The organism is Rhizobium anhuiense (assembly GCF_003985145.1).
GTDB classification, from domain to species: Bacteria; Pseudomonadota; Alphaproteobacteria; order Rhizobiales; family Rhizobiaceae; genus Rhizobium; species Rhizobium anhuiense.
Map to the genome: position 1 here is coordinate 1 of NZ_ML133521.1, position 112,788 is coordinate 112,788.

Below are 112,788 nucleotides of genomic sequence, written 5' to 3' on the forward strand. Positions count from 1 at the left end.
AAGCGCGACACCATCAGCAGCACCTTCATGCGCTTCTCGCTGTCGTGAAACTCGTAATCCATCTCGAAGGGCGCGGCGACGGCTGTAAAACCGGCGTCGATATCGGCCCCCGAAAGCCCTTCTTCCGAAATGAAGCTGACGCGCATGAAGAACTTGCCGGTATCGAGATCGTCGAACTGCGAGCTGTCGATGATGTTGCAGCCCTTCTCCGCCAGATAGCTCGAAATCGCCGCAACGATGCCGCGCGTCGATTTGCAGGATACGGTGAGTACGAAGTTCTTCATGCGGTCTTTTCCTTCGCCGTTTCAAGCGCAGAGAACCTGGGCGCGCCGGCGCTTTTCCGTCCGGCGTGCCTATTGCAGGTCTGCCCGCTCCTCAGATGTCGAGCGTGTTGTCGCGTTCCCACTGGGTGAAATGCGAGCAGTAGGCATTCCATTCCCGATGCTTGAGCTTGAGGTAGGCGGCGGAAAACTCAGCCCCGATGGCCGCCTTCAAGCCCTCGTCGGCATCATAGGCCCGCAGCGCGTCGAGCAGGTTGAGCGGCAGGCGCGGTGCGTCCTTCACCAGATGCCCCTCGGCATACATGTCGATATCGTAATGCCGGCCGGGATCGGCCTGGCTGCGGATGCCGTCGAGGCCGGCGGCGATGATGATCGCCTGCAAGAGATACGGGTTGACCGCCCCGTCCGGCAGGCGCAGCTCGAAACGTCCGGGTCCCGGCACACGCACCATGTGGGTGCGGTTGTTGCCCGTCCAGGTCACGGTGTTCGGCGACCAGGTGGCGCCCGATGTGGTGCGCGGCGCGTTGATGCGCTTGTAAGAATTGACCGTCGGATTGGTGATCGCGGCGAGCGCCGAGGCGTGCTTCATGATGCCGCCGAGGAAGGTTTTACCCTGAGCGGAGAGCCCGAAGGCCATTTCCTTGTCCGCGAAGGCGTTGACCTTGCCATCGATGTCCCAGACCGAGATGTGGGCATGGCACCCGTTTCCGGTCAGGCCCTTGAAGGGCTTCGGCATGAAGGTGGCGCGAAGGCCGTGCTTTTCGGCGACCGACTTGACCATGAACTTGAAGAAGGAGTGCTTGTCCGCCGTCTGAAGCGCGTCGTCATATTCCCAGTTCATCTCGAACTGGCCGTTCGCGTCCTCGTGATCGTTCTGATAGGGCTTCCAGCCGAGCTCGAGCATGTAGTCGCAAATCTCGGCGATGACATCATAGCGACGCATCACCGCCTGCTGATCATAGCAGGGCTTCTCGGCGGTATCGAACTGGTCTGAAATCACCGAGCCATCGGCAGAGATGAGAAAGAACTCGGGCTCCACGCCGGTTTTTACCCGCAGCCCTTCTTTCGCAGCTTCGGCGACCAGTTTTTTCAGCAGCACGCGCGGGGCCTGTTCGACAGGCTGATCGTCCATGACGCAGTCGGCGGCAACCCATGCGACGTCCTTTTTCCAGGGCAGCTGGATGACGGAGGAAGCATCGGGAACCGCGAACAGGTCGGGATGGGCAGGCGTCAGATCGAGCCATGTTGCGAAGCCCGCAAAGCCGGCGCCATCTTTCTGCATGTCGGCGATGGCTTCGGCGGGAACCAGCTTGGCGCGTTGGCCGCCGAACAGGTCGGTATAGCTGATCATGAAATATTTGATGCCTTTTTCGGAGGCGTATTGCGAGAGGTCCAGTGTCACGTTTGTCCCCTTGTATTGACCTTATGTAATGATCTTAGACACTTGATGGTGAAGCCGGCCGCATCCTCCCAAACGCGCCCGGCCGGCGTTTTTAGAAACCGGTCTTGCCGGGGATCCAGTTGGTGCCGGCGAGCGGCACCTGCGCCATGGCCGATGCCTCGATCGTCAGTGCGACGAGGTCTTCCGGCTCAAGGTTGTGCAGATGGTTCTTGCCGCAGGCACGCGCGATCGTCTGGGCCTCGAGCGTCATGACCTTGAGGTAGTTGGCGAGGCGGCGGCCGGCCGCAACCGGGTCGAGGCGTTTGGCAAGCTCCGGGTCCTGGGTGGTGATGCCGGCCGGATCCTTGCCTTCATGCCAATCGTCATAGGCGCCGGCCGTCGTGCCGAGCTTTTGGTATTCCTCTTCCCAATGCGGATCGTTGTCGCCGATCGCGACGAGCGCCGCCGTGCCGATCGCGACCGCGTCGGCGCCCAGCGCCAGCGCCTTGGCAACGTCGGCGCCGGAGCGGATGCCGCCCGAAACGATGAGCTGCACCTTGCGGTGCATGCCGAGATCCTGCAGCGCCTGGACAGCCGGACGAATGCAGGCGAGCGTCGGCATGCCGACATTCTCGATGAAGACGTCCTGGGTCGCCGCCGTGCCGCCCTGCATGCCGTCGAGCACGACGACATCGGCGCCCGCCTTCACCGCAAGAGCGGTGTCATAGTACGGACGCGCGCCGCCGACCTTGACGTAGATCGGCTTTTCCCAGTCGGTGATCTCACGCAGCTCCATGATCTTGATTTCCAGATCGTCGGGGCCGGTCCAGTCCGGATGGCGGCAGGCCGAGCGCTGGTCGATGCCCTTGGGCAGGTTGCGCATATTGGCGACGCGGTCGGAGATCTTCTGGCCGAGCAGCATGCCGCCGCCGCCGGGCTTGGCGCCCTGGCCGACCACGACTTCGATCGCGTCGGCGCGGCGCAGGTCCTTCGGATTCATGCCGTAGCGCGACGGCAGATATTGGTAGACCAGCGTTTGCGAATGGCCGCGCTCTTCATCGGTCATGCCGCCGTCGCCTGTCGTGGTTGAGGTCCCGGCGATCGTCGCGCCGCGGCCGAGCGCTTCCTTGGCATTGCCGGACAGCGCGCCGAAGCTCATGCCAGCAATGGTGATCGGCGTCTTCAGCGTGATCGGCTTCTTGGCGAAACGTGAGCCGAGCACCACAGTCGTGTCGCATTTCTCGCGGTAACCTTCGAGCGGATAACGCGAGATGGAGGCGCCGAGAAACAGCAGGTCGTCGAAATGCGGAACCTTGCGTTTGGTGCCGGCGCCGCGGATGTCATAGATACCGGTCGCGGCCGCGCGGCGGATTTCGGCAAGCGTATAGTCGTCGAATGTCGCGGACTTGCGCGGCGGGGTATAGGGGTTGTGATAGCTCATGGGGGTCCCTCGCCTTAATACGCGTCGGCGTTGTCGATGTTGAAATTGTAAAGCTTGCGGGCGGAGCCGTAGCGCTTGAACTCTTCGGGCCTGACGTCCGTGACCCCGGCGCGATCGAGCAGTTCGGCAAGCTTGTCCAGATGCTCCGGCCGCATCTCTTTCTCGATGCAGTCGGAGCCGAGGCTTTTGACCTCGCCGCGGACGAACAGCTTGGCTTCGTAGAGCGAATCCCCCAACGCATCGCCGGCGTCGCCCAGCACGACCAGATGGCCGGATTGACCCATGAAGGCCGACATGTGGCCGATGCTGCCATGAACGACGATGTCGATGCCCTTCATCGAAATGCCGCAACGCGACGCCGCGTTGCCCTTGATGACGAGCAGGCCGCCGCGGCCGGTGGCGCCGGCATATTGGCTGGCGTCGCCCTCTATGACGACGGTGCCGGACATCATGTTTTCGGCAACGCCCGGACCGGCCGAACCATGAACCGTCACCCTGCCGCCGTCATTCATGCCGGCGCAGTAATAGCCAACCGATCCTCTGACAGCGACCGTGACGGGGCTGTCGATACCAACGGCGACGGCATGGCTGCCGCGCGGGTTGATGACTTCGAATTCAGTGTCGTTGGCACCCTGGGAAAGGGCGTGCAGCGCGCTGTTCAGTTCGCGAAGAGGCGTGTTGGAAAGATCGAATGTGGGCATTTATTCCTCGTTGGTCCGAGACGGTTTGCGCCGGCTCCTGCTTTTCAGGCGTCCTTCAGGCGGCCTTGTCGTGATCCCAGAAGTAAACGGTTGCCGGCTCCGGCTCCCAGACACGGGCATTCTCGATGCCGGGAAGGTTGACCAGCGCGCGATATTCCGAGCCGAAGGCGACATACTGATCCGTCTCGGCCATGACGGCGGGCTTGCAGGCGATCGGGTCGCGCACCACGCCGAAGCCGGACTTGGTGCCGACGACGAAGGTGAAGAAGCCGTCGAGATCGTCGAGCGCGCCCGTCAGCGCCTGACCGAGATCCTTGCCCTTGGCCATTTCGGCCGTCAGATAAGCGGCGGCGACTTCGGAATCGTTCTGCGTCTCGAAGGTCATGCCTTCGCGCACCAGTTCGCGACGCAGGTTGTTGTGGTTGGACAGCGAACCGTTGTGCACGAGGCACTGGTCGGCGCCGGTCGAAAACGGATGCGCGCCGAGCGTGGTGACCGCGGATTCCGTCGCCATGCGGGTATGGCCGATGCCGTGGGTTCCGCTCATCGCGCGGACGCCGAAGCGCGCCACGACGTCTTTCGGAAGGCCGATCTCCTTGTAGATTTCGACGCTTTCGCCCGATCCCATCAGACGGACCGCCGGGCGGATCTCTTCAAGCGCCTTGCGCACATTGCCAAGCTTGGACGCGTCCAGCTCGATGACCGCATGCGTGCTCTTGATCGAGACGTCGGCTTTGATGCCGGCCTTCTCAAGGTCGCCGGCGAGGCCGTCGAAATCCGCGCCGGGATTGGCCGACTGGATGGTGATTTTTGCCCTGCCTTCGGCGGAGCCGCCATAGATGGCGATGCCGGCCGAGTCCGGACCGCGATCGGTCATGGTTATCAGCATATCCGAGAGCAGATTTCCCAGCTGAGGCTCAAGGCTCTTGTCCTTGAGGAACAGTCCAACGATGCCGCACATAGGTGTGCCTCCTTTCATGTTGAGAAAGGACTAGCAGGTCTACATCAGGACATCAACTGGGAGGAATAAACTTTTCTTCTAAGGCAAGTCAGCTCTTGGAGTTCTGCTGGGGATAACTGATGATCGAGAGGTACTTGCTCGGCAACTTCATCAACTGCTCCGGCCCATGGGGCGCGTCGGCGTCGAAGAACAGGCTGTCGCCCGGCTGCATCTGGAAAAGCTGGTCGCCGTGGCGATAGATCACCTCGCCTTCGAGCATGTAGAGAAACTCCATGCCCTCGTGCTGGAAGGTCGGGAAAATATCGGAATCGGCCGTCAGCGTGATCAGATAGGGCTCGACGATGACGCCGCTGGTATTGTTGTCGATATGGCCGAGCAGATTATATTGATGGCCGGCGCGCGTGCCGCGCCGTTCGAGCTCGATGCCCTGCCCCGCCTTGACGAAGACGGCATTGCGCGGTTCCTCGAAGCGGCGAAAAAAGGCGGTCAGCGGCACGCCGAGCGCCCGCGACAGCGATTGCAGCGTCGTCAGCGACGGCGAGATGTTGCCGTTCTCGATCTTCGACAGCATGCCGAGCGAAATGCCGGTCGCGGCCGCCAGATCGGTGACCGTGATGCCGAGTTTCTTGCGGTAGGCGCGCACCTCGTGGCCGATCGCCATTTCGAGGTTGTTCTCCTTCGGCTCCCGGACGGCGTGCGGATCCTGGGAAAAGGGCGCGCGTCCACTATGCGCCTGTTCCGGTTGCTCTGCCGCTTCACGCTTGGATTTCATGGATTTTCCACCGCCGCCTTCTCTTTGATCTGAAGGCAACCCTATCGCCATAGTGAAAATTCCTCAACCGTGAAGAAAACCTATTCCCGCCGCGCCGCGCGCGGAGCGATGCCGTAGACGGCGCGGAACATCCGGGAAAAATGGCTCAGACTGGAAAAACCGGTGGCGACCGCGATTTCCGAGACCGAAAGCGGGCTCTGTTTCAGCAGGCGATGGGCATGCTGCAGCCTGATCCTGCGATACTGATCGAGGAAGGTGGTGCCGAGATGGGTGGCAAAGAGCCGGTCGAGATGGCGTGCGGTGACGCCGGCGATGCGCGCCATGGCGGCACGTTCGAGCGGCATCTCGATCGTCTCCTCCATCCGTTCGAGAACACTGAGCAGGCCGGGATGATGGACCCCGTAACGTTCGGCCAGCGAGGCGCGCTGCGGGGCTGCCGGCTCGTTGACCTCGGTATGAAGGTACCAGTCGCTGACCCGGCGGGCGAAATCCGGTCCCATGCGCTCGGCGATTAGCACATGCATCATGTCGAGGGGCGCGATGCCGCCGCCGCAGGTGATCCGGTTGCCGTCGATCATGAAGCGCGCCTGGCGCGGCGTGAGGTCCGGGAAGGCTTCGAGAAGGGCGGCTGCATGCTCCCAGTGGATGGTGAAGTCGCGGCCGCCCAGCAATCCGGCGGCGGCCATCAGATAGGGGCCACCCGAGATGCCGCCGATCCGCACACCTTCGCGCGACAGCTGCCGCAAGCAGGCAAGCACACCGGGATATCGCCAGTCGCGCGGTGACCCGCCGGCGCAGACAAAGGCTGTTCCAAGTCCCGAGCCTCTGACCGGCAAAAGTTCGGCGGGAACGCTGGTGCCCGAGGAGGAAAGCGCCGCTGCACCATCCGGCGAGAAGATCCGCAGCCGATAGATCTCGCGCCCGGCCAGAAGATTTGCCGCCCTGAGCGGCTCTGTGGCCGAGGCATAGGACATCAGCGCAAATCCCGGGATGAGGATGAAGCCGATTGTCTGGACATTTTTGCTATCAAATGAAGACATGTCTCTTTCTTAGCGATTTATGTCCTTATCGTGCAAGTACATGCGTCTCTTTCTGGCATCATGCTCCTGTTCTTTCCGGGTGACCCATGCGCTATTCCGCTCTTTCGATTTTTCTGAACGGCCTTCGCGGCAACAAGGGCTGGGCGCCTGCCTGGCGCGATCCGGCGCCGAAGCCGCATTACGACGTCATCATCGTCGGCGGCGGCGGCCATGGTCTTGCCACCGCCTATTATCTCGCCAAGGAGTTCGGCGTCACCAATGTCGCCGTCCTCGAAAAGGGCTATCTCGGCTCCGGCAATATCGGCAGGAACACGACGATCATCCGTTCGAACTACCTGCTATCAGGCAACAATCCCTTCTACGAGCTGTCGATGAAGCTTTGGGAAGGGCTGGAGCAGGACTTCAACTTCAACGCCATGGTCTCGCAGCGCGGCGTGCTCAACCTCTTCCATTCCGATGCGCAGCGTGACGCCTATACGCGCCGCGGCAACGCCATGCGGCTGCACGGCGTCGACGCCGAGCTTCTCGACCGGCAGGCAGTGCGCCGGAAATTGCCCTTCCTCGATTTCGACAATGCCCGTTTCCCCATTATGGGCGGCCTGTTCCACCCGCGCGGCGGCACGGTGCGTCACGATGCGGTCGCCTGGGGTTATGCGCGCGGCGCAGACAGCCGCGGCGTCGACATCATCACCCAGTGCGAGGTGACCGGTATCCGCCGCGAAAATGGTCAGGTGACCGGCGTCGAGACCAGCAAGGGCTTCATCGGCTGCGGCAAGCTGGCGCTCGCAGCCGCCGGCAACTCCACCGTCGTCGCCGATATGGCCGGCCTGCGGCTGCCGATTGAAAGCCATGTGCTGCAGGCCTTCGTCTCCGAAGGCCTGAAACCCTTCATCGACACGGTCGTCACCTTCGGCGCCGGGCATTTCTATGTCTCCCAGTCCGATAAGGGCGGCCTCGTCTTCGGCGGCGATATCGACGGCTATAATTCCTATGCCCAGCGCGGCAATCTCGCTTCGGTCGAACATGTCGCCGAGGCCGGGCTGGCGATGATCCCGTCGCTTTCGCGCGTGCGCTATCTGCGCTCCTGGGGCGGCGTCATGGATATGAGCATGGACGGCTCGCCGATCATCGACCGCACCCATATCGACAATCTCTACCTCAATACCGGCTGGTGTTACGGCGGCTTCAAGGCGACACCCGCCTCCGGCTTCTGCTACGCCCATCTGATCGCCCGCAACACGCCGCATCAGACCGCCCGCGCCTTCCGGCTCGACCGTTTCGCGCGCGGTTATCCGATCGACGAAAAGGGCGTCGGCGCCCAGCCCAATCTGCACTAAGGACATTCGACCATGGCAAGCCTGATTTCATGTCCCCATTGCGGTGCCCGGCCCAAGGAGGAATTTTCGATCCGCGGCGATGCCAGCCTTGCCAGGCCGGCGCCGGATGCCGGCGCGGATGCCTGGTTCGACTATGTCTATCTCCGTGACAATCCGCGCGGCCGGCACAGCGAATACTGGCATCACACCTCCGGATGCCGCCGCTGGCTGATCGTCGAGCGCGACACCGTCACCCATGCGGTCCACCGCGTCAGGGATGCCGCCCTTTCCAAGCTCGGCGGAGAACCGGCATGACGAGTTTCCGTCTCTCCTCCGGCGGCCGGATCGACCGCGCCACAACGCTCGGCTTCACCTTCGACGGCAGGCCGCTCGAAGGCCATCCGGGCGACACGCTCGCCTCGGCGCTGCTCGCCAACGGCGTCCAGCTCGTCGGCCGCAGCTTCAAATATCACCGCCCGCGCGGCATTCTGACGGCGGGGGCCGCCGAACCGAACGCGCTGGTGACGACAGGCAGCGGCGGGCGCACCGAACCGAATACACGCGCGACGATGATCGAGCTTTATCAGGGGTTGACGGCAAAGAGCCAGAACCGCTGGCCCTCTCTCGGCTTCGATATCGGCGCGGTCAACGGGCTGCTGTCGCCCTTCCTCAGCGCCGGCTTCTATTACAAGACCTTCATGTGGCCGGCGGCCCTCTGGGAAAAGCTCTACGAGCCGGTGATCCGCAAGGCGGCGGGCCTCGGCAGAGCCTCCTACGAAGCCGATCCTGATTCCTACGAGAAATGCTGGGCGCATTGCGATCTGCTGGTGATCGGCGCCGGCCCTGCCGGCCTTGCCGCAGCGCTGACCGCCGGCCGGGCCGGCGCACGCGTCATCCTCGCCGACGAGGGGCCGGAACTCGGCGGTAGCCTGCTTTCCGAGACCGGCACCGTCGACGGCAAGCCGGCGGGCACTGTTCTCAACGAGCTGCTTGCCGAGCTGGAGGGCCTGGAGAACGTGCGCCGCATGCCGCGCATGACGGTGTTCGGCTGGTACGACGACAATGTCTTCGGCGCCGTCGAGCGGGTGCAGAAGCATGTAGCGATGCCCGATCCGGATCGTCCGGTCGAACGGTTGTGGCGCATCGTCGCCCGCCAGGCGATCCTGGCGACCGGCGCCGAAGAGCGGCCGCTCGTCTTTGGCGGCAACGATATTCCCGGTGTGATGATGGCAGGCGCCATGCGCAGCTATCTCAACCGGCAGGCGGTGGCGCCGGGCCAAAGCACGGTGATCTTCACCACCAATGATGCCGGATATGACACCGCCGCCGACCTTGAAGCCTCCGGCCTTCGAGTTGCGGCGATCATCGACAGTCGCGCCGATGGCGGCAAGAGCTGGCAGGGCCGTGCCGAGGTTCTGCGGGGCGCCCGGGTGATCGATGCGTTCGGCGGCAAGCGCCTGCACAGCGTCGGCGTCGAAACCGCAGGCGGCCTTCGCCGGATCGACGCGGATGCGCTCGCGATGTCGGGTGGCTGGAGCCCGGTCATTCATCTTGCCTGCCATCGCGGCGGCAAGCCGCGATGGTCGGAGGAGACTTCGGGGTTTCTGGCGCCGACTGCACAGGAAGGCCTCGCGGTTGCGGGCGCCGCAGACGGCCTTGCGCAGACCACAGCCTGCCTCGGCGATGGCGCCGCAAAGGCCGCCGCCGCATTGCAGGCAATCGGCCTCGCCGCGGAACCGGCCTTTGCTTCCGCCACCGAGACGGCTCAGCACGCAAAGCCGCTCTGGTCGGTCAAAGGTTCAAAGGGCAAGGCCTTCGTCGACTATCAGAACGACGTGCATCTCAAGGACCTTGGGCTGGCCGTGCGCGAAGGCTACGGCCATGTCGAGCTCGCCAAGCGTTATACCACCAGCGGCATGGCGACCGACCAGGGCAAGCTTTCCAACATCAACGCCATCGGCATTCTCGCCGAGACGCGTGGCGTGTCGCCCGCCGAGGTGGGAACGACGACCTTCCGGCCCTTCTATACGCCGGTCTCCTTCGGCGCTTTGACCGGGGCATCGCGCGGCAAACATTTCCAGCCGGCGCGCAAATCGCCGCTGCATGGCTGGGCCGAGAAAAACGGCGCGGTCTTCGTCGAAACCGGCCTCTGGTATCGTTCTTCCTGGTTCCCGCGCGTGGGCGAAACGACGTGGCGCGAAAGCGTCGACCGCGAAGTATTGAACATCCGCAAAAATGCCGGCCTCTGCGACGTCTCGACCCTCGGCAAGATCGAAATCTTCGGCAGGGATGCCGCGACCTTCCTCGATCGCATCTATTGCAACGGCTTCGCCAAGCTTGCCGTCGGCAAGGCGCGTTACGGCATCATGCTGCGCGAGGATGGCTTCATCTATGACGACGGCACCACCAGCCGGTTCAGCGACGATCATTTCTTCATGACGACGACGACCGCACTTGCCGCCGGCGTGCTCACCCATCTCGAATTCTGCGCCCAGACGCTCTGGCCGGAGCTCGACGTCTGCTTCGCCTCCTCCACCGATCAATGGGCGCAGATGGCCGTTGCCGGGCCGAAGTCGCGCGACATCCTCTCCGAGATCGTCGACGAGGATCTGTCGGATGCGGCCTTCCCCTTCATGAGCGCCCGCAAGGTCTCGCTCTTCGGCGGCGGGCTCGAAGGCCGGCTCTTCCGGATCTCCTTCTCCGGCGAACTCGCCTACGAGCTGGCAGTACCGGCCGGCTACGGCGAAGGCGTTGCCGACGCGATCATGGCAGCCGGTGAGAAACATGGCATCTGCGCCTATGGCGCCGAAGCGCTCGGCGTCATGCGCATCGAGAAGGGCCACGTCACCCATGCCGAGATCAACGGCACGGTCACCCCAGGCGATCTCGGTTTCGGCCGCATGGTTTCATCAACCAAGCCGGATTTCATCGGCAAGGCCATGCTTGCCCGCGACGGCCTGCAGGATCCCGAGCGCCCGCGCCTCGTCGGCGTCAAACCGCTCAATCCGACAAGCGGCTTCCGCACCGGCTCGCATATCCTTGCCGAGGGCGCTGCGGCGACGCTCGAAAACGATCAGGGCTACGTCACATCGAGCGCCTTTTCGCCGGGGCTCGGCCATACGATCGGCCTGGCGCTCGTCAAGCGCGGGCCGGAGCGTATCGGCGAAAAGGTGACGGTCTGGAACGGCCTGCGCAATGAATTCACCGATGCGGTGCTCTGCCATCCCGTCTTCATCGATCCCGAAAACGAGAAGCTTCATGCCTGATCTTCCGCAACACAAACCGGTTCTGGCCGGAACGGTTTATAACGGCATCTCGGAGGCCGGCATCCGCCTGCAAGCCCTGCCGGAGGGGCATCTCCTGCATGTGCTCGGCGCGATAGAGCCATCCGCGCTCGCTGCGGAATTGGCAAAGGCAGGCTTTGCAAAAAGTTCGATCCGCAAGGCGGGCTTCGGTCAATGGTTCGTCGCCGGCGACGAACCACTCGTCCCTGCCAGCCTTGATGCCCTCGCCGCAGCGCTTGCCGGAAAAGCCTACGTCATGGACCAGAGCCACGGGCGTGTGCGCATCGGCGTTTCCGGCCGCTCTTCGCGGGCGCTTCTCTCAAAGGGCACCGCCGTCAATCTCGATCCCGGCGTCTTCCCGGAAGGCCATTCGGCCATGACCATGGTTGGTCATCTCTCCGTGCAGATCGTCCGCACCGGCGATGACAGCTTCGAACTCACGGTCCTGCGCAGCTTTGCCGAAAGCCTCTGGGACGAACTCACCCATATGGCGGCGAGCGCCGAAAAGGACGACGCATAGGGGCCATCCGTGTCGGCAATGGCGCCATTTCCAGGATACTTGGCAGGAGGTCGAGGCGGTGGTAATCTTTACCACCGCGGGGAAATGGAGCTGCTTGTGCCCAACGTCGAAAAGATTAGTGTCTCGATGACGCCACAGCAGGCGGATTTGCTGCGCGATGCCGTGGAAAGCGGCGCATACGCCAGCAGCAGCGAAGTAATCCGTGAAGCTATCCGCGACTGGTCTGCAAAATGGGAATCCCGTAAGGGCGACATTGAGCGCTTGCGCGCATTCTGGGCCGAAGGCAAGGCAAGCGGCGGCATTGAGCCCGTAGATTTCGATCGGCTGCTCGACGAGGCACGCCAGGAAGCCAAGCTCGCCGCCCAGCATGCCCGCTCGTCTGGACTGTCGCCGCCCGCGCCGGCGTGAAAAAAATCTACGCTGACATCGCCCGGGAACAGCCTCAGGCGGCGGAGCGATATTTCCGCCGTTTCCGAGAGAAGGCGATGCTTTTGATCGACCAGCCGCGTCTCGGCTCACGCCAACGGGATATCAGTCCCTCGGCGCGCATGCTCGTTGAGGCTCCCTATGTAATCCTCTACGAGACCCATCCGGACACCGACCAAGGGCCGGTGGAATTGGTTGAGAGAGAGCGGTTCCGGCTGGGGGCGAATGACACTCTAACGACGGTGATCGAGTGGTCGGATGAAAAATATGGCAGGTGCGATTTCCTGCACGTCGCATGGAAGCTACCGAGCGTGCTGTTTCCTGTCGGCGGCGATCGGGAGCAGAATCAGCCCGCCCGCCAGGACCATGATGGCTGCAACTAGGATGGGACCTCGATAGCTTGCAAAATAAAGTGTTGACGTGCCGATAACTGGTGCCGCGACCAATGCGCTTAGACGCGAAGCGTTGGAAAAAAGTCCCGTCATGAATCCAATCTTCGCCGGGTGAATTTCCTGGAACCAGGCAAGCCCCATTCCTATCACGGATGCAACGAATACGGCGTTAAGAGCCTGTAAGAGCAGAACTTGCAGGTAGTTTTGTGAGGCTGAAAGGCCGATGCAGTAAAGGAGCCCTGCTAGACAGCCAATTTTAAACACGAATGCGCGTCCACGTCTTTCTGCGACAATTGGCAATAAAAAGAACAGCGGCATCTCAAACGCGGCGGCCAAGCTTGCGACGAGGCCGATCTGAAACAGAGTTGAGTGAAACTCATCCCTTAGCAACAAGGAGACCACGTTGCCCGTGATATAGTTGGTGCCCAGAAGGAGCACAAAACCAGCGAACATCAAGATAACAGTAATTTTTCCGTTTTGACCGTTGTCCCTCTTAGCTCGGGGAAACGGTGGGTTGGATGACGGCATCCACCAAATAAACATGCTGTTGGCTAAACAAAGAGTCGCGGCAATCCAAAATATGCTTGATAGACCGAAACTGGTCATCGCTGTGGTGGCTGCTGCTGGTCCCACGACCCATGCGACAGAAAACAGGCTCCGTAATTTCACAACGAGCGATGGGTTGGAATGCGTCCGTCGAATGTATGCGAAAAAGAGGCTCGATAACGCGCTGTATGGTCCCAGCAACAGAACAAACAGCAGGCCAAGCGTGTGCGGGTCTGACACGAAAGGAATGCTAGCCAACCCGAAAAATGCAACGCAATTCACCGTGGAAAGCATTCTTCGGAGGTCTGAAACGCGATCGGAGATCGCCGGTATAATCAATGTGAAAACCAAGCCGGCAATACTGTTCAGACCCAAAAGCCAGCTTAGCGTGGTGGGGTCGACGCGAAATCTCTCATACAGATACAAGGAAAGATTGGGATTTACTGACGCCGTTAGCAGGCCGATGGACAGAGCATAGGCGACATTATTCCACCGAGTTGACGTGGTCTCGGCGTCACTCATAGACATTGCGATCCCTTAAATCTCTTTGTCGAAGGATTGATGATGCGGCCAGCGCAATGGCGTCAGCGGCTTCATCTGCATAAAGATGGGAAAATCCCGTGGAAGCAGGGCTCGCTCGCTTCGATCGCGGGTCCGATATTTGAACTGCACCGGCAAGTCCGGCTCGCGCAGCTGCTTCAACATCAGAGAGCCGATCTCCGACAAGCCAACACCGGTCCGCGCGTAACTCCAACCGGTCACAAATTGCCTGTATCATGCCCGGGCCTGGCTTCCTCCATTCGAACTCCTCCACTAAGTCCGGATTTGGAACCTGAGCGCAGGCTGCAATAGCTTCGAACATTGGAGCATCTCTTGAGATCGATTGCTCTATGTGATGGCACACCAACTCGAAATCAGCCCAGGAGTAATACTTTCTTCCAATGCCGCTTTGATTTGTCACGAGAGCGACGAAGATTCCTGACCGGCGACAAAATTGGATCGCATTGATCACCCCGGGCAGGAGTTCAACTTGCCGAATACTCCCCACATATCCGCTATCGACGTTGAGGACGCCATCCCGGTCCAAGAATAGAATTTCCTGCCGCGGTCGGCTTTGTCGTTCGCGTCGCCAGTATATGCGAGAATGGAATTTCTCGTATTCCTGCCGCTTATAACCGGCCAGTGGTTTCAACATGGCGTCTCGCGAAGTTAATGCCTCTGATATAGCTCCACGTCCTCGGAAAAGTCGCCAGTTGCTTCACATCCTCTGATAGAACGGCATCAAATGGATGCGTAAAGATGCTGTTTGCCTCATTCCGATCATCCGCATCCCGGCTGAGGCTCACAATCTCCGCCGCAGTGTGACCGGCCCTCATAACGAAGAACAGCTCCGGATGGCAGTAGACAGGATCATACGCTAGGCCGATCAGCCATGATCGGTCTGGATCAACATCCAGAACCCCAAGTTCTTCTTTCACTTCGCGCGTGGCTTCTTCGAATAGATTGATCTCTCCATCGCGCGCGGTCGGCTCGGCATATCCGCCGACGAAATAGAGACCACCCGGGTTTTGCTCGGCTGTTAGGCTCCGCTGAGTGAGGACAAGGTGGTTATCGCGGCTGACAAGAAGAACAGTCAAGCCCAGGGGGTCTGCTCTTCCTGACGCTGGAAACTCATCAGAAAACGACGGCTGGCGTGATGTGATGTAAGCGGAGAAGGATGTCCGCTCTGCCTCGATTGCCGCGATGCCCTTTGCGCTCGCAAAAGATTTGAGCCTGAGAAGTGCGCCATCGAACGCGCTCGGCCGAGTCCGTGTGAAATCTGACCAAATGCGGAACTGTTCCGATCGACCTGCGTCATCGAACTCGAAACTACCAGCGAGCTTGCAGCGGACATTTCGAGCTACCACTGAAAGATGGGTCTCTTCCGGGAATCTGTGTTTCACCATGAATATGTGTCTCCCGGCCGTTTCGTTATTGAATACGTGAGCATGGCTTGTAATTTGGCGGCTACCTCTGCTGCCATGAGGGGAGCTTCCGTTGCTTTGCCTGGAAGGGCGAGGATCTCATTTTCAGAAAGCTCTATGACATGCACGTCAACTGATCGTGGGCCGGCGCTGCTGACATGAATGCTCGGCTTCAGGCAGGCATTGGACTGATAAGCTGCGAAATGCGGGACGTTATAGGTTGTATTCAGCCGGTCTTTGATGCCGGCAACAGTGGAGGGCACCTGGTCATAGTTGGGCGCTTCGATTTCCAAATCCTCCTGGCTCTGACATACAACGCAGTAGTCGCCTTGGGGCATCACCGAAACGTCACCGGGATCGACGATCATGTATCCAAATTTCGTGAAACGCTTCGTCAAAACAACATGACTTTTCCATAGTTTAACAGTCGTATCCCCGAGTGAACTCCACCGGTCTCTGTTTCGCTCCAACAAGCCTTTTGTTTCGAAACCTGCGCAATAGACGACCTGCTTTACCCTCACGCGCTTGGTCTCACCCGCGACCGTGATTGTTGCAATGCCATCGACGTATGAAGACAGGCGATGTCCCACCCACGTGGTGACGCCTCTATGAAGCATCCGGGATAGGAGCTTCTGGTAGACCATTGCGTAGTTGATCGGCAGGTCCTTCACGTATGCAGCAACCGTGGCGTTTCCGCGGAATTCAAATTCAGGGTTGGCCAATTGGGCAGAAGAAAGAGGGATCGCTTCTATCTGAAAAGAGGCCCATCTTTCCAGGGCTCGGTCTGCGAGAACCTTGTCGCGGACAAGAAGGCGAACCGGCGCTGCGTTGTGATGGATCGCCGTCCAATGATGCGTGCGGTAAAATTCGCACCCTTCCCTGCATCGTTGCGCAGTGCGGGCCGCCCGTATCGGATCATCGATCACAGCGGCATGAAAACCGCCACCGTGAACATAGCCCCCGTTCCGAGTGCTTGGACCAGGAGCGATTTTATCTCCTTGCTCGATGAGGAGGACTTTTGCGCCAAGTTCGCTTAGAACGTCGGCAGTTGTGAGCCCTGCGCAGCCAGCTCCCACGACCAAAACATCAAAGTGATCTGCACCTTCCATTAAGACGCTCCCACGCCAGAGTAGTCAATCTTGTCGGCACGAGAGCCTTCGCTATGGATGGAAACCTTGTGCAAGGCTTTGCTGTGAAAGGCATCCTGGAGCTGAGCATGTGCGCTAGGGGGCGCTAGAAACAGGAAATATCCTCCTCCGCCGGCTCCCAGAATTTTCGCACCTAAAGCCCCGCAACGCTTGGCTCGATTGTAAATCTCCGCCAGCTCAGGTTTGCCATCTAAAGCGCCAAGGCGCTCTTTGAGATGCCACGCCTCGTCGAAGTAATTTCCGACGTTCGATAGATCCGAACGTTCCAAGTCCAATGCCAAGTCTTCAGCAAGGTGGACCATCCTTGCCAGAACCTCGTCGCGTGCAACGGGCGACACAAGAACCCTTTGTGTTGCCAATGTTTTCGACGCGTCCCGGCGATAACCGCTGTCGAGCAGCATAAGCCAGCTTGACAATTCTGCTTGCACATCAGGCGAAAGGTCGAGGCCACGGCATTCGACCGTTTCGTTAGACAGAAACCGATAATGTCGAAGACCGCCAAAGGCCGGAGGGTAGGCATCCTGCTTCCCGATCTCGCGGCCAGCAATTATCATTTCGGCGTGCGCAGCGCGCGCTGCTAGCTCATTCGGTTCGAGAAAATGACCGGCGAGTTGCACAAGTGCATTGAACAGGCCAACGGCAACGGCACTGGATGCTCCAAGGCCGCTTCCGCTTGATGTGACGTCCGACATGATCGAAACGTCAACTCCCCCTCGCCAGTTGAGAGACTGGAAAACCGATCGTAGGATCGGATCGCTTATCTTATGCCAGGTTGAGAATAGCTGTTCCGAATGAGTAACCAACCTGATTTTGCTATCGCGTCGCCATTTGGCGGTCACGAACACAAACTTGTCGATGGCGGTGCTCACGACGCCGCCATTCATTTTCTTATAGAAGCTTGGCACATCACTTCCTCCACCCAGGAAGCTCACCCTCAATGGGGTTTTTGAAACTATTAAGTCGGGCGGTACGTCAGGCGATTTGAGATGGCTCATGCAGCAGCAATAGGGGGAGTGTGCCGCTTGATCAGTGTGCGCAGGATCATGTGTCCGACCATCATGTGAATGTCTTCACATATTTGCATGTCGGAACGCGAAACGTGAAGAATCCGGTCGGACAACGATACCAGTGCTCCGCCATCAAACCCGACGATCGAGGCGACCGTTGCGCCAAGGGACTTTGCGACTTTCGCCCCTTGGACGACGTTGGCGGAGTTGCCACTACCGGAAATCAGCAGAACAACGTCGCCGGGATCGACTACATTGCGGATCTGCTCGGCAAAACTTTCTGGATAGGATTGGTCGTTCGCGTGGGCAGTCAGCAAACCAATATTGTCAAGAACGGACCGACCACGAAACCGCCTCCCTGTCGCGAGTGGGAGCGATTTGTTCCAGTCAGTAACGTAATGGAGCGCCGTCAAAGCACTGCCGCCATTGCCGCAAACTATGATTTGCTTATCCCGCTGCCAAGCGTCATCGATCAGATCAACGAAAGAGGCAATCGAATTTAAATGCACTGACGCCAAAGCGCTATTAAAATCCGTTATATATTCGGATATCGCATTTTGCACTATAACTTTCCTTCACTTATACTTTAGGTGGCAGAGGCTCTATAGTCATTTTCCCATGGCTTTCCTGAATTCATCGATATTTTTATTTCTGGGGCTCGTTCGTGATAGAGATGGGCAAAAATGCCGGGAAGGCGGGCGATTTTCTCAATCGCTTCAACCCGGCTGAAGAAGTCACGGTCTTCTCCTCCCCAGCCGACAAAGCCTGCGTCGAATCCGCCAACGGCGTCGAATGTTTCTTGAAATAACCAGACACAGCCTCCTGGTGCATTCTTCGAAACGTACCCGAAGATTGGGCAGGCAGACCGAAATCCCTTTTCGTATATTCGGCCCGTATCTTCCGGCTGAATGAAGTACATGTCCGTGTAGGGAAAGAGTACCTTGCAGCCCGACTCAATGAGGCAACCTATCGACTGATCGACAAATGTTTCATCTAGGTAGGCATCACCGTCGAGAATGCAGAGAATCCCATCATCCGATCTGCAAATTGATGAGCCGAAATTAATCGCTGCTGATTTGTTGAATTTGCCGGTGTTCAGCCGATGATGATATTGGATGTCGTAGTGCTCCAGTGCCCCCCTGTTGCGGGGAATCTCATCATCTTCGACAACGACGATGGATACTGCTCCAGCGCTCTGTCGGGTAAGTACCCTCAAACACGAAAGCAGGTTTCGCAGCCGGCCGTCATGAGGGACGGTTGCTCGAAAAGGAATTATAACGCTGACTTTACCGGGGTGATCTGATCGCCGCTTGCTCGGAGACGCCGAATTTGCGTCAAAATTTTGCATGGCAAAAAGCAGCCTCGTTTCAGAAAGGACACGACTCGCTACAATAGTTGCCTGGTTGACCGGCATGCCGGGCCGTTCAAGGGCATCTTTGATGCTCGACAAAACACCCCTAAAAAAAGAAGGCACCGAAGGAGAGATAGACCACGCTTCGGCTACCTCGATTTCCAATCCCTGCCGCACAAATTCGACTGTCGACTTATGGAGTTCCCGCTCTTTCTCCCAACGAGGAGGGCTGATTGCTTTGGACTCGGGGTCAAAGTACGACACAACAGATGCCGCCAAGGCCGTTGCACAGTCGAACATTGGGGGCGTGCTATATCGGAACATCGGCTCACATTGAAATAAAACAATCAATCTACCCATGATTGCGGATTATGACAGTTTTGTGAACCCTTTAAATTGTAGGGGATAGCGAACAAGAGTATCGGCCCGGCATTAATGGCGATTCGATTTCCGCAGAAAAATCTGCGCGGCCGGTGCATGCTATCGACGCTCGGCGCGATCTCCGGGCCTTTTACCAAGCGTCGAAAGTCGGGCAGACAGTTCCCAAGTAGCGTCCGCCAACAGATTTCAAGCCGTTGCCCGCGCGGTGGCTTCGGCCGTCATCCACTCCGCGCGCTCTGCGCCTTGCAGTTCTTCCATCGCATCGGTGGCGAAGCTCGGCACGACGCCGGTCCACAGCAGTGCGCCATCGGAATTGGAATGGCCGTCGCCCTCGAGTTTGTAGATGCTTTCGACGATATACTGGCCGTCATTGTTCAGGCCCTTGATCTCGGAAATCTCGATCACCCGGCGCCTTCCGGTGCGCTTGAAGCGGGCGATCTGCACGACGACGTCGACCGCCGAGGCGATCTGGGCGCGCAACGGCCGCAGCGGCATGTCGATATCCGACATCAGCGCCAGCGTTTCCAGCCGGTGCAGGGCATCGTAGGGCGTGTTCGCATGCACTGTCGAAAGGCTGCCGCTGTGCCCCGAAGTCATTGCCTGGATCATATCGAGGGCCTCGCCGCCACGGCATTCGCCGACGATGATGCGATCGGGCCGCATGCGCAGCGACGAGCGGAACAGGTCGCGGATGCTGGCGCCGCCGCGGCCGAAACGGTCAGGCTTCGTCACTTCGAGATAGACCACGTGCTCCTTGCGGATCTGCAGTTCCGAGGTGTCCTCGATGACGATGATGCGTTCGTGGTCGGCAAAGGCTTCCGACAGCGCGTTCAGCATCGTCGTCTTGCCGGTGCCGGTGCCGCCGGAGATGATGACGTTCTTCTGCAGCCCGACGGCCGCCTGCAGCAGCGACAGCGACTCCTCGGTCAGGCTGCCCTGTGTGACGAGATCGCGGATGCTGCGATGTTCTTTCAGAAAGCGGCGGATGGAGATGCAGAGCCCGGTGCGGGCCGCCGGCGGCTGGATCATCTGGACGCGTGAACCATCCGGCAGGCGGGCCTCCACGCTCGGCTCCTCCGGCGTCAGCCGCTTGCCGGAGAATTGCGCGATGCTGCGCGCGGCCGATTCCAGGTCCTCGCGACTGGCGAAACGCGTATCGGCGCGTTCGAGCTTGCCTCGCCTTTCGACGAAGATGTCGGATGTCCCGTTGATCAGGATTTCGGAAACGCTCGGATCCTCGAGGAGAAAACGGATCGGCCCGAGCAGCTTGTCCAGCGCCCGGGTCAGAACCTGGAAGGTTGCCTGTTCGGCAGCGTCGTCGGAAACGGCTTTCATCAGAGCGGCATCCCGACCAGAACCGTGCTCATGCCGAAGAGTGTCGCCATCATCTGAACGGCGGTCGGAAAGAACATCATCAGTGGAATGAGGACCAATCCAAGTATCAAGATGCTGCTCATCGTTTCCATCGTTTTCTCTCCGGATCGACTGGCGGACCATGTCCACCATTTGAGGAAAGCTTAATCCAGATCCTCAAATAACACCATGGTTGGGCTCGACGAAGACGGCCGCTATGAGTGAAGCGCGCCACTTCTTCTATCGCTTTGAAAGAATTGACCAATTATGGAGCAGTAGACGAGGTGCCGCAACAGCGCCAAAAACTTCATCTCGGCAGGTAAAACTGCAGACGGTTCAAACGGTTAGTTGAAAAACTCCGCCGTCAACTGCGGCTTTGCCGGCGACGTCTCCAAGTCAATTGGAACCCTTCGTTTCGTTTGCTTGACGGAGGGCTGGCCTTGGGCGCACTCTTGGGTCTTAATGGTGTTGCTCAACAAGCGTTGGCCGCTGGGGAAGATAAGCTGAAGCAGAAAATATCATTGGAACGAGCAACGTGCTGGTTCGGATCGATAGCGTATGCTTGCTTCATCTTCGCCAAGGTCTTCGATCCGAAACAAACCTAGGAACGAGGAATACGCAGATGTTTGGAAAACTCAAGACTATCGCAATTGCACTTCACAAGGACGAGCGCGGCGACATGGCCCAGATCGTCCTGGCCGTCGCTTTGATCGTCATTCCGCTGATGCTGCTTTTGCTCGCATTCGGCAAACAGATCGGCGAATGGTTCAACGAAAAGAACACGGCTCTCTCCGACGCTGAGAGAATTCCCGAGCCGGGTCAATAAGCGGATCAGTGTCATGGACATGACCTACGATCTGACCCTGATGCCTGCAGCGGCGGCTCTTGCCGTCGCCTGCACCATGACCGCGGCGGTGCTCGACCATCGCCACGGTCATATCCCGAACGCCGTCACCTATCCCTGCCTGCTTGGCGGGTTCATGCTGGCAGCGCTCAGTGGCGGTCTGACCGGGATCGGCCTGGCCTTTGCCGGGCTCCTCGCAGCCGGCCTGATCTTTTTCATCGCCTTCGCAGCCGGAAGCTGCGGCGGCGGCGATGTCAAGCTGATGGCGGCGCTCGGCGCCATTCTCGGCCTGTGGCCCGCCATCGACGTGACCCTCGCATCGCTTATGATCGGCGGCGTGATCGCCGTTTTCTCGATGGCGCGGCGTGTTCAGTGGAGCGTGCTGGCCCGAACTGTCGGACTGTTTGCGCTGCTCCTGCCCGCCGGTTTCCGCGATGCCGCTTCGGTGCTGAAGCCGCGCGAAACCCATCATACCGTCCGCTTCGGCGTTGCCGCTGCGCTCGGACTTCTCTGGTGCCTTTTCATGCCCGATTTCACCCCTCTCTCACTCGTGAGGTAACGGCAATGCGCGCGGAACTCGAACGCCCCATCTTCGACGGTGCTTTCTGGAGTTCGATCCTGCACTCACGGACCTTCTGGATCCCTGAGGATCACGGCGCGCTCTTCGGCACCTTCGCGATCGCCATGATCTTGCTTGCCTCGATGCTGCTGCTGCCGCGGCTTTCCGCCCGCCGGCGCCGGATATCCGAGCTGCACGGCGATACATCAGGCAGCACGACAATGATGGATTTCGTGCTCGTCACGCCGGTCTTCGTCTTCTTCATGTTCGTGGTCTTCCAGTTCACGATCCTGGCTAAAAACCACCTCTTCACCCATTACGCCGCCTATGCGGCGGCGCGCAGCGCCCGCGTCTATTTCTGCCCGGCCCTGCCGATCACCATCCGAAGCTTGATCGACGCCAAGACCTGCGACGACGATGCCGCCGCCGGCAAGGCCGATCTTGCCGCCCGCCTGGCGCTGATCCCGGCCGCTCCCTACGACCAGCTGAAATGCGTCGGCGCCTGCCAGCCGCCGGAAGACGCACTGAAAAGCCTCGCCGACGCCTCGGGCCTTTCGAAGAACTGGCGCGCGATGCGCAACCAGGCCCGTTATATGTTCGATCCGCAGAACGTCACCGTGACTGTCGACCGTGCGCCGATGGCGCTTTATGCCGCCATCAATCGCTCGCCGCACGTGCCGGTGACCGCCAAGGTGGAAGCGCGTTTCCTGCTGCTCGAATATGCCGGCTGGGTCTTTGCCCGCGGCCAAAGGAAGGACGGCCGCTACTACACGATTTCGACGGCGGAGGTGAACTTGCTATGACACCGACCTTCATCAAACGTCTGCACCGCGACGAACGCGGCTTCCTCTCGCCGATCATTCTCTACATGACGATCGCGCTCGCTTTGATGATCGTCTGGATCCTGAACACCGGACAGATGATCTACGACAAGCAGCGCACGCAGGATACGGCCGACGCCGCCGCCCTCGTCCACGCCGACTGGGAAGCGCGCTATCTCAACATCATGGCGATGAACAACGTCGCCTCGTCGCAGGCAACCGTCGTCATGGCGACCTCGGTCGCCTTCCAACTTACGACGGCGGAACTGGCCCTGCGCTCGGGTGTCATTCTGGCGAAACTCGCCGAATATTCCTTCACGGAAGGCTTTGGGCCGGCATCCCTGCTGCCGCCGCTTCCGCCGATGCCCTATTGCCCCGGCTGGCAAAAGGTGCCGATCGTCGGCGGCATAATCTACGGCGCTTGCTTGGCGTTCCAGGGATTCCGGGCGACGGAAGCCACCAAGGCGATTGCCTATACGGTGGCGGCGCAAGTCAAATACGATCCCTGGGGTCTTATCAACAAGTCCAGTGACATCATCGATGCGATGAACGATCTGAACGACTACCTCGTCGAAAGCTTTCCGCAGCGCGTCGGCAACGAAGCCCTGCACCTCGTGCGCCTCAACAAGTCGGATCACGTCGTCTTCCATCCCCCGTGCGAATCCTGCGGCCAGGCCGGAGAAGGTGCCGGCGGCAACCTGCCGGTGGACCGTGATGGCGTCAATCCCGCCGCGGCCTATACCGAAATGTGCCTTGCCATGTCCTATGGGACTCAGGGACAGGATCCGCTCCTCATGCGCGGCGAGTTCGCCAATCGTGGCTTCCCCAACGGCAAGGGTCCGCTGACGGCAGGCGGGGTCGACGGCAGCCATATTCGCGACTGGGTCAACCACGAGAGCGGCATCGACGATCAACTGGTGGAATTCTACATCTTTTATGAAGCCTTCGGCCCGGCTTACCTGAGCAAGGTTCCGTTCAAGGCGATTGTCGAGCAATATGCCGGCGACCTCGGCTTTTGGGAAGAATTGGCGCTCGATGTCAGTTTCTGGCTGGCAGACAAGGTCTTCGGCGTCGGCTTCGGCATCACCAACCCCTTCCAGCTGCCGATCGACGTGCCGCCGCGTTATTCGGATGCGCAGACAAAGGACGAGAACGACTTCACCCGCAAGTTCGACATGATCTGGAACCAGGTCTGCGGCCCGGCGGGCGGTGCGATCTCCGTGGCGGGCGCTAGTCTGCCCGTCGTCTCCTTCCCGAAGCCCTATTGGCTGAAGGGACGCATACCCTTCAACTTCACGCCCTTCGGGGGCGACCAGCTCACCGACTACCAGACGCTGGCGGTCGTTTCGCGCGCACCGCGCGCCCGGCTGCAGGTCCGCATCTTCAAGGACAAGACGCCATCCGCCTATGCCTTGGCGCAGAGCTGGGTCCACAATTACACGGCCTTCGACCTCTATACCCAGGACTGGCTCGCATCGCTGGCTCCCGCCACGCTTGCCGACGATATGGGCGAGGTCTCGAACACCATCAAGCAGAGCCCGGCCGCCGACAGTTTCACCGGCCTGACGCGCGTCTTCGATCAGGGAGGAGCCAATGCCTGGGCTGCCGTCAACACACACTGAGCCAATGGGCGGTCCTCCGGGCCGCGGGCTGCTGATGCGGCTGCACCGCGACAGTCGCGGGCTTGCCTCGATTGAATTCGTGCTCGCCGCGCCGGTCATCCTGCTGATCGTGATTTTCGTGATCCACGCGAACAGGATTTCCACCAAGAAGGTCGGGACCATGCTCGCCATGCGCAACTCCGCCTTCGCCGAGGCGAATGGGCTCACCTGCACCTCCGACTTCTCGAACGTCTTCCCGATCCCGGCCTTGCCGGCCCTGCCCGGCCGCGACGCCATGAACTGCTCGCGCACCCCGTCGCATGAAGGCGACGGCGAACCGCAACGCACCTTTGTCTGGGACGACGTGCAAAATACCCTGAAGAGCGACGGTCGCGACTTCGGCGATATGGTCGGCGACCTCGCCAACGAAAAGCCGCAGCTGGTCACCGCGACCGCCGACCGGGTCTACAAGTTCAGGGATTCCGACGATCTCGATACGATCAGGAGCATCCGCTGGAAGGATGCGTTCACGGTGGATGACTCGACGCTGTTTGCCTCGCACAACAACGATACCACGCGCCGCGGCTACGATCCGACGCTGCGCCGGGAAATCCGCGATGTGGCCGACGATTCCGGCGATCTCTTCGACGGCGTCTTTCCGGGAGCGAAATGAGATGGGACAGGGCTCGCGCATCTCCTTCCGTTTTGCCGGCCATCTCACGAGTTTGGCGCTGGTCATCAGCCTCGCCACCGTGGTGGCCACGCCGGGCCGTGCCGAGATCTACAAGGATTTCAGGGTGACGCTGAATTCGATGTTGGCCGGCATTCTCGGCGCGCCGGAACGTTCGCCGCGCGATCTCGCCATCAACGGCCAGCCGCTAGAATTCACGCCCTACCAGAGCGACCGCAGCATTTCCGATATCACCGACGAGTGGCTGCGGGTGCTGGCCGTCAATACAAGACCTGCCCTGCCGAAGAGCAATGACAGGCAAGAGCTGACCGCCGTCATCGCCGCCAACATGCTGATCGTCCCGAAGGTAAGCCGCATCCGCGATGACCTCGCCGTGGTGGTGCGCTTCTTCGACGGCGACGGCGAGGCCGCCCTCGATTATCTCAGGCGGCAGGATCCGGCCAATCCTTCGGCAAGAGCGGCGATCCCGGGCGTCTCGATCATGATCCGCCGTCCCGCCGATGCGCCGATGACCGAGGTGCTGATGAGCCGCTTCGAGGATGTCGCCTCGACGCTGCCGGCCTTTGCGGCGCCTGCCGATGTCAGCAAGCTGCCGATGTCGCTGCGTCCGCCGGCCGGCGTCGAGGTGCTGAGCGATATCGGCGATCGCGACAAGGGCCACACCTCGCGCACGGTCGTGTCGAAAGGCACCATTTCGGCCTCGCGCTGGTCGGATCAGCGCGCCGATCTTCTTGCCCGCGACGGCTTCACCATCGAGACGCCGCCGGCTGAGCGCGGCGGGGTCACCGCCCTTTACGGCCGGCGCGGCAGCGTCGAGGCCAATGTCTTGTACACGCGCAGCAAAACCGACGGCAGGACCGTCGAGGTCATTCAAATCCGGCAACCCTTCGTCGAAGGAATAACACCATGAACTGGAAGCTCATTGCGGCCGTCATCGTCGGGCTCATCACCGGCGTTCTGCTTTACTTCTGGACCGAGAGCGTCAAGAACGAGCAGGTGGCCTATGCCTTCATGCGGCTCCAGCCAGACCGGAAGGTGACGCGAGGCCAGGCGATCACGCCCGATATGCTCGCCGAACCGGTGATGCTGCCGGAAAGTTTCGGGGCGCTTGCCAAACTCGCGGTTCCCGCTGCCAGCGCCTACCAGGAATGGCTGAAGGACAGGACGGCTGCGAGCGACATTCCGGCCGGCTCGGTGCTGCTCTTCCAGTATTTCGACGATACCGATGGCGGGCGCCTGACGACGATGATTGCGCCCGGCAAGCGGGCGCTGACCCTTCCCGTCAACGCTGCCGCGGCCGTCGGCCATTTCGTCGAGCCGGGCAGCTATGTCGATATCCTCGGCACGGTCGACGAACCGGTCGAGCCGGTGGCGCCCGCCGCCGCGACCCAGCCCGGAACACCTGGCCAGACGCCTGCCGTTCCGGGCCAGCAGCCTGCCGCGACTGGGCAACCGCCGGCTCCGGCCCAGCCGCCGTCGCCGGTCGAGCAGATGCTGAAGAACTACCTCACCCAGTATCCGGGCGCCGACGAGAACGATGTCAACGCCTACCGGAAGCAGGCGCAGGATTACAAGCTCGGCATCAGCTCACGCACCCGCGTCGTCACCCGCACCTTCCTGCAGAACGTCAAGGTTCTGGCCGTCGGTGCGGCGACGACCCCGGAGGGTGCGGTGACCAAGGCCAACAGCACTTACAACAATGTGACCGTCGAAGTGACGCCGTCGGAAGCCGAGATGCTGATCTTCGCCATGGGCCAGTCGAACGGCAGCCTCAATCTCGTGCTGCGCAATCCGACCGACAATACCGTCGAGGACCTGCCGAGCATCAACTGGACGCGCATGTGACCGTCGCGGGGGAATGAGCCATGCTGTTGAAAATTTCCTATGAGGACGGCAGCGGTCGGGAGGTGATCCCGCTCTCGGCGAATGAGACCTATTTTGTCGGCGAAAGCAGCACGCTGACGCTGCCGGCCGGTGCGGGCGTCGTGCGGTTGCGCGGCAGCCATGTCTCCTCGCCGCAATTCGTGCTGCGGAAATCGGGCCAGGGCTGGTCGGTGCAGCATCATGGGCGCAACCCGACGCGCGTCGACGACCAGCCGCTTCGGGCCGGCACGCCGGTCGCGGTCTCGGCCGGCATGTCGATCTGGGTGCCGAACGTCACGATCGAACTCGTCGAGCCGGTGGCAGCGCCTGAGGCGGTCACGCAGTTTCCGGACCAGGAACGGGTGCTGGCGCTGCAGATGGAGATACATGAGCGACTGCTAAAAGACACGCAGTATGACCGGCTGGTGAAATCTTCCGATTTCGGCCGCGAGGAGACGCGCGGCCGCATCCGCGAGCGTCTCGACATGTTCATCAAGGAGGCGCTCGACAGCGCGCCGCAGGATCTTGTCATCCTCGTCATCAAGAACGCCGTCTATCGATGGCTGGCAAAACGCATCGCCCGGACCGGCCGGCGCGACGCCTCGTCGAATGCCGCAAGCCTGGCGCGCGAGGAACAGGACAACCGCCGCCTGTTCGACGTCGGCAAGGCGCTGATCTCGGCGCTGCAGCTGAAGCTGAACTTCGAATCCACCCGCGCGGACTTCGCCCAGCTCGATACCCGTTTCAGCGCCGCCTTCCAGGCCCGGCAGGCGCTTTTCAATGCCGGCGACCGCTACGAGATCGCCCATATGCACCTGCGCTCCAATATCGAGGAGCTGATGTATCGCTGGGGGACGATCTCGGAGCTGATGGATCTCGACGTCATCTCGGAAATCATGGTGACGCGCTACGACGAGATCTATGTCGAAAAATTCGGCCTGCTGGAGCGCTACCCCTTCGCCTTTGCCAATGAGCGGCAGCTGATGAAGGTGATCGAGCGCATCGCCGTCGATTCCAACCGCTCGATCAACGAGAGCGAGGCGATGGCCGACTTCCGCATGCCGGACGGTTCGCGCGTCAACGCCGTCATTCCGCCGCTTGCGGTCAAGGGCGCCTGCCTGACCATCCGCAAATTCGGCGGCAAGTCGCGGCTCGACATTAGCAAGCTGGTCACGGCAGGTGCGCTCAGCGAGCCGATGCGCGCCTTCCTCGAGGCGGCCGTCCGCGCCCGCAAGAACATCGTCGTCTCGGGCGGCACCGGCTCCGGCAAGACGACGCTGTTGAACAGCCTGTCGCAGTTCATCCCGGTCGGCGAGCGCGTCGTGGCGGTCGAGGACACGTCGGAACTGCAGCTCGACGGCATCCATGTCGTTTACCTGCAATCGCGGCCGAAGACGGCGGAATCCGAGACCAGCGTCACCATCCGCGACCTGGTGCGCAACGCGCTGCGCATGCGGCCCGACCGCATCATCGTCGGCGAGTGCCGCGGTGCCGAGGCAATCGACATGCTGCAGGCGATGAACACCGGCCATGCCGGCTCGATGACGACGGCGCATGCCAATACGCCGCAGGACATGATGACCCGCCTGGAGGTGATGGTGCTGCAGGGCCAGAGCTCGCTGCCTGTCATGGCGATCCGCCAGCAGATCGTCGCCGCCGTCGAACTCGTCGTGCAGCTCAACCGTCTGGAGAGCGGCCGGCGCGCCGTCACCGAGATATCCGAGGTGATCGGCATCGATCCGGATACCGGCCTTGTCATCGTCGAGCCGATCTTCCATCTCGTCGGCCGCGCCGGCGGCCAGGCAGTGCATGCCTTCACCGGTTACCTGCCGAGCTTCGTCGCCGAGCTCGTCGAGTTCAACGACGACGGCGAAATCGAAAAATTGGACATGTTCGTTTGAGGGGGAAACCATGAATATCAGCATTCTGCAGATCTTTACGGTCGCCCTCGGCGCGGTGACGGCGGGACTGCTCGTCTGGGGCGCGCCGGTGCGCTGGCCGGCGCCGCTGTTGCGCGCCACCGAACGCGACATCGCGCTCGCCAGCGAGGCGGCCCAGGTCTTCGGGCGCGATGCCGTTCCGCCCTATACGATGATCCTCGCCTACGGCATCACCGCGATCTTCGTCTTCGTGGTGGTCTCGCTGATCTTCGGGCCGATCGCCGGCATCGTCATCGCCATCCCGGTCGCCTTCTTCCTGCCGAAAGCGATCATCCGCTATTTCCTGCAGCGCCGCTGGCTGCAGATCGAATCGCAGCTTCCCTATGCCGTCGACCAGATCGTCTCGGCGGTGCGCACCGGCAAGCCGCTTGCCATTGCCGTCAATGCGGTGGCCGATACCGGCCAGATGCCGGCCTCACGCGAATTCGAGCGCATCGCCCGCGAACAGAAGCTTGGCATCGGCCTGGTCGAGGCGCTCGACCGCCACGGCCGCAACGTGCCGAGCCTGCATTTCAAGATGGTCGATGCGGCCCTCGGCCTCTTTGCCCGCCAGGGCGGCGACATTTCCGAGCCGCTGACGGAAATGTCGAAATCCTTCAAGGAAATCTGGAAGCTCGACCAGAAGATCACGACTTCGTCGTCGCAGGCTCGCATGAACTTCCGCGTCGTCAACGGCGGCGCGCTGTTCATGATCCTGATGATCTTCTTCGGCCAGCCGGAACTGATCGACAAGGTGTTCGGCAATGCCATCGGCATCGTCATCGCGATCGTCGGCGCCATTCTCTACGCCACCGGTTTCTTCTGGATGCGCTCGATGATGAAGGTGTCGGTATGATGTCTCACATACCCCTCGCCCCGATCGCCGTCGTCTTTGCCGGCATCACCGCCGCCCTCTTCGTTTGGTGGATCGGCGATCTGCTCGGCAGCATCCAGGTGGTGCGCCGGTCCGCGGGCGGCGATGGTCCGCCGCCGAATATCGTCGACAGCATCGGCATGCGCACGCCAGTCGAATTCGTGCTGACCCATTTCGAGCCGCTGCTGGCCGATTACGGCGCTCAGCTCGAGCAGAAGCTGATCTATGGCGGCCGGCCCTTCGGCGGCGTGACGGGGCGGGAATATATCGCCCTTCTCGTGGTTCTCAGTCTCTTCGGCTTCGTCCTGCTCGGCGTGCTGTTCGGCATTGCCAGCGGCAGCGTGATCGGCGGGCTGGTGGCCGGGCTGATCCTCGGCCTGATCCCCGCCATCTATTTCTGGGTCGTCGCCGACGACAAGATGCAGGACCGCAAGGAGCGCATCTCACGCGAATTTCCCTATTTTCTCGATCTCGTCGTCATGACGCAGCAGGCGCAGGCGACGCTGCCGGAAAGCCTGAGGCTTTATGCCGAGGCCGCACCCGGCACCGTCATGAGCGAGGAGATCGAACAGACGCTGAAGGACGTCGCGCTCGGCACCGGCATGGTCGAGGCCCTGCAGCGGCTGGAGCGCCGCATGACCGCCGAGGAGGTCGTGCGCGTCATCCGTGCGGTGATTCAGGGCGAAGTCGAGGGCAGCAACCGCGTCGAGCTGCTGCGCGAACATGCGCGCGACCTGCGCTTCCGCCGCTGGGAAAAGGCCGACAGGGCCAGTGAAAAGCTGAAGGCCAAGATCGTCATGCCGGCGATGATGATCGTCGTGTCGATCCTTCTTCTGGTGCTGGCGCCGGCAATCGTCGAGATGATGTCGAGTGGGATGTTCTGATCATGGCCTTTTCCTTCTTTCGCGGAAACAAACCAAGCCTGCTGCAGACCGGGCCCGGCGGCCAGAGCCGCAGCCATGTGCTCGACCGGCCGGAAATGTCGATCGGCCGGGCTTCCAACGCCGATATCGTCGTCGACGATCCGTTCCTGGCGCCGATCCATGCGCGCATCGAGCGCCAGAGCGACGGCGGCTTCATCATTCGCCGCATGGGGCTGAACCCGATCATGCTGCGCGGCGAAGCGCTGCTGCAGACGGCCTCGCTGAAAGCTGGCGACAGCTTCCGTCTCGGCAAGGACGTCGAATTCCAGTTCGTCGTCAAAGCCGCCGCCAAGGAGGCGCCGAAGAAGGAGGCCTCCAAGGCCGGTGACGACAAGCCGAAGAAATCGCTGCTCAAGCAGCCGGCCTTCCTCGCCGGCATGGGGGTCGCCTATCTCGCCATCGTCGGCATCATCGGCTACGTCATCCTGTCCGACAGCGGCAGCGCGGACGGCGGCCCGACGGCGGAACGCATCAACGCGGAAGCCGCCCGCATCCCCACATGCATCAAGAATGCCCGGCGCATGCGCCAGGTTTCCGAGCAAAGCTTCAACGGCGCCGTCGGCGGCCGCGTCGGCAGGGATGGCGACGCAACCTATGCCGCCCTTTCGCTGAGCGCCGAACCATCCGACGATGCGGCGCTGGCAAAGGCCGCCGAACCGATCGTCGAGGCTTACAAGCGCACAGCGCTCGCAGCCCTTGCCTCGGAAACCCGCGGCAACAATACGCTGGCGCAGAGCCTCTACCAGCAGACCTACGATCTCGTGCCCGACGTCAACTGCTCGGCTGCACGTTTCGCGCTGCAGCGCCGCGCCGCCACGAAGCCGGTCGCCCGCCGCTGACAGCGGTCCCGCAGCGCTGTTTGCTGACGTTCAAGCCGGGGGACGATATCAAGGACTTGCCGGAATGCGGGCGATGACCTTGATCTCGAAATCGAAACCGGCGAGCCAGTTCACCCCGAGCGCCGTCCAATTCGGATAGGGTGGCTTGCTGAAGATCTCCTGCTTGACCGCCATGATCGTTCCGAACTGGTTTTCAGGGTCGGTGTGGAAGGTGGTGACGTCAACGATGTCATCCAGCGTGCAGCCGGCGGCGCTCAGCGTCGCCTTCAGGTTTTCAAAGGCGAGCCGCACCTGACGTTCGAAATCGGGTTCGGCTGTTCCATCCGAACGGCTGCCGACCTGCCCTGATACAAACAGCAGATCGCCGGACCGGATGGCGGCGGAATAGCCGTGCTCCTCATACAGAGCATGCCTGTCGGCAGGAAAGATTGCTTCGCGTTGGGTCATTCTGATCTCTCTTGATGTTGGCAACGACCGGTGAGCGCGGGGAATGCTTCACAAGCGCGCTCTATTTGATATACGGTACGTATGTGAAATAACTGACATACGCATCGTATGTCAAGCCCATATACGCTTCGTATGTGAATTGAGGAATCGAATGGCGAAGACACGCAGCGAAACGATGCAGGAAAATCGCGTCAAGCTAATCGCGGCGGCGCGAAAGGCTTTTGCCGAAAAGGGATACGCCGCAGCGTCGATGGACGAGCTGACGGCTGACGCCGGCCTGACACGCGGCGCGCTTTACCACAACTTCGGAGACAAGCGCGGGCTTCTGGCGGCGGTTGTCGATCAGATCGACACGGAGATGGCGGTGCGCGCTCAAGAGATTGGGGCGCGGGCAGGTGACGATTGGCAGGGCCTGCTCGCCGAGGGCGCGGCCTATATCGAAATGGCGCTCAATCCGGAAGTCCAGCGCATCGTTCTGCTCGACGGACCCGCGGTGTTGGGAGATCCCTCGCAATGGCCCAGCCAGAACAACTGTCTACAGGTGACCAAGAGCACGGTGGAGCGCCTGACCGCCCAAGGCATCCTTAAACCGCTCGACGCAGAGGCGGCGGCCCGATTGCTGAGCGGCGCGGCTCTCAATGCCGCTCTCTGGATCGCCGCCAGCGAAAACCCGAAGACCGTGTTGCCGAAGGCGGTCGAGGCCTTTCATGCCTTGGCGGCAGGTCTGCTTTTGGAGCGTTTGTGATCGTAGCGAGAGGCTCTCTCGCCAAACAGAAAGCCCATGGCATAGCGGACGCAAAACTTATCGAGCGCGACGAGTCCGTGTCGCCATCGTTTTGTCAACGAGACGAGCGGTCACATAAGCGAAACATAGGACCGCGCTGAGAAATACTAAGAATGCGAGAGGGCCATTCAATCCAATCGACGCCGCAACCGGCTTGAAGACGCCGATCGCACCGCGGTGCAAGATGTAGACAGGATAGGAAATATAGCCAATCCACGTCGCCAATGTCTCGGCTTTTGCGGGCATCTCCAGAAAGAGGCCGAGCATCACGATGAGCGGGGCCAAGGCCATCGCGAACATCAAGTCGTAGTAAGGCCGCAACACGACAGGAACCGGCGCCGCAATGCAAATCATCAGAAGAAGGCATGGCACAATGGCGACCCAACCCTTCCTCCAGGCGGGCATGCCGCCGAAGAGGCGGCTTATCACCACCCCTGCCGTAAACGAAAACATCACCCTTGGCAGTCCACCGACCGCTGAGGGCCACTCCCAGCCAATATTCAACATGCCGTATTTAAGGCCGACAAAAACCAAACATGCAGCCGAGACCAATGCAACTCCGCAGAGCGCGCGGATAGAGAGCCGAAAAAGCCACAGGGCGAAGACTATATTCACCAGCAGCTCCCAGAACATCGACCATGCCGGGCCGTTGATGGGGAACATTCCTTGCATCGGGTTCGCTTGAAGGAAATACATCGGGCTCGGCAGAAAGAACGTGTTCGCAGTCGTCGACACCAGCAGGTCGATGACACTTTGATTTCTCAGCCCCCAGTTTGTTAACAGAATGATCTGTATCAGGCCGACCACAATTCCGATGAAATAGAGCGGATAAAGGCGCTTGATGCGGGCCGCCATAAACGACTGGAACAGCAGACCGCGCGAGAGCCGTTTGCTATAAATATCCGCGATAATAAATCCACTGAGAACGAAGAAAAAATCGACTGCCAGATAGGCTGAAGGCGCATAGCTTTCCCGGAAATGTGTAGCGACAACACAGATAGCGGCAAATCCTCGCATTGCATCGAGCGTATAGTAACGGCTGCGCTCGGCAATCGAGACTCCTACGTCGTCCGTCACCGATGGCGAATAACCGCGGTCGAGGCTAGTCATCTTATGAATTATCCTATTGCGCGTTGCGTCTGAGGGGCGTTCGGATGCGGTGGATGAGAACGTCACCAAAGCGACGTTCTGATAATTTCAGATGACAGCTTGAGCACCAGATCCCTCAAATCGCGACACAGGTCTATGCGGGTATGGCCTGGAAATCATGCAGGGTTGGCAACCGCACCCCTGTTACTCTTGCGCTGCCGTGCCTGCTTTATACTGCCGATCAAGACATTTAAACGAGCTCTGCACAGAACGAATATCAGACCGCAGTAAGCCATGCCGCCTGCCAGGATTTCCACGGCCAAGCGTGGATACGGGGACCAATGAATGAGCAATTCATGGAGGAGGAAAATGACTGCAACCATTCCTGCAGAGGCCATGGTAGGCCGCAGGAATTGCGCCAGATATGCCGGGATACTCAGCTCTATATGCTGCGAAACCTTCCAGCTGGTGATCGGCCAAAACAACAGAACTTCGATCATGATGGCGAAAACGATTGTCGTGACGCCGTAGGGATAGAGAATTGCGATCGTCAGGAGTGTGAGGAGGTTTCGTGCCAGCTGGTAGTAAAACCACCAATCCATCTCTCCTTGGCTCTTGATCAAGGATGCCTGCACGTAGCCGATCCCAGCCATCAATCCTATGACGCAGTAGAACCGAACCGGCCAAACGGCCGCGATCCAATGTGCACCGAAAATTGTCGTGATCGCATCATCGGCGACGGCAGCAAGGCCTATGAAGACGGGGTAGGAAACCAGAGCGCAGCCAAACGTCGCCATGAGAAATGCTTCTCGCACTTTCTTCGGATCGGCCCGCAATGAAGAAAGCAAGACGTGCGTGACGGATGTTAAGCCCCCGGCGATGACGTTGTTGATCATATCGAACAAACGCTTGGAAAAATTATAGATCCCGAGCGCTGATGGGCTCAAGAGCACCCCGATGAGCAGGTTGTCCAAGCTCATTGTCTGTAAAAACCGAGTGCCGGATGCAAAAAACCCATAGTGAAGGAGCTCGTTGAGGCTTGCTCTTTTCAGGTGAAGCCCGGGCCGCCACCCGGCGCCCCAGAAAGCGGCGCCGCATGATGCCGCTGTGGCCGCGATCTGCGCAATCGCAAGCCCCCACAAGCCGAAACCCGCGAGAACCAAAACTAGGCAAATGCAGGCAGAAGTGATCGTCGCAATCACAGTGCGGACAGCCACCAGATGAAACGACATCTTCCGATTGACAATTGCATTCGGAACGACGGCCGTGAAGTCGAAGAAAACCTTCAATCCCATGATGTAAATCAGGGGTGTGATTTGCTCATGCCCCACATAGGCCGCGATTGGCGAAGCGGCGATACACAAAGCACCATAGATCAAAAATGAAAAAGCGAGCGAAAGCAGGAATATCGTATCCAGATGGCTGCGCCTGATTTCGGCTTTTTGGATGATCGCTTCGCCAAATGCCGTCGGTCCAAAGCTGCCGGCAAACGACACGATGCTGAAGGCCAGCGCAACAAGGCCGAAATCCTGAGGCTGGAGAACGCGAGACGTCACCACAAAGACTGCGAAGGTCAGGACTGTCGGGATAAGCGTGCTCAGCGCCGACCAGAAAGCACCCGTAACGGCTGCGGCGGATCGGTTCTCACTGACATGGCTGAACAGAATATCGTCGTCTCGTAAAACCGACAAAGTGAACTCCTACCGGGAATCAGACTATAGAGGGTTGAGGTATTAGATCTGGGGCCGGAACAGCGGGACTTGGATGCATGGGTTTACTCGACTTGTACCAAGTTCCTCCCAGCTCATACGGCAGGCGAGACATTGCTGCCAAAAGCTCACCGGCATTTGTCGCCTTCTCCACCAGAGGGCTATCGCCAGTCTGGCTACCGATGACGTCGTGCAGATTGCTTCCGTCAATCGCAACCGCGATATGCGGCTTATTCAGCAAAAGACAGAGAATATGACCGTGCAGATGGTTGGTGATGATCCGTTGTGCGCCGGAGAGGATCTTCACGCCGTAATCGACATATCGAGCCGCGACATCCTGACGATGCTGGGCGATCATCTCTGTGCGGCTAAAGCCATGCCGCAACGCCGACTTGACGACGCTCGACTTGCGCATGCGCGACAAACTGTTCGGACCGTTGATCCAATTGGTAAGAGGTCCGTCAACGATCGCTCGCGCTTTCGCTATATCGACTTCGTCCTCTCCGAGAGGCTGCATGACATATAATACCCGGAGAGGATCGGCTTCGAACGGTTTCAACGCTCCCATGCCGAATGCCGTGTCCGGGCCGGCCTCGACATCACAATCGAAGTTGGCTTTCGCCAGCTCGAAACTCTGACGATCGCGCGTCATGCAAAAAAAATTGCGATGCCTTCCGATCGTACGTTTCGCATATTCCTTGAGGGACTCGTTTGCGAAATGGATCGTTTGCGGCATCTGGATGATCGTTCGATCCGGATATTTCCACATCAAACGGTAGCGAACATCATCCCTGCCCGCCTGCGCGTCGCCAAGGTCGGCCCCACCGCAAATGAATATTGGGGCGTCGCCTGGTGTTGTTTTTATCTCATCTATACTTTGCGTTGCGCTGCCCGTCAGCACCGGGAGGCGCCCCGTTACTTCACGCAATACTATCGCCAATCCAAGCCAACTCGCGTGATGGCCAGGATCTTTATTTGATGGAAAGTTTATTAAAACGTAAGGCTGTCCCCGGCTTACAAATTTCCTTACTATTTCAATCAACTTTTCTTTTTGTCTTCGTATTACAACTTCGCCGAGGTGATGCATATACTCAACTTGTATTTTCAAAACTCAAACAGCAATTACAACCGCGATTCTGAAGAGTCAATTGGAGGATGAATTACTTTTAGGTCATAGTTAAGTGGGCAAATTGTCTCACGTCTTGGCCACCAGCGATCACGAGGTTCGAGCGTCGCGCCTGGGCTTGGCAAATGCCCGTGACGCGGGCGAGCGGCTCCTGAGGAATGGTCGTGGATGACGAAGTGTTGATCAGACGGGACCGTCGAAGAAGGAGATCAGGGAGAGCGGCGCGGCTCTCAACGCTGCCCTCTAGGTCGCCGCGAGCGAAAACCCGCAGAGCGTGCAGCCGAAGGCGGTCGAGGCCTTTCATGCCTTGGCGGGAGGCCTGCTTTTGGAGCGTTTGTGATCTAATTCACAGTGATCGTTCGAAAAGAAGCTCATTGTCCTTTTCGCCGACGTGTTCCCAACCAGCCGCGCGATAAAATCTCTCGGCTCGGGTGTTTCGATCGGTGGTGAGCCAAGCGCGTCCGATGCCTGCAGACTTGAGACAGGCACAGGCTTCGGCCAGCAGGATCGAGCCGATCCCGTTTCTTTCAAATCCGGGAACCACAAAAAGCGCCCAAATGTTTCCGTTGCGTGGGTCGGCCGCAGAAAAGCCGACGACCTCGCCGTTCTCTTCCCAAACGGCCACTCCCGGATTGGCTACATACAAATCGTAATCATCATCGGTAACCTTTGTGGGGTCGCTCAATATGTTTTCGACGACTGAGGAACGGACAGCTTTCAGCGCCAAGAGGTCACTCGGAACCGCTTTTCGGAGCATGCAATGATCTCTCGATATGTTGCGAAGGCTTGCACAATGCCTCTTAGCGGCCATCGGTTCAATGACCGCTCTCAGTACAAAGCGGACGCGATCCGCTGACTGCTCTCGGCCCGAAGCGGTCATTGGGCGTCGCAGAAATTTAAATTTTCCGCGACACCGCATGGATGAGAAGATGCCGAATAGGCTCCCGATTCACAAATTCTGCCTCTACATGTTTTAGAACATGGCGCTGCCCTGCGAATGGCACCATTTCCATCGCCTCGGCGAATGATACCCACTGAAATTCGCTGTGTTCGTCGTTGAGAAAAACTGGCTGCTCGGCATCCACAATGCCGACGAAGACGGGCAGCATGCTGATGGCATTGCGATCAGCCTCATAGAATTGCTCGCAGATATCTGCGGAATAGAGAAAGTCGCAGATCAGGCCCGTCTCTTCACGGACCTCTCGTAGCGCAGTTTCCCAGGCTTTCTCGCCGTCCTCGATGCCGCCGGCTACCTGGCACCACTCACCAATCAACGTGTGATTTCTGCGTAAAAGCAGCACCTCATGTCGAGCAGTTCTTTTGCGGATGACGACGACCGATACAGCAAAACAACGGATTGGAATTTCGATCATGAGCCTCTCCGCCAAGTGATCCGCTGGATCTGTCCGACGGCATAATAGGAAGTTCCGCAACGCGCACAACGTTCGCTATTGGCGCATTCCAGCCGAGGCCGGTCTTCCGCTCTCGGCCCGAAGCGGACGTTCGAAGTCCTCTGACCTTTCGGGGCCGACAAGCCGTTGATGCCAGTCAGCCATCCCCGCACGTTCTCTTATCGCATCGTGGGCTTCCGTCATCGCGTCACTATTCGGGGCTACGCCTTCGAGGCGGCATCATCTGCTGGCGACAAGCACCCCTGCCCCGACCATCAAAGCTCCAGCGCCACGGTTGAGGATGCCGATCTTTTTCGGATCGGCCAGTGCCGTTTTCGCTTTATAGCCGATGAGCACATGTCCTCCGACCACGACCACCTCTATCAGGGCTATGACCGCCAGCAGTTCCACGGTGTCGGGGATGGTCAGTGGCCGGATGCCCAAGACGCCCGGCAGTAGCGCCAGATAGAAAATCGGCATTTTGGGATTGGAGATATTGAGAAGAAAACCCGTAATGAACAGGCGGATCAGGCCGCCCCTCATCACACGAGGTTTGATGTTCGGCTTCGAACGCCACATCGTGACCCCTGTGTAAATCAGGTAGATAGCGCCGACATATTGGATCAAACGCAGATTTTCGTTCATGTATTGAGCAATGGCGTTGAAACCGATGGCCGCGAAGATGACGAACAGGAAGATGCTGCAAACGACGCCGCCCCCGTAGGCGACGCCGTGCGCCGGGCCGCTGGACACGGTCTTCGACAGGATCGTCAGGTTGTCAGGGCCAGGGCTTGCCGCGAATACGAAGAAGGCCAAGCTAAACGTCAGAACTGTTTGTAGGTCCATCATGCGCTCCTTTGCTCCGTTAACTCGTCGAACTTGAAATATCCGCCTTGAAAGTACTCCGCTCCTATCTGCTTGTAGCGCTCAGCGGGCGCATTATTACGTGTAAAAAATTCTAGAATCAACACTTATGGTTGCGTATAAATTCGTCAGGAGGTGTGCTGAAATTAGGCAGTACGTCTGATTTATTTGCTGCTCCTGCGATCAATTGGCGGCGGGGCAAGTATGAAGCACAGGAAGCATTGACACTCCGGTGCAACGCCCGACCGACCAGAGGCGCTCTCCACTCGCAACTGTCCCAAATTAACCCATAATTTAGCATTCGCTTGCATGCGCGGACTTCGATGCTACCGTCGACGCCATCGTGGGGGATCGCGTATGACAATTGAAGAGCTGATCGATTTACAGGAAGCAGGCTCGAGGGCGCGGGTGCTCGGACTGAAGGCTCACGAGAACCCATACCTCGCGGCCCATAGGATGCCCACCGGTGATAGCGCTGCTCTGGGGGATTGGCTTGCGCGTCACGACGCGTGGAAGTTCGGTTGGGAAGCGGAGGACGCCAGCCGCGAAGGTAGAATCGTGACACACTTCAAGGAGCTGATCTCGATTGCCAAACGAGGTGCGCTCGATGCGTGACGTTGTTGATTTTGGCTACGATGCCTGAGTTAAACGCCAAGCGTCGTGTTCGGGCGCTGGTGAAACAATGCGACATCACCCTCGAAGCAGCCCGTGATCCGTTGTTTCTCAGCAGCAAACATAGACGGCCAGCGGCTGTCATAATCTGAGATTTTGCTGGTTACAGCCATCGTTGCTCCTTGAAGCAGCCCTTACCCTTTTGTGACATAGTTCACCAATCGACCCGGCACCGCTATTTCCTTCACAACGGTCTTGCCGGCAAGCAAAGTCACCACCTCAGGCTCTGATCGAGCTGCCGCCAGCAAACCCTCCCGCAGATCGGACGCCGCTCGGAAACGGTGACGAACCTTGCCGTTGATCTGCACCACGTACTCGCGCATCTCCTCCTCCGCCAATTCAGGATCGAAACTTGGCCATGGAACGAAAGCCAGTGTCCCTTCATGACCAAGCTTGCTCCACAACTCCTCGGCAATGTGAGGAGCGAACGGGGACAACAATAAAATCAATGTCTCGACGACCTCGCGCGGCCGCTCGGTCGCTGCCACAAGGGCGTTAGACAATTCCATCAGACGGGCGATGGCCGTGTTGAAGCGCATGGCTTCTATATCTTCGGTGACGAACTTCACCGTCTGATGGCGCAAGCGCAGCAGTTCCGAACCAGGGATGGCGTCCCGCACGGCTGGATGCAGTCCATCAGTCTCATCACAGACCATGCGCCATGCTCGATCCAGGAACCGGCGCACACCCTTCACACCCTCCGTCTGCCAGGGTTTGGTTCCGTCCAGTGGCCCCATGAACATCTCGTAAAGCCGCAGCGCATCAGCCCCATATTCGTCGACGACGTCATCAGGGTTGACGACGTTCAAACGCGACTTGGACATCTTCTCGACGGCGCGATGGACCTCGACCGAGCCCGCAAACCATCGTCCGCCCTTTTCGGTTACGGAAGACGGCTCGTAATATCGGCCAGCCACATCCCGATAGGAGTGGGCGAGGATCATTCCCTGATTGAACAGGCGCTGAAATGGTTCTTCGGTCGATACGACCCCGATATCGTAAAGCACCTTGTGCCAGAAGCGAGCGTAGAGCAGGTGCAAGACGGCGTGCTCCGCCCCGCCGACGTAGATATCGACGGGCATCCAGTAGCGTTCGGCCTCATGCCCCACCAGTTCACGCTTATTGTGGGGATCGAGGAACCGCAAATAGTACCAGCATGAGCCGGCCCATTGCGGCATCGTGTTGGTCTCCCGCCTTGCCGGGAGGTCGGTGCCAGGCACCGTCGTTTGCACCCAGTCCTCCGCCCGGGCGAGTGGCGGTTCTCCGTCAGCCGTCGGTGCATAGTCATCCAATTCCGGCGGCAGCAGCGGCAGGCATTCTTCAGGCAAAGGCACCACCGAACCGTCGGCCAGATGCAGCACCGGAATCGGCTCACCCCAATAACGCTGACGCGAGAAAAGCCAGTCCCGCAGGCGATAGGTGACCTTCGCTTTACCTGCCCCGTTGGCCTGCAGCCAGGCAACCATCGTCTGCCTGGCTGCAGGCGCGTCCAGGCCATCCAGAAAACCGGAACCGACCATCCGCCCATTGCCCTCGTAGGCCACGCGCTCGACGTCCTGGTCGCTCTCGATCACACGCGTGATCGGCAGGCCGTGAGCAACAGCAAAAGCATGATCACGCGCATCATGGGCTGGAACCGCCATGAGGGCACCAGTGCCGTACCCACTCAGAACATAATCTGCCACCCAGATCGGCAGCCGGATCCCTGTTGCCGGATTGACTGCGTAAGCACCCGTGAAAACGCCGGTCTTTTCGCGTCCTGCATCGGCGCGCGACGTCTCATCTAGGACTGCAGACTGCTCAACATAGCTTTCCACCGCAGCTCGGGCCTCCCCCGTCACGATAGCAGGCAGCAACGGATGCTCCGGCGCGACGACGATATAGCTCACACCAAACAGGGTTTCGGGTCGTGTTGTGAAGGTCACGATCTCCGTGCCGCCAGGATCGACAGTAAAGGCAATCTCGGCTCCTTCCGAACGGCCGATCCAATTGCGCTGCATCGCCTTCAGGCTTTCTGGCCAATTGAGATCATCCAGGCCATCCAACAACCGGTCGGCATATGCGATGATGCGCAGCATCCATTGACGCATCTGACGGCGGACCACCGGATCGCCCGTCTCGACGTAGCGCCCGTCTTTGACTTCCTCGTCGGCGAGCACGGCATTCTGAGCCGGACACCAATTGACCGCCACCTCCGCCTGGTACGCAAGACCCCGCTCTAACAGCTTCAGGAAAATCCACTGCGTCCACCTGACATAGTTGGGATCGGTGGTGGCGAGTTCGCGGCTCCAGTCGTAGGAAAAACCCAGTCGTTGCACCTGGCCGCGAAACGTCTCGATATTGCGCTTGGTCGTGATAGCCGGATGAACGCCTGTGCGCATCGCATGGCGCTCCGCTGGCAGGCCGAAGCTATCCCATCCCATCGGGTGCAACACACTGAATCCGCACATGCGCTTGTAGCGGCACAGGATGTCAGTCGCCGTATAACCCAGGGGATGGCCGACATGCAGCCCAGCGCCTGACGGATACGGAAACATATCGAGTGCATAGAATTTCGGCTTGGTCGGCTCGAACTCCGCTCGAAAGATATCGTGCTCGGCCCAATAGGCCTGCCATTTGGGCTCAATGGCCCGTGGATCGTAGGGCATGCGCCGCTCCTCGCGCCGACCAACTCATTGGTGGCGTCTTTCGAATGTGGCTCGCTTTTAAGGATGTCAGGAGCAGCTACGGCTGCCGGTACTGCGATGATTTCCGGCAGCCGCCGCTAAGTCGACATGCATGCGAATTCGCCAGCCGCAGCCGCGCTTCGACGGTGATTGAATGATGAGGCGAGGAAGACGTTCCAACGTCCATGGATGACGACCCAGGCAGATGAAATGAAAGGCAAATAGCAGGATTGACCCGGCTCCAGTCAGGAGGCCGGGTTGGTAAGTCGTGCGCCGAGAATACGCACGCGTGCTGCTTTGCTCGCGAAGGTCATCTGAACTAAGAATGCCCTATATGATTGCTTCTGCCAAGAGTGTATCCCTTGACTACAGCCGGATACATAGATCCACCCGTCGCATGGTGGTGTCTACATCTGTCAATCCGGCCATCGATCCGCTGGCCTACCTGACGGCCATGCAGTTGGGCCAGCGGCAACGGCCACAATCCGGTTTTTTTAAGTGCTCACGATGACTGCCGTCATCCCAACCGTCCCCTCGATGTGCTGATCGCCAAATACTATGATCACCTCCCACTCTATCGCCAGTCAGAGATTTATGCTCGGGAAGGCGTCGATCTGAGCCGTTCAACTATGCCAGACTGGATCGGCAAGGCCAGCACATTGCTGGAGCCGCTGCTGGTGAAGCTTCAAGAGCATGTATTCGCAGGTCATCGACTTCATGGCGATGATACAGTGTTCCTGTGCTGGAGCCTGGAAGGGACAAGACCAAGACTGGCCGACTGTGGACCTATGTTCGCGACGGTCGTCCCCACGGTGACACGACACCACCGGCAGCCTGCTACTTCTTCAGTCCGGATCGTAAGGGGCAACATCCCAAGCAGCAATTGGCCACCTTCTCTGTTCGCCGGATCAGAAAAAGGCGGAGAACGGGCCGCCGCCATCCTGTCACTGATCGAAACCGCAAAGCTCAATGGTCTCGATCCAGAGGCCTATCTGCGGGACATCCTTACCCGCATCGCCGATCATCCCATCTACACAATCGGTGAGCTATTGCCATGGAACACCGCAGCTAACCGAATCTAACCAGGAAAGCGCTGGTCGCAACGTCGGGCAAAATTGATTACGAGCGCGGCGTCTTTCTCAGCAATAGCGGCCAAGGAATCTACAGGCTTCTGCATGTAGGCTTCTGCATCGCTTTTAGGTCGATGAGATTGTTCGAAAATGCCTTCAGCCTGGACAGCTAGCTTATCGAATTTTGTTTGGTAATCTCCGGCTTTGTTGGCATCTCCGGCTTCCTGATAGACCTTAGCCATGATCGCAAAGGCCGCTCCACACTGGAAAGGATGCTCGTTTGTATTCGGTCCAAGCTCCGCCGAACCCTGGCCGTAACTCGGCGTTGCCAGAGTCCCGATCAAAAGCAAAACAATCGCACGCACCACAAGCTCAACCTCTTCACGCCGGAGCTGTTATCGTAGCATTACAGCCTCAGGAAACGCCATCATGCACTTGGAAAACCAGTTAACCGGACGCTTACTCGCCGATTATCCGATCAACCGAATTGACGCCTTGTTGCCGTGAAACATCACACCGGAGCCCTGATTTGATCATTATCGACTTTATTTTTGAGGTGATTGGCTACACTACCGCCAGGCTCGTGTTGCCGCTCATCACCGGCAGGAAGGTGCGCGTGCAAGCCATATCCTCGACCGAGACGGGATTTAATTGGCTGGGCTTCAAACGCGTCCCCGATGGCTCACTGATCTGCCAAGCTCCTATGGCAGGATGGATCGGTTTGATCCCGTGGGTGGTTGTGGTCGCCGTTCTTATCCTCACAATCGCATAGCCGTCACCACCGGACGCTTACTTCCTATCCGCGTTCGTTGTGAAAGCTATGTCTAGCGGAAAACTGCTAAGCAAGCTTTCCCAAACAGCTTCAACCTGTCTACTTTCGCAAAGCGGGCTTGTAACTGTCTGTCGTGGGACAGGCATCTCGACCAGTCCTCGGGATGAATTGGGCATGTTTCAGCCCACGGACGGGGGATTCGAGAACTCCACACTCAGTGCGGCCTGGATATTCCGCAATCGCCGTATGCAGAAGGCGATCACCGGACGTTGCCAATACCAAAAGTTGTACTATTGTCTGTCCCGCACGAGAAAACCTGATGGTGGTTATGCCGGTAGTAACTCGACATCTCATTGATCGGGGTGACGGAGCCACGGTCGAGCTCTTTCAAGCTCAGGTCGCAAGCGAAACGCCCGCAGGCGCAATCCTGTTTGTCCACGGCAACCAGGGTGGCCGTCTGCTTGGAGGGATAGAGGCGGTCGATAGCGGCGCGTTGCTTCGGTTCTGTTCTGGTTTGAATATCACTGCGGCGGCAGTCTCGCAGCCCGGTTTTGGGGCGTCAGATGGGCCTCCAGATTTCTGCGGTCCCAAAACTCAGCAGGCGATCATTGCGGCTCTCGGCTTCCTGAGGGAACAGCCTTCCGTCGACCCTAGCCGAATGGTCCTCTATGGAAACAGTCGTGGCGCCGTTGCATCGGCAATGGTTGCCACCCAGATTTCTGATCTGCGGGGAGTCATTCTCTCGGGCGGCGTCTACGATCTTGAAGTCGCTTATCACGCGAGTTCAGACGGTTTGCGGTGGGCTATCGAGAAGGAGGCGGGCCTGTCGAGAGAGGCCTTTCTGGCTCGCTCTGCGCTGCATTACGCGCCCGAAGTTCGGTCGGAGACGCTGTTGCTGCATGGAAAGCATGACGACCGTGCGTCGGTTGCCCATGCTGAACTGTTCTCAAAAGCTCTATCCAATGCAGGCGTCCCGGTGACGCTTCACGTGTTTGAGTGTGGGCATCAAATTCCAAGGAGCCACGTGCAGGAAGCTCTCCGCCCCTTCCTGAAAAGGATGTACCATCCCATCGTGACCTATCACTAAGGCGGCACGTAGCTTCGGCTTCAGATTGCCGACAGGAAGGTTGCAACATCCGAGCGGCTGGACAGCCTTACCTTTTGCAACGGATGCTCCTCGAAAAAACATTGATGTGCGTCGAAGGAATTCATGTGGTTCTTCCGAAGACGGTAACCACGCGTGTATTCCAGCAATTCCTCGAGCTGTTCCACGGTCCCGCCGCCGGTTTGGCCTCGTTGCAGAAGGTTTGAAATACACTCATCGTCAGAGACGTCGAGCCAAATCAGAGTTGTCACACGCGTCATCACCTGCCTGAGGATCGAACCGTAAATACCCTCCATCACCCAAGAGCTGTTGCCCGCAGCCTGGGTCACCAGTCGGTCGCGCTCATCACGCGGACGCTCTCCGGCAAAATTCGGTAGCCAATGAAGATCGTCGAGATGAACTGCTGGGATTTGCAATTTATGGGCTAGTTGCCCGGCCAGCCAGGACTTGCCACTTCCGCCATTGCCTACGATGAATATTCTGTCCATCTCTTGTCCTGCTTCAATGAGGGTAGATTGCTGATGGGCTTCAAACGTGAAGCCGATCGGTGAACTTTATTGCATCGAATCCGAGTTGAGTAGTCTCAGCCCCGAAGCTTGCCTGACTGGAAGGCGAGAACGATCAGCACCGCTGATCGCCGGCAAGCGAACCTGACTGACGCATCATCGAGCCCGCGTCGCCGCCAAATTGCCGCCAGTTCGTTCAGTTCGAGAGATACTCGTGCAGGAATGCCTTCACTCTGATGAAGGACTGCTCAGCAGCAGGCGCGTTATATTCTTCCCGATGACCGAATGCCGTCTTTGCCACTGTGACGTCTGGAGCATCGAAGGCATGGTACGCACCTGGATAGATATCGAGTTCGATCGGCGGACCTTTGCCACTGATGTGAGAAACCCTCTGCCGACACCTTTCGGCTGGGCTCCAATCGTCCACGTCGCCAATGAGGATCAAAGTTGGCACCGTCGCATCGCCCTCGTGGGGAGCGCAAACCGGATAGTACCCGACTGCAGCCTCGAACTTCCGATCCATGAACTGTTCGTTGCCCTCGGTTTTCGTGGCTTCCAGCGTCGCGATGCCACCAGCGGAAAAGCCCATCAGCCCCACATGTCGGGCATCAACGAAGGTGTATGTTGATAGGAAATCGAGAGCCCCGTAGGCATCGAATACCCGGTCAGGAAGATAGCTCTCACAGGTGTTGTCGATGTTGCGGGTCGTGAAGCTGTCGACCACCAGCACGACATATCCCCATGAGGTCAACCGCTGCGGCCAGTAAGTCTTGACGTTCTCATGGATACCGCCACAACCGTGCATGACGACGATAGCCGGAAAGGGACCATCTCCCTGTGGTCGGCTTAGATATCCCAGCAAGTGCGTGACTTGGGCCTGCGGGAGACTGACACCTTGTTCCCTTGCCTTGCGTTCCAGGAATGGACTTGGCTTTACGACTGCGCTGTCGAATCGCACCAACTCGTCGGCGTGAGCCGAAGGGTCAGGCTGCACGATAGCGATGAGCAAAAGTCCGAAAACAAGCTTTGTGATTTGCATTGAGTTGCTCCGCTGGGAGACAGGCAGTTGATCAAACGCTATCCACAACCGATCATCATCTAGATGCGGAAACTTCGACGTCCATAGGCTTTAAAGCGGCGCGGCAAATAGTCGCCTTCAATGATTATCCCCAGGCGTAAGTCCGGAGCCGGGGACAGAGCTCAAGGCTAAACCTTACGAGCGACATCGGCCTTGGCCGAGCGTCGTCAGCCAAACCGTTCCACCAGGAAATCGATCACCGTCCGCAACATCGCTGTCGGCCGCCGGTTCGGCGCATAGACGAGGTGCATCGGGACGGGCTTGTAGGACCATTCCGGCAGTACCCGTTCAAGCCGTCCTTCAGTGATATCGGCGGCGAGCAGCAGTTCCGGCTGAAGCGCAATTCCCGCGCCGCTGAGTGCTGCCATGCGCAGCGCCGCTCCCTGGTTGGTCGAGAATTTTCCGGAGATCAACACATCGCGCAGTTCGCCGCCCGGCCCGACCAGGTGCCAGCGATCCTGCATGCGCCAATAGGAGTGGCCGAGGCAGAGGTGGTTCGCCAGAGCCTCCGGCGAGGCCGGCCGGCCATGGCGGGCAAGATAGTCCGGCGAGGCAGCGAGAATCCGCCGGTAGGGCGTGAGCGGGCGGGCGACCAGGCCGCTGTCGGCGAGCGGGCCGATGTGGATACCGAGCTCGAACCCCTCGCCGACGAGATCATGGACATTGTTGTCGAGCGACAGTTCGATGCTGACGTCGGGATAGGCGTTCTGGTAATCGATCAGCGCCGGCACCAGGACTTGCGTGCCGAAGCTGACCGGCGCCACCAACCGAAGCCGGCCGCGCGGCGCCGATTGCAGCTCGCTCGCCGAAGCCTCGGCCAGCGCCACTTCGGAAAGCGCGCGTTTGCAGCGCTCGTAATAGAGCTGGCCGACCTCTGTAAGCTGATGGCGCCGCGTGGTGCGATGGATCAGCTTCGCCCCGAGCCGGGTCTCGATCGTCTTGATGTGCTTGGCAACCATGGCAGGCGACACTTGCGCGATCTCCGCGGCCGCCGCGAAACTGCCATTGTCGATGACCCTGACGAACATCGCCATGCCGGCCAGCTTGTCCACGATTGCCTACCTGTTGGTTTCGAATGACGATACCAACAGCTTATTTATCAACCGACGAATTTACAACATGGTCGCCATGCCCGCGCCAAGACGACGGACATCACCAACCTGACCAAGGAAGAGACCATGCCCATTCTTCACCTGCAGATGCATCCCGGCCGCACCGACGATCAGAAACGCGCCTTCGCGCGCGAAGCAACCAAGGCCGCCGTCGAGACCCTCGCGTGCCCGCCGGAATCGCTGGAAATCCTGATAACGGAGATCGCCAAGGATTCCTGGGCGGTCGGCGGCAAGCTGAAATCCGAGGCCTGACAGACGACCCGCTATGCCGAAGGCTCGAGCTGCGGGCCGCCGCCGCCATGGTATAGGACGGGGAGCCGGCCCTCGGCTCCCTGCTGAATGTGAAGGGCGGCCGGTGATTTTACTGGCCGCCGCCACTCCACCGCACGCAAGCCTTTGGACAGCCGACCTCACCGGGGAGTTTGCTTTTGGTCCATCTGAGCCATGGCGGAGTTCGGTCCTAAGCGGACCTTTCGGTGTCGAAGGCGAAGGCTGCTTGGCGTCCTCAAAACAGTCGTAGAGCCAAGCGGTGGCTTGAAAGCGGACAACGCATCGGAGTGGCGAGGCGGCATGTTTGCATCAAAAGCGGATTTTACGTTGAACGTGATTGCATCTTTGATGCCTGCGCCTGTTTTTGGCCCTGTGTCCAGCGGGTCACTCGTTCGCAAGCACTGTCTTTCCAGATGCAAATTGGCGATTATAGAAAATCCGAACCGACAGAACGACGCCGGCGATCAGGACGACAACCCCAGCGACTTCGATCGGAGTTGGCCAGCGGGCATGCACGACAAGTCCGCCGATCACGCCGAAGGCAGTCTCTGAGACGATCAATTGCGCGGCCAAGGCAACCGGCAGGCTGCGGGAGGCGATATTCCAGGCCCAGACGCCGCCTACGGTGGCCAGCAGCGCGAGAGTTGTGCCCCAGACATAGAGGTTGCCGGCAGCGCTCCAGCCGAATCCCAATATAGGAAGCCGGAAGAGGTCCATCGCGGCACCGATGGGATAGAAGGCCAGCATCAAGACGCCGCCGCCCACCAGTATCAGCGCCGACCACACGCCGGAGGGCATGTCCGGCCGTGCGGCGAGTGCCGCCTGATTGGAAAGCGCGAACCAGACCCAAAGGCCCACGGCAGCAAGCGCCAGCGGCACGCCAATCCACAATGATTGCACAGAGTCCAGTCCTTCGGCCGTGAATGCCGTGCCATTGACGAGAACAAGACCCACCAGCACCAGTGCCAGAGGCACCATGAGGGATCGCCAAGGCAATGATGCCTGACGCTGATTGCCAATGACCATCAATACGATTGGCACCAGCCCGAGAAAGGCCGGAGCGATGACTGGGCCGGCAAAGAGGGCCGCTCCGGTCACTGTCAGGAAGTAGCCGACATAGCCGACGAAGGCGAGCCAGATGGCTTGCAGGCAGTTTCGAAGCGTGAGGTGGCGCATGACACCCTTCTCGGAAAACAGAATGTAAAGCCCGACGAGTGCCGAGACGACGTGACGGATGAGGGCAAAATCAAAGGTGGAATAGTCACCGATGATGAAGGGCACGACGAAATTGAGCGAAAAGGCAAAGGCCGCAAAGAGAGCGGCCGACACGCCAACATAGAAAAGTCTGTCCATATGCTCACCCCTTTTGACATTGCGTCACCGAGCCCTGGTCTCCGCGACGCCGAGTATGCCGTTTGGCAGTCAAGCGAAATGCTTGATCGAATGGATAAAATTTACCGGCCACGCGCCCTGGTCGGTAGCCGGGGAAAATGAGAGCCAGCCTCTCGATACGCATCACCCGGATCATGAAACGGTGCAGAATCGCAGGGGCCGCGATGCGTGTGCAACGCTTCGAAGCGGTCATCGCTGCTTCATCGGGATGGGATTCACGCAGACGGCCGTGCCGCCTCTTCAGGAGAGCCGATTTCCCGCCGCAACTGCTCAGACCGGGCGAACTTCGGCAAGCCGCTTGACTGCATACTCGTCCCGCCAGCAGACGGCGGCTTAGCAACCAGGGATACCGCCGCCTTCATCTGTGCAGCGCACGGGAATTGTGGCATAACTGGGCCATGGCGATACATGTCTTGGCGGTCCATCGCGACACGGTCGGGACGGAACAGGCGGCGGGCGGTTCGCTTGCAGCCGCCTATTCCGTGGGGGTTTTCTGCTGGCTGCTGTCGGCCGGCGTCTATATCGCCGCGAAATGGGTCTCTTCGGAGATGCCGCCCTGGGCGCTTTGCTTCTGGCGCGTGCTGATCGCCTGGGCGATCCTGATGCCCATCGTGTACCGGCATTTCGGCGCCATGGTCGCGCTGGTGCGGGCTCGCGGCCTCGAGCTGCTCGCCATCGGCGGTGTGGGGCTTGGCGTCTGCCAGGGCCTGATTTTTGTCGGCCTTGAACATGCCGATGCCACGACCGCCGGCATCATCATCGCCCTGATCCCGATCATCACCATGATTCTTGCCCGTTTCATTCTGGCTGAGCCGATGGGACGCTGGCAGGTGATCGGATCGATCCTCGCCTTTTTCGGGATCGTGGTCATCATCGTCAAGGGCAGCCCGGCTGCGCTCTTGCGTCTCGACCTCAATCCCGGGGAGTTGTGGATCGTCGCTGGCGCGTTCTGTTTCAGCCTCTATACCGTCCTGCTCCGCCGGGCGAAATTCGATGTGAATCGCCTTGCGCTCCTGGTGCTGCTCCTCGGTGCAGCGGTGCTGACGGCGCTGCCCTTCTACCTGTTTGAGCTTGTCTCCGACGAGCGCTCGACGCTGAATGCCAGCGGCCTTATCGCGCTCGGCTATGTCGCGATCCCGGGTGGCGCGGTTATGTATTATCTCTTCAATCGCAGCATCGAGGCCCTGGGGGCGGCGCGGGCGGGCGTGCTGCTTTACATCCAGACGATCTTTATCGCCGTGCTCGCCTACCTGTTCCTCGGCGAACAGTTGCAACGCTATCATCTCGAAGGCGCGGCACTCATCGTCGCCGGCTTGCTTCTCATCATCTTGCTGAAGCCAACGACCAGAGCGGAGGCGACCAAAGCCTGAGTACGAACGCAATGGCTTTCCCAATGACCGCTTCTCAAACCTGTGCCATGTCCGCTTTCGGAAAAAGGAAACAGGTGGTTCTATGAGCAATATGGGGCGCAATGCGACCGGGTGTTGTCCCGATCCTGCGCTTGGTTTACCCAAGTCTCAATCGGGTTGATCGAGGGTGCCGCGAGTGGGATGGGAAGCACTGGAGCTGTGGGGCAAGGACGCGGTTCGCATCGAACGGCTGGCTGGCGGGGTCGCCAATGATGTCTGGAGCGTGCACATCCACGGGCAACTTGCAGTCGGTCGTCTGGGTACCAGGAGCAATGCTGATCTGGCGTGGGAGGTTGAACTCCTCCGGCACCTTGACCGTGAAGGTCTGAGCGTGCCGGTGCCGATCCCGGCAGACGACGGCCGGCTATTCGCGGATGGCCTGATGGTTATGACATACATGCATGGCGGACCACCCGAGACCGAGGGCGACTGGCGTCGTGTCGCCGAGACCCTCCGCGAACTGCATCGTTTGACGCAAGGTTGGCCGCAGCGCCCAGGGTGGCGATCCTCGACGGACCTCCTGCATGCCGAGACGGGGACGAGGATCGACCTTGCCGCGATGCCGCCAGATGGCGTCGCTCGATGCCGCGCGGCGTGGGCACGGCTTATCGGACGTGAGGCAAGCGTCGTCCACGGTAATCCCAACAACCCTGCCAACATCCGCATGACCACGGACCGCGTCGCACTGATCGACTGGGATGAGTCGCATATCGACGTCCCCGACCTTGACCTCGTCTTGCCCCATAATGCTGCCGATCTGGAAGCCGGGGCGTATGACATCGCCGCGCAAGCATCGGCCGCATGGGAAGCCGCCGTCTGTTGGGATGACGAATACGCGAAACAGCGACTTGCCGAAGTTCGAGCGGTCTAGAGCGGTTCAGCTTTTAACGGAAGCGCAGAACCGCTCTATTCTTTTGTTTTTACGCAATTCCCGGCAAAAGCGCTTCGCGCTTTGCCTGGGAAACCCGCTTCGCACTTTTCCTGGAATTGCTCTAAAGCGCGTCGCATGAAACGTGGTTCAAGCGACGTGCTTTAGCTCTTTGTTTTTATGCATGTCGTACCTCCGGAACCGCTGCACACTTCCGGGCGACATGCATCAGCGACGGCCGCTCCCGGCGCAAGCCTGACGTCGATAGGCAGGTAGCCCCTGGAAATACGGCCTAGGTTAGCATCATCGGAGGAAGGTCCGGCCGCCGCTCTCCCAGTCCCCGCGGGACGAGCGATAGAGCCGCGATCCCCGCCTCATCGGCCGCACGCAGAAGCGCCTCCCGGAATTGTTCCGGGGCAATCTTCCCGCTCAATGCGTCGACGCAGGCTTTCACGGCAGCCACATATTCCTCGCCGTCATCGCAAGGCCAGTCGTTGATCAGGAGACGCGCCGCGTCGCCCAGCGTCCATACGATCTTGCGAGATGCCGGTCCTCGCAAAGCGAATCCGACCGGCGTAAATGCTGATGATGTATTCCAGCACATTGTCCTCGACCCCTCAAGGCACGGGTACTACAGTCCCCGCGATCAATATACGCGCGTATTTTGAAATTTGGAATTGAAAACTGTCGAGAGGCACCGCTTGAACGCGAGGCTGTGGAATCAGGAAAAATGGCGCCCATGGCTTTATCTCGGAGCGCCCTGCGTTGCGTCGACAGGTGACATCCCTGGGGCGGAAAGGCCGTCCACATGATCGGAAATCATGGAAGGCGTTTTTGAACCATGCTTTCCGACGAAGCGTAGCAACTGCCACCAGTAGGGACCTTATCCAGCCAGCATACGTGCGAGCATATGTCTGATATGGTCCTGCGCGCCGTAGAAAATTGCAGCGATAGTGATCGTGCGACGACTTTCCACCGGCACGAACCAGATAGCCGCCTTATCCCGCCGAAGAAACCGGATTCCAGGGTCAATGTCGGCCCGCAATGTGCCGGTATAAGGCGTATCGACGAGACGATCGATTTCGACACGCAACTTGCGGATTCGTTCAGCGGTACGCTCCAACGCCTCGTCGGCCAAGTCTCCGAGTTCGACGTGGGACTCGAAGAGATGATCGAAAATCAGCTCAAAATCGCGTTCGGCATCCTCGGAATATTCAAGGCTCCACACGAACAGCCCGCCGCTTCCGCTCGATCATCGCCTCGACGCGGCTTTCCATTTCCGTCGTGGAAATCATCGGGCCTTTCAGACGCCGCTGGACCAATTCGCGAAGCGCTGCCGTTTCGACGGCCTCAGCCTCCGTCTTTTGGCGGAGGAGTTCCAAGCCCTGCTGAAGAACGGAACTCATGCTGGAATACCGGCCGCTTTCCACCAGCGAACGGGCAAAGGCGTCCTGCTGGTCGGTCAGCGAGATCGACGATTTGACACTCATCGGTTTATCTCCATTGAGCCGAATTTGCTACTCAGTAGCATATTTGTCGATCTGCCGGAACCCCTCCCTCTATTCGTCATGACGGTGACGACCCATAGGCCATGGTGCAGTCACGGCAAGCCAGTATACACTCAAGCGAATCCCCTTTGTCGAAAGCCATACATGCAGCGCCTGCCCCGTGCCCCCAAAGCCGTTCTGTTCGACATGGACGGTTTGATGTTCGATACCGAGGCGCTGTATCGGGATGCGACGATCACGGCTGCACGGAATGCGGGTTTCGAATTGCCTCTCTCGGCCTATCTTGAAACCATCGGTTTGCCGGCTTCCCGTGTGCGCGAACTCCTGTTGGCCCGGTTCGGCAAGGATGCCCCTCTGGAGGATCTCTGGAGGCAGGCTTCGGAACTCTTCACGCAGATGGTGCAAACGGATTTACGAACGAAGGCAGGCTTGCCGGAAATCCTATCCTTCCTCGAAGCGGCGCGGATCCCTTCGGCCATCGTCACCTCATCGGATCGGACGGCCGTCGAGGCGCATCTTTCGGCCGCCGGGCTGCAAGGCCGCCGGTTCCAAACCATATTTGCCTATGGCGATTACACGGTGGGAAAACCGGATCCCGCTCCATACCTGCTGGCCGCCGAGCGGCTCAACCTGCCCATATCGGAATGCGTTGCCCTGGAAGACTCCCGAAATGGAGTTCTCTCCGCATCAGGCGCCGGAGCGATGACCATCATGGTGCCTGATCTGGTTCAGCCGGCTCCGGATATTCCTGGCCGCTGCGCTTGCATCTTGGCGGATCTTCACGCCGTTCGGGATTTGATCGCCATCTCGATGGCGGGAGCCGCCGTGGAGCCGTGAGGGAACAAAACTGCAAGCCTACACAGATGCACTCCGCACGTCATGCAGTTGACAGGTCGGGACGGTTCTTTCATCTGGAGCGCCAGATCAGGAGCCTCTCACATGACCCTTAACATACGCCCCGCGACGCCTTCAGATGCGGCAACGATCCTGCGATTCGTCCGCGAATTGGCCGACTATGAAAAGGCGATCCACGAGGTCGAGGCGACCGAGGAGAGCACGCGTGCGGCGATCTTCGGCGACGGTTCGGTCACGCATGCGCTGATCTGCGAACGCGAAGGCCAAGCGATCGGCATGGCGGTCTATTTCTTCAGCTATTCGACTTGGCAGGCGAAGAACGGCCTTTATCTGGAAGATCTCTACGTAACACCGGACGCGCGCGGCTCGGGAGCCGGCAAGGCGCTGTTGCGGCGCCTGGCACAGATCGCGCTGGAAAAGAACTGCGGCCGCTTTGAATGGAGTGTGCTCGACTGGAACGAACCTTCGATCCGCGTCTATGAGGCGATCGGCGCGGAGCCGCAGAAGGAATGGATCCGCTATCGGATGGCGGGAGAGACGCTGGCGGCGTTTGCCCGCGGCTAGAATTCTCTATTTTTTCTTGGCCTCGGCGCTTGCGTCTTGACGGACTTGCACGCCGTTCGGGATTTGATCGCCATCAGCCTGGCTGACCGCGACGCGGCCCGAACGGGACATTGCCGATAATCGACATTGTCCCATCGCGGTCGGGCGGGCGCATCATCCCGCGCAGCCGATAGTCAGCGGCACCCAGCTTTCCCCCTTCAATCTCCACCCTTCCGATCCTCACCGCAATTCTGCAGTAACCCGGAAAATCCCGCCGGCCGAAGCATCCGAGCAGACGACGAAGGTGGAGCCCTCCTGCGCCATGAAGGCGACGTTGCCGCCGGCTTCGCAGGGGGTGGCGCTCCATTGCAGGATGATGTCGCCGTTATCGGGCAGTTTTTCCGGCGGGATCTTCGCCGCACTTGCCATCCATTCGGTTGCCGACGGCAGGTGGACGGGGGCGTTCAGCTGTTTCGACAGCCAGGCGGTATAGTTCTGCGCCACGGCAAGCGGCACGTCGTCGGCCGGCTGCTGCGGATTGTCGGCATAGGCCTGGGCGGCGGTCTGATCTGAGATGGCGGTGTAATATTCCGCCATTTCGGCGCGGCTGACGGCCTTCGTCTGCATGCAGAAAGACTTGTCGATCTTCACTGCGCCATTGGCAACGCCGAGCATGCCGCCGAGTTCCTTCATCGAGGAGGTCATCAGCCGGACATTCTCCAGCGAATAACTTCCGGCCGGCACGGTTTCGAAGGCAAGGGTCGGCGAAACCGGGCAGAAGCCGCGCGCCGACAGCGCCTCGAGATCGGCGAGGATCGGCTGGTAGGCAATGATCGCGAGCTTGTAGGCCTCGGCGGTGTAGCGGTCGTCGGCCTCGCCGATCTTCGGCGCGAGGGCTGCTAGCGTCGGATCGGCCGCACCGGCGCGAGTGGCGATCGAGGCGTTGAGATCGGTGACCTTCTGCTTCAGCGCGGTGGCCTCGTCCTTCGCCGCCATGACATCGGCGATGACGGCGTCGAACAGTTTGGCGGCGTCGCCATAGCCTGAGGTCGCCGCCGGCGTCTGCCATTGCTCGGCCTTGGCCTTGGCTTCGGTCATCAGCCCGCTCGCCTTGGCGACGTCGGGGCTATCGCCGGCGCCGATGCGGTTGACGGTTTCGCGTTTGGCCGCCGCGTCTTTTTCGGCTGCGGTGAGCGCGGTGAGCGCCTTGGCGAGATCGTCAAACGTCGTTTTCGACTCGTCATAGGCGCCGACGGCAGCGTGCATCTGTTTGGCGGCGGCGGCCTCGGCGGCAGTCTTCATCTTGGTATCGGCCTCGGCAAAACCCGGCGCCTTGTCGCCGCCTGCGGCAGAGGCGGCAGCTTTTGCCTTCTCGGCATTCTCCTTGGAGATGGCGATCAGCGCATTGCCGAGATTGATGGCGGCCGTCTGATAGCCCGGAAGGGCCTTGTCGTAGTCTTCGTCCTTGAGCAGCGCATCGGCCGAGGTCAGCGCCGCAGCACCGGTGTCATAGGCGAGTTTCGCCTGGTCACCGGAAGGGCGCTCCGGCGCCTTGGCGGCGATCGCCTTCTGTTTGCGGCTTTCGGCCTCCTTCTTCCAGGTGTCGACATCGGCGACGAGCTTCGGATCCGGGCGCAGCAGTTTGGGGATGGTGACGACACCGACGCCGATGCAGATCAGGAGCAGCGCTCCGATCATGGAGAGCTTGGCCAGCGTCCATTTTTTCGGCTTCGGCGGTTCCGGCTGCTGCATGCCGCCGCGCGGATCCCATGACATCGGCTGGATGCCTGTGGTCACCCGGGCATATTCGCCCAGCGCATCGGCGCCTGTGCGCGGTCGCGCGGCCGGGTCGCGGCTCAGCATCCTTTCCACAAGGCTTGCCAGACCCTCGGGAAAACCGGGGGTCAGCACATCAAGGCGGGGAAAGACGTTGGACGGATCGAGATGGATGTTCTTCCAGCTCTGCTCGCGCTGGTGCTCGTCTTCCCAGACCATGACGCTGTCGAAGACGCTGGCATAGGTCTGCCGCGGCAGGAAGAGCTTGTAGGCGATCATGCCCATGGCGTAGATATCGAGCGCCGGCGAGGCGGAGAAGGTGCCGCTGGCATAGATCTCCGGCGCCCCGAATTCCGGCACATAGGGCGGTATGATATGCTCGCCGATCTTCGAGATCAGGTGCAGGTTGCCGATCCGCACCGACAGGCCGGAATAATCCTCGGAGACATAGATGCACTGGTCGGTCAGGGCATTGTGGGCGTAACCGGCGCCGTGCAGCGTCGCCAGGCCCTCGAGGATGTGGCGGCCGATCTCGACGGCGCGCTCGTAGGCCACCATCTCCGTTTCGTCGAGATACTGGTGCAGCGTCTTCGACGGCCGCTTCTCGACGATATAGAAATTGTCGTCTTCCGGCGACGGCGGAATAAGGTCCTCGATTTCGACGAAGCGCCGCGCCGTCAGCGATTTGGCCTCGTTGATCGAGGTCCAGACGCGCTCGAAACGCGCCTTGTCCAATTTTAGCGCTATATCGGGCGTGACGATGAAGACCGCATGGTCCATCCGCTTGTCCTGGGCGGGATAGACGATGAACTCGTTTTCATAGATCGGCTCGCCGATCGTGTAGCGGGCGATCAGATCACTTCTCATGCACGTGTCCCCCTGCATTCATTCATGAAACCGAATTCTATTCACCCGCCAGAAGCGGGTCACCGATCAGGCCTGCGGCGAGCAGCAGGCCGGTCTTCGTATCGCGAAGCGCGAAGGCAAAACGGGCATCGGCGATGACGCGAACAAGTGTCGGCTCGATGCTGCGTTCCGTGATGACAGCCGTGGCTGCCGCCGCCTCCGTGCCGTTTTCGTCAACCTTGATCATGGTCTTCTGCAGGACATGGGACAAGCGGATGTTTTCCTTGGTGAAACCCGGAAAACCCGCATCCTTGGCCTTCTCGGGCGCCACGCCCATCGCATTCAGTACCGGCATCAAATCACGCCCGTCGTTCAGGGAAAAGCGGGGCAGGAAGATTTCGCCCTTGGCGGCCTCGAATTTCTCGCCCTGAAGCCAGGAAGCGAGCGCCTTCAGATCCGTGCCGCCGACACCCTTGCCGGAGCGCGCCGCCACCACGACCATGCTGTAGCTCTCGCCGGCATAGGCAAGATCGACGGCGGTGAATTTTTCATCGGAGCGAAACCTCTGCCCGTCGCTGGCAAGATGCATCATCGGCACCGAAATCGTCGAGCCATCCGGGCGCTGAAATGGGCTTGCCGGGCTCTCCTTCTCGAAGGAGGTCTTCCAGCGCGCCTTGAAGGAGAGTGCGCCGAGGCTGACGAAGCCGCCGCCGGGCGGTGCGTCGAGGATCGACGGAATGGCGCCCCGCGTGGCGTTCTTCACCCAGCCGTTGATGTTCTCGACCGATTTCGGCCCGTCGAGATCCTCGATCGAAGGTTTGACCCGGTGACCGGCGAGCATGGGAAGCGCATCGGCAACGAGCACCAGTCTGTCGTCGAAGACGATCGCAACCGCCGTCGCCAAAGGCGCATCGGCCGCGGCCGGCTTTTCCCCCGTCATGGCGGCAAGCACCTTTTCCGGTCCCTTCACTTCGCCGGCGAAGCCGAGGCTCTTGGCGATTGCCGCCTTGCCCTCATCGGAGGCGCCGAGGCTTGCGAGACCGAGGGCGGCCGCAAGGCTTGCCGGCGACACCATGATATTGGCCGCCCCTTCCTTTGCCAGGGTGCGGTCGATGAGCTCGGCGGCAAGCCCCGCCTGGGCGGCAAGCACCGCCTTGCTGTCGCCGGTCTCGCCGGCATGGACTGGGGCAAACGCCATCAGGGAAGCGGCAAGACCGGCCAGCAGAGTGGATTTCGGCATGGTTCGCTCCTCTTCAGCGGATGCGATAGAATTTGGAATCGAACGACCATTTGCCCTGGGCGCCGGTCTCGTCGTCGCCGACGATCCTGAGGCTTCGGGCGAGATCGTAGACATAGTTGAAGGCGGCGCGCTGGCCGACCAGCGGTGTCGGCACATCCGGCAGGTCGAGCACTTCGATCGGCTTGTCGCTGAGGATGGCGACGACCATACCGACGCCGGCCGGACCCTCGACCTGATATTCGAAGCCGATATAGGGATTGCGCGCATCGGGCACGACGACCGGCCGGGCCGGATCGAGCCGGTTGTCGCCGCTCTTGGCCGTCGGCTTCAGGCCCATCGAGCGCTTGTTCGGGTAGAGCTGCGTCAGCTTGCCGGCGGCGTCGATATCGACCAGGATCAGGTAACCGGACTTCTTGGTAGAGACGCGCATCGCCACCTTGTCGCCGATGCTGACGGCGGTGCCGGGCAGCATGTCGACGGCAACACCGGCCTCATTGTCGCTCTTCAGCGTATTTTCGACGGCGGCGACCGGCGTCTTCGCCTCCTCGCCGGTGATCACGTCGCGGCCTAGCGCATCCGGCAGGCCGTAGAATTGCGGGACCGGCGTGAAGCGGCAATCCTCGGCATGCGTCCGGCAATATTCGTCGGATTTGCGCCGGACATAATCGAGAAGGGCGGCATTGCTGACATTCGGCTTGTCGGCGGCGCGTGCCACGCCATCCTGCACGCCTTCGATGAAGTGGCGGGTGAAAACACCGAGCGCCGGCTTGGCCTCGCGATCGACGAGCGCCCACTGCCCTGCATTGACGGCCGACCAGACCATGGCGCTTTCGCCACCGAAGGAGAATTTCGCTTCCTTGCCTGACTTGTTCGGCGGTTCGATGGCTGCCAGTGCCGGGCCGAGGCAGCGCACGGTGCCGGAGGGTGCTGCGACCGCGCTGCGGCTGCCGGGGCCGACATGGCAGGCGTCGATCAGCAGGGTGACGCGGCGGTCCTTGAGGCTGTTCAGCCGTGCGGCGATCTCGGTTTCGCGGATCTGGTTGGTGACCGTCACCTTGCCACCCTCGCGCACCAGTTTCGCATCGGCTGCCACCAGCGTCGGGCTCGTCGTTTCCTCGGCGCCCATTTCCTCCGAGCCCTGGCCGCTGAAATAGAGGAAGACACGGCTTCCCGGCGTCGACTGGCGCACCAGCCAGTCGTCGATCTCGGCCAGGATCGCCTCGCGGGTCGCCTTGCGGTTGGTCAATGTGTGGATCTGTTCCGGGCGGTAGGCGAGCGTCTTGGCGAGGAAGACCTGCATCGCCTTCACGTCGCTGGCGGAGCCGGTCAATTTGGCCTCGCGCATCTCGTAATCGTCGATGCCTATCAGCAGCGCGCGATCGCCGGGGGAGCCTTGGATCACTGGCGTCTGGACGGTCGGGGATTGGACGTCGGGTTCGGCGTCTGCAGGCCCGGTGACGGGTTTGTCCGCGGGCATGTCGGGGCTTGGCGTTTCAGTCGTGCCGGCAGGCGCGCTATTGCCGGCGGGCGGGGTATCGCCGGCGGGCGGCGACGTGATGGTGAGGTTGGCCTCTTCCTGCCCGGATTTTTGCTGCTTCGTTCCGGCGCCGGTGGTGGCGGACGCGACCTGATCGCCTGTCGCCGATCCTTCGACATCAGGCACGTCGCCGTCGGTCTTTACGGCGATCCAGCCGCGGAAGGCAGCGACGCGGGTATAGACGCCGTAATGTTCGGCCTCGGCGCAGCCGGCGCCCCAGCTGACGATGCCGAGCTGGATCCAGCTTTTGTCGGGACGCTGGGCGACGAGCGGTCCGCCGCTGTCGCCCTGGCAGGCATCCTTGCCGCCTTCGGCATAACCGGCGCAGACATTGCGCTCGTCGATCGGGTTCATCCGCATCGAGCTGTCACGATAGGCGGCGCGGCAGTCCTCGCGCGGCACGATCGGCAGTTCGACTTCCTGCAGTTCGGTCGGCAGATATTTGTCATCCCAGCCGTGGTCGGCCTTAGTGTAACCCCAGCCGGTGACGACGGCGGGGTGGCCGGCGGCCTCCACCGCCTCATCCGAGGCCGAGGCAAGGATCGCCGGCTTCGATTTGGCGGGCTCGGCGAGCTTGATGAGGGCAATGTCGTTGGCGAAGACCTTCCGGTCGAAATCCTCGTGAATGATCACGTTTTCCACGGCAAGGCCGGGCTTGTCGGGCCCGTCGACCGCGATCACCTTGTCGATCTTCGACTTGCCCTCGACGATCAGCAGATCCCGGGCGAAGAGATCCTGCTTGCCGGAGCGGCCGCTGGTGACGCAATGGGCGGCCGTCAAGATCCAGCGCGGCGCGATCAGCGAGCCGCCGCAATGGCCGCCGAAGCGGCCGCGCTGTTCGGGGTCGGGCGCCAGGATCTTCACCTGCCAGGGCCATTCGCCTTTTCTCGCCGCCTGACCGCCGATGACGCGCCCGCCATCCTCGCCGGCAAAATCGGTATCCTGCTGCGCAAGAGCTGGAGAGGTCAGAAGCAGCATGACGGAGGCAATCGTGAGGACCCTGCTGATCGACGTGCTCATAGCTTGGCTCCGGCGGAGGTATAGAGGACCGTAAATCCGACGCGGGCGCCCTCGGGGAGGAATTCGCCGAGGCGCCTGGCGATATTGCCGGCCGTGCGGCGCCTGTCGTTTTGCTTCAGGAACTCCACAAGCTGCGGCATCGGGGTTTCAGAGGTGACGGCGACGAGCAGGTCGGTGCCAAACGGGGCGACGACCGAAAGATCGAGGTCGAAGGTCTGAGACATCTCGGCATCGGCCTCCTTCTCGTTGGGATAGAGGAACTGCACGGTGCCATCGCCGCTGACGTCGAAGAGCACGAGCTTGCGGCCCGATAGATCCGAAACCGTGACGCCGACGCGCTCGCCTTCGCCATGGACGGTGTCGGAGGGCGTCACGCGCACGGTTTGCGGGTTTGTCTCCGACAGCCGCTTCAGCGTGTCGAGCGCGGCCATCCGGTCGACGACAAAAGGCATGTCGCCGGCGCCGACGCCGGAGGCGACGACATCGCCGCCGGCAATCGCCTCGCGATTTTCCGGATCGAAGACGAGTTCGGCATCGGCACCCTCGGTCACCTTGAATGGCGTGACGGCTGCGTCGATCCCCTGCAGAACCGGCTCGGACCCCAGGGCGGCGACGCTGATCGGCGCGGGCTCGGTGGGCAGCGGAGTGTTTGATTTCTCCGCCACCGCCTGCGCCCCCGCCCCTTCGTAGGCATAGACGACCACACGGTCGAGATCGGTTCCGGGCGGGCTTTCGGTAAAGATGTTCTGCCGCTGGTCGGTGAACTGATAGACCGCCTGGCGCACATATTCGAAGAGTTCGCGGCGGCTGACGGCGCCGTCGCCGTTGCGGTCCGCAGCCCCCTCGAAGGCGCGGGCGGTGGCATAACTCAGCGCGCCGCGCTTCTGCGGAATGCCGGGGATCGTGATCTCGGGCGACTTGGTGTTCTCGTCGACGGCGGCAAGGAAGGTCAGCCGCTCGAAATCGAAGCCGGTGGATAACGCATCCGCCGTCGTCGAGATCGGCGCGAGGTCATCCTCCTCGATCGTATAGGACGGCGCCTGACGCCAGGTGATCTCGGCGCCGCGCGGATCGACGTCGCGAGTCATGCCGCCGGCATGGCAGGTATCGGCGATGAAGACGACATCGGCGCCCTTGGCCTCGAGGTTGCGGATCAGCACCTTGAACTCGTCGCCGAAGATGCGCTCGCGCGATCCGGGCAGCCGGGTGTCGAAGCCGGCCAGCACATAGACCTCGTCGCGGCCGCTCGGTTTCGAGCCCTTGACGCGTTCCGGCTCGCTCGACCCGTGACCGGCAATGCCGAGCACGACGAGGTCGCCAGGCCCTGCCCGCTCCGTCACGGCCCCGATCGCTTGAAAAATGCCCTCGCGATCGGCTGCGCCATTCTTCAGGAGCGTCATGTCTTCGACGCCGACCGAGCGCAGCGACAGGGAAAGGTCCTCGGCATCGGCGACGGCGCCATGCAGCGGCGGGACATTGCGATAGAGATCGATGCCGACCAGCACCGCCCGGACCGCGCCGCGCTCGGGCGCCTCGATCGTCCTTGCCAGGCTGTCGGTGGCCGCCAGGATGAGGAGGGCTAATGCGGCGGCCATGGAAACGGATGCGGACATGGCCAAACTCCCCTCGCCCCCACTATTCGCGGCGCCATTCGACGCGCCGGTTCAACGCATCGACATCGTCTTCGGTGAGGTTTGCGGTTGCGGTCACGTCGACCGGCTCGGAGGCGCCGCGGCCCTCGGCATCGATCGTCGCGTCGATGCCGTGGCTCTTCAGGAAATCGGCGACGGCCTGGGCGCGGCGCTCGGACAGCTTCTGATTATAATCGTCAGCGCCGCGCCGGTCGGTATGGCCGACGAGGATGATGCGACCGGGCTTCTGCTCCTTCAGCGCTTCCAGCAGTTCCTCGGCGGCCTCGGTGCCGATCGAGGTGAAGCTCGACTTGTCGAAATCGAAGGTGATCGGCACCGGAATGGAGACCGGCACGATGCCGCGCACATTCTCGGAATAGATGCCGCCGAGCACGCCGCTGCGGTGATCCTTCTCGGCCGGCACGAAGCTGCCTTGCGGATTGTCGCTCGAAGGATTCGCGGCAAGGATGCGGGCCTGGGCGGCGCGCTGGATGAGATCGGAAATCGTTTCGGCCGGCGGCGCCTTCGGCGTGCGGGTCTCGTTCTTGATGATCTCGATCGCCTGCTGGTAATCGGCGGCGGCATCGGCGAAGCGGCGAGCGGAGAAATAGATCTCGCCGAGCGTGGCGGAAGCCTGCCACAGCACCTGCGGACTGTCGGCAGCGACAAGCAGCGGTTCGTAATCGGCGACCGGTCTATCGGCGGCCATCATCTCCTGCGCGGCGGAAAGCCTGAGGGCTGCGACGCGGCGCTGGGCATTCACCTGGAACTGGCCGCAATCGGCGCTGACGGCGATCGCATCGGCCTCGGAAGCGGCAGCGGTGATATCCTTGGCGGCGACGGCGGTGTTCAGCTTGTCGAGAAGCGCGGTGCAAACCGGCGTATCGGCGTTGGCGACCTCGATCTCCTCGCCGGCCTGATCCGGTTCGGCCGAGCGGCCGAGGTTCAGCTGCGGCATCTTGATGCTGAAGCCGCCGGGCAGCTTGAATTGCGGCATCTTGATCTGCGGCATCGGCAGTTTCGGCATCTTGGTCTGAGAAGACTGGGCCGGCTGCTTGTACTGCGTCGGCTGCTTATATTGGGTCGGCCGGGTGGACGACGTGGTGTCGGCAGGGCCGATCAGTTCCAGTTCGTCGGCGGCAAGTTCCTGGCCGGGCGCCAGATTGGTGACGATCTTGTATTTCTTCGGCGGCTGTGTGGTGGCCTGCTCGACAGGCTTCGGCGCGACTTTTTTCGGCGCAGCGGGCTTCGGTTTTTCCACCGCCGTTTCCGGCTTCTTGGCAACTTCCTGTTTCGTCACCGGCTTCGGAGCGGCTGCCGGTTTCGGCGCAACGGGCGGCTTTGCCGCCTGCTCGACCGGTGCGGGTTTTGCGGCAGGGGCGGCTGCGACGGGAGGGGCCGCGGGCAGACTATCGACCGTCGTCAGAATCAGCGTCTTGCTACTGATCTTGGTGCCGAGGCTGCGGGCTTCCTCAAGGCTGCGGGACACGGCATCCATGCCGCCGTCGATCGAGCGGAACATGCCGCTGCCGCTGCCGCCGAGATCGGCGAAGATGGTCAGCGGCTTGGAGGAATAAAAGACCTTGATCTGCTCCTGGCCGACCGGACCTGAAACCTGCAGCCGGGCGCCGCTTGCCGGATCCGGCACCTGCACACGCTTGCCGGCGCCGATGAGCGCATCGGTCTGGTACTTGTTTGGGAAAAGCTTCACCACCGCGCCGTTCGGCGAAACGTTCAGCACCGTGACATAGGCGTTTTCGCTCGACTGGATGAAGAGGCCGACCACTTCGCCGATGGCGTATTTGGCCTCGGCGCGATCGAAGGTGATGCTGACGGGGCCGGTCTGGGCCGGCGCTTCGGTCAGTGTGCGTTCGTTCTGCGCCTCGACGGCGGGAACCACCGAAAAGAATGAAAGAAAGGTGGCTGCTGCTAGGATGGCTTTACGGTTCAGCATTGGAAAACCTCCTCTTCGAACAATCTCACACTGTGTTGAAGATGAGAATAGCACTGACCGGCGAAATTGGGATGGTTTCACCCGTCTTGCTTGAGGGAGGGTTACAAATTATTTGGAGCCCGAAAGAATCCCTCAAGGCAAAGAGGTAAGCAAGACTCATGCTCGGCAATATCCGGCGGCTATTATAGTCCGTTCGGATGGCTGGGATGCGGTTAGTTCTTGGGTTTCTGCCCGGCTGATTTCAAAATCGAGATCAGGTCGCTCATTCCCTCGGGCGAGGAATTGTAGAGCCAGAGAATATCCGGATTGTCGATCGCGAATTCCTTGCCGGGGCCGGAGCCCATGTCGCGGCCGGGCGAGGTCGCATCGGGCAGCTTGCCTTCGCCGGGCGCCAGCCCCTCGGCGCGCTCATGTTCGGCGATGATGGCGGTCGCCGCAGCAAAGGCCTTTTCGTCCTGCTGGCGCAACGCTGCCAGCGCGGGGTTGCGCGCCGCCAGCGCATCCTCGACCGGGCCGGCCTGACTAAGCTCAGGCATTTGCAGCGCCAGCAGCAGGCCGATCGACAGGGTTATGAGCCAGGATTTCGTCATCGTCGTCACATCCGTCTTATGGGCGCCATTACGCGACAAGCGCCCCGACAATAGGGAGAGGCTGGGAGGATGGCAACGGCGCTTGGCGCCAATCGATTGGGAGGGTTGAAATCGACTGGCAGAGGCGCTTTCGCTCTTTGTTTTATGCATGTCGTTGCCCCGGAACCGCTGCACACTTCCGGGCGACATGCATTAGAGGATCTTCAATTGCTGCAGACTGAGGCGCAGGTCGCGCAGCATCTCGCCGAAGATCTCCTCGATCATCCCCGTCGACCAGACGACCATGGTGCCGTAGGGCGAGCGCTTGCGCTGCATGAAGCCCGCCGTCTCGAAATCGATCAGCGTCTTGCGGCAGGTCTCGCTCGACATCACCGCGACCAGGAAGCGGGCGAGATTGGACTGGTCGATCGCGCCTGATTTTTCCGCCCAGTTCTGGATCAGCCGCGGCTTGGTGTCGGCGGTGAACATCGAGGCGAGCGCCCGATCCTGCGACAGCCCCAGGCGCTGCAGCTTGGCCGGATCGCGGGTCAGCGAAACCACGTAGTCATTGTGCAGATCGGCGAAGCGTTCGATATCCTCGGCCGTGTTGATGCCGAAAACCTTCATCGAATAGAGGAACTCGGCCATCAGATAGGTCGGCTCGGAGCGCAGTTGCGCCAGATGCTTGTCGTCCTTGCTGGCAGACGCCGCGCAGACGCGATCGGAAAAACCTATCCGTGCGGCGCGAACCTGCTCCAGCAGGCTGATGTCGAGCGCCAGTTCGTCACCGTTCCATTCCAGCATAAGCATTTCCTGCCAGCAAATCTTCGAGACGATGATCTTGTACTATTCCAGGCGCAGATCTCCAAATCGTTTGGAAAGCAACAGCTTGCTGATGGGGCGCATCTATCTTACCATTTTGAATGACTTGGCAGTCTTTTCGAGGGTCGAGGCAATGCGTGGTTTGGGGTCGCATATTCTGTTTGCCGCGGCACTTGCAGTCGCCTCGCCAGGTTTTGCCAAAGACACGACAATCATAGAGCTTCGCAGCGGCGACGGCGCGCGTTCGGTCGGCATCATCTCGTCCAACGAGGAAGTGGAGGCATCCGGGCCTGCGGCGATCACCGTCGGTGACGACGGCACCATCTACATTCTCGACCAGAACAACGGCCGCGTGCTCGCCGTCGACGCCGAACGTTCGCAGGCCGATCCGGAGATCCTGCCGCTGCCGGAGAATGCCACGCCGGAGGATCTCGCCGTCGTCCACAACGAACTCTACCTCTGGTCCGATGGCGTCGTGCCGCTCGAGCGCGCCACCGATGCCGACGGTCGGTCGCAGACGCTGCGCGCCGTCGACGGCGGCGGCGATGCCGACGACTACACCCGCTCGGTCTTCGCCTCGATGGGCTCGGTATCGCCCGGGCCGCTGAACAGCATCATCGACGAGATCGGCCGCAGCGTGAGCCGGCCCGAGGTCCGCCCGCCGGTCAAGCAATATGTGCCGAGCCGCGGGCTCGGCGATATCGTCGCCGAAGTCTCGGCTGCCAACGACAAGGCGGAGATCCTGCTGCGGCGCAGCAGCTCGGAGGAGAATTTCCTGTCGCTGCAGCTGACCTCCGAAGGGCGGATCGGCACCGTCGAACTGCTCGACATCGACACAACAGGCAGGCCCTATGCGCTGGTCGAGCTGGTGCCGGCCGACCGGCCCGAACGCACCGGCATGCTGGTGGTGCGGTTCACGCCGAACGGGGCAATCGACCGGGTCTACGACCTGCCGATCGAACCGGGCACGGTCTTCTCCAGGCGTTTCGTGGCGATCGGCCCGCGTGGCGACGTGCTCTATTTAAGATCGCTGGAGAGCCGGGCGCAGGTGCTGCGGCTCGACGGCAGGGAGCCCGGCCGCAAGCTTGCCGTCGCCAGCCCCGCCAAGCAGCCGAATGCCGGCAAACCCGGCAAGACGCCGAAGGTGGCGATCGTGCCGAAATCGCGCAGCGACGTCATCGAGCGGGCCATCGGCTTCGAGACGCTGAACTGGCTGGTGACGCCGACGGCCTATGGCAAGGATCCGGGTCCGGGCTGCATCAACATGAACCGGCTGCGCCGCCCGACCTACCTGATCGGCAAGCGCGGCCAAACGGTCAAGGGTGTTCCCTATTGCTGGGGCTGCAAGACGCCGCTCGAGAATTTCATCGGCGGGGTGGAAAAGGGCCAGACCGCCGGCAATGTCTGCACCAAGAGCGCGCCGCAATCCAACATCCTCGGCGTCGACTGCTCCGGCTTCGTCAGCGACGCCTGGGGCCTGAAGATGCATGTGACGACGCGCGCCATCCCCGGCATCACCAAGCGCCTCCCCGACCCCTGGTCGCTACGGCCGGGCGACGCGCTGAACAAGCCGGGTTCGCATGTGCTCTTGTTCATGCGCTTCACCGACGACCGCAAGGTCGAGGTGATGGAGGCCTCGCCGAACGCCTGCAAAGGCCGCGTCTGCCGCAACACCTATTCGCTCGGCAGCCTGTTGATGCGCGGCTACCAGCCGGTGCGTTTCAGGGGGCTGGATGGTTGAATGAAAGGCAGCGTCAGGCTGCCGGCTTTGACGCCAATCGGCGCTTCGCCATCGCCAGAAGGCCATGCGCGGCAACGCTCTCGGCATAGTCCCGATAGGCGGGATCCCGGCTCAGCATGCGCTCTTCAGCGCGGGCGCGCATGACGTAGATAAGGCTGACGATCGCCAGCATGCCGGCCCGGGCAAGTCCTTCCGCAAGGCCGCTGGCAATGAAGCTGGGAAATGCAAAAAGCCACCAGGAGATGTTCTTCGAGACGTAGGCTGGGTGTTTGATGAAACGATAGGGACCTGAGGTGATGATGCCGCGATGGGTGAGGTTGGAAAATCGCGGCCCGAAAGCGACAGTCGCCCAAACGTAGATCACGGTGCAGGCCAGCGTCGCGACGCTCCAGAGGATGAAGATGGCCGACCCCTCCTGGATCACCGTCTCCCAGCCCGGCCCGTCGCCATAGGGCACGAAAGTATGTGAAATCGCCGGGAAGAACGGCTCATAACAGATGAGGCAGACCAGCCAGCCGAGCGCCGTCGTCTCCGTCGCCCTGACATGCCAGCCGAAAAGCTTGAAGGTGGCAATATAACCACCGGCGGCAAGCACGACGTCGAGAAGAAAGACAAGCCGCATGAGACCTTCGAACCAGGCCGCCGAGAGTACCGGAAACGCCCAGGCCGGCTTGTCGGCGAGATCGGTAAGAGCGGCCATGCCGCCCGAGAACATCAGCACGAGAAAGAAGCATTTGATTGCGAGCAGGCGCAATGCGAACAGCACGTCCTCCTCACGAAAATCCTGCATCAGCACCGCGCGCCCGACCTGATGGAGGTAATCGTCGGGCTCTTCGGCGATCTGATCGGTGGCTACGATGTAGAGGATGGTGGCAGCAGCCAGCGCGATGGAAATGAGGATGGTCGTATGGCCGGCCTCGATGAACCATCGGACCGCCGCCGACTCTGTGAAAAACGGAAAGACCGAACAGGCGATGACAACCACACCCAAAAGTGCTGCGAGGCCGACAAGCTTGGTTCCGATGCGGCGCCAGAAGATGGCGGAAGCCTCGTTCCGTCTTTCTCGCGACGCCCAAGCCCGACGAGCGGCTGGCGTGCCCTCTACGACGATCCATGCCAGGAGAAGGCAGAACACGGCAAGCGCCATCGCCTTGCCGGGCTCAAGCTGCAGATAGGCCGAGAGTGCAATGCCGACAACTGCTCCTGCGAGGGTTCCGGCTTCTGTTGTGAATTGCATGTTCACAACCAATTTCTCGTACTGTGCGAAAGCAGAAAGTCGTAACTCAATCTGCTACCAATCACCTCCACTAGAACTAGTACCACCGCTGGAACTAGAGCCACCGCTGGAGCTCGACGAGCCACCGGAACTTGAAGAGCTGCTGGAGCCAGAAGAACTCGAAGAACCGCTGGAACTAGAGGAACCCGAGGATCCACTTGAACCGGACGAACTACCCGAGCTGCTTGAGCTGGAATCATTGCCGGAACGCCCGAAAGTTGTTTGATTGCGCGGCGCGGCTACTTTTCTGATGGTCGCGGTCTGTTTCCTGGTGGTGGTTTGTTGGCTCGTCGGCTCTCGGCTGGAGAACAGCGTCTGAGCGCCGGGATCAAAGACGCAGCTTTGCAGGATTGCCCCGGAGCCCGCGATGAAGGTTGAGCACAAGAGAATACGGATAATCAGCTTGTTGGTCATAAAGGGCGCCCCCAGATCGCCTTTTTAGAAGAGATCGTACCTCGGATTTCGCTTCACCCATGTCGCCTTTGCCAGCTGAACGAGCCTCGCATCGAGCGTCTTAGTCTTTGGAACTGCCTTTAGCTCCGGATCTGTCAACTCGGCGATGAAGGCTTCTTCGGCCTTCTTCTTGGCAGCTGCCGGCAAGGCTTTGAGCTCAACTAGAGCCTGGTCTTTCGGATCGCCACTGCCTGGCAAATTGACGGCGGATGCGAGTGCAAAGTATCGAGCCGCGGTCGGAATACCCTCGGGATCACTGTCATCGTCTTTCGCGAGTGTGGCCCGGTCGAACGCCCCCCAGTAGTCGCCACGTTCCGCACCTATCTGCAGCCATTTCACCGCTTCGGCTTTATCGGCCGCAACGCCGATGCCGTCACGGTACATGCGTCCGAGGTTCGTTGGTGCGTGAGGCTGACCGCCTTCTGCTGCTTTCGTAAAAAGATCGATTGCTTTGCTCAGATCTTGCGGTGCGCCTTTTCCGAAACGGTAGACCAACGCAAGATTGTTCATGGAATAGATATCGTTGCGCTCGACGCCAGCTTCATAGAAGCGGATTCCGCGTTCAGGATCAGCTGGAACGTTGACGCCGTTGAGAAAAATATAACCAAGAGCGTTCATCGCGTAGGTGTGACCCATATCCGCGGATTGAAGCAGGAGGCGCAATCCACGTTGGGGGTCAGCCTTGATACCCCGACCATAATACAGGTCGCTTCCGAAGCTATGCAGGGCATAAGGATCGCCCTTCTCTGCCCCTGCCTGAACAATCTTGGCCGCTTTTTCAGCGTTACGCGGCACCGAGGCACCAAAGTCGTACATGGTCGAAAGGTGTTGGATCGCCCGGACATGCCCGGCATCCATCGCCTTCGTGATCGTGGCAAAAGCCGTCTTCGTATCGCGATTGGCAAGCTGGGCGCGGCCGAGCTGGTAGACGAAACGCGCCACCTTGGGATAGGCCTTGACCGCCTCCGTGCAGGCCGGCAGTGCGGAGGCGGGGTCGATCTCGTTCGGCAGTTTTCCGGCGGTCACGCCCTGCAGGTCGAGGGGTGCCGCGGCCGCGGTGTCGCAGGCGTCGAGCGCCGGTTTGAAGGTGATGGTGGCCGGCGCCAGGTCGTCATTGGCGGCCTGTAGCGTCAGGGCGAAAGGCTGGTTTTCGGTGCCGATCTGCGGCTCGTAGGAAAGCGCCGGAATATCGGCGGCCTCCAGCACGTGGCCAAGCCCGATCACCCGCTCTCCGGCGCGCAGTGTGCCCTTGTCGGGCAGGGCCGCGACCTTGAAGGTCATTTCGGTGGCCGATGCCGGGACGGCAGGCAGGCCGGCTTCGACGGGGCCGACGCCGATCGTTGCGCTGACGTCGCGCGGCAAGGTCTTCAAATAGGCATCGGCATCGGCAAGCCGCGCCTGTTTTTGCTGTTCCAACTGGGCGAGCTTGGCGCCGGCATCCGCCGAGACGGTGATCGCCACCACGCCCTGCGTCGCCTGGCCATAGGGGTCGCTGACGGTATAGCCGATCAGGCCGACGGTGCCGGCGGCAACGCCGGATGAATCATAGGTCAGCGCCGTCAGGGCTGCGGCCGGTATCTTCGCGCCCTGCTCCACGGGTTTGCCGTCGAAGCTGAGTTTGCCGGTCTTTGGAAGCTGGTTGAGGGTGACGAGCAGCGCCGAGCCGGTCTCGTCATGCGGCGGGGCGATCGGCAGTTTGGTGGCGGCGGCTCCCTCCGGCACGCTCACCTGCTGCATCGGTTCGACGCTCGGCGGCGGTGGCGCCGGAATGAAATAGAAGCTGTCGGTCAGCGAGGAGTTTTCCCACGGAACCTGCTTGCCGCCGGTCATGGCGATCACATCGCGGCGCACATCGGTGAGGACCTGGCGGATTTCCTTGTTGGGTTCGCTGGCGCGCTTGATGAAGGATTCGGAATAGGGGCTGAGAGCGCCGGTGCCATCGAGCGCCACCTGGCCCGGTTCGGTGGAGAAGGCGATCAGGCTGCCGAGATCGCTGTCGATGCGCGCCAGTCCGCGCGTGGCGCCGACCGGTTCCAGCTTTTCGGCCATCCAGAATTTCTGGGCGTTGAAGGGATTGTTGCGGCAGGCGTCGAGGAAGATCAGCTGCACCCGCGAATTCTGCTTGAGATGGTTGAGGATCAGGTCGAGCGGCATGGTCTGCGTCTCGACGTCATAGGGCGTCTCCAGGGTCGCATCGACCGGCACGATGAAATTCTGCCCGCCGACCTGGATGCCATGGCCCGAATAATAGATCAGGCCGGCCTCGGCATTGCTGGTCGAACGCAGGAAACGGCGCACCGTATCCTCAAGCCCGATGCGGTCGACATTGACGCCGATCGTCACGTCGAAACCGGCCGCCCGCAGCGTGCTGGCGACCTCTTCGACATCATTGGCGGGATTGGGAAGCGAAGGCAGCGTCTTGTAGACCGAGTTGCCGATGACCAGGGCGACGCGGCGCCCGCTCTCTTCCGTGATGGCGGCATGTACGGTGCCGATCGACAGCAGCATTGCCGCGACGATCAGCAAATAAGCGCACAGTCTCCTGACATGGTGAAACTTGGGCATGGCTCGATCGCAAACATCTATTGTCCAGAGTTCAATAAAATTTGCTGGCCTGCTGGTGCTGGGCCCCCTCCGCATTCACAGTTTGAAAATATTCCTCGGCGCTTCAAAAAGCAAGCTTCGCCGCCTCCAAGTGAATTGGAGCAGTCCCGTCAGATTGGAAGCCCGTCATCGACAAGAAAGACTGTCGAAATCAGGAATTTAACATGCGGCGGCGAAGTTTCCTTAACCTCGAAACGTATAGTTGCTGATCGAGGCCGGTTTCATCTCGATAGAGAAGCCCGGCAAGGTAGGCGGCATATACGCGGCGTTCTCGATCCGGCAGGGGTCGAGGAAGTGTTCGTGCAGATGGTCGACATATTCGATGACCCGGCCGTCCTTGGTGCCGGACACGGCGACATAGTCGATCATCGACAGATGCTGCACATATTCGCAGAGGCCGACGCCGCCGGCATGCGGCCAGACCGGCAGACCGAACTTGGCGGCGATCAGCAGCACCGAGAGGACCTCGTTCAGCCCGCCCATGCGGCAGGAATCGATTTGCACGATGTCGATCGCGCCCTCGGCGATGAACTGCTTGAACATGATGCGGTTCTGGCACATCTCGCCGGTCGCGACCTTCACCGGGCTGATCGCCTGGCGGATCTTGCGGTGGCCCGCGACATCATCGGGGCTCGTGGGTTCCTCGATGAAGAAAGGCTTGGCGAAGGAGAGCGCCTTGACCCAGTCGATCGCCTGGCCGACATCCCAGACCTGGTTGGCGTCGATCATCAGGTAACGATCGGGACCGATCACCTCGCGGGCGATCCTGAGGCGGCGGATATCGTCTTCCAGGTCGCGGCCGACCTTCATCTTGATATGGTCGAAGCCGGCGTCGATCGCCTCCTGGCAGAGGCGGCGGAGCTTTTCGTCGCCATAGCCGAGCCAGCCGGCCGAAGTCGTGTAGCAGGCATAGCCGTCTTTTTCGAGGATGGCGATGCGTTCGGCCTTGCCCGCCTCGGCGCGCTTCAGGATCTCGACCGCTTCGTCGCGGGTCAGCACATCGGTGAGATAGCGGTAATCGACGATATCGGCGATCTCTTCCGGCGACATCTCGGCGACGAGCCGCCAGACCGGCTTGCCGGCCTGTTTGGCCAGCAGATCCCAGACGGCATTGACGACCGCGCCGGTCGCCAGATGAATGGCGCCCTTGTCCGGGCCGATCCAGCGCAGCTGGCTATCGCTGGTCAGATGCCGCCAGAACCGGCCGGGATGGGCAAGAATCTCGGCAAGATCGGCGCCGACGACGAGGTGGCGCATCGCCTTGATCGCCATGCAGCAGATGTCGTTGCCACGGCCGATGGTGAAGGTCAGGCCATGGCCGGCAAGATCAGGCGCGTCCGTATCGAGAATGACATAGGCGGCCGAATAGTCCGGATCGGGGTTCATCGCATCGGATCCGTCCAGGCTTTGCGACGTGGGAAAGCGAAGATCGAAGACGCGAAGATCGGTGATGCGGGTCATGGTTGTTCCTCCCGATTATAATTGTATGGGGCCGATGGCGGCGGCCGGATCGGCCGGCGGTGCCGCCGGCCGCGTGATCGGCTAAAGCGCGTTGCGATCTTTCAGATTCGCTTCTCACGCTTTACGTCTTTGTTTTACGCAATTCCCGGCAAAACCGCTTCGCGCTTTGCCTGGGAAAACCGCTGCGCATTTCTGCTGGAACTGCTCTCAATCAGATCGTCCAGCCGCCGTCGATGGCGATCGCCTGGCCCGACGTATAGGTCGCGCCGGCGAGATAGACGGCGAGATCGGCGATCTCCTCCGGCGAGCCCAGCCGGCCCATCGGCTGGCGGGCGATGAAGGCGGCGCGCGCCGCATCGTAATCGCCCTGGGCGCGCATGCGGTCCTGCAGCGACGGGCTTTCAACCGTGCCGGGGCAGATGGCGTTGCAGCGAATGCCCTGGCCGACGTAATCGGCGGCCACGGATTTGGTGAGCCCGATTACCGCCGCCTTCGTGACGCCATAAGCGAAGCGGTTCGGCACGCCCTTGATGCTGGAGGCGACAGAGGCCATGTTGACGATGGACCCGTCCTTGCGTTCGATCATGCCCGGCAGCACGGCCCGGATGGTGCGGATCATCGCCTTGACGTTGAGGTCGAAGGCGAATTCGAGATCGGAATCCTTCATCTCGAGGATAGAGCCGGCATGAACGAAGCCGGCGCAGTTAAACAGCACGTCGACAGCGCCGATCTCGGCGACGAGGGCCGTGACCGCATCGTCTTCGAGCACGTTCAGTCTGTGGGTGGAAACGCCGGTTTCGGCGGCCAGCGTCGCCAGCGCCTCGGTGTTGATGTCGGTCGCGTGGACCTTGGCGCCGACCGCGGCAAAGGCTGTCGCCGTCGCCCGGCCGATGCCCTGGCCGGCGGCGGTGATGAGAACGGTCTTGCCGGAAAGTCTGTTTGTCATATCACGGGCCTTTTCTGGAAGTGTCTATGCTGGACGACGGAATGCGGTTTGTCTTGATGAGGCTCGGGGGCGAGGCTCGGGCCTTTTCTCATTTTGCGCGCTTCGACGGTCGTCCGGCAAGATATTGTTGGCGGCTTGCCGCCCAGTCCTGGTGCCGGGAAGGCCACGCGGTTTCACCTGATATCGGGCGACGTCTTCAGTCATGATTTGTCTGTTTATAGACAAACAGACGATTGGCCAAGGGTCAAGCGTGAAGTTTTCCTTTTCCGGCTGCAGTTCTGCGTATATGCAGAATGGTATTCACAGGAGGAAGGAATGGAGACCGACGAGTCAGACCGCTACCGCGCTCCTGCCCTCGACAAGGGCCTCGATATCCTGGAACTGCTCGCCGGTGTCGATACCGGCCTCACCCAGGCCGATATCGCCAAGCGGCTCGACCGCAGCCCCAATGAATTCTACCGCATGCTCGATCGCCTGGTGCGCCGCGGTTATGTCACCCGGCTGGACGGCGATCGCTATTCGCTGACACTGAAGCTCTTCGGTCTCGCCCAGTTGCACGCGCCGGTGCGCCGGCTCGCCTCCTATGCCACGCCGCTGATGCGCGATCTCGCCCAGCGCACGCGCCAGGCCAATCACCTTGCCGTCTTCGATCGCGGTGCGGCGGTTGTCATCGCTCAACAGGAGGCGCCTGACTATTGGGGGTTCTCGATCCGCATCGGCGCCCATATCAGCCTCTTCGACACCGGTTCGGGGCATGTGCTGCTCGCCTTCCGCAGCGAGGAGGAGCGGGAGATGATGATCTCGGAACATGTGCGCAGCCGCGCCGACATCGAACTCGGGCCCGAATTCTACGACCGCCTCGAGCAGATCCGCGAGCGCGGCTACGAGATGATGGCAAGCGCCCAGACGGCGGGCGTCTACAACCTTTCCGCCCCGGTGCTCGGGCCGGACCGACGCTGCATCGCCGCCCTCACCTGCCCGTTCATCGCGCTCGTCAATGCGCCGTCCGCGCCCGATATCACCCAGACGATCATGCTGGTGCAGAAGACCGCCGCCCAGCTTTCGCTGCTCGCCGGCGCCGATGTCGGCAATTCCGGCTGACGGGTCCCCTCGGAAAAGCCTGTCGCGAAGCAGACTTGCGAATCGCATAAGTTCGTGCTTATGTGTCGACATGATCGAGAATGACATTTTCCGAGCCTTGGCCGACCCAACCCGCCGCGCGATCTTCGAGAAGCTGGCGGCGGGCGGCATGAACGCCAGCGCCTTGCGCGCGGGCATGGAGATCAGTCAGCCGGCAATGTCGCAACATCTCTCGGTTTTGCGGAGCGCAAAGCTCGTGAGGGAAGAACGGCAGGGGCGTTTCGTGAATTACGAAGTCGATCCGGAGGGACTGGCTCTCATCGCACAATGGTTGGCGAAATATCGTGCCTACTGGCCTGCCCGCATCGAAGCTCTCAAGGTCTTGCTGAAGGATATGGACCAATGAACGACGGAAAGGCCACCGAGCAGAAAGACGGCATCGAACTGGAATTCGATCTGGATGAACCGCCGCACAAGGTCTGGCGTGCAATCAGCATCCCCGAATTTCGGGAAAACTGGTTGCCAAAAGACGCTTTGGCCGATCCCGAACCGGCCACTATCACACCTGGCGAGGAAGTCCGTTATAGCCTGCGCGACAACGCTCCACCTTTCCTTGAAAGCTCGGTGACGTTCACGATCGTCCCGAACGCGACCGGCGGCACCCGCCTGCGCATTATCCACGAACTGACCGACGCGAGGCTCGACCGGATGGCGAAAGCGGCCGCGAACAGCAACAGTCCGCCCGTCATGCTCGCCGCCTGACGCGGCAAGCCCCGTTAAATTCTGGAAGATTGGAGTTCGCCGATGCGCGAAGCGATGCAACTCGTCCCCATGGTCATAGAACAATCCAGCAGAGGAGAGAGGTCTTTTGACATTTACTCCCGTCTTCTGCGCGAACGCATCATTTTCCTCAACGGCGAGGTTAACGACACCGTTTCCGCTCTGGTCTGCGCGCAGTTGCTGTTTCTTGAGGCCGAGAATCCAAAGAAGCCGATCAATCTTTACATCAATTCGCCGGGCGGTGCCGTGACCAGCGGCCTCGCCATGTATGACACCATGCGCTTTATCCGCGCGCCGGTTCATACGCTTTGCATGGGGACAGCCCGGTCAATGGGATCGTTCCTGCTGATGGCAGGCGAGGCCGGCGAAAGAGCTGCATTGCCCAACGCCAGTATCCTCATTCACCAGCCCTCCGGTGGCTTCCAAGGGCAGGCTTCGGACATGCTGATTCACGCCGAAGAAATCCTCAAGACCAAGCAGCGCATGACGCGGCTCTATGCGCAGCATTGCGGACGCTCCTATGAAGACTTTGAGCGCGGGATGGATCGCGACCGTTTCATGACGGCGGAAGAAGCATTGGAATGGGGTCTTATCGACCGTATTCTAACGGTTCGGGAAGACACGGCCAGCCTATAAGCTGTCGCGGAAATCCAACAAAAGTTGGAATTTTTAACCGCCGGGAATTTCTATTTGAACAATCCATTCACCAGGGATAGGTTGCCGCAAAACCACTCTTGGAGGAGAGAGCGTGTTCATCGACACACATCTGCACATCATCGATCGGTCGGCGCTGCCCTATCCCTGGCTTGCCCAGGCGCCCGCTCTCGATCGTGATTTCCTCTACGAAACCTATGCGACTGAGGCCCGGCGCTGCGGCATCACCACGGCGCTGCATATGGAGGTCGACGTCGATCCCGCCGCCATGCAGGCCGAGACCGATCACGTTGCCGACATCGCCAAAAAGGAAGGCAGTCTGCTTGCCGGCGCCATCGCCTCCTGCCGACCGGAGGAGCAAGGTTTTGCCGCCTATCTCGAGCGACAGAAGGCCGATCCTTTCGTCAAGGGGTTCCGCCGCGTGCTGCATGTCGTGCCTGACGATGTCTCCGAAGGCGCCCTGTTCCGCGAAAACATCCGGCGCATCGGCGGCAGCGGCCTGACCTTCGACCTCTGCACCTTGCCGCATCAGGCGGGCCGAGTGGCGGCCCTCGTCGATCTCGCGCCCGATGTGCAGTTCGTGCTCGACCATTGCGGCGTGCCCGATATCCGCTCGAATGCCTTTGAGCCCTGGAAGGCCGGCATATCCGAGATTGCCCGGCGGCCGAACGTCGTCTGCAAGGTCTCGGGCGTCGTTGCCTATGCGGATGCCGAGACCTGGACCGCGCAAACGCTGCGGCCCTATATCGAACATGTGATCGCAAGTTTCGGCTGGGATCGTGTCGTCTGGGGCAGCGACTGGCCGGTCTGCACGCTCGGCGGCGGCCTCTCCACCTGGGTCGCGGCGACCCATGCGATGCTTTCCGGCGTTGGTGAGGCCGAGCGCTCGAAGCTGCTTTTCGCCAATGCGCAGCGTCTCTGGGCGTTCTAAAAAGCACCGCCCCAAAAGAGCGCAGTGGTTATCAAAGACTTAAAGCGCATTTGCATGGACCGGGTGAAGCAACGCTCTTCGCTCATTGTTTTTATGCATATCACCCCCGGATTCGCTGCACACGCCCCGCCGACAGGCGTCAACATCACGAAAATAATGACGTGCCCGGCAAAAGTGCTACTTTGGCATGTTTTTTGCTGGTGATGTGTGGTGAGATAATGACGCAGACGCGTTGTATCGGTTTGGGACGACTTACAACCGAGCAATTGCTAGCTTTATTCATCTCGGGTAAAAGTTGTCAGGCGGAGATATGGCAAATGGCCAGATCTCCGCTGTATCAGGAGGGAAATAAATGAAAGAAGAACCGCACTCAGTAGATGTTCACGTCGGAAAGACGATCCGCATCCAGCGTCTGTTGAGGAAAGTTTCTCAGACGGAACTGGGAGATCGTGTCGGCGTAACGTTCCAGCAGATCCAGAAATACGAAAAGGGTTCCAACCGCGTTTCCGCCAGCATGCTGGTCGAAATCGCCGGCGCGCTGAAGGTCGATGTCAGGACGTTTTTCGACGACCTGTCGACCCCTGCTACGGCCAACGACAACCCTGCTCCAAGCGAGGAATTCGTTATTTCGCGCGAAGGCGTCCTTCTCAATGCGGCGTTCTTTTCGATCAAGAACGAAGCTCTTCGCAAGAAGATTCTGAAGCTCGTCCAGGCGATCGCCAACACCGAACAGTTGGACGCTGACGCGGCCGAATAAACCGGTCCTTCACGCAATCCAACGGGCCGCATGAGGGTCAATGGCGATCGATCAGAATTAGATTCTCGCTGGCATCCTTCATTGCGATCTTGGCTTTGCTGCCGAGCAGCTTCTCGAGATTGACGTCAAGCTCCCTGTCGGGATCTATGCCGTCCCAATCGATAACGACCTGCAGCAGCGCCATGTTCGTCAGGTGCATCAGATTACGCAGCTGAAGCTTTTCAGCCTCCTCCTTGGCTGCCGACAGCAGCCGGAAGATCCTTGCGTATTCGCTGCCTGTACCTTCGTTGTGTTGTTCAAACATCGTTCCCGCCTTCGTTGGCCGTGAAACCCTACGATTCCATCCACTACTGCATCTTTGTGCCGCGACCGTTATTCAAGCGTTACAGCAACCGCATTGCGCGTGACTTCGGCGTGCAGGAGCTCCCAGTGCGAGGTTGCGGCAAAGTGCCAGTCACGGTTGACGGGAAGGAATTTGTCCCTGCGCAGCCATTCCAATACCAGCCGCGCGTCGTTGCGCTTGCGCTCGACGCGGTTGCCGCGAATGGCGGCGAGGATAAGGTCGCGGCGCGGTTTACGGAAATGGCACTCGTCGGCCACCTTCGCATAGGTGCGCTCGGAAAAATGCAGGAAACGGCCGGCAAGCAGAAGCTTCTTGCGCTCGCCGGGTGAAATCTCGCCGCTGGCGTAAAGCGCATCGATCGTCGGCTCGAAATCGACCCAGGGCACGGAAAGCGGCAGCCAGCCAAGTTCCTGCGGCGCATGCACCAGCGCGACGGCCTCGTCGTCGAGCAGCCGCCCGGACTCATAATCCTCGAAGATCGAGCCGAGCCCGACCATGCCGAAGGGGGCGCATTCGGCTGCCCGCAACGCGCCCATGCTGGCGCCGCCGGCAACGGCGACGTCGTGTTCGAGCGCGTACAGAATTTCCTTGTGCCAGACCGAAGGCAGATCGCCGAAATAGCCGTCGACGAGGCCGATCGCGGTGGCGCCGTCCTCAACCGCTTTCAGAATGTCGCCGGCAGCGGCCGGCGGCCGGAAGTCGATGCAGGAAGACATCGCCCTTGCCGCGGCAAGATCGCTGCCCAGGCTCGGGCCGACGAACAGCACCTTCATGATTCGGCTCCCCTTATGGTGTTGACGGCGCGCATGCCGAGCTGGATGTACTGGCCTGAGATATCGACCTCCAGGCCGGGCACGATCACTCTGACGACGGAGACCGGCAGGGCCGGGTGCGGAAACGGCACGACCACGATCTGCTCGATGCCGGTGGCCACCAGCCGGTCGGCAATATGGCCGATGGTCTCCTGGATCGTCGCCTTGCGATGATGACGGGGCTGGAACGGGCGCATCCGGCCGTCGCCCTCGCACAGTTCGACCACCTGCTGCATCGCCGCACTCCTGTCGAGCCGCTGATAGATGCGCGGCGAGAAATCGTCGCGGCTGCCGGCAATCGCAGTCAGTCGGCTCTGCGCCGCTTCGGTGATGGCGCGCAGCGCGGCGCGCACGGGATCGGGGTGGCAACCGCAGCCGCCGCAGACATGCGACCAGCGCGCGTCGACACGGTCGGAAAGATTGCCGGGCATGATGACGGCCAAAAAGGCGGGAATACCGATATCCGTCGTCATGTCGAGCAGCAGCAGTTTCATGCCGGCGCGGGTGATTCGGTCGGTCATGACGTCGATCACCGCATCGCCGAAGGAGGTCGGGTCGATGCGGCTTTCCTTCAGGCGCTCCGGCGATTTCAGCTGGGTCAGGGCCCAGGCGTCGCGCTCCACCAGCTCGCAAAGCCCATGCAGGACCGCCTCGGACGGCGTGTTGCCGGAGGCCAGCCCATCGCTCGACTGCTCGAAGCCCGGCGGCCTCTCGCCGCGATGGTCGAGACCGACAAGCCACCAGGGTACGAAGACGCTGCTGCCGGACAGGATGTCGAGCCCGGAGCACCAGGGAATGGGACGGCTGCCGATCTCGTCGGGCGCGCAGCGTGCGACATTGTCGAGGTCGATCATGGCGGCACGCTCCGCCCGCATGCTCTCGACGGTCGCCTGCGTCAGGTCGGCGGGGGCAATTTCGGCGATCCGCGTCTCGACCGCCTCCATCGCCGCCGAGGTCATGGCGGCCTCGTTGTCGATACCCTTGCCCTGAAAGACCGAGAGCGTATGGCTGTTCGGCCTCGTTGCGAAGGCGACGGGGATGTTCAGGACGTCGAGCGCGGTCAACAGACCGACGCGGGTGATGCCGAATTCGCGCAGATGCGGCCTGATGGCCGCGAAGGTCTGCGCCGGCGTGACGGCGCGGTCATGATAATCGCTGACGCCTGCCGATGATCGTTTGAGGTCACCGGCAAGCGTTTCAAGGTCGGTGAAAGCGGACATACCGATTTGTTCCTTAGCGGAACCTCAGCGCATGCGTCAGGCTCTCGAGCGCATTGGCGGAAACGTTGAGTTCATCCTGCTTCATGGCTGCTCTGGCAGCTGCAGAGAAGCGCAGCGACGGTGTCTGAACTGCAGTGCTTTCAGCATTCGTCTTCATGTTCCATCTCCGATTGGTTGGGCAGCGCCTTGCTGCCGTTAACCATCAGAGGGAAACATTACCTGCGTCATTTAAGCGTTACAGGCTTCGTTAAAAGGCCGCGCAATCAGGGAAGACCGGCAAGATGCAGGCCCTGTATCAGCGGTTCGGTATAGGCGGGATCGCGATCGGGGACGAAATGGCGGATATCCTCGCTGCGGAAATCGGGGAAGTTTTCCAGCACCACCCTGGCATAATTCCTGGCCTTGGCCGTATCGCCCGCCATAGCATGCGAGGCGGCGAGCAGGCGGGCGGTTGCCTGCTTGGCCTTCACCGGTTCCAGCGCCTCGATCGCCATTTCATACTCTTCGCGCATGAAATGGATGCCGCCGAGGTTCCAGTAATAATAGTCCGGCGGCAGCGGATTGAGTTTGAAGGCCGCGCGGCTGAGCTCCAGCGCCCGATCGAAATCGCCATCATGGGAAAGCGCATCGGCGAAATCGGCGAGGATGTCGGCATCATTGGGATTGAGATCCTGGGCCTGCTGGAAATATTCCAGGCTTTCGTCGAAGCGGCGGCGATAGAGCGCCACGAATCCGAGCTCGCGGTAGGCCCGGCCGCTGTTCGGGTCGGACTGCTGCGCCTGCCGGGCAGCGCCGTTCGCCTCATCGAGCAGTTCCTTGTCGCGCATGCCGCGAATCAGCCATTCCATACCGAGCGCGCGCGACACGCCGGCATGCGCAGCCGAGAAATGCTCATAACGATTGAGCGAGGATTTGAACCATTTGCGCGCCTGGCGCAGATGCTGCAGATCGGTCTGGGCGATCAGCCGCTTGCCTTCCAGATAGAGACGATAGGCGGACGGCGGCGCCTCGCCGATCGGCATCGCCAGTTCGTGGCGCTCGATCGTGTCGGCGAGCGAGGAAACGATGCGCCGCGTCAGATGCGCGAAGGATTCGCTGATCTTCTGCATGACCAGCGGCAACTCGATGGCCCAGATCACCTCCGATGTCGTCGTCCGTGTCAGGCGGCAGGTCGCAAAGACATCCTCATCGCGGCCCTGGATGGTGACGTAGACCGCATAGTCGAAGCTGAGGTCGAGCGGACCGGACACGGCGCGCGACGGATCGATCGAACGGCTGAGGATTTCCAGACTCGTATGCGCCGCGATCACCTTGAAGCCGCGCTGCTGACTGAGGCCGATGGTGACGTCTTCGAGAAGCGCCCTGCCGACGCGCTCCATCAGCGGATCGGTAAAAATGCTTTCCGGCGGCAGGATGATGATGCGCGGCTGGCCAAGCAGAGTGATCGCGAGGTTCGGCCCCGGCTGGGAATGGCCTGAAGCCGCTTGTGCCGCCGGCACCAGGTTCAGTTCGCGGGCAAGAGCGGTGGTGCTTTCCTCCGGCTCGGTGTCGAAGTCGTCCTTCAGCTGGCTTTTGCACTTCAGATAGGCCTGACGCGCCGCTGCCGGATCGTTCATCCTGACATAGGTGCGCATCAGGGCACGATAAGCAGTCTCACTGGCAGGATCGAGTTCCAGCAGGCGCCTGGCAAGCGTGACCTGCTCTTCATCAGATCTATCGTCTGATGTTTCGACCAGCCGGGCGAGATGGGTGGAGCGCAATTCGTCGATGCGCTGGCGCTCGAAGGTCAGCCAGTCCTCGGCGCCCTGCGTCGGCGATTTGACGCCTTCGAGCAATTCGCCGTTCAGGAGGCCGCCGTCTTCGGGTGCGAGCGGCCCTTTCTGTTTCAGGATATGAACATCGACCTCCCAGCCGGCGGCAAGGCCGATATGGGTTCGGGTCGCGGCCAGCAGCGGCGGAAGGTCGGCGGGAATGCTCTGTTCGATGCGCGCCAGGAGCTGGCGCAGACTACCTGCCCGCTTTTCCGGCAGCTCCGATTGCCAGAGTTGCCGCCTGACGGTTTCGCGGTCGAGTTCGAGATCGGCTTCGGCAGCAAGCATGGCGAGAAGAAAATAAGACTTCTCCGGCAAGGGGAGTTCCTTCCCCGCCGCCAGCAATCGCGGTCTTCCGAGCAGGCACAGCCTGTTCGTCGACATTTGCCCGGATGTCCGTTGCATCTCGGTTCTCACCCCCGAAAGCCAAGGCGCGCAAACGCACCGGCGGTCAAGACATCATGTTAAAGCTATAAAGCCGCCGCGCATAGCGGCTTTGCTATAAAAAAGAAGAAATTTCATCGATTATTTGCATTTTCGCATGTCGCTCGCCGAGAAGATGCTTTGCCAACACTTCCGTGAGGATGCGGCTTGCGTTCCCTGGCGGCAGGTTATTGAGCAAACGACGGCCCGTATTACGGGCTGTCCCCGACAAAATCGGCGCCGCGCTACAGGCCAAGCGTCTTGATGTGGGCTTCGCCGGTCCGTTTTTTGTCTCCCAGGGAGCGGCTCAAGGGGTCGGGAAATCTGTGAGCATGCTGTAGGAGGGCAATGTCCTGTTGGCGAAGATCCCCTTGCGGAGGAGGACGCGGTCGGAGTGCGGACGGGCGATAACCTGGTCGAGGCTCCAGGCTTCGAGGATCATCAGGTCTGCCGGCCGACCGGCGCCGATCGTACCGACGTCGATGCCCATGACGCCAGCAGGTGCCGGGCCGGCAAGAGCGGGCGCATCCGCGTAAGGGTGGTCGAGATGAAGGATGCGCACCGCTTGCCGCCAGGTGTCCAGCATGTCGTGATCGCCATAGGCAAAGAACGGATCGCGGCAATTGTCGCCGGCCGCGGCGACCGGAATGCCAGCCGCCTGCAATTCCTGCACGGGCGTGACCCCGCGCCAGCGCGGCGTGCGGCCGTCTTCGCGATCCTGGAGATACATGTTGACGGTTGGCAGCGTGATGATCGAGAGGCCGGCATCGGCGATCAGCGCGATCGTGTCCCGCAATTCTTGCTCGCCCAGAAGCGCAAGCGAACAGCAGTGGCCGCATGTCACGCGCCCCTCGTAACCGTGGCGGATGGCGGCACGTGCCACATGCGGCAGGGAATCCGCCTGTGCCGCCTCGTCGACATGGAGATCGACATCCAGTCCCCGTTCCTTGGCCAGCGCAAACAACCGGTCGAGCAGCAGATCGATATCGTCGAGGCCTGCCCCATGGGTGCCCCCGGAGGCGCGGGTGACGCCGCCGAGCAAGCCGCCGTGGGCGGCAACGATATCGGCAAGGCGGGCGCCATAGTCGCCGCGATAGGCATCGAGCGGCACGAGGCCGGCAGCCTGCAAGGTGATGCGGCCTTTCCAACGTTCGCGCATTTCGGCAAATGCGCTCCAGGTGATTTCCGCCTGCCCCTCGTGGCTGTCGAGATGGGTGCGGATAGCGGCCACGCCATGGGCGTCGGCCGTTGCAAGACCGAATTCCATCCGTCGCAGGAGATCGTCGGCATTCCAGTGGGCAAGCCGGTCCGCCGTCGTCGCGGCGCGCGCGCCGGGATGCGTGCCGCCGGAATCGGGCGCACGTCCCATGGTGTGACCCTTGTCGAGATGGGCGTGCGCGTCGATCAGAAGCGGCCAGACGTGGCGGCCGTCGAGCGCGACTGCATCTTCGCCACCATCGGCAAGGGCCGGCGTTATCGCGGCGATCTTGCCGTTCTCGACCAGAATATCGACGAGGGCGGAGCCGTCCCGATCCACCTCCGCAGCACCAGGCACGTCATTTGCAAGCAGCGCGACCGGAACGCGCGCCTTCGCAAGACGAATGCGCTCCGGTCTCGCCAGACGGGCGGCAAAGCTGGGAAACAGCGAAAGATCGTTCATGGTGAGTCTCGATTGGATGGGTTACCGAGCGGTCAGTTCTCGTCAAACGAGGCGAGCAGACGCTCCTGCGCGAATTGCATGAAATGGCTGCCTGCGGGCGAAAGCGAGCCGCGGGCGCGGTGGAGGATATTCAGCCGTTGCAGCGAGCCGGTTCCCGTCAGCGGAATGAAGACCAGGTCGCCGGTCGCCATTTCGCGGTCGACATCGAGCCGGTTGAGGAAGGTGATGTGAGGCGTTGTCCGGGCAAGGCGCTTCATCAGTTCCATCGAATTGGTCTCGACGACGGGAACAAGGGTGGCACGCGCCGGGGCAGTCGCCTCGACGACCTCGCGCAGCGACAGCGATCGATCCGCCAGAACCAACGGATAGAGCAGGCAATCGGACATGCGCACGGTCCTGCGGTTTGCGAGGGGATGGGCGGGCGCCACGACGGCTCCCAGCGCATGGTGGAATTCGGCGGCGCGTTGCAGCCGAGTATCGTCCGGCAGGTTGTAGGCAATGGCGATATCGGCCTGGCCGAGTGCAACCATCTCCGCAACAGTCGTCCGGTCGCCGACCATGATGCGCAGGCTGACCTGCGGATGTTCTTCTCGGTAAGCGGCAACGATTTCGGCAATCCGACCCGCAGCGAGCGTTGCCATGGTCGCCAGCGCCACCTCGCCGCGATTGAGCCCCTTGAGGGACTGGATCTGCGACCGCATCCGCTGATGCGCCTGCAGTGTCTCGCGAATGTGCTGGATGAGGATTTCGCCGGAACTCGTGAGCTTCAGGCCGCGCGGCAGGCGCTCGAAAATGGGTGCCTGCAGCTCTTCCTCAAGCTCCAGGATATAGCGGTTCACCGCGGAGGCGGCGACATGCAATGTCCTTGCCGCCTTGCGGATGGAGCCCTGTCGGGCCACCTCGTCTATATAACGCAGCGCGCGTCCATGAAGCATGATGGGTCCGTTGCCTGACGGGAGTCGGATTGACCGTTCCACGATGTCACCGCAACGGCCCATCTTCAACGTCACTTCTTGGCGAAATTGGCGTTGATGCGCCGGGTCAGGTATTCGCCGGCGGTGATCGCCTCGTATTTGCCGAGCGGACCCTCAATGACGGCATCGCGGTTTGCCTGGCAGAAGAAGGGCAGGGACAGTCGGCGGCCCATGTATTCATTCTCGCGCGGCATACGCACCCGGTGCAGCGTCGACTGCAACTGGTCGTCCGACCAGCGCATCAGCATGTCGCCGATGTTGCAGGTGATATAGCCCTTGCGCGGCGGAACGTCCGTCCATTCCTTCAGGGCTGCATCCTTGCCCGGGCACACCTGGAGCCCGCCTTCGCCCTCCTTCTGGTGAAGAATGGTCAAGCAATCGAAGTCCGAATGCGCGCCGGCACGCCACGACGTGAAGTCTTCCGGCTTGGCGCCTTCCATCGACATGTAGTGGATGAGGCGCAGCGTCGATTGATATTGGTCCGAAGACGGGTCATGCGCCTTGGTGAAGAAATCCTCGGCAAAGCCCATCTTCAGCGCGAAGCAGGAGAGGATGCGCATGCCGAGTTCCCAGTTCTGTCGCTCGAAGCGGAGCATCTTTTCGCGGAAGCCCGGAAGATCGTCTTCGCTCGGCCACAGATTGAGGCGGATCATGTCCGGCAGGGTGAGCTGGAAGCTCTCCTTGTTATCCGGCGTACCGGTGGAGGGACGGACCTGCGCCCTGAACTCCCAGCCGGCATTGATGCCCTTCGGCATCGGGGTTTTCGCCTTAACCTCCACCGGCAGTTCGAAGAATGTCCAGGCCGTGTCGAAGGCCGCGTCAATATCGTCCTGGGCGATGCCGTGATTGTAGACCTGGAAGAAACCGATATCGACCGAGGCCTGCCAGAGTTCATCGGCGATCTCGTGCTTGCGGTGGTCGAAGTCAGAAAGGTCGATGACGGGGATTTCCCGGTCAACGGTCGTGCCCATGCCGCCGATGGTCGCTTCCTTGGCGAGTTCCGCGAGGGTGTCTGTCTGGATATTCATATTATTCTCCTTACGTGAGTGCCGGCGAACCGGCGGTTGAGGAGCAATGTCCGGGCAGGGCCCGACTGCTTCTACTCCGGATGGATTTCAGCCGTTTTTCGGCAGGCTCCAGGGAAAGAGGAGCTTCTGCGTCAGGACCACGGCCTGAAATAGCAAGAGCGACATGGCGGCGAGCAGCAGCAAGCCGGCCCAGGCCTGTGGCAGCTTGAACAGGGAGGTCGACAGTTGGATGAAATAGCCGACGCCGGCTTCGGATGCGCAGAACTCCGCAACCACGGCGCCGATGACGGCAAGCGTGATCGAGATTTTCAGCGCCGAGAAGATGTAGGGCACCGCAAACGGCAAGCGTATCTGGGTGATCTCGCGGAAGCCCGAGGCGCGCAGGCTTCGCGACAGCTCGATCAGATCCGGCGGGGTTGCCGCAAGGCCCGTTGCGGTCGAGACGACGAGCGGAAAAAAGGTGATGAGACAGGTGATAACGATACGTGGCGCATCGCCGGCTCCGAGCACGACGATCATGATCGGCGCAATCGCCACCACCGGCGTCGACTGCACTACGACGAGCAGCGGATAGAGCGTTCGCGACAGGAATGGCGAGCGCATCATGACCACCGCGAGCGGAATGGCGATAAAGATGGACATCGCATAACCGATCAGCGCCACCCGCAACGTCGCGGCGATGTGCCCGATCCAGCGCTCGAAGCCGATGGAGGAGAACGAGCCGAGGATCGCGCTTGGCGGCGGCAGCAGATAGGTCGGGATCGACAGGAGCCGCGCGACCGCTTCCCACAGCAGCACCGTGCCGATCAGGGCCGCGGCGGTCGCAATGCCCGGCAACGCCAGCACCTGCTTGAGGAGAGCAACCGGTGTGCGGCTCCGCATGGCCTCACGCCGCCTGACGGGTGAGGAGGAGATCGCGGAGGTAATTGGAGAGGTCATGGATCGCCTTGTCCTTTGCAGTTTCAGGGCCGCGTGGCCGGCCGACGGGGACGGTGACTTCGGTCAGGATCGAGCCCGGACGTCCGGTCATCACCAAAACGCGGTCGGACAGAAGCGCCGCCTCACTGACGGAGTGGGTGATGAAGACCACGGTCTTCGGGCGTTGGGAAAAGATGCGCAGCAGATCGAAGCCCATCACCTCGCGTGTCAGGGCATCCAGCGCCGAAAAGGGTTCGTCCATCAGCAGGATATCCGGATCCATGAGCAGCGCGCGGGCGATGCCGACACGCTGCTGCATGCCGCCGGACAGTTCGTCCGGCAGGCGTTTCTCGAAGCCGGCAAGCCCGACCATGCTCAGCAATTCACCCGCCCGCCCGCGCTCCTCTGCCGTTACCCGGCCGGTCTTGTGGCGGGCGGGAAATACGACATTGTCTTCGACAGTCGCCCAGGGAAGCAGCGTCGGCTTCTGGAAGACGATCCCGATGTCGTCACGCGGGGCCGTCACCGGGAGACCGAAGACGTCTACCGAGCCGGATGTCGGCTTCAACAGGCCGGCGATCATGCGCAGCAGGGTCGATTTCCCGCAGCCCGAAGGGCCGAGGATCGAGACAAATTCATGCCGGGCCACATCGAAACTGACGTCTCGCAGGGCTTCCGTGCGCCCGGACCGAGTTTCGAAAACTTGTCCCAGCCTGTCGAAGCGGATAGCGGGCATCGCCATCGAGGTTACTCCGTTACGGCGAAGGTGCGGTTGACCATGGTTTCCGGATCGAGCTTGGCCGGATCGATATCCTGCGCTTCAGAGACACGGCGCCAGGTTTCGGCGAGACGGGCGGCTTCGAAGCCGCCGAGGCCGTCCTTCTCCGTCACCTCGTTGAAGATCAACGGCAGCGTGTCCTTGAGCGAACCCTGGACGTCCTCCGAGCCGAGTTCCGGTACCATGGTGGTGACAGCGGCGGCAGCCTTCTCCGGATTGTCCTTGGCGAATTCGACCGATTTCTTGTAGGCGGCGATAAAGCGGGCGGCGACCTGCGGACGCTTGGCGAGGAAATCGTCGCTGGCGATGAGGGATGCGGAATAGAGCTCGAGCCCGGCTGCCGACCATGGCAGGGCAACGATCTCCTTGCCAGCTTCCTTGCCTTGGTTGCTGTAGCGCGTCAGGTCGGTCATCCAGGCGATGATGCCATCGGCATTGCCGGTCATCAGCATCGGGCCAAGTGCGCCGGGATCGGCTTTGATGAGCTTGATATCCGCCATGTCGATGCCGGCATCCTTGAGCACCAGCGGCAGGTAGACATTCGACGATGTGAAGGGCGACGTCGCGATCGTCTTGCCCTTGACGTCAGCGACGCTTGCGATCGAACCGCCCTTGGCGACGTAGAAGGCATGCGGCCCCTTGTTGAACAGCGACATGACGGCGGTTACCTTGACGCCCTCATTGGCGCGCGCGGCCATCAGGGCGCCGATATCGGAAATACCGATGTCGGAGGACGCCGAGGCAAGGCGCGATATGGCGTCGGTCGAGCCGCGACCGGAGGCGATCTCCACCTCAAGGCCGGCGTCCGAACAGAAACCTTCCTGGATACAGACGTAGATCGGCGTCGCCACCCGGCAGCCAATCGAGCTGAAAGATCACCTTGTCGGCGGCGGAGGCGGCGCCGGCAGAAAGGATTGCGGCAAGTGCATAAAAGGCAAGCTTGGTGCGGGACATGGGTCGACCTTTCGCAATTGGTGTTCGATTTTTAAGGACGGATAGTGATCGGCGACGCGCTCCGGATCGAAGCCATCTGCGACGAGCCCGGCAATTGCGCAATCGCGTTTTTCAGGGCGCTTGCTGGCCAGGCATACAAAACAACGCTGCGCGCGAAGATGATCAGGTCCAGCGTCGATCTCTGCGGATTTCGGGGCGAGATCACTGGTTTTTCCCTGCATTAGGACATCCTCTCGACAGGTTTACCCGTCGAGCAATGTCCAGAACCGAGGCTCAGACCGCTTCTACTCGCAGGTCGTTTGTCTCATGAATATCCGGCGTTCTGCAAGATTTTAAACGCTTCAATTCTTGTGCTGAAAAAACAGGCGAAGTCCACGGCATTGAGATCGAAGTGGGCAGGATCGTCAATTATGTGATTGAAATAACAGAAACAATTTCTCTGTAATCGAGCGGTCCGGCGGCTGAAAAATAAGCGTTCTAATATTTAGAGCGCTTAGCTCGTAATTTTCTTGCCGCACCTTCAGCTGGCATCTGCGTTTTCCGGCGCATTTTTCTTGTGAGCGACCCGCATCTGGACAGTTTCCATTGCCTCCTTCGTATGCAGGCGATCGCCCAGACGACCATGAATTGGCGTTTCAGCCGTAGTCGAGAAGGGCTTCGAGGCCGTAACGTTTACGATTGAGCTGCTTCAAGGGCAGGCGTAAATATGCTCCGCCATGAACCGTCGAGGCGCGGCCAGTCTAGAATTGCCTTGCGATCGTTCGTTCACGAAGCCCGCGCCGCCTGCTCCAGAGTGGTGAATTCGATGGCGGCCACGGGCGGTATGCCTATTATGACACGGTGCCCGATCTCGGCGTGATGATCGAGTTGCTGGAATTCGACAGCGACAAGGAAGCCCAGCCGAAACACGCCTGACGGGTCACAGGACCTGTGCAATCCGTTTCGGGCCTGCTACCGCTGTGGACGCGGCCGCGACGAAATCGAGCCCGATATCCAGTACCGGCGCGCTGTGCGTCAGCCATCCAACGGAAATGAGATCGACGCCGGAGGCCGCGATCGCGGCGGCCGTTGCCGGCGTGACACGGCCGGATGCCTCGGTGATGGCCCGGCCGGCGACGATGGCGACCGCCTCACGCAGCTGATCCGGCGTCATATTGTCGAGCAGGACGGCGTCGACGCCGGTCTCCATCGCTTCACGCAGCTGATCGAGGGTGTCCACTTCGACCTCGATCTTCACCATATGGCCGACGCCGGCCCGCGCCCGGCGGATCGCCTCGGCGACGCCGCCGGCGATGGCGACGTGATTGTCCTTGATCAGCACCGCGTCGTAAAGGGCGAAACGGTGGTTCATGCCGCCGCCGGCCCGCACCGCATATTTCTCCAGCGCCCTCAACCCCGGCGTCGTCTTGCGCGTGCAGGCGACGGAAGCCTTGGTGCCCCTGATGGCGGTGGCAATCCCGGCCGTCACCGTCGCAATGCCCGAGAGATGGCCGAGAAAATTCAGCGCGGTGCGCTCGGCGCTCAGCAGACCGCGCGACGGGCCTTCGATGGTGGCGATCACGTCACCCGGCTTGGCCGCATCGCCGTCCTGGAGATGGCGGCGCATGACGATCTCCGGATCGACGAGGGAAAAGGCCAGTTCCGCGGCATCGAGGCCGGCGATCACGCCCGGCTGCCGGGCGGCCATCACCACCGTCGAGCGGTGATCTGCAGGGATGACCGAGGCCGAGGTGATGTCGCCGGCAAGACCGAGATCTTCGAGCAGCGCTTGCCTGACCAAGGGTTCGACGATCAGGCGCGGAAGGGGAACGAGGCTCATCAGGCACTCCTTGCAAGGGAATAGGGCGGGGTCGCGCGGGCGATCTCCAGCACTTGGGAAAGGCGCATCCGGCGGCGGTTTGCATCGCCGAGCTTCAGCGGAAAATCGGTGCGGGCATGGGCGCCGCGTGATTCCGTCCGCAAGCTGGCGAAAACCGCGATCGAGAGCGCGACGATGGCCGGATCGGCGGCAGGGCTGTTCCCTTCGGCAAGCGGCAGCAGGGCGGCGATGGCGCCATGAATGGCGCCGGCATTGCGCAGCACGCCGAGATGGCGCGAGACGATCGACCGGACGAGCGATGCATCGGCAGGCACCGGCAGGCTCTCGGTGAAGGCGCTTCCGGCAGCACTTGCGGGCATGCCCGATATGTCGCGTGCCGCCCGCATGCCCATCACAGCCGCCTCCAGCAGCGAATTGCTGGCAAGCCGGTTGGCGCCGTGCAGGCCGGTCGAAGCCGCTTCGCCTGCGACCCAGAGACCGGGCACCGAGCTGCGGCCATTTGCAACCGTGGCCACGCCGCCCATGTGATAGTGAACTGCCGGGCGTACCGGGATGAGGTCTTTTGCCGGATCGATGCCGGCCTCGCCGCAAAGGGCGGCGATGACGGGAAAGCGCGTGGCAAAGCGGTGGCCGAGAGCAATGCGGGCATCGAGGAAGACTTTGCCGCCGCGGGCAATTTCGGCGCTGATCGCCCGCGCCACCACGTCGCGCGGCGCAAGCTCGGCGCCTGGAGTGCGGGCCATGAAACGGTCGCCTCGTTCGTTGACGAGCAAGGCCCCCTCGCCGCGCACCGCCTCGCTGATGAGCGCCAGCGGCCTGCGGCGGGAATCGAGTGCTGTCGGATGGAACTGGACGAATTCCATATCGGCGAGATCAGCGCCCGCCCTTGCCGCAAGCGCGATCCCCTGGCCGAAATTGCCCATCGGATTGGTGGTGGCGTCGTAGAGCCCGCCAATGCCGCCGGTGGCGAGCACCACCTTCGATGTCGGCAGAATGGCAGCCCCGTTCGCGGTCGCGCAGAGCAGGCCGGCGACCTTTTCGCCTTCCATCAGAATCCGCCGCGCCTCGAAGCCTTCGAGGACTGTTATCACAGGTGTTTTCATCACCGCCTCGATCAGCGCGGCGATGATCGCAGCACCCGACCCGTCGCCTTCGGCATGGACGATGCGGCGGCGGTTATGGGCCGCCTCCAGCCCGAGCGACAGTTGGCCGGCGGCATTCCGGTCGAAACGCACACCGGCTCGCTCCAGCGCGGCAATTGCAGCTGGTGCTTCGGCAATGATGCCGGCGGTGGTCACGGGATCGCAGAGCCCGTCACCGGCGGCAAGCGTATCGGCAAGGTGCAGCGCCGCGCTGTCGTCGGCGCCCATGCTGGCGGCGATGCCGCCCTGCGCCCAGGCGCTCGACGTCTCCGCGCCAAGGGCGGCGCGGGTGACGATCACCGAGGGTTCGGGCGCCAACGTCAGTGCGGTCATCAGCCCCGCAAGGCCGCTGCCGACGATCACCGTGCGTCCGGCCAGATGCTCGAGGACCTCGGTCATATAGCCAGCATTCTCTCGACGGCGCGGCGCGCAGCCACGGCAATTGCCGGATCGACCGTCACCTCGTGGCGGTTTTCCTCAAGGGCGGCGCGGATATTGGCAAGCGTGATCCGCTTCATATGCGGGCAGAGATTGCAGGGGCGAATGAACTCGACATCGGGATGGTGCACAGCGACATTGTCGCTCATCGAGCATTCGGTGAGCAGCACGACACGCGCCGGCTTCTGCCTGCCGACATAGTCCGACATGACGGCGGTGGAGCCGGCGAAATCGGCTTCGGCCACGACGTCGGGCGGGCATTCCGGATGGGCGAGCACCGTTACGCCGGGATGGTTTTCACGCAGCTGGCGCACGTCCTCGGCGGTGAAGAGTTCATGCACCTCGCAATGGCCATGCCAGGCGATGATCTCGACATCCGTCTCGCGGGCGACGTTGCGCGCCAGATATTCGTCCGGGATCATCAGCACCTTCGGCACGCCGAGCGATTCCACGACCTGTTTGGCGTTGCCGGATGTGCAGCAGATGTCGGAGGCGGCCTTCACCGCGGCCGATGTGTTGACATAGGTGATGATGGGCACGCCGGGATGGGCCTGGCGCAGCAGCGCAATATCCTCGGGCGTGATCGAGTCCGCCAGCGAACAGCCGGCGCCGAGATCGGGGATCAGCACGGTTTTTTCGGGGTTCAGCAGCTTGGCGGTCTCGGCCATAAAATGTACGCCGGCCAGCACGATGACATCGGCATCAACCTCGATCGCCTTGCGGGCGAGCGCCAGACTGTCGCCGACGATATCGGCCACGCCGTGGAAGATCTCCGGCGTCTGGTAATTGTGCGCGAGAATGACGGCGTTGCGGCGGCGCTTGAGCTCGAGGATCGCGTCGACGTCATTTTCGAACGTCATCCATTCGGCTTTGGGAATGACGCGGCTGACGCGCTCATAGAGCGAGGATGCGGAAACAGGATAATTCATGACCGGCTCCTAATTATGCTCTCTTTGAGCATATCATAGGCAAAGAGATATTCTCACAGTGAGCATATGTCAATTGCGGGAGAGCGGTAATTTCGTTCCGGCAAGCGCCCGTTCTTCGAGCACCGTGTGGCGGAAGCGGAAGAGCTTCGCCGGCCGGCCGCCGGTTTCGCTTTCGGTTCCGCCGGTTTCCTCGACCAATTCCTGCTGTTCGATGAGCCGGCGGAAGTTCTGCTTGTGCAGCGTCAGCCCGGCCAAGGCCTCGATGGTGCGCTGCAGTCTCAGCAGGGTAAAGCTCTCCGGCATCAGCTCGAAGACGACGGGACGGTATTTGATCTTGGCTCGCAGCCGGGCGATCCCGGTCGCAAGAATGCGGCGGTGATCGGCAAACATCGCCCGGCCGAGATTGGCCTCCACCCCGCATCCGGCCTCCGAGACGAGCCCCGCCTCGTAGAGTAATTCGTAGCGCTGCAGCGCCAGATCTTCGTTCCAGCCGCCGCCGTCGAGGCCGAAGGTGAAATCCGCCCGGCGATGGCGATGGTCGCGCCTTGCCGGATCGGCATCGGCCCAGATCTTCAGACGCGTCATGATTTCATTGAGCACTGCTGGGCGCCCCTGGCGATGGTCTTCCCAGGGGAAATATTCGTACCAGCCGTGCCATCCCGGCCGGCCGGCGCCCGACTGCTCGTTGACGAGGCCGAGATAGCTGATCGAGATCGTCCGTCCGCCTGGGATGTCGTTGTTCCGGTCGCGGTCGGCGAAGGTATAGAGCTGTTCGAGATAGCCGACGGGATGTTCCGTCTGCTCCTGCACCCACTCGCGCAGCCCCGATTGCAGCGTGCGATGCCCCATTTCGAAGGGGCCTGACGGCAGCGCATTGCCGGAGCGGATGGTCATCACGCGCGGCTCGTCCCCCGTCACCGCGACGAGCACCGCAATCAATTCCGCATGCGCAAAGCCGATCGTCACAGGGGACCGAATACTCCGTTCCGAATGGGTCGAACGGATCATTCCTGACACAGGCCGGGACGGAAGCCAATGGAAAGGAAGCGCCTTTGCGGCGCTTCCCACATCATCGAGACAAGAGAGCGGGTTTGCCCCTAGCTATTGCCCGTCTCACTCCGCAGCCGGTCCAGGAAAACCTTCAGCTCCGCGTCGTCGACGCTGACGAGATGGCGCTTTTCCGGATAGGCGCCGGTCCTGACATCCTCGGCGAACTCGGTGAAGGCGGCGATGCGTTCGCGCTGTAGCCGGTCATGTTCGGCGGCGAAGTTGCGATAGACCTTGGCATGGCGCGGATAGTGATCGCGATTGGCGCCAAGCACGTCGTCGGCGAAGAGATATTGGGCGTCGCAGCCGCTGCCGGCCCCCATGGAGATCATCAGCATCGAGGTGTTGCTGCTGATGGCGGCAGCGACATCCCCCGGCACGACTTCGATTTCGGCGGCGAAGGCGCCGGCCTCTTCCAGCGCCTTGGTCTGCCGCCAGATCTCGGCCGCACTCGCCGCGGTCTTGCCGACGGCGCGAAAGCCGCCGGTCCAGGTCGCCTTCGAAGGGATCAGCCCGAGATGGCCGCAGACGGGGATGCCCTCGTCCCGCAGGCGCCGGATCGTCTGCAGGCTTGCGGCGCAATAGACCGCATCGCCACCGGCCTTCAGCGCCGCGAAAGCCGCGCGCAGATAATCCTCCGCCGAGACATGGTCGCCATATTCGAGCCCCGGAATGGCAAAGGGAGTGGGCGCGGCCTCGCGAAAGACCGGCCCGAGCAGCGAGGGCGGCACCGAGACGATATCGATGCCCGCTTTTTCGGCGGCTTCCGCCTCCTCCAGCGTGGTGACGCGCAGCATGGTGAGCTGGCGCTTGCCTTTTTCCGCAAGCAGATCGGCGACGGTTGCGCGTCTATGTTTCTTCATCGTCAAATTCCTTCGAAAAAAGCGGTGAAAATATCGGCCAGCTCACGCGGCCAGCAGGGATTTCAGCTTGATGTCGCTGGTTGCGAGCGCTGCCGGGTCCGGATGGGCACGCGCGGCGATCAGCATTTCGGCGAGCCTGATGTCACGCGCCACGGCATTGCCTGGCCCGATGCCGCTTGCGGCGATCAGTCGCCCGGTGGCGTCGAGATGGAAAAGAATGAAGGCGCCTGCGCCGAGATCGCGGCGCTGATGCGTGGCGGCTCCTTCGGCAAGGCCCGCAATCTGCAGCGTCATGTCGTATTGATCCGACCAGAACCACGGCACGGCCGATACGGCCTCGTCGAGGCCGAGCATGTTGGCCGCAGCCAATGTGCCCTGCTCCTGGGCGTTGCGCCAGGATTCGAGCCGCACCCGCCGGCCGCCATAGATCGACAGCGGAAAGGAGCAGCAGTCGCCGGCGGCAAAGACATCCGGCACCGAGGTCTGCAGATGAATATCGACGGCAATGCCGTTTTCGATAGTAAGCCCCGCTCTTTCGGCGATCTCGACATTCGGCCGGGCACCGATGCCGACAAGGGCGAGATCGGCTTCGATCGCCTCACCGCTCGACAATCTGATCTGGGCTTTGCCGTTTTCCGCAGTCAGCGCCTCGATGGAGACACCGCAGCGGATATCGACGCCCTCGGCGCGGTGGCGCTCGGTAATAAGATGGGCGATCTCCTCCGGCACGCCGCGCTTCAGCACGCGTTCCAGCCCTTCGATGACCGTGACCTCGGCGCCGAGCAGCCGCGCCGTTGCCGCAAGTTCCAGTCCGATGAACCCGCCACCGATGATGGCGATATGCCGTCCCGGCTTCATGACATCACGCAGCGCCGCCGCATCGTGATGGGTCCTCAGCGCGCGAATATGCGGGCTGCCCTGCGGCGCGCCGGGGAAGGAGCGTGCAGCGGCACCCGTCGCAAGCAGAAGCTTGTCGTAGGAAAGCACGGTACCGTCCGAAAGCGTGACGGTCCTAGATGCGGGGTCGAGATCCCTTGCCTCGAGGCCGGTCAGCAGCCGGATGCCGTTTTCGACATATTTTTCCGCCGTCGCGATGAATTTCGGATCGCTTGCATCGGTGGAGCCGGCCTTCGACAGCGGCGGCCGTTCATAGGGCGGAAGCGGCTCGGCGCCGACTAGCGTTACTTCGCCGGCAAAGCCCTTTTCCCGCAAGGCGAAGGCGGCGCGCGCACCGCATTCGCCTGCCCCCAAGATAACGAAATGAGCCACGTCCAGCTCCCTCAGAGCGAGATGAAGACGGCGCCGTCTTCGATCTTGACCGGATAGGTCTTGAGATTGACGCAGACCGGCGCACCCTTGGCTTCGCCCGTCTTGTAGTTGAAGCGGCCGTTATGTTTCGGACATTCGATGATCTCATCCATGACAAGCCCGTCGGCGAGATGGATATGTTCGTGTGTGCAGAGCCCGTCGGTGGCGAAGAATTCGTCATCCGGGCTGCGATAGACCGCGAAGGTGCGCCCGTCGTGATCGAAGCGGATGACATCCTCCTCGTCGATCTCGTCCTTGCCGCAAACCTCAATCCAGTTTCCGCTCATCTTATCCTCCCTCGATTGTCGTTATTGCGCGGCCGGAGCCAGCTCGTTGTGGAATTCCTCGCGATACGGCCGCGCGGTGGCCGGCAATTCGCGCTTCAGGAAATAGTCCTCGTTGCGCAGCTGGCGCAGGAAGGCCGGGATCATCTCGCGATAACCGGACAAGATCGACGGGTTCGGCGCCGGCAGGTCGTGCTTGATCATCGCATGCAGCTGCGGCAGCGCGTGGTAGGGCACCATCGGAAACATGTGATGTTCGACGTGGTAGTTCATGTTCCAGTAGATGAAGCGGCTGATCGGGTTCATGTAGACAGTGCGGCTGTTCAGCCTGTGGTCGGTGACATTGTCGGCAAGGCCGCCATGCTGCAGCAGTCCGGTCAGCACATGGTGCCAGGCGCCGTAAAGGCGCGGCAGGCCGATCAGCATCAGCGGCAGGATCGAGCCCGTGGCGATCGCCGCGGCGATTGTCGCGACATAGATCGCCAGCCAGATGCGGGCGAAACGGATCGCCTTCGGCTGCTCCATCTCGGGAATGAAGGTTTTTTCCGCCGCGCTGACGCCGCCGAAGGCATTGCGCAGCATGTCGACGACGGCATGCCAGGCGTCGAGGATGCCGAAGAAATTGAGCACCAGCCGCAAGAGATCCGGCGGCCGCATGACGGCGATCTCGGGATCGCGGCCGACGATCACCGTGTCGGTGTGGTGGCGCGCATGGCTCCAGCGCCAGGTCACCGGATTGCGCATGATCATGAAGCAGGCAATCTGATAGACGGCATCGTTCATCCAGCGCGTCTTGAAGGCGGTGCCATGACCGCATTCGTGCCAGCGGCTGTCGGAGGCCGAGCCGTAGAGCACGCCATAGGCAAGGAAGAAGGGCAGCGCGATCCACGAGCCCCAGAAATAGATGCCAAGCCCGGCCAAGACCGCCATGCTGCCGAGCCAGATGACCGTGTCGCGGATCGCCGGCGCATCGGAGCGCTGCATCAGCGCCTTCATGTCCTTGCGCGGAATGTCGGTGTGATACCATTCGGCTGCCGCCAGCCCCATCTCGACGGCTGTGCGGCCGCTTTCGCCGAGCAGGTCGTAGTCACGTTTCTTTGTCTGGGTCGCCATTATCCGCCTCCCGTTATGCCCTTGCCTGGGAGAATAGGTTGACTTTGGCAGGCGCTCAATGCAGGCTTGATATATTCTATCAAAAGCCATCATGAATGGCTTGCATTCATGATTGAATACATCAGGAACGCTCATGCGCCGTCCAACCATATCCGATCTTGCCCGCGCCTCCGGCGTCAGCGTCGCCACCGTCGACCGTGTTCTCAACGCGCGCCACCGGGTGCGCGAGGAAACAGCACGGCGGGTCTATGATGCGGCGCAGTCGATCGGCTATCACGCCGTCGGCCTGATCAAGCAGCGTGTCTTCGAGGATCTGCCGCAATACAAGCTCGCCTTCCTGCTGCAGAAACCAACGCAGTCCTTCTACCAGAGCTTCGCGCGCGAGATCGAAACGGCAGCGCGGGCGCTGACGACGGCGCGCATCCAGACGCAGATCGAATTTCCCTCCGCCGCGACACCGGCTGCGATCGTCGAAAAGATCAAGACGCTCGGCGCCCGCAACCAGGCCGTTGCCCTCGTCGGCCCGGACTATCCGGCGGTGACGACGGCGGTGGAAGAACTGAAGGAGCGCGGCATTCCTGTCTTCTCGCTGCTCTCCGATCTCGCCACGGGCGTGCGCGACGCCTATGTCGGGATCAATAACCGCAAGGTCGGGCGCACCGCCGCCTGGACGATCGCGCGCACGGCGCGCCAGCCCGGCAAGGTCGCCTGTTTCGTCGGCAGCCACCGTTTTCACGGCCATGAGTTGCGGGAAATCGGCTTCCGCTCCTATTTTCGCGAGAATGCGCCGGAGTTCGATGTCGTCGACACGCTGATCAATCTCGAGACCGCCGAAATCACCCATGAGGCAACCTTGACACTGCTGCAGAAACATTCCGATCTCGTCGGCCTCTATGTCTGCGGCGGCGGCATGGAGGGGGCAATCTCAGCGTTTCGCGAAGAAGGCGTCGGCGGCAAGGTCGTTCTCGTGGTCAACGAGCTGACCCCCGACAGCAAAGCCGGTCTTGCCGACGATATCGTCGCCATGGCGATCGGCACGCCCCTGCCTGCCCTCTGCAAGGAGCTGATGGTGCTGATGACGAGCGCTATCGAAAACGGCGAAACGGCGGTTCCCGGACAACTCTTCCTGCCTTTCGATATTCATATCTCGGAGAACATCTAAACAATGATGGAATTCCATCATTTCGTTGGAAATTCTCTCAGCAATGAAAGCGGCCACCGGCAATGACGGATGGATTGCGACGCGAATTCCGATAGAGATTCGCTGACCCATTCGCGAGGACTGCTCCGCCGTGACGCGGAGATCAGGAGGAGAACCAGTCATGACTACGATCCGTTTTGCGCTCAACCATATGGCCGCCCCGTCGCTTGCCATCGACGATTTTTTCGCGCTGGCCCAATCGCTCGGCATCGATGCCGTCGAGATCCGCAACGACCTTTCCGGCAATGCCATCCTTGACGGCACCAAACCCGAAACGATCAAGGAGGTTGCTGCCCGCCATGGGCTGACGATCATCTCGATCAACGCCCTGCAGCGCTTCAACGAGTGGAACGCGACCAGAGCTGCCGAAGCGCAGGAACTGATCGACTATGCCAGCGCGTCGGGCGCCAAGGCGCTCGTCCTCGTTCCGAAGAACGACGGCACCGGCTGCGCCGATGGCGAACGGCAGGCCAATCTGCGCCAGTCTCTGGCCGCGCTGAAGCCGATGCTCGAGAAGGCCGGCATCATCGGTCTCGTCGAGCCGCTCGGTTTCGAGATCTGCTCGCTTCGCTCGAAGACCGAGGCGGCCGAGGCAATCAGGGAGCTCGGCGCGGAATCGACCTTCAGGCTTGTCCACGACACCTTCCACCATCACCTTGCCGGCGAAGCGGCGACCTTCCCTGAGCTGGCCGGCCTCGTGCACATCTCCGGCGTCAGTGATCCCACAGTTTCCGTTGCCGATATGCGCGATTCCCATCGCGTGCTCGTGGACGGCGACGACCGGCTCGATAATGCCGGGCAGATCAGGGCGCTGCTGCAGGCTGGCTATAAGGGTCCGTTCTCTTTTGAGCCCTTTGCAGCGGAAGTTCATGCGGTCAAGGACCCGTCCGGGGCGCTTCGCACCAGCATGGACTATCTCAGCGCGCGGGTTTGAGACCTGAGTGAAACGTCGCCTGATACTGTTATTGGTGTCGGGACGGCGGGGGAACGATTGTCACGATTGGCCGCACTGGCGCGGCCAATCGCTTGAAGTTATTCCCTGCCTCTGAACCGGCGTTGATAGGCCGGATCATAAAGTGAACTTTCGCGGAAATCCTCGGCCGCGAGCGAAGGGCCGACGAAGATGATCGCCGTGCGTTCGATCGGTTCGACCGCAACCTTTGCTTCGATATCGGCGAGCGTGCCACGGAGGATGCGCTCGTCCGGCCAGGAGGCCTTGACGACGATGGCGACCGGGCAGTCGACGCCGTAAAGCGGGGTCAATTCCTCCACCACTTGGCTCAGCGCATGGATGGCCAGATGGATCGCCAGCGTGGCGCCCGTCGCGCCGAATTTTGCCAGCGTCTCGTCGTTCGGCATCGGTGATGCGCGGCCGGAAACGCGGGTCAGCACCAGGCTCTGCGCCACTGCCGGGATCGTCAGCTCGCGCCCAAGCGTCGAGGCGGCGGCGGCAAAGGCTGGAACACCTGGCGTCATCGTATAGTCGATGCCGTGTTTTTGCAGCCGGCGCACCTGTTCGGCCACCGCACTCCAGACGGAGAGATCGCCGGAATGCAGCCGGGCGACATCCTGGCCGGCCGCGGCAGCGCGAAGATATTCCGCCTCGATCTCGTCAAGCGACATCGGCGCCGTATCGACGATGCGTGCGCCCGGCGGGCAATATTGCAGCAGTTCGGGCGAGACGATCGAGCCGGCATAGAGACAGACCGGGCATTGGGTGATGAGATCGCGGCCGCGCACCGTGATCAGATCCGCAGCACCTGGGCCAGCGCCGATGAAATGCACCGTCATCTCGTCATCCTTTCGTCCAGCGCCACTGCGTCACCGGCATCGCCGGCCGCCAGCCGCTCATGCCGCCGACGGGCTGGGCGCGCGATATTTCGATCCGCGTGAGGGAGCCGCCGCGTTTGGCATGTTCGCCGAGCAGCGCGGCTTCCATCTCCAGCGTCACGGCATTGGCAACGAGCCGCCCTCCCCGCTTCAGCGCGGCGATCGCAGTCTCGATAACACCCGGTTCGCTGCCGCCGCCGCCGAGGAAAATCACATCCGGTTCCGGCAGGCCCTTCAGCGCGTCGGGGGCGGCACCTTCGACGACAGCAAGATGCGGCACGCCGAAGGCGGTTGCATTGCGGGCGACCCGTGCGGCCCGCGCCGGCGATTGTTCGACGGCGATCGCCTTCAGGCTGGGATCGGCGAGCATCCATTCGATGCCGATTGAGCCCGCGCCGGCGCCGATATCCCAGAGCAGTTCGCCGTGACGCGGCGCGAGCGCCGAAAGCGTCATCGCCCGGATTTCACGCTTGGTGATTTGTCCGTCATGCTCGAACAGCTCGTCCTCGATCCCTGCAGCATAAGGCAGGATGCGAGCCCCCTCCCCTGCCGCAACATCGACGGCGCAGACATTCAGAGGATCGATGTCCACGAGATCGAAATCCGCCGCCACAGCACGTCTTTGCCGCTCCCGCGCGCCGCCAAGCGCCTCGAGCACGGTAAGCTGCGACTGACCGAAGCCGGTCGCGGCAAGCAGGGCAGCCAGATCGCCTGGCCCCTTTTCGTCCGAGGTGAGCGCGAGGATGCGCCGCCCGGGATGCAGATGCGGCCGGATCAGGTCGATCGGCCGGCCATGCAGCGAGACCGTCGCGACCGCCTGCAGCGGCCAGCCAAGGCGGGAGGCAGCAAGGCTGAATGCCGAGGGCGCCGGAATGATGCGCATCTCGTGCGCCGCCGCGTGGCGGGAGAGCGTCGCGCCGACGCCGTAGAGGAAGGGGTCGCCGGAGGCGAGCACGACAACAGGCGTGCCGCGCCTTTCAAGAATGGCGTCGACCGAGCGTTCGAATGGGCTCTGCCAGGAAAGCTTTTGGCCTGATATCAGCGAGGCCGCGAGTGCATGATGGCGCGCACCGCCGAAGACCGCAGGTGCTGCCGCGATCAGCCTCTTCGCCTCCTCACCCAACCCTTCTGGACCATCTTCGCCGATGCCGATAATAGTCAGCCAGCGCTGGCCGGACGCAGGAGAGACATCAGACATGGGAAGACCCCGCATCCTGATCCTGGGCGGCACCAGCGAGGCGCGCTTGTTGGCCGCGGCGCTCGCGGCGCGCGACGATTGCGATGTTATGCTGTCGCTTGCCGGACGCACCGAGAAACCGGCCGTACAGCCTGTTCCGGTCCGCATCGGCGGTTTCGGCGGCGCTGCCGCACTCGCCGATTTCCTGACGGCCGGCGGCTATCATCTGCTGATCGACGCCACGCATCCTTTTGCCGAACGGATTTCGGCCAATGCCGCTTTTGCCGCTGAGGTCACCGGTATCGCTGCGATCGCTCTGCGCCGTCCCGAATGGCAACGCGAAGCCGGCGATCGCTGGCGGGAGGTGCAGAGCATTCCGGCGGCTATCGAAGCGCTCGGCCCTTCCCCCCGCCAGGTCTTCCTGGCGACGGGCCGGCAGGGCGCGCATCATGCGGAAGCCGCGCCGCAACATCACTATCTTGTCCGCAGCGTCGATCCTGTCGAGCCGCCGCTTGCGCTTGATCATGTCGATTATCTGCTTGATCGCGGTCCGTTCACGCTGGAAGGCGAATGCGATCTCCTGAGGCAGCACCACATCGACATCATCGTCGCCAAAAACAGCGGCGGTGCCGCCACCTATGCGAAGATCGAGGCAGCCCGGCTGCTCGGCATCGAGGTGTTGATGGTCGCGCGTGCGCCGGCCTCCGCGGTCACGACGGTCGACACGGTCGAAGCGGCGCTGGCAGTGATCGATCACCTGTTTCCTCCCGCCATGAACCGCGGGGTATAGACGAGGTCCAGCCTGCCCGGCCGCGCGACGACGCGTGTCTCGGCGGAGCCGATGATGATGCAGGTCGCCATATCGGCAATCGACGCGTCCGCTTGCGACAGCTGCTGTAATGCGATGCGTTCGTCCGGGCGCCCGGCGGCGCGCCCGAAAATAACCGGCGTTGTTGCCGGCAGATGGTTGCGCAACAGCTTGAAGGCATCGCCGAGTTGCCACGGCCGCGCCCGGCTGATCGGATTGTAGAGCGCGATGACGAAACCCGCTTTCGCCGCCAGCTCAAGGCGGGTTTCGATTATATTCCAAGGCTTTAGATTATCAGACAGCGATATGGCGCAGAAATCGTGACCAAGCGGGGCGCCGGCTCTTGCCGCCACGGCCAGCATTGCCGTGATGCCGGGCAGAATGGTGAGATCAACCGAGCGCCAGGCGGCCGGCCCGTTCTCAATCGCCTCGCAGACGGCGGCGGCCATGGCAAAGACGCCGGGGTCGCCGCCGGAGACGACGCAGACTTTCGCGCCGTCAGCCGCCATGGCCAGGGCTGCCCCCGCCCGGTCGAGTTCCTCGCGATTGTCCGAGGCATGGCGCAGCTGATCGTCGCGGAGTTGCAGCCTGTCGAGATAGGGTCCGTAGCCGAAGAAATCCGTTGCCTGGTCGACGACGGCCAAAGCCTCCGGCGTCATCTGCTCGGGATTGCCGGGGCCGGTGCCGATCACGAAAAGCCTGCCGCTCATCGGCTCGCCTCCCAGCCAGGCACCAGCACGAGCGAAAAATACGGCGCATCGCCATCGCTCCTGTCGGCAAGCTTTTCCATCGCCGCATTGGCCATGGTGCCGCGCTCGACATAGACGGCTTCCGCAAGCCGGCCGGCTGCCGCCAAGGCCCGGCGGATCTTCGGCAGATTGCGGCCGACCTTCATGATGACGGCGGCTTGCGTGTCGGCAAGACGACGTGTCAGCTCGGTTTCCGCCATCGTACCCGGCAGTACGGAAAGCACATCGTCACCCTGGACGATCGGCATGCCGGCCAGCGACCAGCAGCCCGACATGGCGCTGATGCCCGGGATCACTTCCGTCGGGTAGCGCTGGGAAAGTCTGACATGCAGATGCATATAGGAGCCATAGAAGAGCGGATCGCCTTCACTGAGAACGGCGACTGTCAGCCCGGCATCGAGATGGTCGGCCACCGACTTGGCGGACTGATCGTAGAATTCAGTGATCAGCCTCTGGTAGCGTTCGTCGTTCTTGTCGATCTCGGTGGTCACCGGATAATAGAGCGGCAGCAGCGTCACCCCGGATTTCAGCAGCGGTTCGACGATCGCCTTGCCGTTGCCGCCCCTGCCCTGTTTGGCGAAATAGGCGATGACGTCGGCGGCTTCGATGGCACGCACGGCTTTGAGGGTGAGGAGCTCCGGGTCGCCGGGACCGGTGCCGACGCCGATGAGACGGCCGCTTGTGGTCATAGGCCGGGCCTCGCCAGTGCATTGATGGCGGCTGCCGTCATGGCGCTGCCGCCGAGCCGGCCGCGAACGATGGCGAAGGGGACGCCGTAGGAATTCTCCGCCAGCGCATCCTTGGATTCGGCGGCACCGACGAAGCCCACAGGCATGCCGAGGATCGCCGCGGGTTTCGGGGCGCCGTCGCGCAGGAGTTCGAGCAGATGGAAGAGGGCGGTCGGCGCATTGCCGATGGCGACAACGCTTCCGCCGAGCCGATCGAGCCAGAGATGCATGGCGGCGGCCGAGCGGGTATTACCGGTCTCGCGTGCAAGCTCCGGTGTCGCGGGATCACGCAGCGTACAGATCACCTCGTTCAGCGCGGGCAGCCGCGCCCGGGTGACACCATGGGATACCATTTCCGCGTCGCAGAAGATCGGCGCCCCGCCTTTCAGCGCATCGCGCGCCGCGCCGACGACATCGGCGGAGAACAGGAAATGCTCCGCCGCCTCGACGAGCCCGCAGGCATGGATCATGCGCACGGCGATTTCGGCTTGATCTTCGGTAAAGCGCGAAAGATCGGCCTCGGCGCGGATGATCGCAAAGGAACGCTCGTAAATCGCGTCGCCGCTGCGGATATAATCGTAGTCTGGCATTCCTATTCCTGTCGCAGCGCCTTTGAAACGCCGGTTGTGCCAAGCCGTTTAAGGCAGGCCGCGGCCGATTCGCCAGCGCCTCGGTTGTCTTCGATGGAGCGGGCGAGCCTCTCTATAGCGAAATCGATCCGACTGCCAGCGATCCGTTCGTCCGGCCGATCCGCAGCAAGCCCATTGAGGATGAGGTCATAACCCTCCGGCGAGCCCGTCAGGGTCAGCGCCGGCCGCGCATGGGCGCAGCCCTTGGCGCAGCCGGACAGATGCAGCGTCAGCGAACCGTCGAAGAGGGCAGGTGCCGCAGCGATGATGCGGCGCGCCAGAGTTCTCGTCTCGTAGAAGGCGGAGCCGCAGGCGCCGGCGCCGGCGCAGGCGGCGATATGCTCGCTGTTGTCGCCGGGTTGGGCGCTGAAGCCAAGTCTGGCCGCGGCGACCTGCATAGCCGGCACGGTATCAGCCGGAAGTCCGATCAGGAAGAAACCGCGACCGGGCGCAAGCCGGATGGCTGTCGCGCCCTGGCTCTCTGCGAGATCGAGCAGGGCGGAGAGATCGGACGTCCTCATCTGTCCGAATTCCGGCCTGACGCCGAGCAGGGTTTTGCCGTCGGCGAGCCTGTGCGGGCCGGAAAGCGGCACCCCTGCCGCGCGGGACGGAAAGAACTGAATGCCATCCATCGCCGGAAAACGCGCCCGCAGCAGCGCCGGATCGATATCGCGTGCCCGCCTGGCCTGCCCGAGATCTGCCAACAGGCTCAGAATGTCGCCGACGGCCGATATCGCCGCCTGCGCAGAACCGATCGCGACCGGCGTTGCGCTTTCACCGTCGCCATTGATCGCCACAAGCCAATCTGCGGGGGATTGCGCGACGATACGGATATCGGCGGAAAGCGCCGCCAAGCCGAAGGCTCCCCCGCCGACGACGACGAGCGATAGTTTTGGCGCGAGCCGTGGCGAGCGAAGCTGATCGCGGAGCGTGCGGCGCAATGCCAATTCCATTGCGGCCGGATCGTTTATTTCTTCCGGATCGATGCCGTGCAGCGGCGAGATCTCGATCGCCGGCCCCTCCGGCACGACAATGCCGGCGGCATCGATATCGGCAGCGAGCGGTCCGACCGTCTCGGCGCTGAGCCCGCGGATCTGCAGATTGCCGCGTGCAGTGATTTCCAGAATGCCGTTTCCATGAACTGCGGCTAAGCGGGCAAGGCTTGCAAATTGCGGCAGCGTCAACGCGCCGCCGGCTGGCCGCAGCCGCACCAGCAGGCCGTCGCCGGTCGGCATCGGCGCTGACAGGGCGGGGCAGGCGCCGCGTGCGCGCATTTTTGCTGCCAGGTGATCGTGCAGATCCGCCTCGCCTGTCCTGTTGTTTGCCCTTGCGGCCTCAACACTCATTCTCAATCCTCTGAGCATTTCTTACATGATCGCGGCCGGGCCGGCAAAGCATGAGAGAAACGGGTCGGAACGGCTATTCCTCGAAATCGCGTCCCTTGCGCAGGAGATAGATGTCCATGATCCAGCCGTGCCGCTGCCTGGCCTCGGCCCTCAGCGTCACAATGTCGGCGGCGATATCGCCAAGCCGGCCCGATCTGACGATTTCATCCTGGGTGCCGAGATAGGCGCCCCAGAAGATCTCGGCATCGGGATCGTCGATCTTGGCAAAAGCCTGTTCGCCGTCGAGCATCACGATGGTGCTGTCGCTCCGAAGCCCGTCCTGCGCCAGCCGGCGCCCCGTGGTGATCTCGATCGGCTTGCCGACGAGGTTGATCGGGATCCTGTGGCTGGCAGCCAGGGCCTGGATGCTGGTGATGCCGGGAATGACGGTGTAATCGAAATCCAGGCCGCTTTCCCGTCGCACGCGTTCGATGATGCGGATCGTGCTGTCGTAGAGACTGGGATCGCCCCAGACGAGAAAGGCGCCGCTGCCCTCATCCGGCAGACTAGCGATCAGCTCTCCATAGATACCGGCGATCTCGCCATGCCAGGCATCGACGCTTTGCGCATAGCTCCTCTCTGCCGTCTGCCGTTGCGGCACGGCGAACTCCGAAATTCGGGCAGCTGGCCGCGTGATGTAGCGTTGGCAGATCTCGCGGCGGATATCGGCAAGCTCTTCCTTGCCGGCGCCCTTGACCGGCAGGAAGACCACGTCGGCCGCGTTCATGGCGTTGATTGCCTGTATGGTGAGGTGTTCCGGGTTGCCCGTGCCGATGCCGATGATTTGGATATGCTTCAAGCGGATGCTCCCTTTGCGTCCTGGCGGTCTTGCCGAAAAAGCCCGGTCGTAGCAAGGGCGGAGCGGGAGTCGGCCGTGCCAACCTGAAGCTCCTCCGCGACAAGCTGCTTCCGCCGCTCTCGCAGAAGACACTGCGAACGTTCTTCTACGGCGAGGCGGCGCAGAGGAGGCCTGCAACAGCCTGTGCACCTGACTTCGGTTGAGCCCAAGCAGCTCAGCGGCCTGGACGACGCTCAGGCGCTGATCACGGATCGTCTGAATAAACTTCGAGGCGATGCAATTCTTTATGCGACATGGTGGTCAAACAGGGCATCAAGATTCCGACCCCTCATGGTCTCGACCGGGCCGGAGGTCGTCATCCTTGCGCTCAACGTTGACCTTGATCAGAACGTCGAGAGGCGAGACTGTCGCATCTCTAAATAGCCCCTGCACGAATTAGCGGCGTAGCAAGTATTATCGAACAACCACCCCGGGACGCTGGTTTCACTGCGAGGGCGCAGTGTGCGCATCGCTGCCACGCAGCGAAATCCAGCGGAAGCTACTCCTTCACTGCACCGGTCATCGAGGAGACATAGTAGTCCACGAAGAACGAATAGAGGATGACCACGGGCAGCGAGCCGAACAGTGCACCGGCCATCAGCGCCCCCCATTCGAACACGTCGCCGCGCACCAGTTCGGTCAGGACGCCGACCGGAATGGTTTTGTTTTCCGATGACTGGATGAAGGTGAGCGCATAGATGAATTCGTTCCAGGACAGCGTGAAGGCGAAGATGCCGGCCGAAATCAGCCCGGGGACGGCCAGCGGCAGGATGATCTTGGTGAGGATCTGCCACCTGTTGGCGCCATCCACCAGTGCGCTTTCCTCCAGCTCGAAGGGGATCGAGCGGAAATAGCCCATCAGCAGCCAGGTGCAGAAGGGAATGAGGAAGGTCGGATAGGTGAAGATCAGCGCCAGCCGCGAGTCGTAGATCCCGAGCTTGAAGACGATGAAGGCAAGCGGGATGAAGAGGATCGACGGCGGCACGAGATAGGCGAGGAAGATCACCAGGCCGACCGATCGGGAGCCGGTGAAGCGGACGCGCTCGATGGCATAGGCGCCCAAGACTGAGGCCACCAGCGAGAGGAAGGTGGAGCAGACCGCCACCAGCATCGTGTTCCACAGCCAGCCCGGATAGGAGGTTTCGAGGAACAGATATTTGATATGCGCGAGCGTTGCTCCTACCACCCAGAACGGGCTGTAATTGGTATAGTCGGTCAGCTGCTCGTTCGGCTTCACCGCAGTGATCGCCATCCAGTAGAACGGGAAGAGCAGCACGAAGACGAAGATGGCCATCGGCAGGTAGAGCATCACGATCCGCCGCGGCAGGCGGTTCAGATAGCTCATGCCTTCGGCATTATCGGTCAGGGCCTGATCGGCAGTGTTGGAAGGTGTCGACATCGTTATTCTCCTAATCTTGGCTCCTAATCCTGGCCGCCCTGCTGCCATTTGCGCCGTTGCAGGCCGAAGAAGCTGAACATGATCGCGCCGAGCAGGAAGGGCACCATGGCGACCGCGATGGCCGCCCCCTCGCCGAGTTGGCCGCCGGGAATGCCGCGTTGGAACGACAGCGTCGCCATCAGATGCGTGGCGTTGACCGGCCCGCCCTTGGTCAGCACGTAGATGAGCTGGAAATCGGTAAAGGTGAAAAGCACCGAGAAGGTCATGACGACGGCGATGATCGGCGTCAGCATGGGCAGCGTCACATAGCGGAAACGCTGCCAGCTGGTGGCGCCGTCGAGCGAGGCAGCCTCCTGCAGCGATGCTGGAATGGTCTGCAGGCCGGCAAGCAGCGAGATCGCCACGAAGGGAATGCCGCGCCAGACATTGGCGACGATAACGGAGATGCGCGCATTGATCGGGTCGCCGAGGAAGTTGATCGGTCCGCTGATCAGCCCGAGCTGCATCAGCGACCAGGAGATGATCGAAAACTGGGAATCGTAGATCCACCAGAAGGCGAGCGCCGAAAGCACCGTCGGCACCACCCAGGGAAGCAATACGATTGCCCGGAAGAAGGATTTGAACGGCAGGTGCTGGTTGAGCAGCATCGCCAGCCAGAGGCCGAGCGCGAATTTCAGCACGGAGGCGACGAAGGTATAGAGAACGGTGTTGAAGACCGACAGCCAGAAGACGCTGTCGTCCATCAGGAACTGGTAGTTCTCCAGTCCGATAAAGATGCCGTCGCGGCCGATCCTCGTATCGGTGAAGCCGAGCCAGACGCCGAGCCCCAGCGGATAGGTCAGAAAACAGACGAGGAATACTGCCGCCGGCAGCATGAACAGGAAGCCGAGCACATTGTTGTTCTGCAGGAGCGAAGAGACCGGCCCACGTCTATCCCCCGAATTTGCCATCGACATTGCTTATCTCCCAGATCGCCTTTTGAACCCCCAGATCTTGCGGCATGCCGAAGGCCGGCATGCCGCTTGTTCGAGGTGTGGCTCAGACGCGATAGTAGCGGTTTGCCCGGCGTTCGGCTTCCTTCATCGCGTCTTCCGGCGACATCTGGCCGGTAACGGCAGCCGCATACATGTCGACCAGAACGTAGTCGGCCATGGTCGCTGCCGAGGCATAACCGAGCGGGCCGGCATAGCCGTTCGGGCGCAGCTTTTCCGAGGCGCGCGCATAGGGCGCGTGGACCGGATCGGCTGTCCAGATCGGGTTCTTGGCGAAGGCCTTGAGCGGCTGGCAGCAATAGGCGCTGGAGCCCTGGATCCACGCATTCATCTGGTCGGCTTCCATCATGAACTTGATGTAGGCCTTGGCCGCTTCCGGATATTTGCTGTGCTTGAAGAGAAGCAGCGAACTCGTCTGGCAAAGTTCCACGCTTTTGCCGACAGGACCAATCGGGAAGTTCGTCGTGCGGATGTCCTTGGCGATCTCGGCGAGCTTCGGGTCGTTCTTGGCGGTGTAATAGACCGAGACGCCGTTGGCGATCAGCGAAACCTGGCCGGCGAGGAAGGCGCGGTTGTTGTTGACGTCCTGCCAGCTTTCGGTGCCGGGGATGAAGGTCGCATAGAGCTCCTTGGCATAGTTGATCGACGCCAGCGTTTCCGGGCTGTTGATCGTTACCTTGCCGCTTTCGTCGACCATCATGCCGTTATGGCTCCACAGCAGCCAATGGGCATAGTTGTTGCCGTCGCCGACTGCCTTGCCGTGCGGGAAGCCGGCCGGCGTGCCCTTTGCCTTCATCGCCTTGCAAAGCTCGAGGAAGCCTGCGGTATCATTGGGGAATTCGTTGAAACCGGCAGCCTTCACGTGGCTGTCGCGATAGACGACGGCATTGCCGATCGCCGTCAGCGGCATGGCGATGAAGGTGTCGCCGCGTGTGGCATAACCCTTCACGCCGTCGTACCAACCCTCATACTTGTTGCCGAGATAATTGCCGAGTTCGGTCAGATCGACCAGCTTGTCGGGATATTGGTGGGCGTCGTCGAACCAGCACATGATGAGGTCGGGGCCGGAGCCGACATTGGCGGCGACGGCGGCCTTCGGGCGGATGTCCTCCCAGCTTTCCTTGTCGATGCGCACCTCGACGCCGGTCGCTTCGGTGAATTTCTTGGTGTTGGCAAGCCATGCCTCCTCGTCGCCCTTGACGAACGGTGTCCAGCGCAGCAGGCGAAGGCTGGCGCCGCTTTCCGGCGTGTAAGTCGGCTCGGCCTGCGCCAGGGATGGCCGGATGCCGAGGCCGGCGGCGCCGGCGACGGCAGCCGAGGCGGCAAGAAAGTCACGTCTTCTGATCCTCATGAGATTCCTCCTCATCAAAAAAAGCGGGTACGAACTTGCCGGCACTCACCTCCCGCTTGGTGAACGCCGCTCATTGCATCCCTGAGAGGGGATGTGTGCCTGCCTGCAGGCAACGAGAGGGCTCCTCCGCCCCGCGCCGCCGCCGGCCGGCCTCAGTCGGTCAATCTCCGGCCGCTCTCGGCATCGAAGAGATGAACATGCGCGGCGTCGATCGCAACGCGCAGGGTTTCGCCCGGCCGCGCGTTGACACGTTCGCGGAAGACGCAGCTGAGGTCGCTGCCGCCGAGCTTGAGGATAAGATGCGTCTCGTAGCCGGTCGGCTCGATCACCACGATTTCACCGGGCAGGCCATTGGCATCGAGCAGGATGTATTCCGGGCGAAGCCCATAGACGAGATCGCGGCCGATGGCGTCGGCGGGCGGATTGGCGACCGGCAGCGCGGTGCCGTCGGGTGCCCTGAATCGTGTCGGGTTCTCCGGATCGAGCCGGCCCTTGATCATGTTCATCGCCGGCGAGCCGATGAAGCCGCCGACGAAGAGATTGGCCGGTTTGTCGTAGAGCTCGAGCGGCGTGCCGACCTGCTCGACGACGCCGTCATGCATGACGACGATCTTGTCGGCCATGGTCATCGCTTCGATCTGGTCGTGGGTGACGTAGACTGTCGTCGTTTTCAGCCGCTGGTGCAGCTCCTTGATCTCGGCGCGCATGGCGACGCGCAGCTTGGCGTCGAGATTGGAGAGCGGTTCGTCGAACAGGAAGACTTCCGGATCGCGCACGATCGCCCGCCCCATGGCGACACGCTGGCGCTGGCCGCCGGAAAGCTGGCGCGGATAACGGTCGAGCAATTTGTCGAGACCAAGGATGCCGGCGGCATATTTCACCCGCTTCTCGGCTTCCGCCTTCGGCGCCTTGTTCAACATCAGCGAGAAGCCCATGTTCTGCTGCACCGTCATATGCGGATAGAGCGCATAGTTCTGGAACACCATGGCGATGTCGCGATCCTTGGGCGGCAGCGTGTTGACCACGCGCCCGCCGATCTTGATCTCGCCGCCGGAAATGTTCTCAAGTCCGGCCAGCATCCGCAGCAGGGTGGATTTGCCGCAACCCGAGGGGCCGACCAGGATCACGAACTCACCGTCGGCGATATCGATATCCACGCCTTTGATGACCGGAAATGCACCGAATGATTTCCGCACATCCGCGAATTGAACGCCTGCCATACTCTCTCCTCCCAGATATCGAGCGCTACATGCTATGTATTCGTATTGTCGTTATGTCTTGCCGGCGGCCGTAATCTTCTCTCTCAAGTTCTTCAAGCACGGCA

110 protein-coding genes and 6 pseudogenes are annotated in these 112,788 nt (G+C 61.3%); 40 read left to right on the forward strand and 76 right to left on the reverse strand.

Going from position 1 to position 112,788, the window contains the following annotated elements:
- The 7 genes from EEQ99_RS00005 to EEQ99_RS00035 form a co-directional block, all read right to left on the reverse strand.
- Positions 1-284: ACT domain-containing protein (locus EEQ99_RS00005; protein ID WP_244604737.1), on the reverse strand; the 284-nt coding region annotated here is incomplete at its 3' end.
- 91 nt (positions 285-375) lie between these two features.
- The gene (glnT, locus tag EEQ99_RS00010) at positions 376-1,683 is read right to left on the reverse strand and encodes a type III glutamate--ammonia ligase (RefSeq protein ID WP_063475679.1); all 1,308 of its coding nucleotides are present in this window, start codon (positions 1,681-1,683) and stop codon (positions 376-378) included.
- Positions 1,684-1,774: 91 nt separating this feature from the next.
- Positions 1,775-3,103 carry an FMN-binding glutamate synthase family protein gene (locus EEQ99_RS00015; RefSeq protein WP_003594873.1) on the reverse strand — a complete coding sequence of 443 codons (1,329 nt, stop codon included), beginning with the start codon at positions 3,101-3,103 and terminating at the stop codon, positions 1,775-1,777.
- Between the two features lie 14 nt (positions 3,104-3,117).
- Positions 3,118-3,804: a GltB/FmdC/FwdC-like GXGXG domain-containing protein gene (locus EEQ99_RS00020; RefSeq protein ID WP_047611831.1), complete on the reverse strand. Its 687-nt coding sequence runs from the start codon at positions 3,802-3,804 to the stop codon at positions 3,118-3,120.
- 55 nt (positions 3,805-3,859) lie between these two features.
- On the reverse strand, positions 3,860-4,765 hold the full coding sequence (locus EEQ99_RS00025) for a class II glutamine amidotransferase (RefSeq protein WP_063475680.1): 906 nt from the start codon (positions 4,763-4,765) through the stop codon (positions 3,860-3,862).
- Between the two features lie 88 nt (positions 4,766-4,853).
- Positions 4,854-5,537, reverse strand: coding sequence for a helix-turn-helix domain-containing protein (locus tag EEQ99_RS00030; RefSeq protein WP_063475681.1), 684 nt, complete (start codon positions 5,535-5,537; stop codon positions 4,854-4,856).
- Positions 5,538-5,617: 80 nt separating this feature from the next.
- On the reverse strand, positions 5,618-6,577 hold the full coding sequence (locus EEQ99_RS00035) for a GlxA family transcriptional regulator (protein WP_097630148.1): 960 nt from the start codon (positions 6,575-6,577) through the stop codon (positions 5,618-5,620).
- A gap of 86 nt (positions 6,578-6,663) precedes the next feature.
- On the opposite strand from EEQ99_RS00035, the gene EEQ99_RS00040 reads away from it, so the two are divergent.
- From EEQ99_RS00040 to EEQ99_RS35440, 6 genes are all read left to right on the forward strand, one after another.
- Complete coding sequence (locus tag EEQ99_RS00040; RefSeq protein WP_097542647.1) at positions 6,664-7,914, forward strand: sarcosine oxidase subunit beta family protein; 1,251 nt, start codon at positions 6,664-6,666, stop codon at positions 7,912-7,914.
- A 12-nt stretch (positions 7,915-7,926) separates the two neighbouring features.
- Entirely contained in the window at positions 7,927-8,208 is a 282-nt protein-coding gene (locus EEQ99_RS00045) for a sarcosine oxidase subunit delta (RefSeq protein ID WP_047611841.1), read from the forward strand.
- Complete coding sequence (locus tag EEQ99_RS00050) at positions 8,205-11,159, forward strand: sarcosine oxidase subunit alpha family protein (protein ID WP_097622399.1); 2,955 nt, start codon at positions 8,205-8,207, stop codon at positions 11,157-11,159. The genes EEQ99_RS00045 and EEQ99_RS00050 overlap by 4 nt, the downstream gene beginning before the upstream one ends.
- A complete protein-coding gene (locus EEQ99_RS00055) occupies positions 11,152-11,697 on the forward strand; it encodes a sarcosine oxidase subunit gamma family protein (protein WP_097542645.1) in 546 nt (181 codons plus the stop codon). Before EEQ99_RS00050 ends, EEQ99_RS00055 begins: the two co-directional genes overlap by 8 nt.
- 96 nt (positions 11,698-11,793) lie before the next feature.
- A complete protein-coding gene (locus EEQ99_RS00060) occupies positions 11,794-12,105 on the forward strand; it encodes a ribbon-helix-helix domain-containing protein (protein ID WP_097622649.1) in 312 nt (103 codons plus the stop codon).
- A complete protein-coding gene (locus EEQ99_RS35440; protein ID WP_097622400.1) occupies positions 12,102-12,506 on the forward strand; it encodes a type II toxin-antitoxin system RelE/ParE family toxin in 405 nt (134 codons plus the stop codon). The genes EEQ99_RS00060 and EEQ99_RS35440 overlap by 4 nt, the downstream gene beginning before the upstream one ends.
- Here EEQ99_RS35440 and EEQ99_RS00070 read toward each other — a convergent pair.
- The 9 genes and pseudogenes from EEQ99_RS00070 to EEQ99_RS00105 form a co-directional block, all read right to left on the reverse strand.
- A complete protein-coding gene (locus EEQ99_RS00070) occupies positions 12,426-13,583 on the reverse strand; it encodes an MFS transporter (protein ID WP_164735876.1) in 1,158 nt (385 codons plus the stop codon). The two genes, EEQ99_RS35440 and EEQ99_RS00070, sit on opposite strands and share 81 nt — an antisense overlap.
- Positions 13,584-13,598: 15 nt before the next feature.
- Positions 13,599-13,766, reverse strand: coding sequence for a hypothetical protein (locus tag EEQ99_RS34940; RefSeq protein ID WP_244604738.1), 168 nt, complete (start codon positions 13,764-13,766; stop codon positions 13,599-13,601).
- A gap of 16 nt (positions 13,767-13,782) precedes the next feature.
- Positions 13,783-14,256 (reverse strand): annotated as a pseudogene (locus EEQ99_RS35520) (HAD-IIIA family hydrolase); the annotation flags it as partial.
- Positions 14,231-15,007 carry an NUDIX domain-containing protein gene (locus tag EEQ99_RS00080; RefSeq protein ID WP_097622403.1) on the reverse strand — a complete coding sequence of 259 codons (777 nt, stop codon included), beginning with the start codon at positions 15,005-15,007 and terminating at the stop codon, positions 14,231-14,233. The gene EEQ99_RS00080 and the pseudogene EEQ99_RS35520, both read right to left, overlap by 26 nt.
- Positions 15,001-16,134 carry an NAD(P)/FAD-dependent oxidoreductase gene (locus EEQ99_RS00085; RefSeq protein WP_097542640.1) on the reverse strand — a complete coding sequence of 378 codons (1,134 nt, stop codon included), beginning with the start codon at positions 16,132-16,134 and terminating at the stop codon, positions 15,001-15,003. The genes EEQ99_RS00080 and EEQ99_RS00085 overlap by 7 nt, the downstream gene beginning before the upstream one ends.
- Complete coding sequence (locus tag EEQ99_RS00090; protein ID WP_164735877.1) at positions 16,134-17,078, reverse strand: GHMP family kinase ATP-binding protein; 945 nt, start codon at positions 17,076-17,078, stop codon at positions 16,134-16,136. Before EEQ99_RS00090 ends, EEQ99_RS00085 begins: the two co-directional genes overlap by 1 nt.
- Positions 17,079-17,164: 86 nt before the next feature.
- Positions 17,165-17,743 (reverse strand): D-sedoheptulose-7-phosphate isomerase, encoded by a 579-nt coding sequence (locus EEQ99_RS00095; RefSeq protein WP_206114689.1) that lies wholly within the window; start codon positions 17,741-17,743, stop codon positions 17,165-17,167.
- A gap of 23 nt (positions 17,744-17,766) precedes the next feature.
- Entirely contained in the window at positions 17,767-18,891 is a 1,125-nt protein-coding gene (locus tag EEQ99_RS00100; RefSeq protein ID WP_097622404.1) for a glycosyltransferase family 2 protein, read from the reverse strand.
- A 207-nt stretch (positions 18,892-19,098) separates the two neighbouring features.
- Positions 19,099-20,418, reverse strand: a complete 1,320-nt coding sequence (locus EEQ99_RS00105) for a TadA family conjugal transfer-associated ATPase (RefSeq protein ID WP_244604739.1) — start codon at positions 20,416-20,418, stop codon at positions 19,099-19,101.
- Between the two features lie 469 nt (positions 20,419-20,887).
- Here EEQ99_RS00105 and EEQ99_RS00115 point away from each other — a divergent pair, with 469 nt between their 5' ends.
- From EEQ99_RS00115 to EEQ99_RS00165, 11 genes are read left to right on the forward strand one after another with little or no spacing between them, the layout of a single operon-like run.
- On the forward strand, positions 20,888-21,091 hold the full coding sequence (locus tag EEQ99_RS00115) for a hypothetical protein (protein WP_047611854.1): 204 nt from the start codon (positions 20,888-20,890) through the stop codon (positions 21,089-21,091).
- A 13-nt stretch (positions 21,092-21,104) separates the two neighbouring features.
- On the forward strand, positions 21,105-21,668 hold the full coding sequence (locus tag EEQ99_RS00120) for an A24 family peptidase (protein WP_047611856.1): 564 nt from the start codon (positions 21,105-21,107) through the stop codon (positions 21,666-21,668).
- 5 nt (positions 21,669-21,673) lie between these two features.
- Positions 21,674-22,471 (forward strand): TadE/TadG family type IV pilus assembly protein, encoded by a 798-nt coding sequence (locus EEQ99_RS00125; RefSeq protein WP_063475689.1) that lies wholly within the window; start codon positions 21,674-21,676, stop codon positions 22,469-22,471.
- Complete coding sequence (locus EEQ99_RS00130) at positions 22,468-24,111, forward strand: TadE/TadG family type IV pilus assembly protein (protein WP_097622405.1); 1,644 nt, start codon at positions 22,468-22,470, stop codon at positions 24,109-24,111. Before EEQ99_RS00125 ends, EEQ99_RS00130 begins: the two co-directional genes overlap by 4 nt.
- On the forward strand, positions 24,083-24,763 hold the full coding sequence (locus EEQ99_RS00135; protein ID WP_063475691.1) for a TadE/TadG family type IV pilus assembly protein: 681 nt from the start codon (positions 24,083-24,085) through the stop codon (positions 24,761-24,763). The genes EEQ99_RS00130 and EEQ99_RS00135 overlap by 29 nt, the downstream gene beginning before the upstream one ends.
- Position 24,764: 1 nt before the next feature.
- On the forward strand, positions 24,765-25,691 hold the full coding sequence (locus EEQ99_RS00140) for a hypothetical protein (protein ID WP_097630153.1): 927 nt from the start codon (positions 24,765-24,767) through the stop codon (positions 25,689-25,691).
- The gene (gene cpaB / locus EEQ99_RS00145) at positions 25,688-26,626 is read left to right on the forward strand and encodes a Flp pilus assembly protein CpaB (protein ID WP_097630154.1); all 939 of its coding nucleotides are present in this window, start codon (positions 25,688-25,690) and stop codon (positions 26,624-26,626) included. The genes EEQ99_RS00140 and cpaB overlap by 4 nt, the downstream gene beginning before the upstream one ends.
- Positions 26,627-26,646: 20 nt before the next feature.
- On the forward strand, positions 26,647-28,545 hold the full coding sequence (locus tag EEQ99_RS00150; RefSeq protein WP_029868317.1) for a TadA family conjugal transfer-associated ATPase: 1,899 nt from the start codon (positions 26,647-26,649) through the stop codon (positions 28,543-28,545).
- Positions 28,546-28,555: 10 nt separating this feature from the next.
- Positions 28,556-29,419, forward strand: a complete 864-nt coding sequence (locus EEQ99_RS00155) for a type II secretion system F family protein (protein WP_097630155.1) — start codon at positions 28,556-28,558, stop codon at positions 29,417-29,419.
- Positions 29,416-30,321 carry a type II secretion system F family protein gene (locus tag EEQ99_RS00160; protein WP_063475695.1) on the forward strand — a complete coding sequence of 302 codons (906 nt, stop codon included), beginning with the start codon at positions 29,416-29,418 and terminating at the stop codon, positions 30,319-30,321. The genes EEQ99_RS00155 and EEQ99_RS00160 overlap by 4 nt, the downstream gene beginning before the upstream one ends.
- A 2-nt stretch (positions 30,322-30,323) precedes the next feature.
- Positions 30,324-31,199: an FHA domain-containing protein gene (locus tag EEQ99_RS00165; protein WP_029868313.1), complete on the forward strand. Its 876-nt coding sequence runs from the start codon at positions 30,324-30,326 to the stop codon at positions 31,197-31,199.
- A 48-nt stretch (positions 31,200-31,247) separates the two neighbouring features.
- On the opposite strand, the gene EEQ99_RS00170 is transcribed toward EEQ99_RS00165, so the two are convergent.
- Positions 31,248-31,646 (reverse strand): RidA family protein, encoded by a 399-nt coding sequence (locus EEQ99_RS00170; RefSeq protein ID WP_097630156.1) that lies wholly within the window; start codon positions 31,644-31,646, stop codon positions 31,248-31,250.
- A 151-nt stretch (positions 31,647-31,797) separates the two neighbouring features.
- Between EEQ99_RS00170 and EEQ99_RS00175 the strand changes: the two genes are divergently transcribed.
- Positions 31,798-32,391 carry a TetR/AcrR family transcriptional regulator gene (locus EEQ99_RS00175; RefSeq protein WP_047611871.1) on the forward strand — a complete coding sequence of 198 codons (594 nt, stop codon included), beginning with the start codon at positions 31,798-31,800 and terminating at the stop codon, positions 32,389-32,391.
- Between the two features lie 57 nt (positions 32,392-32,448).
- Here EEQ99_RS00175 and EEQ99_RS00180 read toward each other — a convergent pair whose 3' ends face one another.
- From EEQ99_RS00180 to EEQ99_RS00190, 3 genes are all read right to left on the reverse strand, one after another.
- Positions 32,449-33,540, reverse strand: a complete 1,092-nt coding sequence (locus EEQ99_RS00180) for an acyltransferase family protein (RefSeq protein WP_097630157.1) — start codon at positions 33,538-33,540, stop codon at positions 32,449-32,451.
- Positions 33,541-33,695: 155 nt separating this feature from the next.
- A complete protein-coding gene (locus tag EEQ99_RS00185) occupies positions 33,696-35,210 on the reverse strand; it encodes a lipopolysaccharide biosynthesis protein (protein ID WP_028758729.1) in 1,515 nt (504 codons plus the stop codon).
- A 19-nt stretch (positions 35,211-35,229) separates the two neighbouring features.
- The gene (locus EEQ99_RS00190; RefSeq protein ID WP_028758728.1) at positions 35,230-36,315 is read right to left on the reverse strand and encodes a polysaccharide pyruvyl transferase family protein; all 1,086 of its coding nucleotides are present in this window, start codon (positions 36,313-36,315) and stop codon (positions 35,230-35,232) included.
- Positions 36,316-36,571: 256 nt separating this feature from the next.
- On the opposite strand from EEQ99_RS00190, the pseudogene EEQ99_RS34945 reads away from it, so the two are divergent.
- Positions 36,572-36,694: pseudogene (locus tag EEQ99_RS34945) on the forward strand (TetR/AcrR family transcriptional regulator); the annotation flags it as partial.
- 6 nt (positions 36,695-36,700) lie between these two features.
- Here EEQ99_RS34945 and EEQ99_RS00200 read toward each other — a convergent pair.
- From EEQ99_RS00200 to EEQ99_RS00210, 3 genes are all read right to left on the reverse strand, one after another.
- Positions 36,701-37,081 carry a GNAT family N-acetyltransferase gene (locus EEQ99_RS00200; RefSeq protein WP_244604740.1) on the reverse strand — a complete coding sequence of 127 codons (381 nt, stop codon included), beginning with the start codon at positions 37,079-37,081 and terminating at the stop codon, positions 36,701-36,703.
- A gap of 169 nt (positions 37,082-37,250) precedes the next feature.
- Positions 37,251-37,727, reverse strand: a complete 477-nt coding sequence (locus EEQ99_RS00205) for an NUDIX hydrolase (protein WP_097630158.1) — start codon at positions 37,725-37,727, stop codon at positions 37,251-37,253.
- 258 nt (positions 37,728-37,985) lie between these two features.
- A complete protein-coding gene (locus EEQ99_RS00210) occupies positions 37,986-38,591 on the reverse strand; it encodes a LysE family translocator (protein ID WP_097630361.1) in 606 nt (201 codons plus the stop codon).
- A gap of 375 nt (positions 38,592-38,966) precedes the next feature.
- On the opposite strand from EEQ99_RS00210, the gene EEQ99_RS00215 reads away from it, so the two are divergent.
- On the forward strand, positions 38,967-39,224 hold the full coding sequence (locus EEQ99_RS00215; RefSeq protein WP_028758724.1) for a CrpP-related protein: 258 nt from the start codon (positions 38,967-38,969) through the stop codon (positions 39,222-39,224).
- Positions 39,225-39,253: 29 nt separating this feature from the next.
- Here the strand turns inward: EEQ99_RS00215 and EEQ99_RS34365 are convergent, their stop codons facing one another.
- Positions 39,254-39,394: a GrpB family protein gene (locus EEQ99_RS34365; protein WP_164735878.1), complete on the reverse strand. Its 141-nt coding sequence runs from the start codon at positions 39,392-39,394 to the stop codon at positions 39,254-39,256.
- A 21-nt stretch (positions 39,395-39,415) separates the two neighbouring features.
- On the reverse strand, positions 39,416-41,929 hold the full coding sequence (gene leuS / locus EEQ99_RS00220) for a leucine--tRNA ligase (protein WP_097630159.1): 2,514 nt from the start codon (positions 41,927-41,929) through the stop codon (positions 39,416-39,418).
- A gap of 557 nt (positions 41,930-42,486) precedes the next feature.
- Here leuS and EEQ99_RS35525 point away from each other — a divergent pair.
- Both EEQ99_RS35525 and EEQ99_RS35530 read left to right on the forward strand, forming a co-directional pair.
- Positions 42,487-42,624: pseudogene (locus EEQ99_RS35525) on the forward strand (IS66 family transposase); the annotation flags it as partial.
- 219 nt (positions 42,625-42,843) lie between these two features.
- Positions 42,844-43,029: pseudogene (locus EEQ99_RS35530) on the forward strand (transposase domain-containing protein); the annotation flags it as partial.
- On the opposite strand, the gene EEQ99_RS00230 reads toward EEQ99_RS35530, so the two are convergent.
- On the reverse strand, positions 43,026-43,385 hold the full coding sequence (locus EEQ99_RS00230) for a hypothetical protein (RefSeq protein WP_097630160.1): 360 nt from the start codon (positions 43,383-43,385) through the stop codon (positions 43,026-43,028). The pseudogene EEQ99_RS35530 and the gene EEQ99_RS00230 sit on opposite strands and share 4 nt — an antisense overlap.
- A gap of 161 nt (positions 43,386-43,546) precedes the next feature.
- Here EEQ99_RS00230 and EEQ99_RS00235 point away from each other — a divergent pair, with 161 nt between their 5' ends.
- Both EEQ99_RS00235 and EEQ99_RS00240 read left to right on the forward strand, forming a co-directional pair.
- The gene (locus tag EEQ99_RS00235) at positions 43,547-43,789 is read left to right on the forward strand and encodes a hypothetical protein (protein WP_097630161.1); all 243 of its coding nucleotides are present in this window, start codon (positions 43,547-43,549) and stop codon (positions 43,787-43,789) included.
- A 319-nt stretch (positions 43,790-44,108) separates the two neighbouring features.
- Positions 44,109-44,876 carry an alpha/beta hydrolase family protein gene (locus EEQ99_RS00240; RefSeq protein ID WP_097630162.1) on the forward strand — a complete coding sequence of 256 codons (768 nt, stop codon included), beginning with the start codon at positions 44,109-44,111 and terminating at the stop codon, positions 44,874-44,876.
- 20 nt (positions 44,877-44,896) lie between these two features.
- Here EEQ99_RS00240 and EEQ99_RS00245 read toward each other — a convergent pair whose 3' ends face one another.
- From EEQ99_RS00245 to EEQ99_RS00255, 3 genes are all read right to left on the reverse strand, one after another.
- Complete coding sequence (locus EEQ99_RS00245; protein ID WP_097630163.1) at positions 44,897-45,382, reverse strand: P-loop NTPase family protein; 486 nt, start codon at positions 45,380-45,382, stop codon at positions 44,897-44,899.
- Positions 45,383-45,596: 214 nt separating this feature from the next.
- On the reverse strand, positions 45,597-46,439 hold the full coding sequence (locus EEQ99_RS00250; protein ID WP_047611885.1) for a dienelactone hydrolase family protein: 843 nt from the start codon (positions 46,437-46,439) through the stop codon (positions 45,597-45,599).
- A 206-nt stretch (positions 46,440-46,645) separates the two neighbouring features.
- Positions 46,646-47,530 (reverse strand): LysR family transcriptional regulator, encoded by an 885-nt coding sequence (locus tag EEQ99_RS00255; RefSeq protein ID WP_047611887.1) that lies wholly within the window; start codon positions 47,528-47,530, stop codon positions 46,646-46,648.
- Positions 47,531-47,572: 42 nt separating this feature from the next.
- Between EEQ99_RS00255 and EEQ99_RS00260 the strand changes: the two genes are divergently transcribed.
- Positions 47,573-47,842: a 4-oxalocrotonate tautomerase gene (locus EEQ99_RS00260; RefSeq protein WP_097542622.1), complete on the forward strand. Its 270-nt coding sequence runs from the start codon at positions 47,573-47,575 to the stop codon at positions 47,840-47,842.
- A 402-nt stretch (positions 47,843-48,244) separates the two neighbouring features.
- On the opposite strand, the gene EEQ99_RS00265 is transcribed toward EEQ99_RS00260, so the two are convergent.
- Positions 48,245-49,213, reverse strand: coding sequence for a DMT family transporter (locus EEQ99_RS00265; RefSeq protein ID WP_029868326.1), 969 nt, complete (start codon positions 49,211-49,213; stop codon positions 48,245-48,247).
- Positions 49,214-49,650: 437 nt separating this feature from the next.
- On the opposite strand from EEQ99_RS00265, the gene EEQ99_RS00270 reads away from it, so the two are divergent.
- A complete protein-coding gene (locus tag EEQ99_RS00270) occupies positions 49,651-50,622 on the forward strand; it encodes a DMT family transporter (RefSeq protein WP_029868327.1) in 972 nt (323 codons plus the stop codon).
- Between the two features lie 175 nt (positions 50,623-50,797).
- The gene (locus EEQ99_RS00275) at positions 50,798-51,532 is read left to right on the forward strand and encodes a protein kinase family protein (protein ID WP_029868328.1); all 735 of its coding nucleotides are present in this window, start codon (positions 50,798-50,800) and stop codon (positions 51,530-51,532) included.
- A 289-nt stretch (positions 51,533-51,821) separates the two neighbouring features.
- Here EEQ99_RS00275 and EEQ99_RS00280 read toward each other — a convergent pair whose 3' ends face one another.
- The 3 genes from EEQ99_RS00280 to EEQ99_RS00290 form a co-directional block, all read right to left on the reverse strand.
- Positions 51,822-52,133 (reverse strand): DUF982 domain-containing protein, encoded by a 312-nt coding sequence (locus EEQ99_RS00280; protein WP_029868329.1) that lies wholly within the window; start codon positions 52,131-52,133, stop codon positions 51,822-51,824.
- Positions 52,134-52,412: 279 nt separating this feature from the next.
- Positions 52,413-52,763 (reverse strand): type II toxin-antitoxin system RelE/ParE family toxin, encoded by a 351-nt coding sequence (locus tag EEQ99_RS00285; protein WP_097542621.1) that lies wholly within the window; start codon positions 52,761-52,763, stop codon positions 52,413-52,415.
- On the reverse strand, positions 52,744-53,019 hold the full coding sequence (locus EEQ99_RS00290) for a type II toxin-antitoxin system ParD family antitoxin (protein WP_029868331.1): 276 nt from the start codon (positions 53,017-53,019) through the stop codon (positions 52,744-52,746). The genes EEQ99_RS00285 and EEQ99_RS00290 overlap by 20 nt, the downstream gene beginning before the upstream one ends.
- Before the next feature lie 78 nt (positions 53,020-53,097).
- On the opposite strand from EEQ99_RS00290, the gene EEQ99_RS00295 reads away from it, so the two are divergent.
- Positions 53,098-53,874: an HAD family hydrolase gene (locus EEQ99_RS00295; RefSeq protein ID WP_244604741.1), complete on the forward strand. Its 777-nt coding sequence runs from the start codon at positions 53,098-53,100 to the stop codon at positions 53,872-53,874.
- Between the two features lie 102 nt (positions 53,875-53,976).
- Positions 53,977-54,456, forward strand: coding sequence for a GNAT family N-acetyltransferase (locus EEQ99_RS00300; RefSeq protein WP_029868333.1), 480 nt, complete (start codon positions 53,977-53,979; stop codon positions 54,454-54,456).
- 219 nt (positions 54,457-54,675) lie between these two features.
- Here the strand turns inward: EEQ99_RS00300 and EEQ99_RS00305 are convergent, their stop codons facing one another.
- From EEQ99_RS00305 to EEQ99_RS00335, 7 genes are all read right to left on the reverse strand, one after another.
- Positions 54,676-57,078 (reverse strand): protein kinase domain-containing protein, encoded by a 2,403-nt coding sequence (locus tag EEQ99_RS00305; protein ID WP_127429848.1) that lies wholly within the window; start codon positions 57,076-57,078, stop codon positions 54,676-54,678.
- 37 nt (positions 57,079-57,115) lie between these two features.
- Positions 57,116-58,297: a serpin family protein gene (locus EEQ99_RS00310; RefSeq protein ID WP_047614524.1), complete on the reverse strand. Its 1,182-nt coding sequence runs from the start codon at positions 58,295-58,297 to the stop codon at positions 57,116-57,118.
- A 13-nt stretch (positions 58,298-58,310) separates the two neighbouring features.
- The gene (locus EEQ99_RS00315) at positions 58,311-60,854 is read right to left on the reverse strand and encodes a trypsin-like serine protease (protein ID WP_127429849.1); all 2,544 of its coding nucleotides are present in this window, start codon (positions 60,852-60,854) and stop codon (positions 58,311-58,313) included.
- The gene (locus tag EEQ99_RS00320; protein ID WP_127429850.1) at positions 60,851-62,467 is read right to left on the reverse strand and encodes a caspase family protein; all 1,617 of its coding nucleotides are present in this window, start codon (positions 62,465-62,467) and stop codon (positions 60,851-60,853) included. The genes EEQ99_RS00315 and EEQ99_RS00320 overlap by 4 nt, the downstream gene beginning before the upstream one ends.
- 22 nt (positions 62,468-62,489) lie before the next feature.
- Positions 62,490-64,439 carry a DUF4384 domain-containing protein gene (locus EEQ99_RS00325; RefSeq protein WP_127429851.1) on the reverse strand — a complete coding sequence of 650 codons (1,950 nt, stop codon included), beginning with the start codon at positions 64,437-64,439 and terminating at the stop codon, positions 62,490-62,492.
- A gap of 212 nt (positions 64,440-64,651) precedes the next feature.
- Positions 64,652-65,029 (reverse strand): hypothetical protein, encoded by a 378-nt coding sequence (locus EEQ99_RS00330; RefSeq protein WP_097630168.1) that lies wholly within the window; start codon positions 65,027-65,029, stop codon positions 64,652-64,654.
- A 192-nt stretch (positions 65,030-65,221) separates the two neighbouring features.
- A complete protein-coding gene (locus EEQ99_RS00335; protein ID WP_047613358.1) occupies positions 65,222-65,812 on the reverse strand; it encodes a hypothetical protein in 591 nt (196 codons plus the stop codon).
- A 151-nt stretch (positions 65,813-65,963) separates the two neighbouring features.
- Here EEQ99_RS00335 and EEQ99_RS00340 point away from each other — a divergent pair, with 151 nt between their 5' ends.
- The gene (locus EEQ99_RS00340; RefSeq protein WP_127429852.1) at positions 65,964-67,571 is read left to right on the forward strand and encodes an NHL repeat-containing protein; all 1,608 of its coding nucleotides are present in this window, start codon (positions 65,964-65,966) and stop codon (positions 67,569-67,571) included.
- Between the two features lie 13 nt (positions 67,572-67,584).
- On the opposite strand, the gene EEQ99_RS00345 is transcribed toward EEQ99_RS00340, so the two are convergent.
- On the reverse strand, positions 67,585-68,808 hold the full coding sequence (locus tag EEQ99_RS00345; RefSeq protein WP_127429853.1) for a methyltransferase family protein: 1,224 nt from the start codon (positions 68,806-68,808) through the stop codon (positions 67,585-67,587).
- On the opposite strand from EEQ99_RS00345, the gene EEQ99_RS34370 reads away from it, so the two are divergent.
- A complete protein-coding gene (locus EEQ99_RS34370) occupies positions 68,807-69,073 on the forward strand; it encodes a hypothetical protein (RefSeq protein ID WP_164735879.1) in 267 nt (88 codons plus the stop codon). The two genes, EEQ99_RS00345 and EEQ99_RS34370, sit on opposite strands and share 2 nt — an antisense overlap.
- 212 nt (positions 69,074-69,285) lie before the next feature.
- Here EEQ99_RS34370 and EEQ99_RS00360 read toward each other — a convergent pair whose 3' ends face one another.
- The 3 genes from EEQ99_RS00360 to EEQ99_RS00370 all read right to left on the reverse strand — a co-directional run bounded on the left by EEQ99_RS00360 (position 69,286) and on the right by EEQ99_RS00370 (position 74,311).
- Complete coding sequence (locus tag EEQ99_RS00360; RefSeq protein WP_097596039.1) at positions 69,286-71,865, reverse strand: caspase family protein; 2,580 nt, start codon at positions 71,863-71,865, stop codon at positions 69,286-69,288.
- 222 nt (positions 71,866-72,087) lie between these two features.
- Positions 72,088-73,365 carry an L-fuconate dehydratase gene (locus EEQ99_RS00365; RefSeq protein WP_097542613.1) on the reverse strand — a complete coding sequence of 426 codons (1,278 nt, stop codon included), beginning with the start codon at positions 73,363-73,365 and terminating at the stop codon, positions 72,088-72,090.
- Positions 73,366-73,576: 211 nt separating this feature from the next.
- Positions 73,577-74,311 carry an SDR family oxidoreductase gene (locus tag EEQ99_RS00370; protein WP_047611919.1) on the reverse strand — a complete coding sequence of 245 codons (735 nt, stop codon included), beginning with the start codon at positions 74,309-74,311 and terminating at the stop codon, positions 73,577-73,579.
- A gap of 315 nt (positions 74,312-74,626) precedes the next feature.
- Between EEQ99_RS00370 and EEQ99_RS00375 the strand changes: the two genes are divergently transcribed.
- The 6 genes from EEQ99_RS00375 (at position 74,627) to EEQ99_RS00400 (ending at position 78,513) form a co-directional block, all read left to right on the forward strand.
- Positions 74,627-75,412 (forward strand): IclR family transcriptional regulator, encoded by a 786-nt coding sequence (locus tag EEQ99_RS00375; RefSeq protein ID WP_097596041.1) that lies wholly within the window; start codon positions 74,627-74,629, stop codon positions 75,410-75,412.
- 70 nt (positions 75,413-75,482) lie between these two features.
- On the forward strand, positions 75,483-75,797 hold the full coding sequence (locus EEQ99_RS00380) for an ArsR/SmtB family transcription factor (protein ID WP_028759067.1): 315 nt from the start codon (positions 75,483-75,485) through the stop codon (positions 75,795-75,797).
- Positions 75,794-76,153 (forward strand): SRPBCC family protein, encoded by a 360-nt coding sequence (locus EEQ99_RS00385; protein WP_063475714.1) that lies wholly within the window; start codon positions 75,794-75,796, stop codon positions 76,151-76,153. The genes EEQ99_RS00380 and EEQ99_RS00385 overlap by 4 nt, the downstream gene beginning before the upstream one ends.
- Positions 76,154-76,195: 42 nt before the next feature.
- Entirely contained in the window at positions 76,196-76,807 is a 612-nt protein-coding gene (locus tag EEQ99_RS00390) for an ATP-dependent Clp protease proteolytic subunit (RefSeq protein WP_127429854.1), read from the forward strand.
- A 112-nt stretch (positions 76,808-76,919) separates the two neighbouring features.
- Positions 76,920-77,756: an amidohydrolase family protein gene (locus EEQ99_RS00395; protein WP_028759064.1), complete on the forward strand. Its 837-nt coding sequence runs from the start codon at positions 76,920-76,922 to the stop codon at positions 77,754-77,756.
- A 352-nt stretch (positions 77,757-78,108) separates the two neighbouring features.
- Positions 78,109-78,513, forward strand: a complete 405-nt coding sequence (locus tag EEQ99_RS00400) for a helix-turn-helix domain-containing protein (RefSeq protein WP_028759063.1) — start codon at positions 78,109-78,111, stop codon at positions 78,511-78,513.
- A 37-nt stretch (positions 78,514-78,550) separates the two neighbouring features.
- Here the strand turns inward: EEQ99_RS00400 and EEQ99_RS00405 are convergent, their stop codons facing one another.
- The 20 genes and pseudogenes from EEQ99_RS00405 to EEQ99_RS00500 all read right to left on the reverse strand — a co-directional run bounded on the left by EEQ99_RS00405 (position 78,551) and on the right by EEQ99_RS00500 (position 98,377).
- Positions 78,551-78,817: a hypothetical protein gene (locus EEQ99_RS00405; protein WP_004668299.1), complete on the reverse strand. Its 267-nt coding sequence runs from the start codon at positions 78,815-78,817 to the stop codon at positions 78,551-78,553.
- 68 nt (positions 78,818-78,885) lie between these two features.
- Positions 78,886-79,629 carry a TfuA-like protein gene (locus EEQ99_RS00410; RefSeq protein WP_063475716.1) on the reverse strand — a complete coding sequence of 248 codons (744 nt, stop codon included), beginning with the start codon at positions 79,627-79,629 and terminating at the stop codon, positions 78,886-78,888.
- Positions 79,626-80,888, reverse strand: a complete 1,263-nt coding sequence (locus EEQ99_RS00415) for a YcaO-like family protein (RefSeq protein ID WP_028759171.1) — start codon at positions 80,886-80,888, stop codon at positions 79,626-79,628. The genes EEQ99_RS00410 and EEQ99_RS00415 overlap by 4 nt, the downstream gene beginning before the upstream one ends.
- Positions 80,889-80,901: 13 nt before the next feature.
- On the reverse strand, positions 80,902-81,045 hold the full coding sequence (locus EEQ99_RS34375) for a hypothetical protein (RefSeq protein WP_164735880.1): 144 nt from the start codon (positions 81,043-81,045) through the stop codon (positions 80,902-80,904).
- A gap of 106 nt (positions 81,046-81,151) precedes the next feature.
- Positions 81,152-83,104: an AfsR/SARP family transcriptional regulator gene (locus EEQ99_RS00420; protein ID WP_047611942.1), complete on the reverse strand. Its 1,953-nt coding sequence runs from the start codon at positions 83,102-83,104 to the stop codon at positions 81,152-81,154.
- Between the two features lie 325 nt (positions 83,105-83,429).
- Entirely contained in the window at positions 83,430-84,782 is a 1,353-nt protein-coding gene (locus EEQ99_RS00425; protein ID WP_063475718.1) for a cytosine deaminase, read from the reverse strand.
- A 32-nt stretch (positions 84,783-84,814) separates the two neighbouring features.
- Positions 84,815-85,786 carry a LysR family transcriptional regulator gene (locus tag EEQ99_RS00430; RefSeq protein ID WP_097630175.1) on the reverse strand — a complete coding sequence of 324 codons (972 nt, stop codon included), beginning with the start codon at positions 85,784-85,786 and terminating at the stop codon, positions 84,815-84,817.
- 2 nt (positions 85,787-85,788) lie between these two features.
- On the reverse strand, positions 85,789-86,784 hold the full coding sequence (locus EEQ99_RS00435) for an isopenicillin N synthase family dioxygenase (RefSeq protein WP_063475720.1): 996 nt from the start codon (positions 86,782-86,784) through the stop codon (positions 85,789-85,791).
- A gap of 87 nt (positions 86,785-86,871) precedes the next feature.
- A complete protein-coding gene (locus EEQ99_RS00440) occupies positions 86,872-87,666 on the reverse strand; it encodes an ABC transporter permease (RefSeq protein ID WP_063475721.1) in 795 nt (264 codons plus the stop codon).
- 4 nt (positions 87,667-87,670) lie between these two features.
- On the reverse strand, positions 87,671-88,444 hold the full coding sequence (locus EEQ99_RS00445) for an ABC transporter ATP-binding protein (RefSeq protein ID WP_097596047.1): 774 nt from the start codon (positions 88,442-88,444) through the stop codon (positions 87,671-87,673).
- Between the two features lie 5 nt (positions 88,445-88,449).
- Positions 88,450-89,434 (reverse strand): annotated as a pseudogene (locus EEQ99_RS00450) (ABC transporter substrate-binding protein).
- On the reverse strand, positions 89,356-89,655 hold the full coding sequence (locus tag EEQ99_RS34380; RefSeq protein WP_164735871.1) for a hypothetical protein: 300 nt from the start codon (positions 89,653-89,655) through the stop codon (positions 89,356-89,358). The pseudogene EEQ99_RS00450 and the gene EEQ99_RS34380 overlap by 79 nt, the downstream one beginning before the upstream one ends.
- Before the next feature lie 698 nt (positions 89,656-90,353).
- The gene (gene nadC, locus EEQ99_RS00465; RefSeq protein WP_097596048.1) at positions 90,354-91,253 is read right to left on the reverse strand and encodes a carboxylating nicotinate-nucleotide diphosphorylase; all 900 of its coding nucleotides are present in this window, start codon (positions 91,251-91,253) and stop codon (positions 90,354-90,356) included.
- Positions 91,253-92,794: an L-aspartate oxidase gene (locus EEQ99_RS00470; RefSeq protein WP_097596049.1), complete on the reverse strand. Its 1,542-nt coding sequence runs from the start codon at positions 92,792-92,794 to the stop codon at positions 91,253-91,255. Before EEQ99_RS00470 ends, nadC begins: the two co-directional genes overlap by 1 nt.
- Positions 92,791-93,762, reverse strand: coding sequence for a quinolinate synthase NadA (gene nadA, locus EEQ99_RS00475; protein ID WP_097542597.1), 972 nt, complete (start codon positions 93,760-93,762; stop codon positions 92,791-92,793). The genes EEQ99_RS00470 and nadA overlap by 4 nt, the downstream gene beginning before the upstream one ends.
- A gap of 69 nt (positions 93,763-93,831) precedes the next feature.
- Positions 93,832-94,830, reverse strand: coding sequence for an NUDIX hydrolase (locus EEQ99_RS00480; protein ID WP_174824420.1), 999 nt, complete (start codon positions 94,828-94,830; stop codon positions 93,832-93,834).
- 29 nt (positions 94,831-94,859) lie between these two features.
- Complete coding sequence (locus EEQ99_RS00485; protein ID WP_097542595.1) at positions 94,860-95,672, reverse strand: 3-methyl-2-oxobutanoate hydroxymethyltransferase; 813 nt, start codon at positions 95,670-95,672, stop codon at positions 94,860-94,862.
- A 42-nt stretch (positions 95,673-95,714) separates the two neighbouring features.
- A complete protein-coding gene (locus EEQ99_RS00490) occupies positions 95,715-96,941 on the reverse strand; it encodes an NAD(P)/FAD-dependent oxidoreductase (RefSeq protein ID WP_097542594.1) in 1,227 nt (408 codons plus the stop codon).
- An 11-nt stretch (positions 96,942-96,952) separates the two neighbouring features.
- Positions 96,953-97,267, reverse strand: a complete 315-nt coding sequence (locus EEQ99_RS00495; RefSeq protein ID WP_047611977.1) for a MocE family 2Fe-2S type ferredoxin — start codon at positions 97,265-97,267, stop codon at positions 96,953-96,955.
- A 21-nt stretch (positions 97,268-97,288) separates the two neighbouring features.
- Complete coding sequence (locus EEQ99_RS00500) at positions 97,289-98,377, reverse strand: fatty acid desaturase family protein (RefSeq protein WP_097542593.1); 1,089 nt, start codon at positions 98,375-98,377, stop codon at positions 97,289-97,291.
- Between the two features lie 133 nt (positions 98,378-98,510).
- Here EEQ99_RS00500 and EEQ99_RS00505 point away from each other — a divergent pair, with 133 nt between their 5' ends.
- Positions 98,511-99,539 carry a LacI family DNA-binding transcriptional regulator gene (locus tag EEQ99_RS00505; protein ID WP_097542592.1) on the forward strand — a complete coding sequence of 343 codons (1,029 nt, stop codon included), beginning with the start codon at positions 98,511-98,513 and terminating at the stop codon, positions 99,537-99,539.
- 160 nt (positions 99,540-99,699) lie between these two features.
- Positions 99,700-100,512: a TIM barrel protein gene (locus tag EEQ99_RS00510; RefSeq protein WP_097542591.1), complete on the forward strand. Its 813-nt coding sequence runs from the start codon at positions 99,700-99,702 to the stop codon at positions 100,510-100,512.
- A 98-nt stretch (positions 100,513-100,610) separates the two neighbouring features.
- On the opposite strand, the gene cobM is transcribed toward EEQ99_RS00510, so the two are convergent.
- Positions 100,611-101,369: a precorrin-4 C(11)-methyltransferase gene (gene cobM / locus EEQ99_RS00515; protein WP_028758292.1), complete on the reverse strand. Its 759-nt coding sequence runs from the start codon at positions 101,367-101,369 to the stop codon at positions 100,611-100,613.
- Positions 101,370-101,373: 4 nt separating this feature from the next.
- The gene (cbiE, locus tag EEQ99_RS00520) at positions 101,374-102,606 is read right to left on the reverse strand and encodes a precorrin-6y C5,15-methyltransferase (decarboxylating) subunit CbiE (RefSeq protein WP_097542590.1); all 1,233 of its coding nucleotides are present in this window, start codon (positions 102,604-102,606) and stop codon (positions 101,374-101,376) included.
- On the opposite strand from cbiE, the gene EEQ99_RS00525 reads away from it, so the two are divergent.
- A complete protein-coding gene (locus tag EEQ99_RS00525) occupies positions 102,605-103,375 on the forward strand; it encodes a cobalt-precorrin-6A reductase (protein WP_097542589.1) in 771 nt (256 codons plus the stop codon). The genes cbiE and EEQ99_RS00525 overlap by 2 nt on opposite strands.
- Here EEQ99_RS00525 and EEQ99_RS00530 read toward each other — a convergent pair.
- The 10 genes and pseudogenes from EEQ99_RS00530 to EEQ99_RS00575 all read right to left on the reverse strand — a co-directional run bounded on the left by EEQ99_RS00530 (position 103,339) and on the right by EEQ99_RS00575 (position 112,684).
- A complete protein-coding gene (locus EEQ99_RS00530; protein ID WP_047611991.1) occupies positions 103,339-104,103 on the reverse strand; it encodes a precorrin-3B C(17)-methyltransferase in 765 nt (254 codons plus the stop codon). The genes EEQ99_RS00525 and EEQ99_RS00530 overlap by 37 nt on opposite strands.
- Entirely contained in the window at positions 104,100-104,831 is a 732-nt protein-coding gene (locus EEQ99_RS00535; protein ID WP_028758288.1) for a precorrin-2 C(20)-methyltransferase, read from the reverse strand. Before EEQ99_RS00535 ends, EEQ99_RS00530 begins: the two co-directional genes overlap by 4 nt.
- Positions 104,828-105,460, reverse strand: a complete 633-nt coding sequence (locus EEQ99_RS00540; RefSeq protein WP_025570630.1) for a precorrin-8X methylmutase — start codon at positions 105,458-105,460, stop codon at positions 104,828-104,830. Before EEQ99_RS00540 ends, EEQ99_RS00535 begins: the two co-directional genes overlap by 4 nt.
- Before the next feature lie 2 nt (positions 105,461-105,462).
- Positions 105,463-106,845, reverse strand: a complete 1,383-nt coding sequence (gene cobG, locus EEQ99_RS00545; RefSeq protein ID WP_127429855.1) for a precorrin-3B synthase — start codon at positions 106,843-106,845, stop codon at positions 105,463-105,465.
- Positions 106,846-106,918: 73 nt separating this feature from the next.
- Complete coding sequence (cobF, locus tag EEQ99_RS00550) at positions 106,919-107,683, reverse strand: precorrin-6A synthase (deacetylating) (protein WP_025570626.1); 765 nt, start codon at positions 107,681-107,683, stop codon at positions 106,919-106,921.
- A gap of 168 nt (positions 107,684-107,851) precedes the next feature.
- A pseudogene (locus tag EEQ99_RS00555) lies at positions 107,852-107,996 on the reverse strand (helix-turn-helix domain-containing protein); the annotation flags it as partial.
- Positions 107,997-108,221: 225 nt separating this feature from the next.
- Positions 108,222-109,121 carry a carbohydrate ABC transporter permease gene (locus EEQ99_RS00560; RefSeq protein WP_025570624.1) on the reverse strand — a complete coding sequence of 300 codons (900 nt, stop codon included), beginning with the start codon at positions 109,119-109,121 and terminating at the stop codon, positions 108,222-108,224.
- Positions 109,122-109,144: 23 nt separating this feature from the next.
- Positions 109,145-110,077 carry a carbohydrate ABC transporter permease gene (locus tag EEQ99_RS00565; RefSeq protein ID WP_028758286.1) on the reverse strand — a complete coding sequence of 311 codons (933 nt, stop codon included), beginning with the start codon at positions 110,075-110,077 and terminating at the stop codon, positions 109,145-109,147.
- A gap of 82 nt (positions 110,078-110,159) precedes the next feature.
- Positions 110,160-111,464, reverse strand: a complete 1,305-nt coding sequence (locus EEQ99_RS00570; protein ID WP_025570636.1) for an ABC transporter substrate-binding protein — start codon at positions 111,462-111,464, stop codon at positions 110,160-110,162.
- A gap of 152 nt (positions 111,465-111,616) precedes the next feature.
- A complete protein-coding gene (locus tag EEQ99_RS00575; protein WP_025570637.1) occupies positions 111,617-112,684 on the reverse strand; it encodes an ABC transporter ATP-binding protein in 1,068 nt (355 codons plus the stop codon).
- Positions 112,685-112,788 lie beyond the last annotated feature (104 nt).

Bases quoted from the DNA above. Each gene is read 5' to 3' on its own strand.
- EEQ99_RS00015 (WP_003594873.1), bottom strand. From the start codon at position 3,103: ATGAGCTATCACAACCCCTATACCCCGCCGCGCAAGTCCGCGACATTC.
- EEQ99_RS00020 (WP_047611831.1), bottom strand. From the start codon at position 3,804: ATGCCCACATTCGATCTTTCCAACACGCCTCTTCGCGAACTGAACAGC.
- EEQ99_RS00025 (WP_063475680.1), bottom strand. From the start codon at position 4,765: ATGTGCGGCATCGTTGGACTGTTCCTCAAGGACAAGAGCCTTGAGCCT.
- EEQ99_RS00030 (WP_063475681.1), bottom strand. From the start codon at position 5,537: ATGAAATCCAAGCGTGAAGCGGCAGAGCAACCGGAACAGGCGCATAGT.
- EEQ99_RS00035 (WP_097630148.1), bottom strand. From the start codon at position 6,577: ATGTCTTCATTTGATAGCAAAAATGTCCAGACAATCGGCTTCATCCTC.
- EEQ99_RS00040 (WP_097542647.1), top strand. From the start codon at position 6,664: ATGCGCTATTCCGCTCTTTCGATTTTTCTGAACGGCCTTCGCGGCAAC.
- EEQ99_RS00045 (WP_047611841.1), top strand. From the start codon at position 7,927: ATGGCAAGCCTGATTTCATGTCCCCATTGCGGTGCCCGGCCCAAGGAG.
- EEQ99_RS00050 (WP_097622399.1), top strand. From the start codon at position 8,205: ATGACGAGTTTCCGTCTCTCCTCCGGCGGCCGGATCGACCGCGCCACA.
- EEQ99_RS00055 (WP_097542645.1), top strand. From the start codon at position 11,152: ATGCCTGATCTTCCGCAACACAAACCGGTTCTGGCCGGAACGGTTTAT.
- EEQ99_RS00070 (WP_164735876.1), bottom strand. From the start codon at position 13,583: ATGAGTGACGCCGAGACCACGTCAACTCGGTGGAATAATGTCGCCTAT.
- EEQ99_RS34940 (WP_244604738.1), bottom strand. From the start codon at position 13,766: ATGTTGAAGCAGCTGCGCGAGCCGGACTTGCCGGTGCAGTTCAAATAT.
- EEQ99_RS00080 (WP_097622403.1), bottom strand. From the start codon at position 15,007: ATGGTGAAACACAGATTCCCGGAAGAGACCCATCTTTCAGTGGTAGCT.
- EEQ99_RS00085 (WP_097542640.1), bottom strand. From the start codon at position 16,134: ATGGAAGGTGCAGATCACTTTGATGTTTTGGTCGTGGGAGCTGGCTGC.
- EEQ99_RS00100 (WP_097622404.1), bottom strand. From the start codon at position 18,891: ATGGGTAGATTGATTGTTTTATTTCAATGTGAGCCGATGTTCCGATAT.
- EEQ99_RS00105 (WP_244604739.1), bottom strand. From the start codon at position 20,418: ATGGTGGACATGGTCCGCCAGTCGATCCGGAGAGAAAACGATGGAAAC.
- EEQ99_RS00115 (WP_047611854.1), top strand. From the start codon at position 20,888: ATGTTTGGAAAACTCAAGACTATCGCAATTGCACTTCACAAGGACGAG.
- EEQ99_RS00120 (WP_047611856.1), top strand. From the start codon at position 21,105: ATGGACATGACCTACGATCTGACCCTGATGCCTGCAGCGGCGGCTCTT.
- EEQ99_RS00125 (WP_063475689.1), top strand. From the start codon at position 21,674: ATGCGCGCGGAACTCGAACGCCCCATCTTCGACGGTGCTTTCTGGAGT.
- EEQ99_RS00130 (WP_097622405.1), top strand. From the start codon at position 22,468: ATGACACCGACCTTCATCAAACGTCTGCACCGCGACGAACGCGGCTTC.
- EEQ99_RS00135 (WP_063475691.1), top strand. From the start codon at position 24,083: ATGCCTGGGCTGCCGTCAACACACACTGAGCCAATGGGCGGTCCTCCG.
- EEQ99_RS00140 (WP_097630153.1), top strand. From the start codon at position 24,765: ATGGGACAGGGCTCGCGCATCTCCTTCCGTTTTGCCGGCCATCTCACG.
- cpaB (WP_097630154.1), top strand. From the start codon at position 25,688: ATGAACTGGAAGCTCATTGCGGCCGTCATCGTCGGGCTCATCACCGGC.
- EEQ99_RS00150 (WP_029868317.1), top strand. From the start codon at position 26,647: ATGCTGTTGAAAATTTCCTATGAGGACGGCAGCGGTCGGGAGGTGATC.
- EEQ99_RS00155 (WP_097630155.1), top strand. From the start codon at position 28,556: ATGAATATCAGCATTCTGCAGATCTTTACGGTCGCCCTCGGCGCGGTG.
- EEQ99_RS00160 (WP_063475695.1), top strand. From the start codon at position 29,416: ATGATGTCTCACATACCCCTCGCCCCGATCGCCGTCGTCTTTGCCGGC.
- EEQ99_RS00165 (WP_029868313.1), top strand. From the start codon at position 30,324: ATGGCCTTTTCCTTCTTTCGCGGAAACAAACCAAGCCTGCTGCAGACC.
- EEQ99_RS00170 (WP_097630156.1), bottom strand. From the start codon at position 31,646: ATGACCCAACGCGAAGCAATCTTTCCTGCCGACAGGCATGCTCTGTAT.
- EEQ99_RS00175 (WP_047611871.1), top strand. From the start codon at position 31,798: ATGGCGAAGACACGCAGCGAAACGATGCAGGAAAATCGCGTCAAGCTA.
- EEQ99_RS00180 (WP_097630157.1), bottom strand. From the start codon at position 33,540: ATGACTAGCCTCGACCGCGGTTATTCGCCATCGGTGACGGACGACGTA.
- EEQ99_RS00190 (WP_028758728.1), bottom strand. From the start codon at position 36,315: ATGCATCACCTCGGCGAAGTTGTAATACGAAGACAAAAAGAAAAGTTG.
- EEQ99_RS00205 (WP_097630158.1), bottom strand. From the start codon at position 37,727: ATGATCGAAATTCCAATCCGTTGTTTTGCTGTATCGGTCGTCGTCATC.
- EEQ99_RS00210 (WP_097630361.1), bottom strand. From the start codon at position 38,591: ATGGACCTACAAACAGTTCTGACGTTTAGCTTGGCCTTCTTCGTATTC.
- EEQ99_RS00215 (WP_028758724.1), top strand. From the start codon at position 38,967: ATGACAATTGAAGAGCTGATCGATTTACAGGAAGCAGGCTCGAGGGCG.
- EEQ99_RS34365 (WP_164735878.1), bottom strand. From the start codon at position 39,394: ATGGCTGTAACCAGCAAAATCTCAGATTATGACAGCCGCTGGCCGTCT.
- leuS (WP_097630159.1), bottom strand. From the start codon at position 41,929: ATGCCCTACGATCCACGGGCCATTGAGCCCAAATGGCAGGCCTATTGG.
- EEQ99_RS00240 (WP_097630162.1), top strand. From the start codon at position 44,109: ATGGTGGTTATGCCGGTAGTAACTCGACATCTCATTGATCGGGGTGAC.
- EEQ99_RS00245 (WP_097630163.1), bottom strand. From the start codon at position 45,382: ATGGACAGAATATTCATCGTAGGCAATGGCGGAAGTGGCAAGTCCTGG.
- EEQ99_RS00250 (WP_047611885.1), bottom strand. From the start codon at position 46,439: ATGCAAATCACAAAGCTTGTTTTCGGACTTTTGCTCATCGCTATCGTG.
- EEQ99_RS00265 (WP_029868326.1), bottom strand. From the start codon at position 49,213: ATGGACAGACTTTTCTATGTTGGCGTGTCGGCCGCTCTCTTTGCGGCC.
- EEQ99_RS00270 (WP_029868327.1), top strand. From the start codon at position 49,651: ATGGCGATACATGTCTTGGCGGTCCATCGCGACACGGTCGGGACGGAA.
- EEQ99_RS00280 (WP_029868329.1), bottom strand. From the start codon at position 52,133: ATGTGCTGGAATACATCATCAGCATTTACGCCGGTCGGATTCGCTTTG.
- EEQ99_RS00290 (WP_029868331.1), bottom strand. From the start codon at position 53,019: ATGAGTGTCAAATCGTCGATCTCGCTGACCGACCAGCAGGACGCCTTT.
- EEQ99_RS00295 (WP_244604741.1), top strand. From the start codon at position 53,098: ATGACGGTGACGACCCATAGGCCATGGTGCAGTCACGGCAAGCCAGTA.
- EEQ99_RS00300 (WP_029868333.1), top strand. From the start codon at position 53,977: ATGACCCTTAACATACGCCCCGCGACGCCTTCAGATGCGGCAACGATC.
- EEQ99_RS00305 (WP_127429848.1), bottom strand. From the start codon at position 57,078: ATGAGAAGTGATCTGATCGCCCGCTACACGATCGGCGAGCCGATCTAT.
- EEQ99_RS00310 (WP_047614524.1), bottom strand. From the start codon at position 58,297: ATGCCGAAATCCACTCTGCTGGCCGGTCTTGCCGCTTCCCTGATGGCG.
- EEQ99_RS00315 (WP_127429849.1), bottom strand. From the start codon at position 60,854: ATGAGCACGTCGATCAGCAGGGTCCTCACGATTGCCTCCGTCATGCTG.
- EEQ99_RS00320 (WP_127429850.1), bottom strand. From the start codon at position 62,467: ATGTCCGCATCCGTTTCCATGGCCGCCGCATTAGCCCTCCTCATCCTG.
- EEQ99_RS00325 (WP_127429851.1), bottom strand. From the start codon at position 64,439: ATGCTGAACCGTAAAGCCATCCTAGCAGCAGCCACCTTTCTTTCATTC.
- EEQ99_RS00330 (WP_097630168.1), bottom strand. From the start codon at position 65,029: ATGACGAAATCCTGGCTCATAACCCTGTCGATCGGCCTGCTGCTGGCG.
- EEQ99_RS00335 (WP_047613358.1), bottom strand. From the start codon at position 65,812: ATGCTGGAATGGAACGGTGACGAACTGGCGCTCGACATCAGCCTGCTG.
- EEQ99_RS00340 (WP_127429852.1), top strand. From the start codon at position 65,964: ATGCGTGGTTTGGGGTCGCATATTCTGTTTGCCGCGGCACTTGCAGTC.
- EEQ99_RS34370 (WP_164735879.1), top strand. From the start codon at position 68,807: ATGTTCACAACCAATTTCTCGTACTGTGCGAAAGCAGAAAGTCGTAAC.
- EEQ99_RS00345 (WP_127429853.1), bottom strand. From the start codon at position 68,808: ATGCAATTCACAACAGAAGCCGGAACCCTCGCAGGAGCAGTTGTCGGC.
- EEQ99_RS00360 (WP_097596039.1), bottom strand. From the start codon at position 71,865: ATGCCCAAGTTTCACCATGTCAGGAGACTGTGCGCTTATTTGCTGATC.
- EEQ99_RS00365 (WP_097542613.1), bottom strand. From the start codon at position 73,365: ATGACCCGCATCACCGATCTTCGCGTCTTCGATCTTCGCTTTCCCACG.
- EEQ99_RS00370 (WP_047611919.1), bottom strand. From the start codon at position 74,311: ATGACAAACAGACTTTCCGGCAAGACCGTTCTCATCACCGCCGCCGGC.
- EEQ99_RS00375 (WP_097596041.1), top strand. From the start codon at position 74,627: ATGGAGACCGACGAGTCAGACCGCTACCGCGCTCCTGCCCTCGACAAG.
- EEQ99_RS00380 (WP_028759067.1), top strand. From the start codon at position 75,483: ATGATCGAGAATGACATTTTCCGAGCCTTGGCCGACCCAACCCGCCGC.
- EEQ99_RS00385 (WP_063475714.1), top strand. From the start codon at position 75,794: ATGAACGACGGAAAGGCCACCGAGCAGAAAGACGGCATCGAACTGGAA.
- EEQ99_RS00390 (WP_127429854.1), top strand. From the start codon at position 76,196: ATGCGCGAAGCGATGCAACTCGTCCCCATGGTCATAGAACAATCCAGC.
- EEQ99_RS00400 (WP_028759063.1), top strand. From the start codon at position 78,109: ATGAAAGAAGAACCGCACTCAGTAGATGTTCACGTCGGAAAGACGATC.
- EEQ99_RS00405 (WP_004668299.1), bottom strand. From the start codon at position 78,817: ATGTTTGAACAACACAACGAAGGTACAGGCAGCGAATACGCAAGGATC.
- EEQ99_RS00410 (WP_063475716.1), bottom strand. From the start codon at position 79,629: ATGAAGGTGCTGTTCGTCGGCCCGAGCCTGGGCAGCGATCTTGCCGCG.
- EEQ99_RS00415 (WP_028759171.1), bottom strand. From the start codon at position 80,888: ATGTCCGCTTTCACCGACCTTGAAACGCTTGCCGGTGACCTCAAACGA.
- EEQ99_RS34375 (WP_164735880.1), bottom strand. From the start codon at position 81,045: ATGAAGACGAATGCTGAAAGCACTGCAGTTCAGACACCGTCGCTGCGC.
- EEQ99_RS00420 (WP_047611942.1), bottom strand. From the start codon at position 83,104: ATGCAACGGACATCCGGGCAAATGTCGACGAACAGGCTGTGCCTGCTC.
- EEQ99_RS00425 (WP_063475718.1), bottom strand. From the start codon at position 84,782: ATGAACGATCTTTCGCTGTTTCCCAGCTTTGCCGCCCGTCTGGCGAGA.
- EEQ99_RS00435 (WP_063475720.1), bottom strand. From the start codon at position 86,784: ATGAATATCCAGACAGACACCCTCGCGGAACTCGCCAAGGAAGCGACC.
- EEQ99_RS00440 (WP_063475721.1), bottom strand. From the start codon at position 87,666: ATGCGGAGCCGCACACCGGTTGCTCTCCTCAAGCAGGTGCTGGCGTTG.
- EEQ99_RS00445 (WP_097596047.1), bottom strand. From the start codon at position 88,444: ATGGCGATGCCCGCTATCCGCTTCGACAGGCTGGGACAAGTTTTCGAA.
- EEQ99_RS34380 (WP_164735871.1), bottom strand. From the start codon at position 89,655: ATGCAGGGAAAAACCAGTGATCTCGCCCCGAAATCCGCAGAGATCGAC.
- nadC (WP_097596048.1), bottom strand. From the start codon at position 91,253: ATGAGCCTCGTTCCCCTTCCGCGCCTGATCGTCGAACCCTTGGTCAGG.
- EEQ99_RS00470 (WP_097596049.1), bottom strand. From the start codon at position 92,794: ATGACCGAGGTCCTCGAGCATCTGGCCGGACGCACGGTGATCGTCGGC.
- nadA (WP_097542597.1), bottom strand. From the start codon at position 93,762: ATGAATTATCCTGTTTCCGCATCCTCGCTCTATGAGCGCGTCAGCCGC.
- EEQ99_RS00485 (WP_097542595.1), bottom strand. From the start codon at position 95,672: ATGAAGAAACATAGACGCGCAACCGTCGCCGATCTGCTTGCGGAAAAA.
- EEQ99_RS00495 (WP_047611977.1), bottom strand. From the start codon at position 97,267: ATGAGCGGAAACTGGATTGAGGTTTGCGGCAAGGACGAGATCGACGAG.
- EEQ99_RS00500 (WP_097542593.1), bottom strand. From the start codon at position 98,377: ATGGCGACCCAGACAAAGAAACGTGACTACGACCTGCTCGGCGAAAGC.
- EEQ99_RS00505 (WP_097542592.1), top strand. From the start codon at position 98,511: ATGCGCCGTCCAACCATATCCGATCTTGCCCGCGCCTCCGGCGTCAGC.
- EEQ99_RS00510 (WP_097542591.1), top strand. From the start codon at position 99,700: ATGACTACGATCCGTTTTGCGCTCAACCATATGGCCGCCCCGTCGCTT.
- cobM (WP_028758292.1), bottom strand. From the start codon at position 101,369: ATGACGGTGCATTTCATCGGCGCTGGCCCAGGTGCTGCGGATCTGATC.
- EEQ99_RS00525 (WP_097542589.1), top strand. From the start codon at position 102,605: ATGGGAAGACCCCGCATCCTGATCCTGGGCGGCACCAGCGAGGCGCGC.
- cbiE (WP_097542590.1), bottom strand. From the start codon at position 102,606: ATGTCTGATGTCTCTCCTGCGTCCGGCCAGCGCTGGCTGACTATTATC.
- EEQ99_RS00530 (WP_047611991.1), bottom strand. From the start codon at position 104,103: ATGAGCGGCAGGCTTTTCGTGATCGGCACCGGCCCCGGCAATCCCGAG.
- EEQ99_RS00535 (WP_028758288.1), bottom strand. From the start codon at position 104,831: ATGACCACAAGCGGCCGTCTCATCGGCGTCGGCACCGGTCCCGGCGAC.
- EEQ99_RS00540 (WP_025570630.1), bottom strand. From the start codon at position 105,460: ATGCCAGACTACGATTATATCCGCAGCGGCGACGCGATTTACGAGCGT.
- cobG (WP_127429855.1), bottom strand. From the start codon at position 106,845: ATGAGTGTTGAGGCCGCAAGGGCAAACAACAGGACAGGCGAGGCGGAT.
- EEQ99_RS00560 (WP_025570624.1), bottom strand. From the start codon at position 109,121: ATGTCGACACCTTCCAACACTGCCGATCAGGCCCTGACCGATAATGCC.
- EEQ99_RS00565 (WP_028758286.1), bottom strand. From the start codon at position 110,077: ATGTCGATGGCAAATTCGGGGGATAGACGTGGGCCGGTCTCTTCGCTC.
- EEQ99_RS00570 (WP_025570636.1), bottom strand. From the start codon at position 111,464: ATGAGGATCAGAAGACGTGACTTTCTTGCCGCCTCGGCTGCCGTCGCC.
- EEQ99_RS00575 (WP_025570637.1), bottom strand. From the start codon at position 112,684: ATGGCAGGCGTTCAATTCGCGGATGTGCGGAAATCATTCGGTGCATTT.